Genomic DNA, 115,343 nt, shown 5'->3' on the forward strand with positions numbered 1-115,343 from the left:
GGGCAGATCTGTTGGCCATCACCGGGCAGCTTTACTGGCCCACAGCGGGCACATCAACTGGCCGCCCGTGGGCAGAACCTAATGGCCATTGACAACGGCAGGCTCCCGCGCTCGGTTTCCCGCCATGTCATGCCGTAAACCGCGCCACGGAGCATGAATAGACGTCATGGGAAACAGGCGGCGAGCGTATGGGACTCAAGAGATGGCCGGCCGGGAAGCGGCAACCAAGCAACGCGACGGACACCGATTTTCCCGCAGGTCATGTCACACAGAACGCCACGACATATGAACTGATAGCAGCCGAAAAGGTCCAGGAGGGTGAGCAAAATGCAGGTCGACCATGCACCCGTGGACAGAGTGTTGACAATGTCAACACCTCTTTGGCCGGACAATCGCGCGCTGAGCGCCCCATACCTGGCCCGCAAGAGACAGCTATCCGACGAAGATCCTGGAAGCCAGGTTCGCCTTGCTCATGTCGTCAACACAACATCTAGCTATGAATGAGTGATGGCCAACCACGGCCACGACAACCAACCAGAAAAGAGGACGGATCACCCCACAACCCAGCAGGCGGAGGGCCCACCAGCCAAGACCCTGAACGCGCCACCCCCACAAGTTCACAGGCCACCGCGGCGCCAGGCACAGACCGCGGCCAGAGTCAGAGGGACCCGCGGAAGGTCAATGTCAACACATTAAAAGCAAAACCCCCTCTGACGAGGGGGAATGCGTGCCCGAGGTGGGACTCGAACCCACACACCTTTCGATACCGCATTTTGAGTGCGGCGCGTCTGCCAATTCCGCCACTCGGGCGCGGAATACGCGATGCAAACCGGTACGCCCACAGCTGATTGTGAGCAACGCGATCGCTTCACGTACGCGGAATTACTCTACATGCAGATAGGCTAAATTCCAGAATCGCGCCGCTGACGCCGCAACAGACCATGCAGTTCAAAGTACGGCCGCGGGCGCACCTAAAATGGTGATGTTCCCGCCGTACCTTTCCAAGGAGATCCCGTGACTGAACAGACGGAGTCAAAACCCACGTCCCAGCCGGCGCGCCGCGTCATTGTGGCCGAGGATGAAACCCTCATCCGCCTAGACATCATCGAAATCCTGCGCGGTGAAGGGTACGACGTTGTAGGCGAAGCAGACAACGGCGAGAAGGCCGTGCAGCTCGCCGAAGAACTCAAGCCCGACCTCGTCCTCATGGACGTCAAGATGCCCGTCATGGATGGCATCACCGCGGCCGAGAAGATCGTCAAGGCCCGCATTGCCCCCGTGGTCCTGCTGACGGCGTTCAGCCAGAAGGAACTGGTGGAGCGTGCCCGCGACGCCGGCGCCATGGCTTACGTGGTGAAGCCCTTCACCCCCGCCGACCTTATTCCGGCCCTGGAGATTGCACTCTCCCGCCACGAGGAGATCAAGGCCCTCGAAAGCGAAGTGTCGGACCTGCAGGAGCAGTTCGCCACCCGCAAGCTCGTAGAGCGCGCCAAGAGCCTGCTCACCACCAAGATGGGCCTGACGGAGCCGGAAGCATTCCGCTGGATCCAGAAGACCTCCATGGACCGCCGGCTGAGCATGCGCGAAGTCGCCGAGACCATCATCAACCAGGTCAACTAAGACTCAAAGCAAAGGAAAAGGACCCCTGCCAACTGGCAGGGGTCCTTTTCCTTGTCCAACCGCGGTGGTTGAGCCTGCTTGGTTTCGACAGGCTCAACCACCGAGCAAATTCGCTAGGACGTCGGCCAGGGGCCGAGCTTCTCCCGGGGAGCACTTTCGCTGCTGTCGCCCAGGCTGCCGGCGTCTGCAAAGTCGCCCACCCTGTGTGCCTTCAGCGAGTTGGTGGAACCTGCCTTTCCGGGAGGGGAACCGGCGGCGATGACCACGAGGTCGCCGTCTTTCACCAGCTTCATCTCAAGCAGGCTGCGGTCAACCTGTGCGGTCATCTCGTCGGTGTGGCCCACCATGGGAACCAGCACCGGCTGGATGCCCCAGGTCAGCGCCAGCTGGTTCCACACGTGCTCCAACGGAGTGAACGCGAATACCGGCCTGATGGGGCGCAGACGCGACAGGCGGCGCGCCGAATCGCCGGACTGGGTGAAGGTACAGATGTACTTTGCGTCCAGCTGGTCGGCGATTTCGACGGCGGCGCGGGTGATGGCGCCGCCACGGGTCTTGGGTTTGGTCCCCAGCGGCGGAACGCGTTCCAGGCCATGAACCTCGGTGGATTCGATGATCCGTGCCATAACCTTCACGGTCTCGATCGGGTACTTGCCCACGCTGGTCTCGCCGGACAGCATCACTGCGTCCGCACCGTCAAGGACGGCGTTGGCGCAGTCAGAGGCCTCCGCGCGGGTGGGGCGCGGGTTGTCGATCATGGACTCAAGGACCTGCGTGGCCACAATGACCGGCTTGGCCCAGCGGCGTGCCAGTTCAATGGCTCGCTTCTGCACGATCGGCACTTCCTCGAGGGGAAGTTCCACACCGAGGTCGCCACGGGCCACCATGATGGCATCGAACGCGTCGATGATTTCGTGGAGCTGCTCCACGGCCTGCGGCTTTTCGATCTTGGCGATGACCGGCACGCGGCGGCCTTCTTCATCCATGATCTCGTGCACCCGGGTAATGTCCGTTGCGTCCCGGACGAACGACAAGGCAACCATGTCAACACCGCGGCGCATGGCCCAGCGGAGATCGTCCTCGTCCTTTTCGCTCAGTGCCGGAACGTTGACGGCAACGCCGGGCAGGTTGATGCCCTTGTTGTTGGACACCATGCCGCCAACGGTTACCACGGCGACAACCTTGACGTCGTCCACCTCGATGGCGCGCAAGGCCACCTTGCCGTCGTCGATCAGCAGGGCATCGCCCACGTTGACGTCTTCGGTGAGGCTCTTGAGCGTCGTGGAGCAAATCTCCTTGGTGCCCTCAACTTCTTCGGTGGTGATGGTGAAGATGTCGCCCTCGGAGAGGGCATGGGGGCCGTCCACAAAGCGGCCCAGGCGGATCTTCGGGCCCTGCAGGTCAGCCATGATGGCCACCGGCTTGCTCAGCTGCGCCGCAGCCTTGCGGACATTCTCGTAGGTGGTGTCGTGCACGGAATAATCGCCGTGGCTCATGTTCATCCGGGCCACATCCACGCCGGCTTCCAACACCGCCAAGGTGTTCTCAAAGCTGGCAATTGCCGGGCCAAAAGTGGCCACAATCTTAGCGCGTCTCATATACCTACCCTAATAGTGTGCTGCATTGGTTAAGTCGTAGTGGAGATGAATCCCCGGCGAACTGACCGTGCGTCAGAGAACGGCGATGGCACGGTCCGTCGGAGCGACCGGCGCCGGCAGGATGGTGCTGCCCATGAGGAACTTGTCCACCGCGGCAGCGCAGGCGCGCCCCTCGGCGATAGCCCACACAATGAGCGACTGCCCGCGGCCCGCGTCACCGGCCACGAAGATTCCCTCGGTGTTGGTCATGTAGTACCCGTCGCGGGACACATTGCCGCGGCCGTCGAATTCGGCGCTGACCTGCTCGGTGATGCCCGCAGGCTCGGCTCCGGTGAAGCCCAGGGACAGGAAGACCAGATCCGCCGGGACAACCCGCTCGGTGCCAGCCTTGGGGAGCCGCTTGCCGTCCACGAATTCCGTCTCGGCAACCTTGACGCCGGTGAGCTTACCGTTCTCGCCCACGAACTCGACAGTGGAGGCGAGGTACGTGCGTTCGCCACCCTCTTCGTGCGCACTGGCCATTTCGAACAGCGTGGGGAACGTCGGCCACGGCTGGTGTCCGGCGCGTTCTGCCGGCGGCTGCTTGCCGATGGCCAGCGTGGTCACCGATGCGGCACCATGGCGGTGCGCGGTGCCGAGGCAGTCAGCGCCCGTGTCGCCGCCGCCCAGGATCACCACGTGCTTGCCCTTGGCATGGATCTGGTTCTCCACGGCCTCCCCCGCGACAACGCGGTTGGCAGGCACGAGGTAATCCATGGCGTAGTGCACGCCGTCAAGGTCGCGGCCCGGGATGGGCAGGTCACGTGGCACGGTAGCGCCGGTGGCAACCACGACGGCGTCATACCGGCGGCGCAGCTGCTCCCACGTCACATCGGTACCCACGGCAACGCCGGTGCGGAAGCGCGTGCCTTCCGTCTTCATCTGCTCGATGCGGCGGTCAACCTGCTCCTTTTCCATTTTGAAGTCGGGGATGCCGTAGCGGAGGAGCCCGCCGATCTTGTCGTCACGCTCGTAGACGGCCACGGTGTGGCCCACGCGGGTCAGCTGCTGCGCCACGGCCAGGCCGGCAGGTCCGGAGCCAACCACGGCAACCGTCTTTCCGGTCAGGCGCGTCGGCGGCAGCGGGGTGACCCAGCCGCTGTCCCAGGCTTCGTCGATGATGGAGACTTCAACCTGCTTGATGGTTACCGCAGGCTGGTTGATGCCCAGCACGCAGGACGCCTCGCAGGGCGCGGGGCACAGCCGGCCGGTCCACTCGGGGAAGTTGTTGGTGGCATGCAGCCGCTCAATCGCTTCCTCGCCCTTGTCACGCCAGGTGAGGTCGTTCCACTCAGGAATCAGGTTGCCCAGCGGGCAGCCCTGGTGGCAGAACGGAACGCCGCAGTCCATGCAGCGGCCGGCCTGGGCCTTCAGGACACCCTTTTCCTGGGCCTCGTAAACTTCCTTCCAGTCCATGATGCGGACCGGAACGGGACGCCGTGGCTGGGTTTCACGCTGTCGTACTTTAAGAAATCCGCGTGGATCAGCCACCGGTCACCTCCAGGATTCGAGCCCATACTTCTTCGCCATCAGGGTCAAGGCCCTCTTCGATCGCGTCAAGACGGGTTTGCAGGACTGCCGCGTAATCGCGCGGCAGCACTTTGGTAATGCGGGCACAAGTGTCGTCGAAATTCTCCAGCAGCCGGGCAGCGTGCAGCGATTCGGTTTCCTCAACGTGCTTCACCAGCAGGCCGTGGACAATGTCCCGGTCTTCGGCGTCGAGTTCCATGAGCTGGAGTTCGCCGGACTGCAGGGCGTCCTTGTTGACCCGCGTGGTCCGCAGGTCCAGCACGTAGGCGGTACCACCGGACATGCCGGCACCGAAGTTGCGTCCCGTGCGGCCGATGATCAGCGTCTGGCCGCCGGTCATGTACTCGCAGCCGTGGTCGCCGATGCCTTCAACGACGGCGGTGGCGCCGGAGTTGCGGACCAGGAAGCGTTCGCCCACCTGGCCACGCAGGAACATTTCGCCGCTGGTGGCGCCGTAGCCGATCACGTTGCCGGCAATGACATTGCCTTCGGCCTTGAACACGTTGGTGCGGTCCGGCCTGACAATGATGCGTCCGCCGGAAAGCCCCTTGCCCACGTAGTCGTTCGAGTCGCCGAACAGGCGCAGCGTGATGCCGGCGGGCAGGAAGGCGCCCAGCGACTGTCCTGCCGTGCCGGTCAGGGTGATGTCAATGGTGTCCGGTGCCAGGACATCCGTGCTGAACGTCTTGGTCACGGTGTGGCCCAGCATGGTACCCACGGAGCGGTCGGTGTTGATGACGTCCACCGCGATCTTCACCGGGCTGCGGTCGGTCAGGGCCTCCGTGGCCATGCTGATCAGCCGCTGGTCGAAGTGCTTGTCCAGCTCGTGGTTCTGCGAGGTGAGGTTGCGCAGCGGAGCGTCGTCGTCGAACTCAAGACCGTGCAGGATCGGGTCCAGGTCCAGGCCGTCGGCCTTCCAGTGGTTGATCGCCTCGCGGGCGTCCAGCACCTCGGCGTGGCCGATGGCCTCCTCGATGCTCCGGAAGCCGAGCTCCGCGAGGATCTCGCGGACTTCCTCGGCCAGGAACTCGAAGAAGTTGACTACGAATTCCGGCTTGCCGGTGAAGCGCGCACGCAGTTCGGGGTTCTGCGTCGCAACGCCCACCGGGCAGGTGTCCAGGTGGCAGACGCGCATCATGATGCAGCCCTCCACGACGAGCGGAGCGGTGGCGAAACCAAACTCCTCACCACCGAGCAGGGCAGCGATGACAACGTCGCGGCCGGTCTTGAGCTGGCCGTCCACCTGCACCACCACGCGGTCGCGCAGGCCGTTGAGCATCAGTGTCTGCTGGGTCTCTGCGAGACCGAGCTCCCACGGCACACCCGCGTGCTTGAGTGAGTTTAGCGGGGACGCGCCGGTTCCGCCGTCGTGTCCGGAGACAAGTACGACGTCGGCCTTCGCTTTGGTAACACCCGATGCCACAGTGCCGATCCCCACTTCGGAGACGAGCTTGACGTGGACGCGGGCCGAGGGATTGGCACGCTTCGCATCGTAGATGAGCTGTGCGAGGTCCTCGATCGAGTAGATGTCGTGGTGCGGGGGCGGCGAAATGAGCCCGACGCCGGGCGTCGAGTGGCGCGTCCGGGCAACCCAGGGGTACACCTTCTGCGCCATCAGCTGGCCGCCTTCGCCGGGCTTGGCACCCTGCGCCATCTTGATCTGGATGTCATCGGCGTTGGTCAGGTACAGGCTGGTAACGCCGAACCGTCCGGAGGCGATCTGCTTGACGGCAGAACGGCGCTTCGGATCCAGCAGGCGGTCCACGTCCTCGCCGCCTTCACCGGTGTTGGACTTGCCGCCCAACTGGTTCATGGCGATCGCGAGGGTCTCGTGGGCTTCCTTCGAGATGGACCCGTAGCTCATGGCGCCGGTGGAGAAGCGCTTCACGATGCTGGAGACGGGCTCCACTTCCTCCAGCGGAACCGCTGGACGCTCATTCTTGAACTTGAGCAGCCCGCGCAGGGTCATCAGGTTCTCGGACTGGTCATCCACGCCCCTGGTGTAGGACTTGAAAATGTCGTAGCGGCGCTCACGCGTGGCGTGCTGCAGCCGGAAGACAGTCTCCGGGTTGAACAGGTGCGGCTCGCCGTCGCGGCGCCACTGGTATTCGCCGCCGCCCAGAAGAGGGCGGTGCGGCTGCTCGATGCCGCCTTCCGGGTAGGCCATCTGGTGCCGCGCCGAAACCTCGGCCGCGATGACATCCAGGCCCACGCCGCCCAGCTGGGAGTGCGTGCCGGCGAAGAACTCGTCCACCAGCTCCTGTCCGAGGCCCAGGGCCTCGAACGTCTGCGCGCCGGTGTACGACGCCACCGTGGAGATGCCCATCTTGGACATGATCTTCAGGACGCCCTTGCCGAGGCCCTTGATGAGGTTGTAGACACCATCCTGCGGGGTAACCCCCACAACGTCGCCGCTGGAAATCAGCTGCTCCACGGATTCCATGGCGAGGTACGGGTTGACTGCGGATGCGCCGTAGCCGATCAGGACAGCCACATGGTGCGTCTCGCGGACGTCGCCGGCCTCAACCACCAGGGCGGTCTTGGTGCGGTTGGCGCTGCGCAGCAGGTGGTGGTGCACGGCGCTGACCAGGAGCAGCGAAGGAATCGGTGCCCACTGCGCGTTCGAGTCGCGGTCGGACAGCACAACGTACTGCACGCCGCGGTTGATGGCACCGGAGACCTGCTCGCAGATTTCGGTGAGCCGGGCACGGAGTGCAGATTCGCCGCCTTCGGGGCGGTAGAGCCCGCGCACCTTCATGGCCACCTTGTCGCCGTCGGGCGTCTCGATGTTGGCGATCTTGGCGAGCTGGTCGTTGTTGATCACCGGGAACGGCAGCGAAACCTGTGGCTGCCGGACCTGCTTGGTGTCCAGCAGGTTGCCGTTGGGACCGATGGCACACATCAGGGACGTGACCAGTTCCTCGCGGATGGCGTCCAGTGGCGGGTTGGTGACCTGTGCGAAGGACTGCACGAAGTAGTCGAAAAGCAGGCGGGGGCGCTTGGACAGCACTGCCACCGGGGTGTCGGAGCCCATGGCGCCCAGCGGTTCGGCCCCGGTGCGGGCCATCGGGCCAAGCAGGATCTTGAGCTCTTCGGTGGTGTAACCGAAGGTCCGCTGGCGGATGTTCACGGACGCGGCCGTGTGCACTACGTGCTCGCGCTCGGGGAGGTCCTTGAGGTCGATCAGGTTGTCCTTGAGCCACTCGGCCCAGGGGTTCGCGGCAGCAACCTCGGCCTTGACCTCTTCATCGTCGATGATGCGGCCGGCATCGGTGTCCACAAGGAACATCTTGCCCGGGGAAACCCGGCCCTTCTTAACCACCTTGGAGGGTTCGACGTCGATCACGCCCACCTCGGAGGCAAAGACGATCAGGCCATCCTCGGTGATCCAGTAACGTCCGGGGCGCAGGCCATTGCGGTCGAGCGTGGCCCCGACCAGGTTGCCGTCGGTGAAGGACACGGCGGCGGGGCCGTCCCACGGCTCCATAAGCAGCGAGTGGTATTCGTAGAAGGCCCGCCGTGCCGGATCCATGGTGGCGTGGTTTTCCCAGGCCTCGGGGATCATCATCATGATCGAGTGCGTGATGGGCCGGCCGGAGAGCCAGAGCAGCTCGGCTACCTCATCGAAGGATGCGGAGTCGGAGGCACCGGGCGTACAGATGGGGTACAGCTCTTCGGGAGAGTCCCCCAGCAGCGGGTTGGCGAGCTGGGACTGGCGGGCGCGCATCCAGTTCCGGTTGCCCTTGACGGTGTTGATTTCACCGTTGTGGGCGATGGTGCGGAACGGCTGGGCCAGCGGCCAGGAGGGGAACGTGTTGGTGGAGAAGCGCGAGTGGACAATGGCCAGCTTGGTCTTGAAGCGCTTATCGGAGAGGTCCGGGTAGAACGGCTCCAGCTGGGCAGTGGTGAGCATGCCCTTGTAGACGATGGTGCGGGAGGACAGGGACGGGAAGTAGACACCGAACTTGTTCTGGGCGCGCTTGCGGATCCGCCAGGCCCGTGAGTCGAGCTCATTGCGGTCCAGCTTCTCGCCGGTTGCGGAGGCAAGGAATGGCTGGGAGAAATACGGCATGCAGGCGCGGGCCATGGCACCTACGAGGTCTGCCACGATGGGCACTTCGCGCCAGCCCAGGACGGTGAGTCCCTCATCGGCGGCCAGGCCTTCGATGCCGGCCTTGGCGGCATCGGCTTCGCGCTGCTCGGACGGCAGGAAGGCGGTGCCGGCCACGAACTGGCCGGGCGCGGGGAGTTCGAACTCTGTGACGGCGCGGAAGAATTCATCCGGGATCTGCATCAGGAGGCCTGCACCGTCGCCGGTGCCTTCGTCGGCGCCCACAGCACCGCGGTGCTCGAGGTTGCGCAGGGCGGTCAGTGCGGCGTCGACAATGTCGTAGCCGGGCTCACCACGGAGCGTGGCGATGATCGCAAGGCCACACGCGTCTTTCTCGTTTTCTGGGTTGTATAGACCCCGGGCCTCCGGCAGCGCAGCGAAACGCTTAAAGGGAGAGACGGGGCCGTCAGATCCTATTTTTTCGGACCAGCGTGGGCTTTGAAGATGGGTCATTGAAGACGTCCTTCCTCGAGATCGTACGTATGGAAGGGACACCGTTGGCCCCACTCTCCGCGCCTGTGTGATGGGCACAACAAAGTGTTATTTACTGGAAATTGTAGGCCAGACAGGCCTGCTGAACGAAGAGTTACGCAGGCCTCTGACCCGGGCTTGACCGGCCAGCAAGTCTCTGCTGTCCGGGCGGGCCCTGTTGCCACGACGCTGTGGTGTGTGGGCGCTCCGAGCGGTGACTCTGCTGCCCTGCCGTGCTGGCGTCCTACTTGCTTGTGCCAGCCTCCGGCGCGGATTCCGTTGCCTGGTGGCGGGAATTTCCGGTCTCCGACGCGTCAGTAACGGGCTTGTTGCCGCTCATGGACGCCGGTTCCTCTTCCGTTGGGGTGGAAGGATGTCCGGAACCATTTTGGATATCTGGCAGATTATCACGCGATTCACTATCTGAGACACGGGAATCCGTATCGCGGACACCGGGGCTTGGTGCCACTGCATCAGCCCCGGCGACTTCCCGGGCCTCTTCCTTGGCCTCGTCCTCGGCTTTATCAGCACCGGGACCGCGGCCCTCCAGGTAGGGGGTGTCCGGCTCGGGCCGGCCCTTCATCCCCACCAGGATGAACACCACCAGTGCTGCGATGAACACAAAGATGCTGGTCCAGACGTTGAGCCTGGTGGTGATGCCGAACAGGTTGATCTGCTCGGCCTCGTCGATGCGCATCGCTTCGATCCATACCCGGCCCAGCGTGTAGTACATCGCATAGAGCCAGAACAGCCGTGCCCGCCGGAAGTTGAACCGCCGGTCCAGCGCCAGCAGGATCAGCACGCCTGCGATGTTCCACAGCGACTCGTACAGGAACGTGGGGTGGAAGAGGGTGTCCGCCGGCATGCCGGCGGGAAAGTTGGGGTTGTTCGCGTCGATCTGCAGGCCCCATGGCAGCGTAGTAGGGCTGCCGAAAAGTTCCTGGTTGAAGTAGTTGCCCCACCGGCCCACCGCCTGGGCCAGCAGGAGGCCCGGTGCCGCGGCGTCCAGGAAAGCCGTCAGCTTCACGCCCGCACGCCGGCAGCCGATCCAGGCGCCCAGGACACCCAGGACAACAGCACCCCAGATGCCCAGTCCGCCACGCTGGATCTGCGGGATCAGCCAGAGGTCGCCTGTCCCGTCGAAACCCGGCCCGAAGTACTGGTCCGGTGAGGACACCACGTGGTAAAGCCGTCCGCCGATGATGCCGAACGGGATCGCCCAGATGACGATGTCCCACACGCTGCCTTCGGGCGCACCGCGCCGGGCCCACCTGACGGAGGTGAGCCACAGGCCCACCATGATGCCCGCAAGGATGCAGAGGGCATACGCGTGGATCCGCAGGGTCCCCCAAGGCAACGGGATGTCAAAGCCGGACCAGTCCGGGCTGGGGATGCTGGCCGGCACCAGGGTGGCGGCCTGAAGGAGGATCTGCATGGTGGCTTAGGCTACTTCCCTGGCGAGGCCGGCGCTGAGATCCCGGGTGAGGTCTGCGACGGCGGGAACGCCGCCGTCGCGGATTGCGGCAACCAGCGCCGTGCCCACGATGACACCGTCGGCGTAGGCTGCGATCTCGCGGACGTGCCCGGCGTTGGACACGCCGAGCCCCACGCAGACGCGTTCGGCACCGGCAGCATGGGTATCGGCAACGAGCTGTTCAGCGCTGCTGCTGACATCCTGGCGGGTGCCCGTGACGCCCATGATGGAGACGGCGTAAACGAAGCCCCGGCTTGCCTTCACGGTCATGGCCAGGCGCTCGGGCGTGGAGGAAGGTGCCACGAGGAACACCCGGTCCAGGCCGTACTTGTCCGACGCTGCGAACCATTCTGACGCCTCGTCCGGGATGAGGTCCGGAGTGATGAGCCCCGCTCCCCCGGCCTCGGCCAGCCTGCGGGAAAACTCGTCCACGCCCATCCGGAGCACAGGGTTCCAGTATGTCATCACCAGCACGGCCACGTCGGTGGCCGCCGTAATGCCGGCCACGACGTCGAAAACGCTCTCGACCCGGAAGCCGTTGGCAATGGCCTCGGTGGTGGCCGCCTGGATGACGGGACCGTCCATGACCGGGTCTGAATACGGAATGCCGATTTCGATCAGGTCGGCGCCGTTCTTCGCCATGGCGATGCCGGCGTCGATGGTGGCCTGGACGTCGGGGAAGCCTGCCGGCAGGTAGCAGACCAGGGCGGAGCGCCCGGCGCCGCGGGCACGGTCGATGGCGGCGGCGGACTTGCTGGCCGTCTGTTCAGTCATCAGTGGTCCTCGGTGTTGTCTGCGGCAGTGTTATCTGCGGGGGCGCCGGTAGCGGGAACGGCTTCAGTTTCTGCCCGGTCGGAGGGGCCCTTGGGCTTGCGGGTGGAGAGGTTGGTCCCCTTGACCTTGCCCTCCTCGTCGAGCATGTCGAACCATTCCGCAGCGGTCTCCACGTCCTTGTCTCCGCGGCCGGAGAGGTTCACGATGACCACCGTTTCGGACGGGTTGGCGCTGCCTTCGGTCAGGCGCTTGCCCACCTTGATGGCTCCTGCGAGGGCGTGTGAGGACTCGATCGCAGGGATGATGCCCTCCGTCCGGCACAGCAGCTTGAACGCGTCCATGGCTTCGCTGTCCGTGATGGGCTCGTAGGTGACCCGCCCGATATCGGCCAGGTACGCATGCTCGGGGCCGACGCCCGGGTAGTCCAAACCTGCGGAGATGGAGTGGGACTCGATGGTCTGCCCGTCGTCGTCCTGCATGAGGTAGGAACGCGCACCGTGGAGGACGCCGGGCTTGCCGAGCGTGATGGTGGCGGCGTGGCGCCCTGTCTCGACGCCGTCGCCGCCGGCCTCGAAGCCGTAGATCCTGACGCCGGGGTCATCCAGGAAGCCGTGGAAGATGCCGATCGCGTTGGAACCGCCGCCAATGCAGGCAACGACGGCGTCGGGCAGCTTGCCGGTCTGCTCCAGGATCTGGGCACGGGCTTCCTCGCCGATGACCTCGTGGAAGAAGCGGACCATGGCCGGGAACGGGTGCGCGCCGGCTGCGGTGCCCAGCAGGTAATGCGTGGTGTCAACGTTGCTGACCCAGTCCCGGAGGGCGTCGTTGATGGCGTCCTTGAGGGTCTGTGAACCGTTGGTCACGGGGACCACTGTGGCGCCAAGCAGCTGCATCCGGGCAACATTCAAAGCCTGGCGGCGGCAGTCTTCGGCGCCCATGTAGACAACGCATTCGAGGCCGAGGAGGGCCGCGGCGGTGGCGCTTGCCACGCCGTGCTGCCCTGCACCGGTCTCCGCGATGACGCGGGTCTTGCCCATGCGCTTGGCCAGCAGGGCCTGCCCCAGCACGTTGTTGATCTTGTGGGATCCGGTGTGGTTGAGGTCCTCCCGCTTGAGGAAGATCCGGGCCCCGCCGGCGTGCTCGGAGAACCGCTTGGCCTCGGTCAGCAGGGAGGGCCGGCCGGAGTAGTTCTTGTTCAGCTCTGCGATCTGGGCAAGGAAGTCAGGATCGGCTTTGGCCTTTTCAAACGTGTCCTCGAGCTCGTCCAGGGCGGCGATCAGCGATTCTGGCATCCAGCGTCCGCCGTAGCCGCCGAAGTAGGGCCCCGGGGCGTGCTTCAGCGAGCCGCCCTGCAGGAATGCCTCCGCGGCGTTGTTCTCAGCGTTCTCTGAGGATTCAGCCATCAGTCCCGTCCTGTTCCAGTTGATCGTTCAGAAGTGTTGTGCCGCCGGCGCCAGGGCCGGCGATTGCCGGGGGCTAGGCCCGCGCGGCGATGGCGGCAGCGCCGGCAGCCGTGAATTCGGCGATCCGCTCCCGGGGAGTGGAATCGCTCACCAGGGCTTCGCCCACCAGGATGGCGTTGGCGCCGTTCGTGGCGTAGTGCGTCACGTCGGCCACACCGCGCACGCCGGACTCGGCGATGACCAGCGCTTCGGCTGGAATCAGGCCGGCGAGGGACGCGAAAACGGAACGGTCGACGTCGAGCGTTTTGAGGTTGCGGACGTTCACACCGATGATGCGCGCCTCCGCTGCCACGGCACGTTCGATTTCCTCTTCGGTGTGCGTCTCCACCAGGACATTCATGCCCAGTTCGCGGCTGAGTGCGCTGAAGTCCCGGAGCTCGCCGTCGGAGAGCGACGCCACGATGAGCAGGACCAGGTCCGCGCCGTGGGCGCGGGCCTCCCAGATCTGGTACTCGTCGAGCGTGAAGTCCTTGCGCAGCAGGGGAACATCAACGCGGGCACGGACAGCGTCCAGGTCAGCGAGGGAACCATTAAACCGCCGCTGTTCGGTGAGGACGCTGATGACGGCGGCACCGCCGTCGGCGTACTGCGCAGCGAGCGAGGCCGGGTCCACAATGGTAGCCAGGTCCCCTTTGGAGGGGCTCCGCCGCTTGATTTCGGCGATGACCTTGAGCTCATTGCGCGGTGCGGCAGGGCCGCCGAGGGCGGCCCAGGCGTCTCGCGCCGGTGCTGCGGCGGCTGCCAGATCCTTCAGTTCCGCGAGCGAAACGAGGCGTTGCCTGGACTCCATATCCTCCCTGACACCGGCATTGATGTCATCGAGAACAGTCACCATCAGTGGCCGGTGCTCTTGAGCTTGCTGCCTTCGACGCCGTAGCCTGCCTTGCGCATGACGTAGCCCAGGATCAGGCCGACGACCATCACGGCTGCACCGGCGATGAAGATGGGGGTGTTGGCGATGACGAAGGCGATGGAGCAGACCAGGGCACCTACCAGCATCACGATCACGCAGGTCCATGCTGCAGGGCTGTTGCCATGGCCCAGTTCCTGGCTGTGGTCAACTCCGTGGTGCACGGCGGATTCCGTGGCGGATTTGGACGCGGATGCGGGTGCTTTGCTCATGTGAATCTCCTCAGGATCAATACTGCTTACATTCTGCCATTTTTTGGCCGCGACCTGCCCATCGGCGGACCGGACCCGGTTTTTGCGCGTTGCGCTGTGCGGCCGCTGGCGTCAGGTGGGATCGTCGCCGCGCGAGAGCCTGTCCCAGCTGTCGATCTCATCCACCGGCCCTGTAGCCACGGCGGAAGTGCCGGCGGACGCACCGTAGGCGGCGGTGTCATATTTGGTCCGCGCCTTCCAATACCGGCCCGCCGGAACGATCAGCAAGGCGCCCAGCGCCAACAGGACACCCGCGACGACGGCGAGAACCGGGAAGGCGGTCACCTCGGCTCCGGCGCTGCTCCCGGTCACGCCGGTGGCGGCGGCAATGGATCCTTGCGCGGCGGCCAGCGGGTCAGCCAGCACCGTAGCGGCTGCCGCGATGATGCCGGTGGCGGCAAGTACGACGATGACGGTGATGACCCACCGCGCGATTTTTCCGGCGATGGATGCGGCCAGTCCCCCGGCCAGTGCAACCAGGGCCAGGGCGGTCACCGCGGTGGCCGCCTTGCTGCCCTGGACCGGGAGGGTGTTCTGCCCTCCCGCTGTCTGGCCAACCTGCTCCGGATCCAGCGTGATGGTGATCCAGGTCTGGGTGGTGGTGCCAAAGACAGCCAGCGCCAGCAGGGCGATCAGCAGGACCAGCGTGGACTTGCGGGCCCAGACCGGGGTCATTCGGGAGCCTTCCCGTCGTCAGGCAGGGATTCGGCAGCAATGTTGCGCAGCGAGCCGGCGGTGTGAACCGCCCGGAGCGGAGCGGCTGCCTTGTTCACCGTCTCGATCGCTTCAGTAGGGTTCACCGAATCCGCCACGATGCCGCCGCCGGCCTGGACGTAGGCGCGTCCCTCGCGCAGCAGTGCAGAGCGGATGGCGATGGCCATATCCATGTCGCCCGCAAAGTCGAGGTAGCCCACCACGCCGCCATAGATTCCGCGCCGGTGGGGTTCCAACTGGTCCAGCAGGCGCAGTGCCCGGGGCTTCGGGGCGCCGGACAGGGTACCGGCGGGGAAGGTTGCCTTCAGGACGTCGTAGGCCTTGGCCTGCGGGGACAGCTTGCCCACAACGGTGGACACAAGGTGCATGATGTGGCTGAAGCGTTCCACCTCCATGAACTGCGTGACGTCCACGGTGCCGGCAACGCAGACCTTGGACAGGTCGTTGCGGGACAGATCCACCAGCATCAGATGCTCGGCGCGTTCCTTCTGGTCCGCCAGGAGTTCCTCGGCATAGGCTTTGTCTCCCTCCACCGTCTTGCCCCGGGGCCGCGAACCGGCAATGGGGTGGGTGATGACTTCCTCGCCGGTCACCGTCACCAGGGCCTCCGGCGAGGACCCGACGATAGAGTACTCCCGGCCGTCTGCGTCCTCGAGGCTGAAGATGTACATGTAGGGGCTGGGGTTGGTGTTGCGCAGGACCCGGTACACATCCAAGGGCGAAGCCCCGCACTCCATTTCGAAGCGGCGGGAGATCACCACCTGGAACACTTCACCGTCCACGATGGCTTCCTTGCCGCGGTCCAGGGCTTCCAGGTAGGCGGGCTCGGCCCAGCGTTCCTCGACGCTGGAAGCGAAGTCCAGGGCCGCCGGTTCCAGGACTGAGACGGGCTGCGCCACCGGGGTGCTGACCTTGGTCAGCAGGGCCTTAACCCGGGCCACGGCGTCGTGCCACGCTTCGTCAACGCGTTCTGAGCTGTTGTCGAAGTTGATGGCGTTGGCGATCAGCAGCACCGTGCCGTCGTGGTTGTCATGCACTGCCATGTCGGTGACCAGATTCAGCGCCAGCTCCGGCAGGTGGAGGTCATCCTCAGGCGGACTGGTGAGGCGCTCCCAGTGGCGGACCGCCTCCCAGCCCAGGAAGCCGACCAGGCCGGACGTGAACGGCGGAAGGCCCTCAAACCTGGTGGTCCGGAGCGCTTCGATGGTGTCGCGGATGGCATCCACCGGGTTGCCGTCCAGCGGGACTCCTGCCGGCGGCTGGCCCAGCCAGTGCGCCTGGCCGTCCTTGGTGGTCAGAGTGGCACGGGAATTTGCCCCGATGAATGAGTAGCGCGACCATGTGCCGCCTACCGCTGCAGACTCCATCAGGAACGTTCCGGGCTGGCCCTGGGCCAGCTTCCGGTACAGGCCGATGGGTGTCTCAGCATCCGCGAGCACTTTGAGCGTGACGGGGATGACCCGGCTGCCGCCGGCGAGTTCGCGGAACTCTTCGAGGCCCGGGCTGATGATTCCAAGATCCTGCATGGCTATGCTTCGCCGCCTGTTCTTGTGTGCCGCCGCGGTGGCACCGCGTCAGTCTTGTTGCTGCCAAAGTTTGGAGGCCTGCGGGCAGATTCCGCCGCAGGCGGGTGGATCAGAGGGCCGCGCCGGCCTGGACGTCCAGGGCCCTGCCGTCGAAGCAGGTCCTGGTGCCCGTGTGGCACGCCGCGCCCACTTGGTCCACGCGGATCAGGAGGGCATCGCCGTCGCAGTCCATGGCCACAGACTTGACCCACTGGACATGGCCGGAGGTGTCCCCCTTGCGCCAGTATTCCTGGCGGGACCGGGAGTAGAAAGTGACCCGGCCGCTGGTCATGGTGCGGTGCAGCGCCTCATCATCCATCCACCCCAGCATCAGCACCTCGTTGGTGTCGAATTGCTGGACCACGGCAGCGACGAGCCCGGCGCTGTCCCGCTTCAGTGCGGCGGCAAGGGCCGGTGACAGCGGGCTGGCGGCGGGGGCCGGGACAGGTACGGGGGCGGGGGCAGGCTGCTCAGACATCAGGTCAAGTCTAGTGCCTGATCTGTGGCCGTCGAATATGCGCCAATCGGCATACAAACGGTGTGTTACCAACGGCACCTGTCCCGTGGCGGTTCTGCTGCCCAACTCCCGCGCTCTCGTGCTAGTTTCACAAGTGATGCATTACGTTGACCCGTCCCGCGAAGTCCTGGCCGAAACCCTCCTGGCGGCCGGCCCTGATGCCCCCACCCTCTGCCGGGGCTGGCGCACCAGGGACCTTGCCGCGCACCTCTACCTGCGCGAACGCAAGGCTGCCGTGGGCCTGGGCCTCATCATCAAGAGCCTGTCCAAGGCCTCCGACAAGGCCACTGCGAAGCTCGCCGCGAAGTTGAAGACCGCAGACGACTACACGGGCCTGGTCAACACCTTCCGCGCCGGGCCACCCGCCCTGTCGCCGATGAACATCAAGGCACTGGACGAAAGCTCCAACCTGATCGAATACTTCGTCCACACCGAGGACATCCGCCGGGCCGTGGACCGCTGGGCACCGCGGGCATTGGACGAGGCGTACTCTGACGCCCTGTGGGACGAGCTCATCAAACGGGCCGCCATCCTCTACCGGGGCGTAGACCTCGGCATTGTGCTGGTACGCCCGTCGGGCCCCCGGCACGTTGCCAAGCGCGCACCCGTTTCGGTGGCGATCGTGGGCGAGCCGGGCGAACTGCTGATGCACGCCCACGGCCGGACCCGCCATGCCCTCGTCACCTTCGAGGGCCAGCCGGACGCCGTCGCACTCCTCCAGTCAGCCGAAGTCGGGCTCTAAACAAACCAACGCGGGGTCACCTTTGGCCCGATAATCCATGATTATCGGGCCAAAGGTGACCCCGCGTTGTTTGGGCGGGTGGGGGCTAGCGGACTTCGAAGCCTGCTTCGCGGATGGCCTGCTTGACCTGGGACATCATGTTGTCCGGGCCCCAGTGGAAGATCGAGGCGGCCAGGACGGCGTCGGCCCCTGCGGCCACGGCAGGCGGGAAGTGGGCCGGTTCGCCGGCTCCGCCCGAAGCGATGATCGGCACCTTCACAGCGGCCCGAACCAGCCGGATGAGCTCCAGGTCAAAGCCGTCCTTGGTACCGTCCGCGTCGATGGAGTTCAGCAGGATCTCACCGATGCCGCGATCGGCGGCTTCCTTGGCCCACTCGATGGCGTCGATGCCCGTGCCGGTGCGTCCGCCGTGGGTGGTTACTTCAAAGCCCGACGGCGTGGGCTCGGATCCGGGACGGGTCCGGCGCGCGTCGACGGACAGGACCAGAACCTGCGAACCGAAGTGCCTGCTGATTTCGTTGATGACGTCCGGCCGGGCCACGGCGGCGGTGTTGATGGAGGCCTTGTCCGCGCCGTAACGCAGGAGTTTGTCCACCTCGGCCACGCCGCGGACTCCGCCACCCACGGTCAGCGGGATGAAGACTTCCTCGGCGGTCCGCCGGACCACGTCGAAGGTGGTTTCGCGGTTGCCGGAGGAAGCTGTGACATCCAGGAACGTCAGTTCATCGGCTCCGGCGTTGTCGTACCGGTGGGCGAGCTCCACCGGGTCTCCGGCGTCGCGGAGGCCCTCGAAGTTAATGCCCTTCACAACGCGTCCGGCGTCGACGTCGAGGCACGGGATGACTCGTACAGCTACAGCCATGGGTACTCCTGGAATTCTCGGGTGGATTCTGCCGCCGGGTCGTGCGGCGAGCCGCGGACTGTGCTAAAAGCTCAGATTCGGCAGGCGTGGATGCTGCTGACCAGGATGGCGCGGGCGCCGAGGTCATAGAGCTCATCCATGATGCGGTTGGTTTCCTTCTTCGGAACCATGGACCGGACGGCCACCCATTCGGAGTCACGCAGCGGGGAGACGGTGGGCGATTCCAAGCCCGGGGTGAGTGCTGCGGCCTGTTCCACGAGTTCCTTGCGGATGTCGTAGTCCATCAGGACGTACTGCCTCGCAACCAGGACACCCTGGAGGCGGCGGATGAGAACTTCAATTTCCTTGGCAGTGCCGTTGGCTGCGCCGCCTTCGCCGGTGCGCCGGATCAGGACGGCCTCGGATTTGAGGATCGGATCGCCGAAGATCTCCATGCCGGCGGCCTTGAGGGTGTTGCCGGTTTCGACGACGTCGGCAATGGCGTCCGCCACGCCCAGTCGAACGGATGATTCGACGGCGCCGTCGAGCCGAACCACTGTGGCCTTGACGCCGCGCTCGGCGAGGTAGCCCCGCAGCAGTCCGTCGTAGCTGGTGGCGAGGCGCTTGCCTTCAAGTTCTTCCACCTTGCTGAAGTCCCCGACCGGTCCGGCGAAGCGGAACGTGGAGGCAGCAAAGCCCAGGGGCAGCAGTTCTTCGGCTTCCACCTCGGCGTCCAGCAGCAGGTCGCGGCCGGTGATGCCGACGTCGAGCGTTCCCCGGCCGACGTAGACGGCGATGTCGCGCGGGCGGAGGAAGAAGAACTCAATGCCGTTGTCCGGGTCCATCATGACCAGTTCGCGGGTGTCGCGGCGCTGGCGGTAGCCGGCTTCGGACAGCATGGCGGAGGCGGCTTCGGACAGGGAGCCCTTGTTGGGGACGGCTACTCGCAGCATGGGGGGTCTTTCTTGTTGGGAGGTCTATTAATCAGGCAAACAAGCCACACAGGGCACGGGCGGGCAGGGAAGGCCGCACGGCGCGCAGTGGCTACAGATGCTTGTAGACGTCTTCCAGGGTCAGTCCTTTGGCGAGCATCAGAACCTGCAGGTGGTACAGCAACTGGGAGATTTCCTCGGCCGCGGCCTCATCAGATTCGTATTCAGCGGCCATCCAGACTTCGGCTGCTTCCTCCACGACTTTCTTGCCGATGCCGTGGACTCCGGACTCCAATTCAGCGACGGTGCGGGAGCCTGCCGGACGGGTGGCTGCCTTCTCACTCAGTTCAGCGAACAGCGTCTCGAAATTCTTCACGCCCTACAGCCTACTTGCTGCGGGCCTGACGGCGCCTGTCGGGCCGCTGCATGACGGGCGCGATGTGAGTGATGACACACGCGCCCGCCACTTTGCAGCAGGCTAGCGGCTGTACTGCTTAAGGAGGACGGCCGTGGCGAGGGCCGCCGTCACTGCTTCGTGGCCCTTGTCCTCGTTGGAGCCGGGCAGGCCGGCGCGGTCCAGGCCCTGCTGCTCCGTATCGCAGGTCAGCACTCCGAAGCCCACGGGCACCCCGGTGTTGACGCTCACGTCGGTAAGTCCCGACGTCGCCGCCTGGCAGACGTATTCAAAGTGCGGCGTGCCGCCGCGGATAACGACGCCGAGGGCCACCACTGCGTCAAAGTGCGGCGCCAGCCGCGCGGCAGCGACCGGAAGCTCGAAGGCTCCCGGAACCCGCAGCACAGTGGGTTCGCTGATGCCGGCGTCCTTGGCGGCGCGCAGTGCACCGTCCACGAGTCCGTCCATGATCTGGGTATGCCAGCTGGCAGCCACAATGGCCAGCCGCAGCTGCGACGTTTCCGCCGGGTTCAGGGTAGTGAGGTCGATATCTGGTGCGCCGTGTCCGCTCATGCGTGTATCTAATCCGTTCAGTCTTGTTCGTGGGCGAAAGTGTCAGCAGCGGCGCCGGGCACCGCTACAACGTGGGTGTCCAGCGTCAGCCTGTGCTCCATGCGGTCCTTTTTGGTCTGCAGGTAGCGGATGTTCTGGTCGCGGGAGGGCACCTCGGTGGGGACCATCTCCACCACCTTCACGCCGGCTTTGGCAAGCCGGTTCTGCTTGTCCGGGTTGTTGCTTAGGAGCCGGACCTCGTGAAGGCCCATCTCTGCGAGGATCTGGGCGGCAGCCTTGTAGCAGCGGGCGTCCACGGGCAGCCCCAGCTGCTCATTGGCCTCCACCGTGTCAAAGCCGGCCTCCTGGAGGGCATAGGCCTTGATCTTGTTGGCCAGGCCGATGCCCCGGCCTTCCTGTCCGCGCAGGTACAGCAGCGTGCCGCCGAACTCGTTGATGAGCTCCAGGGCATAGGCCAGCTGCTCGCCGCAGTCACAGCGGTAGGAACCAAAGACATCGCCGGTCAGGCACTCGGAATGGAGCCTGACCAAGGGAGCGAGTCCGTCCCTCGGCGGATTGGGCGAGCTCACGGCGAGGTGCTCGGCACCCGTGACCAGGTCGGTCCAGGCCTGCGTAATGAAGTCGCCAAAGGCGGTGGGCAGCTGCACGATCGGGCCGGCGCTTACCGGGTGGTGCGCGTGGCCGTTGCTGGCAGCCTTATGGTGGTGGCCATTCTCGTGGCTGTTGTCCGAAATTCCGGAAACCGTCATCGCGTTACTCCTCTACTTCGCCCGGGCGTCCGGCCCGGTGTCACTGTCAGCGGGAACCGCGGCCCCTGCTTCAAGGTAAGCCACCAAGTCCTCAATCGAGATCAGGGGGCACCCGTGTTCGGCAGCGAACGCCCGCAGCCCGTCGAGCCGCATCATTTCGCCGTCGTCGTACACAACCTCGGCGATGACGCCCACGGGCTCCAGTCCGGCAAGCCGGCAGAGGTCCACGGCCGCTTCGGTGTGGCCGGGGCGTTCACGCACTCCCCCGTTAACGGCGCGGAGCGGGAAAATATGCCCCGGCCGGGTCACGGCGGCGGGTCCGGCGCCGGGGTCTGCCAGCACGCGGGCGGTCAGCGCACGGTCCGTGGCGGAAATTCCGGTGCTGACCCCCACCGCTGCGTCGCAGGAAACGGTGTAAGCCGTGCCTTTCGAGTCCTGGTTTACTGCCACCATGGGCGGCAGCGCCAGGGCATCGGCGCGGTCCCCGCTCAGCGGGACGCAGATGACCCCGGAACTGTACCGGATGGTCCAGCCCATCAGCGCCGGCGTTGCGTGCTGGGCCGCGAAGATAATGTCGCCTTCGTTTTCGCGGTCCTCGTTGTCCACCACCAGCACAGGCAGTCCGGCGGCCATGGCGCGGATGGCAACTTCCACCGGGTCGAGTCCCGGTGTGGCATCACGGCGGGTGGTTGCGTCCGTGGCTGGCTCCAGCCGGATCGTGGCGTTCATCGGGTCCCTCCGTTTGCTGCGCCGGTGCTGAATGACAGCAGGCGTTCGGTGTATTTGGCCAGCACGTCGACTTCGAGGTTGACCTTGCTGCCGGTGGTCCTTGCTCCCAGGCCGGTCTCAGCCAGCGTGGTGGGAATCAGGCCCACTTCGAACCAGGGCTCAGACTCCGCCGCCGGGCTGACTGCTGTCACGGTGAGTGAGACGCCGTCGATCGCGATGGAGCCCTTTTCCGCGATGTAACGGGCGAGGTTGGCTGGAACACCGAATCGGAGGCGTTCCCAGTTGCCGAGCGCCTCGCGCTCCAGCAGCTGCCCGACGCCGTCGACGTGGCCCTGGACTACATGGCCGTCCAGCCGGCCGCCGGCCGGGACACAACGCTCAAGGTTGACCGAATCTCCGGCCGCGAGCTCGCCGATGGTGCTGCGGACCAGGGTCTCGCCCATCACGTCAACGCTGAATTCCTTGCCGTCGATCTCGGTGGCAGTCAGGCAAACGCCGTTGACGGCAATTGACCCTCCGAGGGCAAGCCCCTCGGTGGTGCCTGGCGCGCTCAGGCGGAGAGTCGCACTGGCATCGCCGTCACGCTCGACGGACAGCACGTGTCCTTGTTCGGCAATAATTCCGGTAAACATCAGTAGCCTCCCATGGCTGGTTCCGCGGCAGTGCGGGATGGTTGTGGTTCCAAAGCTTCGATTGGTTCTGGACGGAGGTGCAGCCTCAGGTCGCGTCCCAGCGTCAGGACCGCGCCGCCGTCGGACGTGTCCCATTCCCAGTGCCGGGCGTCTGCGAGCGTGGTGATTCCGAGTCCGTTCAATGCGGGGGTTCCGGAGCCCAGCAGGGTGGGCGCCAGGTAAACGATCAGTTCGTCCACAAGCCCTGAGGCCAGGAATGAGCTGAGGATGCGCGAGCCGCCTTCCACCATGACATGGCGGATTCCCTCGGCGTACAGCAGTGACAACGCCTCCTGCGGATCCCGTGTGGGCAGGTGGAGGACGTGTCCGTCGTCGCCGCGAATTGCGGCATCCGCCGGAATCTCCCGCAGACCCATCACCGCGCGCAGCGGCTGCTTGCCGGATGTGGCCCCCAATGCGTCACGCGCGGTGAGCCGGGGATTGTCCACCAGGACTGTCTGGGTGCCCACCAGGATGGCGTCGATCCGCCGCCGTAAGCCGTGGTTGTCAGCGAGCGACTCAGGGGACGAAATCCATTGGCTGGTCCCGTCCTCCGCGGCGATCCGGCTGTCCAGGGTCTGGGCGATGTGCAGCGTCACGAACGGCCGGTGGGCAGCCACGGCCAGGAACCACTGGCGGTTCAGCTCCAGGGCCTCGACGGCGGCGAGTCCGCTGCGGACCCGGATGCCGGCTTCCCGCAGGGTTGCTGCGCCGCCTGCCGCGGGGTCATGCGGATCGTCGACGGCGTACACCACGTCCTCGATTCCGGCGCCGATGATGGCCTGGGTGCACGGTCCCGTACGGCCGCGGTGGTCGCAGGGTTCCAGGGTGATCACCATGGTGCAGCCGCTCAGGTCCAGCCCTGCTGCAGCGGCCTGCGAGATCGCGTCCGCTTCTGCATGGGGTGTCCCGGCGCCGCGGTGGTACCCGGTCACCAGCTGGTGGCCTTCGGCATCAATGACCACGGCACCCACGAGTGGATTCGCCCCGCGCGGTCCCTTCAGGGCCGCGTTGAGGGCGGCGTCCATGGCGGCGGTTTCGGCGTTGCTGAATGCCGTCACAGTATCCACCGGGGTCATGGGGCAGCCACCAGACTGGTGGCTTCGGCGTCCAGTCCATAGGACAGCCTGGCTTCAAAGAGCCATCGCAAGGGGTTCATGTGTGTGTGTCGTTCCTTCCCTCTAGAACCGCGATGGCTCCGGGGGTATACGACAGCAGAAGGCCGCGGCATCGCAAGGACGCCGCAGATACAGCTGTACGTGCTTCTCTCATCCAGACTTTAACTGTCGGTATCGGAATTTCACCGATTCAACCGTCTGCCGGCTGCCTCCCATAAGGGGAAGTGCCGGCTCGCGGGTCGCGGACTATCACCGCCGGTTCGGACTTACACCGACCCCGGAGCACGTATTGTGTGTTGCTATTGTGCCATAACCCCCAGGCTGTCCAGACTATTCCCCGGACTTGGACCGTAACGTCAGGCTTCCTGCCTCGCGGAGGCGTGAGATCGCCGCTCCCGGGTCCTGGGCACCGTAGACAGCCGAGCCCGCCACGAAGACGTTCGCCCCGGCTTCTGCTGCCCGGAGGATCGTCTCCTCGGTGATGCCGCCGTCCACCTGCAGGGCAACCTCCAACCCGGAGCCGTCAATAGCGGCCCGGGCGCGGCGGATCTTGGGCAGGGTCAGGTCAAGGAACGCCTGGCCGCCGAATCCCGGCTCTACCGTCATGATCAGGAGCATGTCCAGCTCTTCGAGCATGTCCAGGTACGGTTCCACGGCGGTGGCGGGCCGCAGCGCCATGCCGGCCTTGGAACCCCTGGCCCGCAGTTCCCGGGCGAGCTTGACGGGTGCAATGGATGCTTCGGCGTGGAAGGTCACCGACGCCAAACCGGCGTCGGCAAATCCCGGCGCCCAGCGGTCGGCGTCGGAAATCATCAGATGGGCATCCAGCGGCACGGGGCTGACGGCCTGGATCCGCTGAACCACGGGCAGCCCAAGCGTGAGGTTGGGCACAAAATGGTTGTCCATGACGTCCACGTGGACGGCGTCGGCGTTGCTGATCCGCTGCAGTTCGGCTTCGAGGTTGACGAAATCGGCGGACAGGATGCTCGGGTTGATGCAGCATTGCGGCATGGGTGAACCTTTCACGGATCAGGCCTTCTTGCGGATGAGGGCCAGGAACATGGCATCGGTGCTGTGGATGTGCGGCCAGAGCTGGGCAGTGGAATCGTGGCCGGCTCCCAGGTTCCCGGTAAGGCTCACGGCGTCCAGCACACCGCCGGCGTCCAGCAGCTCCAGGTCGTCGCGTTTCCGGAGCGCGTCGGTGACCACGGCCGTGGTTTCGGCGGGGTGCGGCGAGCAGGTGACGTAGGCAACCACTCCCCCTGGGCGGACAGCATCCAGCGCGGATTTCAGGAGCGCACGCTGCAGCGGGCCCAGATCGGCCAGGTCCTTGGGCGTGCGGCGCCAGCGGGACTCAGGCCGGCGTCGAAGAGCGCCGAGGCCGCTGCAGGGGACATCCACGAGGACCCGGTCGAAGCTCTCGGCCATCTCCGTGCCGACCTCGCGGCCGTCGCCCGTTCGCACGTGCCAGGTCTCGTGCGGAACTGCGGCCAAAGCCTGGCGGACCAGCTTGGCACGGTGCGGTGCGGGCTCGTTGGCCAGCAGGGTGGCGCCCTGCTGGCGGGCGAGGGCGCCGAGCAGCGCGGCTTTGCCGCCGGGTCCTGCGCAGAGATCCAGCCAGCGTTCGCCTCCGCCGTCGGTGCCGGTGCTGGTGCCGGCACCCAGGTCCACTGCCGCCATGGCACGGGCTACAAGCTGTGAGCCAACGTCCTGGACCCTGGTGCTGCCTTCGCGCACGGTGGCGAGCCGGCCGAGGTCTCCGCCGCTGGAGAGCGCTGATCCTTCGACGAGTTCACCCCGGGTGGCCCCGCCTTCGAGGGCCTCGTCGAGGCTCCCCAGGCCCGGCAATGCGACGAGGTTGACCACGGGGGCGGCGTTGTCGGCTTCCAGCAGGTCATTGATCTCCGTCGCGGAACGCCCGTGCGCCACCAGGGACTGGCGCATGGCCCGGACAATCCACTCGGGGTGGGCGTAACGGATGGACGCGATCCTGGTTTCGTCGGTTTCGCCGGCCACGAGGAGCTCAAGCCACTCCTCGAGGGTGTGCGCCGTGACTTTGCGCAGCACGGCGTTGATCAGGGCCGAGGGGCCGGCGCCGATCACAGCCCGGGCCAGGCCAACGGTCTGGTCCAGGGCAGCGTGCGCCGGGACACGCATGGCCAGCAGCTGGTGCGCGCCGATGCGCAGGGCGTCGAGGATGGCGGGGTCAAGCTGGTCCAGCGGCCGGTCCACACAACGGGCCAGGACGGCATCGTAGGTCCCCTGGCCGCGCAAAGCACCGTAACTCAGTTCGGTGGCGAAGCCGGCGTCCCGCTTGTCCAGGCCGTGATGGCGGATGCGGGACGGGAGCACCAGGTTGGCGTAGGCGTCCTCGGCGGCCACCGCGCGCAGGACTTCGAACGCAACCAGGCGCGCCGGATCCGCGCGGCGCGTGCGCTGTGCGGGAGCGTTCTCGGTGAAGCTCTTCTGGGTGCTTCGGTTACGCTCGCGGCCCTGGGCGTTGCGCGTGCTGGAATCGCGCGGCCCGCCCTTGCCCCGGCCGCTTCCGCTGCCGCCCCTGCCACGGCCCCCTGCATTACCGCCGGACTCGCTCATTCGAACACCACGCTTTCAAGTGAAGCCATGCCGCGGGCCCAATCGGCCGCGGCCATCATTTTCTTTCCTGCGGGCTGGATCCTTGTCAGCTCCACCGCATGGGACCCGGTTCCCACCAAGACGCTTTTTCCCTCGAGGCTGACTGCGCCGGGCTCCAGGTGGGAACTGTCAGGCCGGAGCCGGACCGGTTCAATTTTGACCCGTTGACCGTCCAGCGTGGTCCAGGCGCCAGGCTCGGGGGTTACGCCCCGCGCCCGCCGCCCCACAGCCAGTGCCGGCTGCTTCCAGTCAAGCCTGCCGTCCTCGATGGTCAGCTTGGGTGCCAGTGAAACGTCGCCTGCCTGTGGCTGCGGAGCTGCTTTCCCTGCTTCCACGGCGGACAGTGTCTGTGAGAGCAGGACGGCCCCGCTGTGGGACAGCCGCTCCAGCAGGGCACCCGCGGTGTCGTTTGGCCCAACGCCCTCGGTCAGTGTCCCAAAGACGGGGCCGGTGTCCAGGCCTTCCTCCAGCAGGAAGGTGACGGCGCCGGTGACGTCGTCGCCGGCAATAACGGCCCGCTGTACCGGGGCAGCCCCGCGCCAGGCGGGAAGGAGGGAGAAATGCAGGTTGATCCAGCCATGCGGCGGAACATCAAGGGCGGCGCGGGGAATCAGTCCCCCATAGGCCACGATGGCGGCCACGTCCGGTTTGGCTGCGGCGATTTGCGCCGTTACGGCGTCATCAACGCGGGTGGCGTGGATGACATGGATGCCCAGCTCGGCGGCGCGGGCGGCAACGGGCGACGGCGTGAGCACACGTTTGCGTCCCACCGGCGCGTCGGGGCGGGTCAGGACCGCAACGATGTCAAAGCCGGCCTTGACCAAGGCGTCCAGTGACGGGACAGCGACGGCAGGAGTGCCGGCAAAAATTACCCTCATGCGGTGGAGCCGCCGCCGAAACTGGATCCACCAGAGCTGGCGCCCCCAAAACTGGACCCGCCGAAACTGGATCCGACAGTTTTTGCGCGCTTCGCCGTCGTGCGTTCCGTAATGGCCTCATAGTTCGCATTGCGGATGGAGCGCAGCGCAGTCTTGCGATCTTCGCCCTCCAGGCGGTCCGTGTAGAGAATGCCGTCCAGGTGGTCCGTCTCGTGCTGGAAGCAGCGGGCCAGCATGCCCTCTCCTTCGACGGTGACGGGATTCCCGTGAAGATCGACCCCGGTGACCTTGGTGGCCCGGAACCGGCGGACAGGAAATCCAAGCCCGGGGATGGACAGGCAGCCTTCCACGTGGTCGGGCTGGAAATCGTCACTGTTTTCCAGGACCGGGTTGATGATGTGGCCGTCCACGCCACCCACGCGGTAGGTAAAGACCCGCTGGCTGACACCGATCTGGGGAGCGGCGAGGCCGGCGCCATCCACGTCCTCCATGGTTTCGGTCATGTCCGCGACGAGCTTGGCAAGCTCGGGCCCGAATTCCGTCACAGGATCGGCCACTGTGCGGAGCACAGGATCTCCAATGATGCGGATATTCAGAATGGCCATGTGTTGTCTTTCCTCACGGTGGGCGTTATAGGCGAACCTATCCAGTTTAGGCGCAGGGGCATCGCTGCCGGGACTGGAGTGGGCTTCAGCCGGTACCGCTAGGCGGTGCGGACCCGAACGGACGGAGGCGGAGCCACCGGAAGGAGGGCACTGCCGGCCGACAGGGTGTCCGCGGACAGCTCCCACACACGCCGCAGGGCGCAGAACTTCCACCAATGGTGCTTGAGGACGTCCGGGTTGGCGCGAACGGGCCGGACCTCGGTCTCACCAATGGCCACGGCAAGCAACAGCGGGTTATCGCCGTACTTCCACGGCTCCCATTCTCCGGCAACCGGGTCCACCAGGCTTTCCTCCGCCTTCATACCGGCCACGAGCTGCATAACCACCTTGTCATCCAGCGGCTTGACGGTGCCGTCACGCGTGGTTCCTTTGGTCTTGTAGTCGATGAGGCAGACGCGGCCGTTGATGCGCGCCACGAGGTCCAGTGTCCCGGCGTAGCCCACAGACTTGTTCCAGACGGTGATTTCCGGCGCGATGGGCTCAACGTCGTAAAGTTCCCACCACTCGTCGAACCGCAAGGCAAAGGCTTCCTCGCCGTTGGCTGCCAGGGCCTCGCGGGTTTCCTTCATGGCGTGCGGGCGGCCCAGGGCCCGGAGTGCAACCTGCTCGCAGTAGTTATGGACACGGTCACCGCGTTTAGCGGCGTCGTCCCGGTAATTCTCGGCCGCCTTTGAGGCCCGGTTGACGGCCTGGCGGATTTTTGCCGGACTGCCCAGGCAGTCGGCGAGCAGCGGATCCTTCGCCAGGCTGCTTGCGCCCATGTATCCGAACCAGCCGTCCAGCCCGTGCGGCTGCTGGCCGATCACGGTGGTAATGGACGGAACGGAGAACTGTTCGGAAGTGGAGCGCGCGTACATGCGGCCGTATTCCGTGGCGTGGGCAAGGAGTGGATCAGTCATACAAAGACTCTTTCACAAGGGGCTGACAAAAAGACGGACACAAAAAAGGTCCGTTCCCGCTCGGCTTGAGCGGAAACGGACCTGATTCCTCGGTGGGCGATACTGGGTTCGAACCAGTGACCTCTTCGGTGTGAACGAAGCGCGCTACCACTGCGCCAATCGCCCCGATGCCTTTGAATGCTAGCGGACCCGACGGGGTTTATGGAAATCGAGATTGCTCCAACTTCGAATTACAGGCCTGTAATTCGCAAAAACCCCTAGATTGCAGGGATCCAGGGCCATCACCGCCGGCTTGGGAGGCCCGATTTGGAGAATCCCTGAACCTCCTATAGAGTTCTTACTCGTTGGAACGCGAGGAAATGCCCGAAACGGTACGGAATCAACGGTCAACATGCGGACGTAGCTCAGCTGGTAGAGCACCACCTTGCCAAGGTGGATGTCGCGAGTTCGAATCTCGTCGTCCGCTCGCAGGACACTGTCACGGCAATGGCTCTTCGGAACCGGCGCTTACACGGTGGGTTGGCCGAGAGGCGAGGCAGCGGCCTGCAAAGCCGTATACACGGGTTCGAATCCCGTACCCACCTCGGTGAAAACCATGGTTTCCGGTTCACCCCGGATGGCAATGGGCGATTGGCGCAGCGGTAGCGCGCTTCCCTGACACGGAAGAGGTCACTGGTTCGATCCCAGTATCGCCCACCAAGCAAGGCAACTTGCTTCATGCAGTACTTTTGGCTTCTGCCAGAACGTACTTCATACGCGGACGTAGCTCAGCTGGTAGAGCACCACCTTGCCAAGGTGGATGTCGCGAGTTCGAATCTCGTCGTCCGCTCTCTACCCCCGTATTAAATCCGAAATGACCGGCCTTCCGGTTCCGGGCGATTGGCGCAGCGGTAGCGCGCTTCCCTGACACGGAAGAGGTCACTGGTTCGATCCCAGTATCGCCCACAGCAGCAGCTCCCCGTGAGCTGCTTTTTTGTTGCCCTTTTGGCTTTAGCGTTGACTCGATACTTTAGCGTCGGCCCGATCCGCTGCCAGCGAACGTCCCGGACGCCCAATTTCCTTGGCACACCCATGAGACAGGGCTAGGATCGATTGCGGAGGAGCGACCTGGCTCCGCGATTGAAGGGAGGTGCTCGTGGGACTGATTGACGATCTTAAGGGCAAGGCTCAGGGTCTGATCCACGGCAACGAGCAGGCCATCAAGGACGGCATCACCAAGGCCGGCGATTTCGTCGACTCCAAGACCGGCGGCAAGTACGCCGGGCATGTCGACAAGATCCAGGATGGCGCTTCCAAACTCGTTGATAAGAATGACGGAACACCAGGCGAGACCCCTGCCAGCGAGCAGGTACCGCCGGTCAACCCGGTTCCTCCGGTTGATAGGGCTCCGTAACAAGGATTCGGCCAGGGCATTGCCCTAGCACGTCAAGGGGGTGCGGGTCCCGCCGGGAGGCGGCACCTGCACCTTTGGCGTTTAAGCGACGGATCACTGTACTGCCGTGTCGTCTAGGGAGTGTCTGCAAAGGAGCAGTGGTGAAAGACCCGGATTCAGCCCGGCTCCCCCGTGAACAGATCTCCACGGGCACCCCGCCACCAGGCCTGACGACAGCCCTCAGGTCCATGATGTTGAAGGCCAGCGTCCCCGGCGTGTCTGTAGCGGTCGTGGACCGGGACCGCGTGGTCTTCGCCGGAGGATACGGACTGGCGGATCTGGCAGCACGAAGCCCGGCAACCGCGTCGACCACGTATCTGTGGTTCTCCATGACCAAGATGGTGACGGCGACAGCAGCGCTGCGCCTTGCCGACGACGGCCGCCTCGACCTTGCCACGCCCGTAGGCGAGTATGTCGACTACCTGCGCGGCCCCGGGAAAGTGCAGCCAAGCGTCGGTCAACTGCTGACCCACACTTCCGGGCTGGGCAATCCATTGCCCATCAGGTGGGCGCACGCGGCCGAAGCGGCTCCGCCGGACCCCGAGGCGCTGCTCCGCAAACTGATGGCACGCCGTCGGGCATACCGTTACCCGGTGGGACAGATGGCCCGATACTCCAACGTCGGTTACCTCGCCGCCGGGCAAATCATCTCCGCCGCCGCTGGCATGCCGTACGAGGACTACGCCCGCAAATCCGTCCTGCAACCTCTCGGCATGCACAACACCGGGTTTCGCCAGCCAACCGGAGCAGCCACGGCAAAGGGGTATCTGAAAGCACCAAGGATCGCCGACCCGCTACTGCGTCGGCTTCTGCCGCCGGGAATCGCCGGCGACCGCTACCGTGCCTATCTTTCGCTGAACCCCTTCCACGTCGACGGACCTGCCTACGGCGGACTCGCGGGCGACGTGCTGGATGCGGCGAAGTTCCTGCGCATGCACCTTCGCAATGGCGACCTGGATGGCAAGCGTGTCCTCACCCCGGAATCCGCCCGCCGGATGCGGGTCATCGAACACGCAGGAGAACCATTCGCCCACGGCATCGGCTGGTTCCGCAGGTCCCCGGACTCCACCACGCCGTGGGTAGAGCACTTCGGCACCGGGGTGGGCTTCTGGAACGTCATGCGCCTCTACCCCGACCACGGAATGGGCGTCGTGATCATGAGTAACAGCACCGCCGCGTACGACTTTGAGCCACTGATGGAACTGTTGGTGGGCGCGTCATGGCAAAAACCATGACACGCAGCCGGGAGCCTAGGACGGCTCGTGGTTCTGGCCTTCGCGTGCCAGTGCCGTCAGTCGGGATACGGCGCGGTAGTACTTCTTGGTGTAGCCACCGTGCATCATCTCGTCGGTAAAAAGCTTGTCGAAGGGGACACCGCTGGCCAGGATGGGCACATCCTTGTCATAGAGGCGGTCCGCCAACACCACAAAGCGCAGGGCGACGGCCTGCTCAGTGATGGTCTCTACGTTGCGCCACACCACACCGTCGATGCCGTCGATGAGCTGGCGGTACCGGCTCGGGTGCACACCGGCGAGGTGTCCGATCAGCGAGCTGAATTCATCCTGGGCCACAATCTTGCCGTCGAACTCCGCCTTCATCTGGGCCGAAAGCTGGCTGTTCTTCAGCGGGGCCGGGGCGGCTGGCAGGCCGCGGTGGCGGAAGTCCTCGCCGTCGATGCGGATGACGTCGAACTGGTCAGCGAGGACCTGGATCTCACGGGCGAAGTCGACGGCGGCAAAGCGGCCGTCGCCCAGCGAGCCCGGCAGGGTGTTGGACGTCGCGGCGAGCTTCACGCCGGCGTCGGCCAGTTCGCGCATCAGCCTGGACATCAGCACCGTGTCGCCCGGATCATCGAGCTCGAATTCGTCGATGCACACCAGCTTGTAGTGGCTCAGCGCCTCAACCGTCTTACGGAAGGACAGGGCGCCCACCAGGTTGGTGTATTCCACGAACGTGCCGAAGGCCTTGGGCCCCGGTGCGGCGTGCCACAGTGAAGCGAGCAGGTGGGTCTTGCCGACGCCGAATCCGCCGTCCAGATAGATTCCGGCCCTTGTTTCGACCTTCTTGGTGAAGAGCTTTTTGAACAACCCGGCGCCGTCACCTGCACCGACACCGCCGGCGAATCCCTCCAGCGCCTTGACCGCCGCCGCCTGGGAAGGCTGGTTGGGGTCCGGCCGATAGCTGGCGAAGGAGACCTGGCCAAACCTCGGTGAGGGATAGAAACCCTTGAGGAGCTCATCCACCGACACCGCCGGAGTGCGGGCGGCAAGCTGTTCGATCTGTACCAAGGTGGTCCGTTCTGCTGGTGGGTTGTCCCCAGAAAGAATACCGGCAATGGTCCAGGGCTCCCCCGCCAGGCACCCGTCTATGACTCCGGCGTGACGAAGGCCATATTTCCCACTGTTAACGGCAGGGCGGACACGGTGGCCAGCCATAGCTAGGGTGGAAGAAGGATTTCCACCTCCCGCTGCAGGTCCGCAGTACTTTCTGAAGTGAAAGGCCATCATCATGTCCTACCCCGTTGAACAGAACGAGAAGTTCGCCGCCTACGCCAATCCCGAGCGCCTGGTGTCCACTGAATGGCTCGCCACGGCACTGGAGTCAGGTGCGGCTGCGGACGGCAAGCTCGTCGTAGTCGAATCCGATGAGGATGTCCTCCTCTACGAGACAGGCCACATCCCGGGGGCCGTCAAGATTGACTGGCACACCGACCTCAACGATGAAGTGACCCGCGACTACGTCAACGGCGAAGCCTTCGCTGCACTGGCCGCTTCGAAGGGCATCTCCCGGGACACCACCGTGGTGATCTACGGTGACAAGTCCAACTGGTGGGCGGCCTACGCCCTCTGGGTTTTCACGCTTTTCGGCCACGAGGACGTCAGGCTGCTTGACGGCGGCCGGGACAAATGGATCGCTGAAGGCCACAAGCTGACCACAGATGTGCCCCAGCCAGCGGCCGGCGATTACCCCATCGTCGAGCGGAACGATGCCCCCATCAGGGCGTTCAAGGAAGACGTGCTGGCGCACTTCGGCAAGCCGCTGATCGATGTCCGGTCCCCCGAGGAATACACCGGCCAGCGCACCCACATGCCCGCCTACCCTGAGGAAGGCGCGCTGCGTGGCGGCCACATTCCGACGGCCGCGTCGATCCCCTGGGCACGTGCCGCAGCGGGCGATGGCACGTACCGCAACCGCGGCGAACTGGAGGCGCTGTACCTGGGCGAGGCCGGCCTCAAGGAAGGAGACGACGTCGTGGCCTACTGCCGCATCGGTGAGCGTTCCAGCCACACCTGGTTTGCCCTGAAGTACCTCCTGGGCTTCGAAACCGTGCGCAACTACGACGGCTCCTGGACTGAGTGGGGCAACGCCGTCCGCGTGCCGATCGCCAAGGGAGCCGAGCGCGGCACGGTCCCGGCGTAAACTGGACCTGATGAATACCCAAGCCCTTCCCGCCGCACTTGCGGAAATAGTCGACGACTTCCAGGCCCTGACCGAACCCGAGCGGCTGCAACTGTTGCTGGAATTCTCCCAGGGACTCCCTGAGCTTCCGGACCGGTTGAAGGACCATCCCGAGCTCCTGGAGCAGGTGGTGGAATGCCAGTCACCGCTGTTCCTGACCATCGAGACGGAAAAGCACGACGCCGGCGCGGCCGGTGCGGTTCGGCTCTACTTTCAGGCGCCGCCTGAGGCCCCCACCACGCGGGGTTTCGCCGGGGTGCTGCACGAGGGACTCGATGGGCTCAGCGCGGCGGAAATCCTGGCTGTGCCGGACGACATGCCCGAGCTGCTGGGCCTGACCCGGGCCATCACACCGCTGCGGATGCGTGGCATGACCGCCATGCTGGGCCGGATCAAGCGCAAGGTCGCCGCCAACGTCCGGCTCGAGGCCTGAGTGCCTGAACGCAACTGAGAACTAATGGGACGCAAAAGCTCGTCGCAGGGAACGCCGGCAACAGCAGCATTGGCTGCGGCCGGCGTTCCCTTTGTGCTGCATCCGTACGTCCACGATCCGTCCGCGGCCAGCTACGGCACGGAAGCGGCCGAGGCGCTGGGGATCGCCCCGGAGAAGGTCTTCAAAACCCTGATGGTCGAAGTGGAAGGCCGACTGGCCGTGGGAGTGGTGCCGGTCAGCGGAAACCTTGACCTCAAGGCGTTCGCCGCCGCCCTGGGTGCCAAGAAGGCTTCCATGGCGGACCCCGCTGCCGCCGAGCGCCGGACCGGCTATGTACTGGGTGGGATTTCGCCGCTGGGCCAGCGTCAGACCTCACCCACCGTGGTTGACGGCAGCGCCCTCAACCTCGGGAGCATGCTGGTTTCCGGGGGCAAGCGCGGCCTGGACATCGAATTGGCGCCGGCCGACCTCATCCGGCTGACGTCCGCAGTCACGGCAAACATAGGCACGGGCACGCCCTAACCTTCCTCCGGTCGGCGCTGGCCGGGGTTGGCGCGCGGGGCCAGTTGTGGCCGAAGCCACGCCGCGATCAGGTTTTCCCACCGCTCGGGATCAACGTTCCATTCCTTGGTGTGCCTGGCACGGTTGAACGTCTCGAAGGTGACCATGTCCGGATTCCGTTCGGCCAGGAGCGCCGAGGGCCCATAGGGAACGTACTCGTCGTCCACGCTGTGGATGATCAGTGTCGGAGTACGGACCTCCACGGCGCGCGCCACCCAGTCCATGGCCTTGAGGTCCACGGGCGCCGACAGGCCCGTCAGCCTGCGGCCCAACGGGTGGCCCAGCATCAGCTGCCCATAGCGGCCCACCAGGGACGGAATCCTGTTCAGCTGCGCGTGGTGCGCCAGCACGTTGACCCAGTTGATCACCGGTGCGTCCAAGACCATGGCCCGAATCAGGTGGCGGTGCCGCGACAGATCGGCCGTCTGCAGGCAGATGGCGCCGCCCATGGACCAGCCAAAAAGCACGATTTCCTCGGCCCCGTTGGCCAGCGCATACTCAATGGCGGCTTCCACATCGTGCCACTCGGTGGATCCCAGGCCGTACCGGCCGTCGTCGGCCGACGGCGCCAATCCGTCGTTCCGGTACGAGATCAGCAGGCTGGTCAACCCCAGTTCCCGGGCGGGGGCCACGGCGCGCAACGCTTCCTGGCGGGTCGCCCCGCGTCCGTGCACCATGATGGCCCAAGTCCGCGCAGCACCTTCTGCCCGCACCAGCCACGCCGGGGCCTGGCCGCCATCTACCTCTATCAGGACGTCCTCCGCCGCGATCCCGGCGGCTGCCGGATCCGGGTAGAGAGCCCCGCTCCACCACCCTCGCCGGGCGGTATCGAAATCACCGGCATAGACAGCCTCGACCTCACGCAGGACTGTGCCGTCTGCCGGCGCGTAGGACACGATCCGGCCGATCCTGGCGTGCCCCTTGCCGCCGTCAAAGAAGAAGCCATAGACGCCCTCCACTGTGGTCTCGGGCGTGGCGGCCAGGATGACCCGCATTCCCTCGCCGTCCCGAATCACCGCCAGCACTTCCTGGTCGGCCGTCCGCTGCCGGACCGGGGTAATCACACGCCGCGCAAAGTACAGTGCCAGCGCGGATGAGCCCGTCGCAAGCAGTCCCGCGAGCGCCCCACCGCCGATAGCGCCGCCAAGGGCCCACTTGGCGCGGAGCGACATACCGCCGTCAGCCTGGACCGGAGGGATCGCCGTCAACGTTGCAGTGCGCGTGGAAGGTGCCATGGAACCATTCTTACCGCCGCGGGCGGGTTGGCCTATTTCCACAGGCCGTGGCGCCCCATCCTGTGGGTGCCACGGGGATGCGGGGCAGGACACTCCAGCGGCTGCCCGCCCCAAACGTGTGCAGGCGCCGGTGCGCACGACTAGGCTGATGCCATGAGCGATCCAATCGTCATTCTGACTGAAGAACCCCTGGGTGCGGATGACCGCATCAACATTCAACGGCTGGTGGACGGGGCAGACACCCCCCTGGTCCTGCTGGTCCCTGGGAACACCGAGCGGCATTTGCTGGTGGATTTCCTCGAGAATCTCTCCTTGCTGGATATTGCCAAAGCATTCCGCGAACTGACCGCGCATGCCCCGGATCCGAATGTCGAACGGGCCGAGGCCGCCGAGACCCTCGCCGTCTCGCTGGCAGCCTTGGATGGGCTGGGCAGCGGAGTCACGGGCGAAGTGGTGGATGGCGGCGCCGTCAATGGACTTGTGGCAAAGGTGAAGGAGCTCGGGGCGGCCCAGGCCGTGGTGATCACGCGGCCCCACGCGGTGGCGGACACCTTCCACACAGACTGGGCCAACAAGGCCCAGGACCAGCTGGGCCTTCCGGTGCTGCACCTGTATGCCGGCTCGGGATTTATCGGCGACTCCTGAGCGTTGAGCACACTATGAGCATCTTTGGAAAGAGCGTTTTCGGGAACAAAGCCACCGATTCCATCCCAGCGTCGTCCCTGGACGCCGCCACGGATGTGCCGGAACCTTCCGTCCGGAAATCGGATGACGAGTGGCGCCGGGAACTGACGCCGGAGGAATACCACGTACTGCGGCAAGCTGGTACCGAGCGTCCCTTCACCGGCGAGTATGTGGACACGCACACGGAGGGCGTTTACCAATGCCGCGCCTGCGGTTCGGAACTGTTCAGGAGCAACGAAAAGTTCGACTCCCACTGTGGCTGGCCGTCTTTTTGGGCGCCACTGGCGGACGGGACCGTGCGCTACATCCATGACCGCACCCTCGGCATGGAGCGGGTGGAGGTACGGTGCGCGAACTGTGACTCCCACCTGGGCCACGTATTCAAGGGTGAGGGCTACGGGACCCCCACAGACCAGCGCTACTGCATCAACTCGGTATCCCTGAAGCTGGTCCCCCGCGGTGCTGACGGGGACGTTTCCGCGGAATCCTGATCCCGCCAGCCGGGCCCTTGCCTATCTCTGGCGCCGCTGACAAGAACCTTGAGCATTCGAATCTCTTACGCTCAGGCATTATTTGAGTTAGGGACTCTGGTTGCTTGCTACGCTCGCCGTAGATGCCCAAGCAACGAGAAAGGCAGTCGCACATGACCGTCACCATGACCGGCGCCCCCATAACCATCACCGCCGAGGTTCCCGCCTGGCTCCGGCTCAAGTCTGCCGCGGAATCGCTGCAGGCGCTGCAGATCCAGGACGGTTCCGTGCCTGAGGCGGGCAACCACACTGCCGCTGCGCTCGAGGTCGCCGCCATCACCAAGGCCATTAGCGAACTGGCGCCGCTCTTCCCGCACGACGCCGCCTACCTTGACGCCGTCGTCGCCGACTTTGAGGCCTGGGCAAATGCCGGCTTCGGTGTGCCGGACTTCCTCGCCTCGCTGCTGGCCTTCCAGCCGCAGCTGCAGCGGCAGGACGGGCTGGCCCACGTTGTCATCTTCCCCATGTACACGCAGAACGGAAGCAGCAGCAGGCTGGTGGAAGCCGTCCTGGTCGAGGTCATCTGGCCGGACTTCGTGGCCGAACTGGAGGCCGGAGACTACTCCAACAAGCTCTTTGTCCCCATCCGGTTCCTGGACTTCACCCGCGGCTACAACACGAACTCGGCAGTGCTGTTCCCGGAGACCGTGGCTGTAAGGGAAACGCCCTCCTTTACCTGGGGAGCAATTTTCGCAGACCGCGAAGCTGCCCGGTTCCGCCGGGTCCTGCGGGCGGCCGCGGACATCACCTCGCTGGACCTTCCCGACGCCGCCGCGGAACTCCTGGCGGACCAGGAACTGGCCGAGGCCACATTTGTTATGTGGGACCTGATCCATGACCGGACGCACATGCGCGGGGACCTGCCCTTTGACCCGTTCATGATCAAGCAGCGGATGCCCTACTTCCTGTATTCACTGGAGGAACTCCGCTGCGACCTCACCGCCTTCCGGGAATCCGTCCGGATTGAAAAGGACGACGACGCCCGGCCGGAGGCCCGCCGGCACGCGAAACTGGTGCAGTACGCCATCATCTTCGACCGGATCTTCCGCTTTGCAATCACGGGCAACCGTGTTCGCAACTACGACGGCCTCGGCGGCCAACTGCTCTTCGCCTGGCTGCACCAGCACCACGTCCTGCACTGGACAGACACCCGTCTCCGCATCGACTGGGACCAGGTGGCGGACGCAGTCATCGCCCTCGGGTCCGCGATCGACGAACTTTACTGGCGCTCCATCGACCGGCCGAAGACAGCGCACTGGCTTGCCGCCTATGATCTGATTTCGGCCACGGTCACACCGAGTCCTGCCTCGGTCTGGGCCAAGGGCCCGGACGCCCTCCCCGTGTCCGGCCCGCCGCGCGGCCTGACGGACCAGGTGCTGGATGACGAATTCCCGCTGTCCATGTTCTACGAGGCTTTGGAGAAGAAAATGCGCCCGGTCATCGAATCCACCGCCGGCATTACCGGAACCTCCGCCGTATGAGCGGCAGCAACCCCCTGAACGTCCTGGTCACCGGCGGCAGCGGACCCTCCGGGGTCGCGGTGGCACGGGCCCTGCACGAGGCGGGGTTCCGAGTGTTCAGCGTGGGCTCGGACCGGGCACGGATCAATGCCGCAGCAAATAAAGCGGGCGACGGCGTCACACCCCTCGTGTGCGACCTTGCGGATTTGCCCGGCGTCCGCGCCCTGCGGGACACCCTGGCGTCCACCGCCGGACCAGTGGACGCAGTCATCCACCTCGTGGGCGGCTGGCGCGGTGCCAGCGGCATCGCGGACCAGAGCGACGCCGACTGGGACTTCCTCGAACGCGGCGCCGTCACCACGGTGCGGAACGTGTCCAGGGTCTTCTTTGACGACGTGGCTGCCTCCAGCGCTGGCAGGTTTGCCATCGTTTCCTCCACCACTGTGGAGACTCCGACGGCGGCCACGGCCAGTTATGTGGCGGCCAAGGCCGCAGCGGAAACCTGGACCATGGCGATGGCGGAAGGCCTGGCCCGCTCAGCTGCCAGCGAGGGCAGGGAACTGCGGGGCGCCGCCGTCGTACTGGTGGTCAAGGCGCTGGTGGATGCAGAACTGCGGCAGGCGCACCCGGAACGGACCTTCCCTGGCGCCACCGACGTCGAGGACCTGGCGGCGGCCGTCGTCGGCCTCTTCCGACGCCCCGCGGCCGAGCTGAATGGCCGGCGCCTGCGGCTGACGCCCGAATCCGGCTTCCTTGCCCCCACTGCCATGGGTTTGACCTCCCTAGACTGAGAACGTGAGCAAAGCAATGACAACCACGGCACACGCCGCCCCTCGCCCTGACAGCCTCACCACCCGGCTGCACGACTCGACCGTCCGCGGTTTCGCTTCGGACAACTACTCGGGCGTCCACCCGGAGGTCCTGGCCGCCCTCGCGGCAGCCAACGAAGGCCACCAGGTCTCCTATGGCGAGGACGACTACACAGCCCGCCTGCAGGAACTGCTGGAAGAGCACTTCGGCGCCGGCATCGAGTGCTTCCCGGTCTTCAACGGCACGGGCGCCAACGTCCTGTCCCTGCAATCGCTGCTCCCCCGCTGGGGCGCTGTGGTGTGCGCGTCGACGGCCCACATCAACATGGACGAAAACGGGGCCCCGGAGCGCATCGGCGGGATCAAGCTCCTGCACGTCCCCACCCCGGACGGCAAGCTGACCCCGGAGCTGATCGACCGCGAAGCCTGGGGCTTCGGCGATGAGCACCGCGCCCAGCCGCTGGCTGTCTCCATCACCCAGACCACCGAACTGGGCACGTGCTACACCCCGGACGAAGTCCGCGCCATCGCCGAGCACGCCCACTCCAAGGGCATGAAGCTCCACATGGACGGGGCGCGGCTGGCCAACGCGGCTGCCCACCTGGGCGTGCCGCTGCGGGCCTTCACGCGCGACGCCGGCGTGGACATCCTTTCCTTCGGCGGCACCAAAAACGGGCTGCTTTACGGTGAAGTGGTGGTGGCACTGAACCCTGATGCCGCCCAGGGCCTGGTGTTCCTGCGCAAGATGAACATGCAGCTCGCCTCAAAAATGCGCTTCCTCTCGGCCCAGTTCATTGCACTCCTCGAAGGCGATCTGTGGCTGCGTTCGGCGGCGCACGCCAACGCCATGGCCGCCCGCCTCCGGACTGCGGTGGAGACCATCGACGGCGTGGAGCCCACCCAGAAGACGGAATCCAACGGCGTGTTCGCCATCCTGCCGGCCGGCGTGGCAGACCGCTTGCGGGAGTCCTTCCGGTTTTATGACTGGGACGAAGCCGCCCGCGAGGTCCGCTGGATGTGCTCCTTTGACACCAGCGAAGAGGACATCGACGCTTTTGTGGCCGCGATCCGCCGGGAACTGGCGGCCCATAATGAAGGCAAGGCGGCCAGGTAGCGATGACTTGCCGACGGCGAGCCTGCACAGCCTGCCCGCTGCTGTTGCGTAATCTGCGAAGGTGAACGCACTCGCCCAGGTTCCCCCGGAATTTCTCCACGCCTTGGGAACACTCAGGAAGGCCCAATGCCGCAGTGAACTGCGCCTGGCGGAAATTCCGGCGCCCGCACGGCTGGCACCGTTCGCCGTGGCACTCGGAGCCGAGGTCATGGCGCCCGGTCCCGGCAGCGGCACCGCCCCCGTCCACGGCCCCGCAGCGATGGCACTGGCCGCCGCCTCCGGCACCGAAGAGGACGACGACACCGAGTTGGCCACTGGCCGCTTCATCCTGCTGCACGACCCCGAAGGCTCCGCGGTGTGGGACGGTGAGTTCCGCATTGTCACGTACATCCGGGCCCAGCTTGAGCCCGAGATGGGCAATGACGAGATGCTGGGCACCGTGGCCTGGACCTGGCTGGTTGAAGCCCTCGAGAACCATCAGGCCGCTTACCGGGCGGCCGGCGGGACTGCCACGCGCGTCCTGTCGGAGAGCTTTGGGACTCTTTCTGATCGGCCCGGGTCGATCGACATCGAGCTGCGCGCCTCGTGGACGCCGGCCTCATCGGACGTCACGGCCCACCTGGAGGCCTGGTCCGATATGGTGTGCACGTTCGCCGGCCTCCCCCCTCTGCCCGACGGCGTCTCCGCCCTTCCGCGCCGCCGCCGGAACTAGGACTGCACCATGTCGGTAAACTGAAGGCATCATGACCCCTCACATCCCGGATAACACCACGGCCGGCGCTCCGGCTGCTGAAACAACTTCCCACATCTCGGTGGAAGGATTCGACAGCCAGGTCCCCGTAATCATTGACCTCGATGCACCGCGCGACGGCGTGCCGCTGGTCATCGAAACGCAGGCCGGGCTGGAGCGGTGCGCGGCAGCCATCGCCGCCGGAACCGGACCGGCGGGGGTTGATGCCGAGCGTGCCTCAGGTTTCCGGTACGGCCAGCGTGCGTTCCTGGTCCAGATCCGCCGCGAAGGCTCCGGCACCTGGCTGATCGACCCTGAACCGTTCGATGACCTGGCCATCATCAACGATGCGCTCAAGGGTGTGGAGTGGATCCTGCATGCGGCCAGCCAGGACCTTCCGTGCCTGCTGGAGCTCGGGATGTGGCCGGACAGACTTTTCGACACGGAGCTTGCCGCACGCCTGGCCGGCTTGCCGCGCGTGGGCCTGGCCGCCGTCATCGAACAGCTGCTGGGCTTCGGCCTGGCCAAGGAACATTCGGCCGCCGACTGGTCCACCCGGCCGCTCCCTGAGCCGTGGCTGCGCTATGCAGCCCTGGACGTGGAAGTCCTCACCGAGCTGCGCGAAGAACTCATCGAACTGCTCCAGGCGGACGGCAAGCTGGAGTACGCGGAGCAGGAATTTGCCGCGATCCTTGCCGCTGGCGTTGCACCGCCAAGGGTGGATCCATGGCGCAAGACGTCCGGCCTGCACCAGATCCGTGACCGGCGCCAGCTGGCCGCGGTCCGGGAGATGTGGCTGGAGCGCGATTCGCTGGCGCAGAAGCGTGATGTTGCACCTGGCCGGCTGATTCCTGATTCCGCCCTGGTCTCGGCCGCCAAGGCCATGCCCTCCACCGTGCCCCAGCTCCTGGGCACCAAGGGTTTCCACGGCCGGGCGGCCCAGCGCGAGGCGCCCCGCTGGCTCCGCTGCATCGCGGCCGCAAGGGAGCTCGAAGAACTTCCGCCCCTGCACCTGCCCACCAACGCCCCTCCCCCGCCGCGGGTCTGGGCTGACCGCGACCCCGAGGCCGCCGAGCGTCTTTCCACGGCCCGGCCGCTTCTGCAGGAAAAGGCCGAAGAGCTGAACCTGCCGATGGAGAATCTGCTGACCCCGGACTACCTGCGGCGCGTGGCGTGGCGTCCGCCCGCTGAAATCAGCGAAGAGGCCGTGGCCACGGAACTGCGTGCCCTCGGCGCCCGGGAGTGGCAGATCGGCCTGGTGGCGCCCCTCATCACGCACGCGTTCCTCCATCCGCAGCCGCTCCCGCCCAAGGAAACCAAGGCTGCCGCGCCCACCGACTAACCCCCTCATCGGACCCTTGCACACTATGTTACTGACGAGTAACATAGTGTGCACTGCCGTCCGGACGAGTGCTGCCACTTTGCCCTCCGGCCGGCGCCAAACGTCTCGATGAGGAGTACACGTGAGCTACCACGGAAGCAGCGCAACACCGCGCACTGTCCGCGACGTCGTTTTTGTTGACGGCGTCCGCACACCCTTTGGCCGTGCCGGCGAGAAAGGCATCTACGCCGGAACCCGCGCCGATGACCTGATGGTGAAATGCATCCGCGAGCTGCTGCGCCGGAACCCCACCCTGCCGGCGGCCCGGATCGACGAAGTGGCGGTAGCCGCCACCACCCAGACCGGGGACCAGGGCCTCACCCTCGGTCGCACGGCAGCTCTCCTGGCCGGGCTCCCCCGCACCGTTCCCGGCTTTGCCATCGACCGGATGTGTGCCGGGGCCATGACTGCAGTTACCACCACGGCGAGCGGCATCGGCTTCGGTGCGTACGACGTCGTGATTGCCGGCGGCGTGGAGCACATGGGCAACCACCCGATGGGCTCCGGCGCCGATCCGAACCCGCGCTTTATGTCCGAGCGCCTGGTTGACCCGGCCGCCCTGAACATGGGCAACACGGCCGAAAACCTGCATGACCGCTTCCCCGCCATCACCAAGGAACGCACCGACGCCTACGCTGTTGCCTCCCAGGACAGGCTGGCGGCGGCCTATGCCCGCGGGCAGATCCAGCCTGACCTCGTCCCCGTGGCCACCCTGAAGCCGGGCCAGGGGTGGACGCTGAACAGCGTTGACGAACCGCCCCGCCCGGGCACCACGCTGGAGGATCTCGCCGCCCTGCGCACTCCCTTCCGCGCACACGGCCGCGTAACGGCGGGCAACGCCGCCGGCCTGAACGACGGCGCCACCGCCGCCGTCCTGGCATCCTCCGAGGCCGCCGCGGAGCTGGGCCTGCCCGTGAAGATGCGGCTGGTCAGCTACGCCTATGCGGGCGTCGAGCCCGAAGTCATGGGAATCGGCCCCGTTCCCGCCACCGAAAAAGCCCTGAAGAACGCCGGACTCACCATTGAGGACATCGGGCTTTTTGAAATCAACGAAGCCTTTGCGGTCCAGGTCCTGAGCTTCCTGGACCACTTTGGGATTTCCGACGACGATCCCCGGGTGAACCGCTACGGCGGCGCCATCGCCGTGGGCCACCCCCTCGCGTCCTCCGGCGTCCGGCTGATGAACCAGCTCGCGCGGCAGTTCGAGGAAGACCCGTCCGTCCGGTACGGCATCACCACCATGTGCATCGGCCTGGGCATGGGGGCCACCGTCATCTGGGAAAACCCGCGTCACTCGAAATACACAGGGTACAGCGCCGCCGCTGACGACGCCCACGAAGCAATCACCGCAGCAACCACCGAAGGAGCCGCCGCATGAGCGCCGCAGATTTCACCAAGCTCGCCGAACTCTTTCCCGACGAAACTGTGACGCACTCCTACGTCCAGGACATTGAGCTGCCCGCCGCTCCCGGACAGCCCAGCCCCGGGGTCTTTGCGCTGATCACGCTGGACAACGGCCTGGACCACTCCAAGCCCACCACACTCGGGCCCAACACCCTGGTTGAGCTGGGCACGGTCCTGGAGGGGCTGAAGGAGCGCGCCGCCCGCGGCGAGATCGCCGGCGTCGGTGTGACCGGCAAGCCATACTTCCTCGTGGCCGGCGCGGACCTGTCCGCGGTCAAGTCGCTGGAGAAACGCGAACACGGCCTGTGGATGGCCCAGCTCGGCCACGACGTTTACGCAACCCTGGCCAACCTCGGCGTCCCCAGTTTCGCCTTCATCAACGGCGTTGCCCTGGGGGGCGGCCTGGAGATCGCCCTGCAGTCCACCTACCGCACCGTATCCACCGGAGCCGGCGCGCTGGCGCTGCCTGAAGCCTTCCTCGGCCTGGTCCCGGGCTGGGGCGGCGTCTACATCCTGCCCCGTCTGATCGGTCCGGAGCACGCGGTCAAGGTCATGATCGAGAACCCGCTCAGCAACAACCGCACCCTTACCGGGACGCAAGCCTTCGACCTTGGCATCGCCGATGCGTTGTTCGAGCCGGCCGACTTCCTGGAGCAGTCCCTCCTCTGGGCGGCAAAAGTCATCACCGGCGAGGTCGCCCCCCAGCGGGCCAACGCCGTGGACCCCTCCGACCCCGCCGTTGCCGCCCGCTGGTCAGAAGCCGTCAAAGCAGGACGTGCGGTGGTGGAGGCCAAGACGTCCAACGCGTCGCCGGCGCCAGCCAAGGTGCTGGACGTCCTCGACGCAAACCGCACCATGAGCCCGGCTGATTCCGCCGCGCTCGAGTGCGAGACCCTGGCCGGGCTGATGCAGAGCGATGAATTCCGGTCCACGGTCTACGCCTTCCTGGAGCTGGTCCAGAAACGCTCCAAGCGGCCGGCCGGCGCGCCCGACCGGAAGCTCGCCCGTCCGGTCACCAAAGTAGGCGTGGTGGGGGCGGGGCTGATGGCAAGCCAGCTCGCCCTGCTGTTCGCCCGCCAGCTCAAGGTCCCCGTAGTCATGACGGACATCGACCAGGCCCGCGTGGACAAGGGCGTGGGCTACGTCCATGCCGAGGTGGACAAACTCCTGGGCAAGAAGCGGATCAGCCCGGATGCAGCCAACCGCACCAAGGCCCTGGTCACCGGCTCGGTCTCCAAGGAAGCCTTCGCGGACGCCGACTTCGTCATTGAGGCCGTCTTCGAAGAATTGAACGTCAAGAAGCAGGTCTTCGCCGAGGTGGAAGCCATCGTCTCACCGGACTGCATCCTCGCCACCAACACATCCTCGCTGTCCGTCACGGCCATGGCCGAGGACCTTCAGCACCCGGAACGGCTGGTGGGCTTCCACTTCTTCAACCCGGTGGCGGTGATGCCACTGCTCGAAATCGTGCGTGCGCCCAAGACTGAGGATGCCGTGCTGGCCACGGCGTTTGAGCTGGCCAAGGGCCTGAAGAAGACGGCCGTCCTGGTCAAGGATGCGCCCGCGTTTGTGGTCAACAGGATCCTGCTGCGGCTCATGGGCGAAGTGACGGCAGCGTTTGACGAAGGCACTCCCGCCGACATTGCCGATAACGCACTGCGCCCCATGGGCCTGCCGATGACTCCGTTCACTCTCGGCGCCATGGTGGGCCTCCCGGTGGCGCAGCATGTCCAGGAGTCGCTGCATGCGGCCTTCGGTGACCGTTTCGCCGTGTCCGCCAACCTGCGGAAGCTGATCGACAACGGGGTGAAGTCGCTCTGGGCTCCCGCGGCTGGCGGCAGCCAGGAGATCCCCGCGTCAACGCTCGCATTGATGTCCTTCGGCACGTCCCCTTCCACCGGCGACGACGTGCTGCACCGCGTGCAGGATGCCCTGGCCGAGGAAATCGGCCTGATGCTGGATGAGGGCGTGGTGGCCGGCCCCGAGGACATCGACCTGTGCATGATCCTCGGAGCGGGCTGGCCCATGTTCCTGGGTGGCATCACGCCGTACCTGGACCGGGTTGGCGCCTCGGACCGGGTGAACGGCAAGCGGTTCCACGCTCCGGGCCTCGCGTCCGGCACCGCCCCATCAGCTGCCCCTATCCACGCCTAACGCCGTCGCCTGCCGAGTTTTTGGTCAGATAACAGCGCCTTAATGCCGGCGGCCTGAAAGCCGCGTCATCTGACCAAAAACTCTATGGTGAGGGTACTGACTGCTCAAACCCCTTGCAGGCGGCCGGCATCCAAGCGCACTATCCTATGCGCGGTGGACCGGGCGTAGTCCAGGTCGTGGGTGACCAGCACGACGGCGGCGCCCTCCGCTGCAGCGTGCCGCACCGCGGTGTCCAGCCTGGCCAGGCCATGGCGGTCGAGGGCTACCGTCGGCTCGTCCAGGGCCATAACGCTCGGCTGCCTGGCCAGGACCGTGGCCAGTGCCAGGAGCCGCTGCAGGGAGGCCGGCAATTCAGCGGGGTGCTTCCCTGCTGCTTCCGCGAGACCTACGGCGCTCAAAGCACGCCGAACCGAGGCTGCGGCCGCCGGTCCGCCCGCCAGCCCAAACCCGACTTCCCGTTCCGCTGTCCGCTCGAACAACTGGTCACGCGGGTCCTGGAAGAGAAGGCTGACGTCCGCGGCCACCGTGCCCGGGAGCAGTCCGGCAATGTCCTGCCCGTTGATCCGGACGCTGCCAGCCAGCGGCCGGAGCAGGCCGTTCAGGTGCCGCAGGAGTGTGGTTTTACCCGCTCCGTTGGGCCCAATGACGGCAACGATCTCACCAGGATGAACTGACAGGCAGACGCCGTCCAGGACGGCCGGCCTCACCGCACCTGTGGAGACCCGGCGGAACCGGCGCCGGGCACGTGGCCTGTCATAGGCGAAGCTGACATCGCGGAGCTCCAGCGCGGGAACCCCCGCCGGCCCGGACCCGGCGTCAGCGGGATGGGCCCGGGCCGGCCGTTGCGGCGGCGAGTGGTCCCCTTTGGTTCCGGTCCCGATGACGCCGGCGGCAGCGAGTTCCGGGGAAGTGGCCAGCTGCGCCGGGGTTCCCTCAACAACAGGCGCGCCGTCGTTCAGCAGGATCCAGCGGTCAGCCCCGGACAGCAGTGCGTCCACCGCCTGGCTCAAAACCACAACGGCGGTGCCACCAGCCACGAGGCTCCGCACCAGGGCCGTCAGGGCCGCTGCGCCGTCGGTGTCCAGGGAGGCGAACGGTTCGTCGAGAACCAGCACGGCAGGTCCGGTGATGATGGCACAGCCGATGGCCAGGCGGCGGAGCTCGCCCCCTGAGATCCTGGCTGGATCACGGTCCAGGAGACTGTCCAGCCCGGTGAGTGACGCCACGCGCCGGACTGCCTCGTGCATTTCCGGCCGGCCCGCACCCCGGTTTTCGAGTCCAAAAGCCAGCTCCTCGGCCACGGTTGCGCGGACGGTAGACAACGCCGCTGCGGCGTCCTGCGGGACAAAGCCCACTTGGCGGCACCACGCGGCCGGGTCGATCTGCGGGTCCTCAGACGTTCCCCGGAATTCCAGCCGTTCGCCGGCCAAGTCCAGAAATCCCTCGAGGGACCCGCCGCTGCCGGGGCGCAGCCAGCCAGCCAGAAGCCGTCCCAAGGTTGATTTGCCGCTGCCCGAGCCACCCAGGACTGCTGTCAGGGTTCCGGGTGCCAGGGAGAGGTTGATGCCGCCAAGCGCAGGGGCTGCATCACCGGGGTACGTGAAGTGTCCTATGCGGGCGGCGAGCGCCGGAGTCAACGTGCCGCGCATTGCTACGCGCCCGCCGTCGGGAAACCCAGCCTGGCGGCGACTGCCGCAACGGCGGCCAGCAACAGCACAATCCGCACGCCACGCTGGGCTGGCGGATCCGGAACCTCGCGGTAGCTGGTGCGGGGGCCACGGTTGCTGAACCCGCGGGCCTCCAGCGCCTGGGCGCGTGTTCCGGCCTCCTCCACCAGGGACAGCACCAGTGGGACGGCCTGAAGGCGGAAGGCGATCACCCGGTGGGCCCAGCCCCGGCGGATCAGCAGGCCGCGGGATTCCTGCGCCCGGCGGATCCGCTGCACCCGTGCGCCGATGGCGGGCAACAGGGTGAGGGTCGAGGCGAGGACGTAGGCGAACCGCCCCTTCACTCCCCGCGACGACAAAACTGCCACCAGGTCCGGCACGCTGACAGTGAACGAGAACAGCAGCAGGGCAAGCACGGCGGCGGATAGCTGTGCCGCACGTTCTGCGGCGAACTGCAGCCCTTCGGAGGTCACCCGCGCCGGTCCCCACTCGGCCAGGACGGTGCTTCCCTCAGGAAAGAACAGGCCATGCAGCACCAGCAGGGACAGTGCCAATGGAACCAGGACGGCGGCAGCCGCCGGTAACATCCGGTTGGCCTTTCCTGCCACAAACGACAGCCCAACGGCAGCGGCACCAACGGCGACGGACAGCGGCCAGCTGGCGGCCGCCGTCGTGATCACCGCGGTGCTGCCGGCAGCTGCCAGCGACGTCAGGGGGTGGAGGCGCATCGGGGGCGGGTCAGGAGTCCTGGCCGGTGGCCTTGCCCGACTGCACGTCTGGCGCCGGACGGTCGTCCCGGCCGGCCAGCACGCGGTGCCGCCGGACGAACGGGAACTGCAGCCTGGTGCGGCGCGGCAGCGCATAAACCAGCAGGGCTACGAGGGTGAAGACAATGGCTTTGTCCATCGGGTCCGAGATCAGGGCCTGCTTGGTGATGGCGGCCAGCAGGCTGTCCCCCATGGAGCGGAAGGCACTGACGATGGCACCGGTGGCCAGGCCGGACGTGCCGCCGAAGACGAAGGCCGCCACGGGAGCGGAGACCACACCGCCGATGATGCCGGTCAGGAAACCAGCCACGGGTACCAGGTAGAAGCGACGGAAGAGCCCGTAGCGCGCGGCGAGGCCGGCCAGGCAGCCGATCAGGGCCGCGCCGGCGGCAAACGGCAGGACGGTGGGGTTGAAGAAGGACCAGACGATGCTGCTGAGGGCGCCTGTGGCCGCCCCGGCAGCCGGACCGGCCAGGACAGCGATCAGCACGGTGCCGATGGCGTCGAGGTAGAAGGGCACCAGGGTACTGCCCACAAACTGGCCCAGGACGATGTTCAGCACCAGGGCAACGGGAATCAGCACCAGCGTGGAAACGGGCAAAGTGGGGAGCACGGCCACGATCAGCAGGACAGCGCCCACCAGGAAACCGGAGAGGGCGATCAAAGCCGCGGCGCTGCCCGGCCCGCCGGTGATGTCAGCAGGCTGGTTGAGGACCAGGTAGATGTAGGTCCCCGCGATGGCCAGGGCTCCGAAAATTTCCAGCAGGCGGCGGTTCCGGGCGTTGGCCGGCGTTTGCGGCGGCAGCGTGAGGGAGGGCGATGACATGGCGTTCCTTTGGGGGATGCAGGCTCTGCCGCCCGGAGGGCCCGGGCGGGGCGGAACGCCGCCTATGTCACCTCGGCGGCAGCCGGGGGCGTCTGCGCCGGCCCGGTCCGCGGACCAGTCTACCGGGAAGCCGCCGCGGATCGGATGGAGAGTAGACTCCCTCAGACCTGCCGCCGCACACTCTTGACAGTCCGAAAGGCCGAACCATGCCCCACTACGATCTCGCCATCATCGGTTCCGGATCGGGAAACTCGCTGATCACCCCCTTTTGGGACGGAAAGCGGGTGGCCCTCATCGACGGCGGCGTCTTCGGCGGCACGTGCGTGAACGTCGGATGCATCCCCACAAAAATGTTCGCCTACCCGGCGGGCTTGGCCGCAGTCCCCGCCGAAGCGTCGCGCCTCGGCGTGGAACTGACCCTCGACAACGTGCGCTGGAACGCCATCCGCGACCGGATCTTCGGCCGTATCGATGCCATCTCCGAAGACGGCCGGCGCTACCGGGCCGAGGAGTTGGACAACGTGGACCTCTACCAGGAATTTGTCCGCTTCACGGGGCCCCGGACGATGACAACGGAATCCGGAACCGAGATCACCGCCGACCAGGTGGTGGTGGCCGCCGGATCCCGTGCGGTTTTACCGGACGTCCCCGGCATGGATCTCCCCCAGGTGCACACCTCGGACACTGTGATGCGCATCGACGGCCCGCCCAGGCAGGTTGTGGTGGTTGGTGGCGGCTACATCGCCGCGGAGTTCGCCGCAATCTTCCACGGCTTCGGGTGCGAAGTGGTCCAGGTCAACCGTTCCGAACGCCTCCTCCGCGGCAATGACGAGGAAATTTCGCGGCACTTCGCCGGGGCAGCCGCCCGCCGCTGGAAGCTCGAGCTCGGCTTCACGCTGCAGGCTGTGGAGGACATCGGGGACGGCCGGGTTACCGCAGTGTTCGACGGCGGCGACGGCAAGCAGTTGCGCCTTGAGACGGACATCGTGCTGATGGCCACCGGACGCGTGCCCAACACGGACCGGCTCGATGTCGCCGCGGCAGGCTTCGACCTGACGGCTGACAAGACCTTATCCGTGGACGCGCAGCTGCGGATTCTTTCAAACGGTGAACCGCTGGAAGGCGTTTATGCCCTGGGCGACATCGCCAACCGCTATCAGCTCAAACACGTCGCCAACCGGGAGGCGCGGGTGGTTGCGCACAACCTCGAACACCGGGACCGACTCCGGAGCATCGACTACACGGGCGTTCCGTTTGCGGTGTTCAGCAATCCGCAGGTGGCCGCCGTGGGCCTGACCGAGGAGGAGGCCCGGCAGGAGGCCGCCGACGCCACGGACATCGTCGTGGCTGTCCAGGAGTACGGCAGCACGGCCTATGGCTGGGCGATGGAGGACTCCGAGGGAATCGTGAAACTGATCGCGGAAAAATCCAGCGGCCGGCTGCTGGGGGCCCACATCCTCGGCCACGAGGCGTCAATCCTCATCCAGCCCCTGGTCCAGGCGATCGCGCTGTCCACGCCTGTGGCCACGCTCGCGCGGGGACCGTATTGGATTCACCCGGCCCTGACCGAGGTGGTGGAAAACGCCCTGCTTGCCCTGGACGTGGACTTACCCGAAAACGCGCCGCTGTAGCGGCCCGCTGGGAAGTCGATGAGTCAGCGCAGCCGCACCGCCAGGCCGCCGATGGCCCGGATCAATTCCCGAAACGCCTGCTCAGGGTTGTTGTCCGAGACGATCCGGGCATTGGGCGAGTGACTCCACAGGTTCCGGTAGTCGGCCACGGTGGTCCCCATCAGCAGTGCCGATTCAACCTCGACATCCACGGTGGCCAGACGGGTTGCGTAGTCGAGGGTCCCTGCCGCCACACCGGCGGCGAAGTAGTCATGGACATGCGCCAGGTAGCCCTGGCCGTATAACCGGTGAAACTCGAAGTAGAAGCGCAGGGCATCGGACAGGTGCCGCACCAGCGGACTGTCCGCGGTGCTCCTGAGCCCTTCCGGCTGCTTCGGCAGGACCAGCTCCCGCTCAGAGCAGCCGGCCGCCTCTGCGAGCCTTAGTACATGCTCGGGCCGCAGCTCGATCCGCTCCGTGGTGTCCAGTGAACAAACGATGGGCAGCCGGTCCACCGGCAGGCCGCGGTAGGCCGCATACACTTCCTTGGCTGCCTGCGGATCAACGTGCGTATTCCATTCGGCGGTGGGAGTGGTGTTCCCCTGGTGGTAGAAGCTGCCACCCATGATCACCACCTTGCCCAGCAGTTCGGGCAGCCGCGGTTCACGCCGGATGGCCAGTGCGAAGTTCGTCAGCGGCGCGGTTATCAGGGCAGTCAGCTCCCCCGGCCGGGCCCGGGCTGCCTCCACCCACAGGTCGGCGGCGTGCCGCGGCGAGACCATCCCGGACGGCGACGGCAGGACGGCGTGGCCAATGCCCTGGGGTCCGTGGGTTTCCGGCGTGGTCACCAGCGGGATGGCGAGCGGAGCTTCCGCACCGACGGCGACCTCCACCCCTGTGCGGCCGCACAGTTCCAGCATGGCAAGGGTGTTACGCGCCACCTGGTGTGCGTCCACGTTCCCCGGCGACGCCGTGACGGCCACGAATTCCACGTCGGGCAGCGAGGCCAGGTAGGCCAGCGCCAGGGCGTCGTCGATCCCGGTGTCAACGTCAAGCAGGAGCTTGGTCATCGGCGGTGTCCTTAAAAGAGCGCGACTTTGGGGACCTTGGGGAAGATCCCGTCGAGTTCGTCCAGCTCGGCCGCGGACGGCACCCAGGCGACGGCTTCGGCATTCTGGCGGATCTGTTCGGGCCGCGTGGCCCCGGCGATCACGCTGCTGACGGCAGGCTGGGCCGCGAGCCAGGAGAAGGCCACCTGGATCTCGGACAGCTGGCGTTCGGCGGCGAACGCGCTGAAACGCTGGAGCTGGTCCCAGTCGGCGTCGTGCACCATGTGGGTCCGGGTGTGGCTGAGCCGGGAGCCTTCGGGGGCCGTGTCCGGCGCGTACTTGCCGGTGAGGAGCCCGTTGGCCAGCGGGAAATATGGCAGGACGCCCAGGCCGTAGGCTTCCGCGGCCGGGGTGACCTCCAGTTCGGCCCGCCGGTCCAGGAGGTTGTAGTGGTTCTGGGTGGAGATGAAACGTGTGCCGCCAGCGGCGCGGGCCACAAACTCGGCTTCGGCAATCTGCCAGCCGGCGCGGTTTGAGTGTCCGATGTAGCGGACCTTGCCGCTGGTGACGAGGTTATCGAGGGCGGAGAGGGTTTCCTCGATGGGAGTCAGCGGGTCCGGAGTGTGGAACTGGTACAGGTCAATCCAGTCCGTGCCGAGCCGCCGCAGGGAGGCCTCCGCGGCGCGGACGATGTAGCGGCGGGAGCCCCTGGCATCAAAGTCGGGCCCGTTGGTGCCGCGCATGTTCATCCCGAACTTCGTGGCCACCACGGCGTCGTCGCGCCGGCCGGCCAGGGCCTTGCCCAGCATCGTTTCGCTGAGGCCGGGCTCCCGTCCGTAGCTGTCCGCGACGTCGAAGAGTGTCACGCCGGCGTCGAGGGCGGCATGGACGACGGCGTCCGTTCCCTCCTGTGACTCGGTCACCGTTTTGGCGCGGCCCAGGTTGTTGCAGCCGAGCCCCACCACGGAGACGGTCAGCCCGGACTTTCCCAGGCGGCGGTATTCAGTCACAGGGTTCCCCTAAACGCTGAAGCTGTTGGCGGGTTTCGCGGAGTGCTTGAGCTTGAAGTTGTCCGGATCGTTGAAGGGTGCGGCGCCGATGCTGAGCTTGGTGAAGTCCAGGTCCTCGCCGCGGCTGCAGATCTTGATGGCACTGACCGCTTTGTTGACCTCGGGGCAGAGGCAGAAGATATTCAGCTTGTAGTCGCTGTACTCGGTGCGTTCGACGGTACCCAGTCCACGCCAGGCCAGGTGGCTGATGAGAGCGTCCTTGGCCTTTTCCTCGAGGTAGCGGTCCCGGTCGGTGCCATCTTTGGTCTTGAGGGCAAACTGGGCCACTACCCAGAACTGCTCCTCCTCGGGGATTTCGGCGTAGCCGTCCTCTGCACACTGCACGGCGAAGGCGTCCATGAGCCCCTCCACGGCTGCGGCGTCGGGAACATCGGTTTCTTCGGTTTTGCTCTGGTGGCCCACCACGCCGAAGTTCATCACAAACTGGCTGTAGTCCTCGTCGAACCAGCCCTCGCGGAAATGCAAAACTCCCTCGTCGTCCCGTTTGTATACCCTGATAATTCCGCTCATGACCGTCCCTTCGTGAACCATTCGACGTCTGTGCCGTCGAACGGTGCGTGCTGTGCCTTGACGGCCTGATAAAGCTCATCCGCGGCGGCCTGGATGTCATCCACCAGCCGGTCCGGGTAGTTCATGGCGATCCTGTGCTCCGCGAACTCGTCCTGGTCGTCGATGAACACGCCGCGTTCAGCCATGCGGATGACGTCCAGGTCCATGTCGATCACATGGAACTCGGTGACCGCGGGCCGGATGTCCGTCCACTCGTGGCCGACCGCGAGGTCAACGTACACCCGCACGCCGCTGGGATGGGCGGAGTCATAGAAAGTGGCAACCCAGTCGCCTGAGCGCGGCACCAGCAGCACGGCGTCGGACGCCGTGTAGAACGCCGCGCCGGGCCGTGAGCAGAATTCATTGGTCCCCTGAAAAATCCACCAGCCGTGCCGGTCTTCACCGATGTAGCGCCCCGGGACCACCCAATGGGCTTTTCCGTTCCATTTCCGGTTCCGGGCCACCACCAGCTGGCCGGGCTGCAGTCCCGCGGGAACGCGGGTGGTGCTGGTGTGCCGGACTGGACCTGTCTCTCCGACGGCGCCCGGAAACTTCAGTGCGTCTTCTTCCCTCACAGAATCGGAAGGCTGCCGGTGGTGGGGTGCTCCTGGCCTGGCAGGGGGCGCGCAAACGGGACCTTGGTCCCCAAAACCTGGGCGACGACGTCGTGGGTGATCTGCTGTGCTGTCAGGCCCACACGTTCCATGACCTGGCTCCGGGTGCCGTGGTCCAGGAACTCTGCTGGAAGCCCCACTTCGTTCAGGGCGGTATCCACGCCGGCTGCACGCATCTCCTGCCGGATGCGTGATCCGACGCCGCCGGCCCTGACGCCGTCCTCGATGCAGATGACCAGCCGGTGGTGGGAGGCCATCGCGATGATGGAGCGGCGCACGGGCAGAACCCAGCGCGGATCAACCACAGTGGTGCTGATGCCCTGGGCACCGAGCCGGTTGGAGACATCCAGGGCCAGTTCAGACATTGCTCCGACGCTGACGATCAGGACATCGTTTTCGGTGGAGCCTGCGGGTCTCCTGGCCAGCACGTCCACGCCGTCACTGAGCCGTTCGATGGCCTCCACTTCGGCGCCCACAGTGCCCTTGGAGAAACGCACTACGGTGGGGGCGTCGCCGATGGCCACGGCCTCGCGGAGCTCTTCGCGCAGCCTGGATGCGTCGCGGGGGGCGGCGAGGTGCAGGCCCGGCACAATCTGGACCATGGCCATGTCCCACATGCCGTGGTGGCTGGCTCCGTCCGGCCCGGTGACGCCGGCACGGTCCAGGACGATGGTCACGCCGGCCTTATGCAGGGCCACGTCCATGAGGAGCTGGTCGAAGGCACGGTTGAGGAAAGTGGCATACACGGCCACCACAGGGTGGAGGCCGCCGAAGGCCATGCCGGCGGCGGAGGTCAGCGCGTGCTGCTCGGCAATGCCGACGTCGATCACGCGGTCCGGGTGCTTGGCGGCGAACTTGTGCAGCCCCACGGGGATCAGCATGGCCCCCGTGATGCCCACGATGTCGGCGCGTTCATCGGAGATGGCCGCGATCTCGTCGGCGAACACGGAAGTCCAGGACTGGGCACCGGAGGCTCCGGTGGGCTCACCGGTTTCGGGGTCGATAATGCCCACAGCGTGGAACTGGTCGGCTTCATGCGCCCGTGCCGGAGCATAGCCGTGGCCCTTTTCGGTCATGGCGTGGACAATGACCGGTCCGGCGTAGTTCCGGGCCGTGGACAGGGCATGCTCCATGGCCTGGAGGTTGTGGCCGTCCACCGGGCCGATGTACTTCATGCCGAGGTCCTCGAACATCCCCTGCGGAGCCCACCAGTCCTTGATGCCCTTTTTTATGGCGTGCAGGCTCTTGTAGGTGAACTGGCCCACCGGGCCGCCGTTCTGGAGTTTCCTCTTCCACCAGTCCAGCGTGCCCTCATAGGCCGGGGCGGCGCGGAAGGAGTCGATGGTGGGGCGGAGCGAAGCCAGGTAGTCCGCGAAGCCGCCTACCGTGGGCGCGTACGAGCGGCCGTTGTCGTTGACGACGATCACCACGCGGCGTCGTTTGTCCGCCGCAATGTTGTTGATGGCTTCCCAGGCCATGCCGCCGGTGAGGGCGCCATCACCAACGACGGCGACGACGTAGCGGTCGCCCTCTCCGGTGAGCTGCCGGGCGCGGGAAATTCCGTCCGCCCAGGACAGGGAAGATGACGCGTGCGAGCTTTCCACGATGTCATGGTCCGACTCGGCGCGGGACGGGTAGCCGGACATTCCGCCCTGCTGCCGCAGGGTGCTGAAATCCTGCCGGCCGGTCAAAAGCTTGTGCACATAGGACTGGTGTCCCGTGTCGAACACGATGCTGTCCCGCGGCGAATCGAAGATGCGGTGCACTGCCAGCGTGAGTTCCACAACGCCGAGGTTGGGGCCAAGGTGTCCACCCGTCTGGGAGACATTCGTGATGAGGAAACTCCTGACCTCATCAGCCAGTTCTTCGAGCTGCCCCTGGGACAGCCCGTTCAGGTCCTGCGGATTCCGGATGGTGTCCAAGATTCCCAATGACCCCTCCTTCGGGTGGTAGACGTGCCTATTAACTCTAACGCCTCGGTTGAAATGCAAAGCCGAAGCCCCGGCTGGTCGGTGACCGGCCGGGGCTTCGGGAGGATGCTGCGTGTGTTCAGATACCCGCTAGTTTGCGGAGATCTGGCGCAGGACGTACTGCAGGATGCCGCCGTTGCGGTAGTAGTCGGCTTCGCCCGGGGTATCGATGCGGAGTACTGCATCGAAGGTCTTGGCGGAGCCGTCTTCTGCGGTGGCGGTGACCTTGAGGGTCTTGGGCGTGGTGCCTTCGTTCAGGGCGGTGACGCCCTCAACCGAGAAGGTTTCCGTGCCGGTCAGGCCCAGGGTGGCTGCGGATTCGCCGGCCGGGAACTGCAGGGGCAGGACGCCCATGCCGATCAGGTTGGAACGGTGGATGCGCTCGTAGCTTTCGGCGACGACGGCCTTGACGCCCAGGAGCGCCGTGCCCTTCGCAGCCCAGTCACGGGAGGACCCGGAGCCGTATTCCTTGCCTGCCAGGACCACCAGCGGAGTGCCGGCTGCCTGGTAGTTCTGCGCGGCGTCGTAGACGTAAGCCTGCGGACCGTCGGCCTGGGTGAAGTCGCGGGTGAAGCCACCTTCGACGCCGTCCAGGATCTGGTTCTTGATGCGGATGTTCGCGAACGTGCCGCGGATCATGACTTCGTGGTTGCCACGGCGTGAGCCGTAGGAGTTGAAGTCCTTGCGGTCCACACCGTTGGCCAGCAGGTACTGGCCCGCCGGGGTGTCGGACTTGAAGGAACCGGCCGGGGAGATGTGGTCGGTGGTGACCGAATCGCCCAGCTTCAGCAGCACGCGTGCGCCCGTGATGTCCTGGACGGGCTCCGGCTGAGCCTTCATGCCGTCGAAGTACGGGGGCTTCCGGACGTACGTGGAGTTCGGATCCCAGGCGAAGGTGTCACCGGCGGGCGTGTCGAGCGCCTTCCAGCGAGCGTCGCCGTCGAAAACGCCCTCATAGCCACGGGCGAACATGTCCTTGTCGATCGAGGAATCGATGACCTGCTGGACCTCAACCGGGTTGGGCCAGATGTCCTTCAGGAAGACATCGTTTCCGGCTTCGTCCTTGCCCAGGGAATCGGTGTCGAAGTCGAAGTCCATGGAACCGGCCAGGGCGTAAGCGATGACCAGCGGCGGGGAGGCCAGGTAGTTCATCTTCACGTCCGGGTTGATCCGGCCTTCGAAGTTACGGTTACCGGAGAGCACGGCGGTGACGGAAAGGTCGTTGGCCTGGATGGCCTCGGAGATTTCCGCGTCCAGCGGACCGGAGTTGCCGATGCAGGTGGCGCAGCCGTAGCCCACGATGTAGAAGCCGAGCTTCTCCAGGTACGGGGTCAGGCCCGACTTGTTGTAGTAGTCGGTGACAACCTTGGAACCGGGGGCCACGGAGGTCTTGACCCAAGGCTTCGACGTGAGGCCCTTGTCGACGGCGTTGCGGGCCAGCAGCGCGGCTGCCAGCATCACCGACGGGTTGGACGTGTTGGTGCAGGACGTGATCGAGGCGATGGACACCGCTCCGTGGTCCAGTTCGAACTCGCGGCCGTCTTCGGTCTTGATGTGCACCGGGCTGCTCGGGCGCCCGTTGGCGCCGTTCGCGGCGGACACAACGCGGCTGGTCTCGGTGGTGTGAGAGTCGGCGTGCGTAAAGGACGGGGCGTCCGAGGCCGGGAACGATTCGTCCAGGGACTCGTCCACGCTGCCGTCTTCGATGGCGACGTAGTTGTGGATGTCCTTGCGGAACTGCTCCTTGGCATCCGTCAGCTCAATGCGGTCCTGGGGACGCTTGGGGCCGGAGATGGACGGAACAACCGTGGACAGGTCCAGTTCGAGGTATTCGGAGAACTTGATCTCACGCGACGGATCGTGCCAGAGGCCCTGTTCCTTGGCGTAGGACTCTACGAGTGCCACGTTTTCGTCCGACCGGCCCGTGAGGCGCAGGTAGTCCAATGTGACGTCGTCGATCGGGAACATTGCGGCCGTGGAACCAAATTCCGGGCTCATGTTGCCGATCGTGGCGCGGTTGGCCAGCGGCACCGCGGCAACACCTTCGCCGTAGAATTCCACGAACTTGCCCACTACACCGTGCTTACGGAGCTGCTCAGTGATGGTCAGCACCACGTCGGTGGCGGTGGCGCCGGCCGGAATGGACCCGGTCAGCTTGAAGCCAACAACGCGCGGGATGAGCATCGAGACGGGCTGTCCCAGCATGGCCGCTTCGGCTTCGATGCCGCCAACGCCCCAGCCGAGGACACCCAGGCCGTTGACCATGGTGGTGTGCGAGTCGGTGCCAACGCAGGTGTCAGGGTACGCCCGGACCACTCCGTCAATTTCGCGGGTCATGACCGTGCGGGCCAGGTATTCGATGTTGACCTGGTGCACGATGCCGGTTCCCGGGGGAACAACCTTGAAGTCATCGAATGCCGTCTGGCCCCAGCGCAGGAACTGGTAACGCTCACCGTTCCGCTGGTATTCGATCTCCATGTTGCGCTCCAGTGCGCCGGAGTTACCGAAAGCGTCGATCTGCACGGAGTGGTCGATGACCATTTCCGCAGGAGCCAACGGGTTCACCCGCTTGGGGTCACCGCCGAGTTCCTTGACCGCTTCACGCATCGTCGCCAGGTCCACCACGCAGGGGACGCCGGTGAAGTCCTGCATGATCACGCGGGCAGGCGTGAACTGGATTTCTGTATCAGGCTGGGCATTGGGATCCCAGCCAGCCAAGGCACGCACGTGATCGGCAGTGATGTTCGCGCCGTCCTCGGTCCTCAACAGGTTTTCAAGCAATACCTTGAGGCTGAACGGAAGGTTTTCTGCACCTTCAACGGAGTTCAACCGGAAAATTTCGTATTCGGTTCCGGCTACATTAAGTTTGCCTTTTGAACCGAAGCTGTCCACTGTGCTCATCGCAGGACTCCTCTCGCAACAGTTTCATCTTTGTCGCGCGGTAGACCGCTTGCTAGTTAGGCAGGCCTAATTAGTGCTGGCCCCAAATACTGCAGGTGGTCAGCCGTGAATACTCAACCGTGAATACGGGCGCGACGTGGGATTACTACCGCCATCCTAGTAGCATCACGGGGCCGGCGTCAGCAGTGCGACGGTCTCCAGATGGTGGGTGTGCGGATACAGGTCAAAGGCGCGCAGACCCGCCAAGGTCCAGCCCCCCTGTTGGAAGTACCCCACATCCCTGGCAAAAGAAGCCGGATCACAGGAAACATAGGCCACGGCCCGGGGACCGGCGGCAATCAACTGGCCCACCACAGCCTTTCCAGCTCCCGCCCGGGGCGGATCCAGGACAACGGCGTCGAAATTCCGCGGTTTCTGGCGGAGAATGCGCTCCACCCGCCCTTGCGCAATCTCCACCTGCGGAGCCTCGTGCAGGTTCTTGCGGGCGTCCCGGCTGGTTCCCGGAGCGCCTTCCACGGAGAGGACGGACCCGGTCTGGCCCACGGCGTCCGCCAGCGGTGCGGTGAACAGCCCGGCTCCGGCATAGAGATCGGCCACCACAGAACCCGCCGCCAGGAACCCGCCATCGTGGAGGAATTTTGTGACGGCCCCCACAAGTGTCCCGGGCGCGTCGCGGTGGATCTGCCAGAAGCCTGCGCCCGTCACCCGGTAGTCGTGGCCGGCTGCCGACTCCTGAACCCAGGTCCGGCCCCGCAACGGCGCAACGTCGCCGCTGAGCGGGTCGAATGTGGCCACGGAAACGTCGTCCGGAAGCTGGGCCGCGATGGCACTGAGCCGCTTGGGCTTCGTGCCGGGCGCGGGTGCCAGCAGCACCAGGGGGCGTGAACCGTTGGACGGCGCCGCGACCTCCACGCGCTCGATGCCTTGCAGGTCGATGTCCCACAATCGCAGCCCGTTGATGCCCTCCGAGGCGAGCGGCATTTCCCGGACAGGGATGATCTGGTCCGAACGGTGGGCGTGCATGCCAAGTTTTCCGCCGGGGGTGACCGAGAAACTCGCGCGGGTCCGCCACCCGAGGCCAGCGACGGCGTCGTGCGTTGCGTCCGTACCGGACGCGGCTTCCGCGCCCTGAGCGTTCGCCCTCACGGCCTCCACCAGGTTTCCTGTGTCCTGGCCACCGGGCAATCGGTCGACGCCGGCGAGCCGCCTAAGCTGTTCGGCCAGTACCGCCGATTTGAGTATGCGCTGGCGGTGCAGGGCGATGTGCCCGAATTCGGCCCCACCCACCGGCGGGTGCCCGTGCTGCCATGAACGCAGGGAATCGGCCGGGCGCCAGAAGTGCTCCACCCGGTCCGGGGAGGCGTCCAGGACCTCCACAACGTCGGCCCGCCAGAATTTGGCTGACTCCCCCGCGTCGGTCAGGCGGACACGGACCTTTTCGCCTGGAATGCCGTGGCGGACAAAGATTACCCTGCCCTCGTGGCGGGCCACGCAGTGACCACCATGGGCCACCGGTCCGACGTCGAGCACCAGCTCGACGGCGGCCTCCTTGGCGGCGGCGGTCTGGGAGGGGGATTGGGACTGGGGGTTCATTGGATATCCTGCAGGTTCTTTGCTTCTTCGGATGATTTCAACTGCCACGGGACACTGGCCACCATCACGCCAGGTTCGAAGTGCAGCCGGGTCTTGATGCGCAGCGCTGTCTGGTTGTGGACCAACTGCTCCCACCATTTGCCCACTACATACTCGGGGATGTAGACCACGATCAGGTCGCGGGGCGAATCGCGCCGCATGTTCTTCACGTATTCCATGATGGGCGTGATGGTTTCCCGGTACGGGCTGGCCAGGACCGTGAGCGGCACGGGGATCTCCAGCTTGTCCCAGTCGGCAACAGTGTGCGCCGTTTCCTCAGCGTTGATGTCCACCGTGATGGCGTCCAGCCGGGACGGCCGGGACGCCCGCGCATACGCCAGGGCACGCAGCACAGGTTTGCGCACGTGGGAAACCAACAGTACCGCGTGGACCCGGGAGGGCAGGGCCCGCGGCGAGGAGTCCTCATCCACGGCCAGCTCCTTGGCCACGTTGTCGTAGTGCGCCCTGATGCTCCACATGATCAGGAACAGGACCACCATGGCCAGCAACGCAAGCCAGGCACCCTGGGTGAACTTGGTGATCAGGACGATGACCAGCACCAGGGCCGTCATGCCGAAGCCGATGCTGTTGATGGTGCGGGACTTGACCATCCGGCGTCGGGCGGTTTTGTCCTTGGCAAGCTTGAGGTGCCTCCCCCAGTGCCGGACCATGCCCAATTGGCTGAGCGTGAACGAGATAAAGACGCCCACGATGTAGAGCTGGATCAGCTTCGTGACATCGGCGTCAAAGGCGAGGATCAGCACCAGGGCCCCGCCGGCGAGGGCCAGGACACCGTTGCTGAACGCCAGGCGGTCACCCCTGGTCCGCAACTGACGGGGAAGGTAACCGTCCTGGGCCAAGATAGAACCCAGTACCGGGAAGCCATTGAACGCAGTATTCGCTGCGAACACCAGGATCACCCCGGTGGCCGCCACCACGATGTAGAACAGGATGGAGCCGGGTCCGAAAATGGTTTGCGCGATCTGGCTGATTGCGGGGGTCTGGATATAGCTTTCTGGCAGCGGCATGCCGTTCAGGAGGAACTCGGTGGCCGGGTCCAGCACAATGTGGACCTTGGTGGCGTTGGCCAGGAACATGATGCCTGCCAGCATGGCGGCGCCGATGGTGCCAAGGAGCAGCAGGGTGGTGGCCGCGTTCTTGCTCTTCGGCACTTTGAAGTTGGGCACTCCGTTGCTGATGGCTTCCACACCGGTCAGCGCGGCGGCGCCTGAGGAGAAGGCCCGCAGCAGCAGGAAGGCGCCTGCCAGGCCCACCAGCCCTTCGTCGAAACCGGGAGCCGGCACAATCTCGAAAGCCGCCGACGGCGCCTCACCCAGCTGGCCGGTGACGGCCTGGAAGATGCCAACCGCTGTCATGCCGAGGATCGAGGCCATGAAGATATAGGTCGGGACGGCGAACACGCTGCCGGCCTCCTTGACTCCGCGGAGGTTGACCAGGGCGAGGATGACAACGCCGATGGTGGCAAGAAGCGCCTGCTGCCCATGGAGGGAGGGGATGGCTGTGGTGAGGTAGGTGGCCGCAGAGGACATCGAGACGGCCACCGTCAGGACATAGTCCACCAGCAGTGCCGAGGCCACCGTCAGCCCGGAAAACTTGCCGAGGTTTTCATTGGCAATCTCGTAGTCGCCGCCGCCGGAGGGGTACGCGTGCACGTTCTGCCGGTAGGACGCCACCACCGTCAGGAGCACCACCATGACAGCGAGGCCCACCCAGGGCGAAAAGGCGACGGCGCTGACGCCGGCGAGGGCCAGCGTCAGCAGGATTTCATCCGGTGCGTAGGCCACCGAGGACAGGGCATCTGAAGCAAAAACCGGAAGTGCTATCCGTTTGGGCAACAACGTGTGGGCGAGCCTGTCATTCCTGAAGGGCCTGCCCACCAGCACCCGTTTAACGGCATTCAGTATTGTCAGCACTCCACAAAGCTAGTCTGATTCGCCGCCCATGTCATGACGGCGTCCGGGCAGCTGCGGCATGCGGCCTGCCGGTAGAGTTCTAGCAGCAGCAACAGGCGAGGGAAGGTAAGGAAGACACGGTGGCGCATTTCGTGATCATGGGATGTGGCCGGGTGGGGGCAACTCTGGCGCACACGCTGGAGGACGCGGGCCATTCCGTCGCGATCATCGACCAGGATGACCGGGCGTTCCGCCGGCTCCGGCAGGGCTTCACCGGACGAAAGGTCACCGGTGTGGGCTTCGACCGAGACACCCTCCAGCAGGCGGGCGTGGCCGAGGCCTACGCCTTCGCCGCCGTCTCCAGCGGGGACAACTCCAACATCCTGGCCACCCGTGTGGCGCGCGAGACCTTCCACGTTCCCCACGTTGTAGCCAGGATCTATGATCCGGGCCGGGCAGAGATCTACCAGCGGCTCGGCATCCCCACCGTCGCGGCCGTGCGCTGGAGTGCGGACCAGGTCCTGCGCCGAATCCTTCCCGAACAGCACCTGGCCGGTGATTTCCGTGAGCCGTCCGGCAGGCTGGTGCTCACCGAAGTGGACCTTGCCGCCGACTGGATTGGCCACCGGGTCAGCGAGATCGAAAAAGCCGCCGAAATCCGGGTTGCATACCTGACCCGGTTCGGCGAGGGGATGCTGCCCGAATCCGGCACCTCTTACCAGGACGGCGATACCGTGCACGCCATGATCCCGGTAGACCGCAGTTCCCAAGTGGCCCAGATCCTGGCCAAAGCACCTGCCAAGGAGTCGTAGTGAAAGTTGTTATCGTCGGCGCGGGCAGCGTCGGGTCGTCCATCGCCCGGGAACTGCTGGCGCACAAACACGACATCCTGCTGATCGACCTCAAACCCGAGGTCATCGGACGCAGCGGGTTGCGCGGCGCACACTGGCTGGTGGGCGACGCCTGCGAGCTCAGCACCCTGCAGGGGGCAAAAGTGGAGGAAGCCGACGTCGTGGTTTCCGCCACGGGTGATGACAAGGTGAACCTGGTGGTGTCGCTCCTTGCCAAGACCGAATTCGGTGTAGGCCGTACGGTGGGCCGGGTCAACAACCCCAAAAACGACTGGATGTTCAACGATTCCTGGGGTGTAGACGTGGCGGTCAACACCCCCCAGCTGATGACTGCCCTGGTGGAAGAGGCGGTGGAAATCGGTGACTTGGTCAGGCTGCTGACGCTTCAGACCGGCGTCTCCTCGCTGGTGGAGTTCACGGTGCCGCACGATTCCTATGTCATTGGCCTGACCGTGGGGGATATCCGGTGGCCCGAAGACTCAACGCTGGTGGCAATCCTCCGGGACCACGCGCCCATCACCCCCAGCCGGGACGACGTGATCGACGGCGGTGACGAGCTGTTCTTTGTCACCACCATCGCCGCCGAGGATGAGCTGCGGGCGCTGCTGTCACCGGAATCAGCCGGTGCTGAAGACGACACCCGCGAACCTGTTGGTGTTCAGCCAGCCGAGGTTCAGGCCCCGGAGGACGACGGCTTCGACGGCTGAGCGTCGGCGTCCGCCGGCACCGGACGGGTGATCAGCCAGGCAATCCATACGCCCAGGATGTACAGCGGGGCCGCCATGATCAGGCGCATGGTGGCGAGGGCGGCCAGGCCCTCCTCCCCCATCAGGTACAGGGGAACCTGGACCACCAGCCGCAGGACCAGGACCGCCACGATGATCCAGGTGCCCAGGCGGTAGGCCTTGAGCCGGACAGGGTCCTTGCGCCAGTCAAGGCCTTCATTGCGGATGAAGCCGAACAGCAGGCCCGCCACTGGCCATTTGATCGCGATGGAGATGACCATGGCGAGGATGTAGGCGGCGTTGGTGAAAAAGCCCGGCAGATAGAAGTCCTCAGCCTTTCCGGTGGTGTTGGCGAGCCAGGCCGAAATGCCCACCCCCACAACTCCGGCCAGGGCCTGGGTCAGCGGGCGCCGCTGGATGAGGCGGGCCACCGTAAAGGCTGCGGCCGAGGCCAGCGCGGCGATCAACGCCAGCGTGAGGTCCCGGGTAATGGTGAACGCCACCAGGAACAGCAGGCCCGGCACGATGCTCTCCGCGATTCCCTGGATCCCGCCGGCGGTCCTGAGAACGTCAATCCGGCCATCATGGGTGCGGTGCAGGCCGGCTTTGGCCGCGTAGTCTGCGGCGAGCCCCGCCATCGGGGACGGCTCCGTGGAGGCCGGTTCGGGGCGGGATGGCTGGGTGCCGGCCGGTTCCGGCGGACGTTGACCTGATCCGGAGGGCGGCTCGGGCAGCTGGGACGGGGTCATTCGTGCTCCTGGCGGGAAAGTATTTCGTAGCGCGGATTAAAGATGGTGGGCAGTCCATGGCTTTGGGTCAGCATGCCCTCGACCCTGACTTCCGTCCCGGCGTCGATACCCGGCACTTTGCGCCGCCCCAGCCAGACCACGCGCAGGCGCCCGCCCTTGCCATCTACCGGCTTGGCGCCCGGGTGCGGAACCTCGGCGTCCGAGAGGATGGCCGTGAATGCCGGGCTCTGGTCCGCCGGCACGTACGTTACCGATTCAATATACCCATGGCATAGCACCCGGCCCCTTTCCGGGAGCCGGCTGACCGGCACCCCGGCACCCGGCGATGACGGGTTCGGGGAGCCTTGGCGGGAATCAGCCAATCTGGGTGATTTCCGGGCCGCGCTCGGGCCCCTTGAATTCGGGCTCCTTGAATTCAGTGGCACCAGGAGGCGGGCTCACGCTGGCGTCCTTAGGCAGACGCAGTTGCAGCAGGTCGCGCGGCGGCATGGGGCTGTCGCCGCGGATCACCACAATCCGGCGGAACAGGGACTCCAGCGGAGCGGCTGCTTCCCGCTCCATCGCGGCTTCGCCGCCCAGGACGCCGCGCAGGAACCACCGCGGTCCGTCAACGCCGATGAAGCGGGCTACCCGGTAGCCCTGGCTTCCGTCCGGGGCGCCGGCGGGCAGCTTCGCCACCAGTTCGGTTCCGAAGGCACCCTGGACCTCTTCGACCTGGCCGCCCTGGCTTCCCACGGACTGTCCGATCTGCTCGCGGATCTCGTCCCAGAGCCCCTCGGTCTTGGGGGCAGCGAAGGCCTGCAGCTGAAGGCTGGACCCATTCAGGTCCATGGTCACTGCAACCACACGCTGCGTGGCTTCCTCCACCTCAAGCCGGAGCTGGAGCCCCTCGCTCGGAGCGATCAGCAGCGCGCCGAGATCAACATAGCCATCGCGGCTGGAGATCTCAGAAACATCAAAGGGGCCGGTGACCCGCCGATCAGCGTCCTCCGAACCGTTCCCGGCAGAATCCGCTGATTCCGCTGAGGCGGAGGATTCATCCGGTTCGGCGGCCTGTTCCTTTTTGGATTTCCTGCCGAGCCCAAAAACCATGGGGTTGTCTCCTTAGTTGTGAAAGTGCCCGGCAGGCCTGTGGGGTCCCGCCGAAAATCTTCGATGCCGCTACCAGCCAGCTCCGGGCTGCGGCGGTGTGCCAGGTGTCAGGCGTTTTGCGGGGTGAAACCGCCGGTGGATCCGAACCCGCCGGCTCCCCGCACCGACTCACTCAATTCGTTGACAGCGACAAACTGCGCGTACTCCACGCGCTGGATCACCATCTGTGCAATTCTATCGCCGCGCCGCAGCTCGATGGCGTCCCGGGAATCAGTATTCAACAGGGTGACGGAAATTTCACCGCGGTAACCGGCATCCACGGTGCCCGGGGCGTTGACGATGGTCAGCCCGTGCTTGGTGGCGAGCCCTGAGCGCGGGTGAATCAGGGCAACGAAACCATCCGGAAGGGCGATGGCGACGCCCGTGGGCACCAGCTTCCGCTCCCCCGGCTGCAGCACCACGTCCTCCCTGGCCCGGAGGTCGGCTCCGGCGTCCCCGGGGTGGGCGTAGGACGGCGCCTCCAGCCCGGCGTCGAGCATTTTCAGCTGGACCTGCAGGGTCGGGGCAGCGTAGGCCACGGCAGCTTCCGGCGCAGGGCCGGACAGCGCATTATCAGGAACGGTCTTTAGGGTGGCGGATTCGTCAGTCACAGTCACTCACTCTAACGCCCAGCCGGAGTTCCGTCCTAGACGCACGGACGGCACCTGGCCCGGGTCAAGATGAATTAGCAGGCCAAAGATGGAAAGCTGATGGCATGCCCGAATCCAGTTCCGCTGCCCACGTTCCAAACACCCCCTCTGCCGGCACCCCGGCGATCTTTCAGGAGAGGCTGTGGCCGAACGTCTGGATCTGGATCATCGCGGCGGGAATCTCCGCCGCCGGCATCCTGGTCTTTGCCCCCATCAGCATGGGGGCGGGCTACACGGCCGCCGGCGTGCTGTTCGCCATTATGGCCGTCCTGCTGGTGCTCTCCACTCCCAGCATCGTGGTCACGGACGAGGCTCTGACAGTGGGGCGCGCCACCATCGAGCGCCGTTTCATCGGCCACGTTGAGACCTACCGTGGCAAGGACGCCACCGCCCAGCGCGGCACCAAGCTCAACGGCCTCGCCTACCTGTGCATCCGGGGTTGGATCGACCCCGTGGTGCGGATCGAAATCACCGACGCCGCAGACCGGACGCCCTATTGGCTCACCTCTTCCCGTCGGCCCGAGGAACTCACCGCTGCCCTGTCCGGGAAATAACTGCACAGTCTGCGCGGCAGAATTGTCCGCATACAGCGGGGTTCAGCTTTCGCATTCCACGCAGTAGAAGTGGCCGTCCTTTTCCCTGGCGATCTGTGAACGGTGCCGGACCAGGAAGCACGAGGAGCACGTGAACTCGTCCGGCTGCGGCGGGATCACCAGGACCAGCAGTTCCTCCCCGGAGAGGTCCGCCCCGGGAAGCTCGTAGCCAGCGGCGAGGTCGGTTTCGTCTTCTTCCACTACCGCCGTGGGCTTGTCCGTCCGCCGGGACTTCAGTTCCTCCAGCGATTCCTCATTGAGGTCTTCTTCCGACTTCCGCGGCGCATCGTAGTCGGTGGCCATCTCCGCTCAACCCCGTTCCTTTCGCGTCAGCGGGTACACCCGTGATAACGCCGCGCTCCTCCGGTTTGTGCCCCGGCGCACGAAAGTCCCGGAATATCGCGGCGCGCCCTTGCTCCTCACCCAAAACAGTGCTCGTCAGTGGCAGAGTTTCGATTGATAGTAATGCCAGGGTGGAGGATTTGTATGCAGGATCTACGGCTTGTAGGCGTACACGACGACGGAGTGCACCTCCTGTTGAGCGGTGCCGGCGGCGAGATGTTCCAGCTGCCGATCGATGAAGCACTGCGGGCGGCCAGCCGGTCGTCGGCGAAAGCCGCCAATGCGGCTGCGCCCATTGCCATGTCCCCGCGGGACATCCAGGCGCGGATCCGCAGCGGCGCCACCGCAGCGGACGTGGCAGAGCTCTCCGGGCTGCCCCTTGCCAAGGTGGAGCGGTACGAGGGCCCGGTCCTCGCTGAGCGTGAATACGTGGCCCAACAGGCACGGAAGATCGAGGTAGCTTCGCCCTCGCCCGGTCATGACACCTACCGTTCCGTTTTTGGTGAGAACCCTGCCACCCTCAATGACATGGTCAACCATCGGCTCTCAGCCCACGGAATTGAACCTTCCACTGTGGAATGGGATTCGTGGCGCCGCCAGGACGGGAGTTGGATGGTGGCGGCCCGGTTCGAGACGAAAAAAACGGGCACGGCCGGCATCGGCGAGGAGCCTCCGGCCCTGTGGACCTTCAGCCCGGCCCGCAAAGCGTTGCAGAACACCAACCGCTGGGCGCAGCAGCTCAGCGAGCTCGAACCGCTGGACGGCCCTGTTCCGGCCCGCCGGCTGACGGCTGTCTCGGACCGGCCTTTCGACTTTGAAACCGATGCCGAAGCGGCTGCGCGCAATGCCACTGGCCCGCACCCCATTCTCCCGGCCAAGGAATCCGATGGGCTCCTGGACATGCTTCGTTCCCGCCGCGGCCAGCGGCTGGGTGTGGATGAGGACGCTGATGATGCCTTGGCGCTACTGCTGACCCACGGCGTCCCGGCAGCACATCCCCGCCCGTCTGAAGTTGTGCCCGAGCACGGGCACGAAGCCGGCGACGACGCTGTACATGACAGCCCGGACACAGCTGCAGCTGAAGGAACCCCTCCGGACAACGAGTCGCCGGGTGCCCATCAGGATCCCCTGACACGCAGGCGTGACGGCATGCCGTCCATGCTGTCCCGCCTCAGCCTCATTCCGCCGCACCGCGACATTGATGATGAACACGACATCCTGAAACTGCACGACGGCGTCAGTACTGACACGCGGGAAATCACCATTGTGGCGTCCCCCGTTCGTCCGGACGGGCAAAGTGTCCCGGCGGAAGCGCCCGCGGCATCCGACAACGCGGCGCCGAGCGTGGGCCTGGACGAACTGCTGGGCGGAAGTCCGCGCAGGGCAGCCTACGCGGCCGGGCCGGACGAAGGATCCGGCCAGCACCACGATTCCGACCTGCCTGAGCGCCAGCCCGCCAAACCGAAGCGGTCAACGGTTCCGAGCTGGGATGAGATCGTCTTCGGGACCAAGCGGGAGTAAGTCCTTAGCGTCCCCGGGCCTTGCCTTCGGCCGCAAAGCACAGGAATGGAACTTCGCGTTCAGCCTTGGTCAGCGAGCCGTGCTGGCCCACCACCTCCATGGCGGCTGGCCGGACGCGGCGCGTGTCGTACAGGGCAAGGGCGTCCCGCGCGGCAATCATCACGTCGCCGATCCTGGGCCCGACGGCGGGGCGCAGCGGCCCGAAGAGTCCGGCGGCAATGGCTTCGTCCCGGGTGAAGGCCCAGATCCTGTCGCCGAAACGGGCGCGCCAAGCCTGCACCAGGCGTTCGCGGCCGGAGGCATCCGCCGGATCTTCCAGGTAGAGGTGCACCATCCGCGGCTCCCCCGCAGTATGCCGCACGCCATCGATGAGCAACGGGTCCGCCGCGTAGTCGATCCGTTGCTGTTCCGGCACGTCCAGCATGCCGTGGTCCGCGGTGAGAAGGACGGTGGTCCCGGCAGGCAGCGACGTATTGAGCCTTTTCACCGTGGCGTCCAGCTCTTCAAGCTGGTGTTCCCACTGTTCAGACTGGCAACCGTGGCGGTGCCCGGCTTTGTCCAACTCGTTGACGTAGAAGTACATCAGCGCCTTGCCGGGAGCGGCCATGGCCTCGGCGGCGGCAGCGGTACGGGCATGGGAGGTGATGGCCGAGACGAAATTCCCGCCCCGGAGGGCCGCCTGGGTCATGGGCGAGTCGCCGAACTGCGGCAGGCTGACGGTGGTCACGTTCACGGACTCAGCCGCCCGCTCGAACACGGTGGGGAAGGGCTGCCACGCCAGGGGGACGACTTTGGCATCCCAGTTACCCAGCATGTTGACCACTTTGTCCTGCTCCGGGTCCAGCACGTCGTAGCCCACCATGCCGTGCTGACCGGGCGGGAGCCCGGTGCCGAAGCTGGCCAGGGCAGCGGCAGTGGTGGAGGGGAACGTGGAGTCGAGCCAGACCGGGACCTCGCCCTGCCCGGCCTGCATGACCGACCGCAGGAAGGGTGTGTGGGCGGACTTCTGCTTCAGCAGGTTCCGGCCGAGACCGTCCGCCAGGACCACGCAGACGCGCGACGCCGGCGGCAGGCCCAGGGTGTTGGAGAACCCTTCCACGCCCAGGCTTGCCGCGGCGCTGGTGAGGACCTCAGCTACGGACCGCTGGCCAAACGCGGGAGCGGGGGGCACGGTGTGCGGCCGGGTTATCCCCTCGGAATGGGTTGCAGCGACGGTTGTTTTTCCTTGATCCGGCATCTCAGCGCTGGTGCCCGCGGCTGAGCCTGTTGCCGAACACGCCCGTCCGGGGCCGGGGCTGCAGCGCCTGGCCCTGGTGGGACACCGGCGCCGAGGACCCGGTGTTGACGGCCCGCAAGGCACGGGCGAAGAGTTTGGCGTCCTGTACTGCCTGGGGTCCGTCCGCTTCCGCGCTGATGCGCAGGACGATGTCTTCCTGGGCGATGGTGCCGCTGTAGCCGTGGTCGGCTTCGCACTGCGGATCGCCGCAGCTCGCGGGTCCCATGTCCAGCCGCTGGCCGCCGGACCAGGCGATGGCGAGGGTGACCTCCCGGACCGGATCCGAGGGCTTGTAGTTCTGGGGCTGGGAATACATGTAGCTGAGGACCACGGAGCGGATCTGCGCCACCGGTACGGATTCGGTGGAGATCTGGGCGACAATCTGCTCGCCGGCGTCATCGAGCTGCTGGTCGTCCACGTGGGTGATCACCAGCATGTCAGAGGTGAGGACCAGCACGGTAATGTGGCGCCGGACCTCGGCCCGGTCAAAGTGGGTTTCCAGGTGCACCAGGTGGGCTACGCATTCGCGGCCGTCCAGGGCGTCGTCCACCACGTCGGACACCAGGCGCGGGTAGAAGCCGGCCTTCTGGAGGGCGCCGTCCAGGCTCTGGGCCTGCGGGGTGTGGCTGTGTGAGCTGTGGGGTCGGGTTGCCTGGTTGTCATTGCCGGGCGTGGATGGCGTCGACGGGGAAGGCTGTGAGCTCATTCCCCCATTTTCACAGATCGGCCGGGGACATGCTAACCGCGTCAGCCCAGCATGGCCCGGCGGGCGCTGTCTGTGCGGCGGGCGGCGTTGCCGATCCGGATGTCTGCCGCCAGGATGGCCGCACCCTGGGCGCCGCAGAGGACGGGATTGAATTCAACCAACGCAATTTCCGGATGGTTGTCTTTCAGCCAGGCCAGCCTGCCGGCGAGATCCTCCAGGGCGTCGACGTCGACGGCCGGCAGGCCCTGGTAGCCCAGGAGTTTACGGGCCGCCCGCGGAGCACGGATGAAGTCCTTGACATCGGCGGCGGACAGCGGCGGGACGCGGTGCGCCCAGTCATCCAACAGGTTGACGGCGTCTCCGGCCAGCCCAAAGGAGATCACCGGTCCCAGCAAGGGGTCCTCAATGGCACGGAACGTACAGGCCTGACCTACGGGTGCCATGGACTGCACCTCCAGGGACGACGAACCGTAGGGGGCCAGCGAGCGCCGCATCTGCACGATGTTCCGGCGCAGTGAGTCTGCATCCTCGATGTCCAGGCGCACTCCGCCCAGGTCAAGGCGGTGGCGAAGGGCCGGATCCGTGGTTTTAAGGGCAACGGGCCAGCCCAGCCTGCCGGCGGCCTCAACCGCGTCATCAGCTGACTCAAACCCGGCGGATGGCAGCACGGGAATCCCGTAGTGCGCCAGGAGAGACGCCGTGGATGCGGGATCCAAGGCCTTCAGCTCAGCTCCATGGACGTCGCGAAGCAGGCCGTCCAGGAGAACCTGGGCGCTGTCCGGATCGCAGCCGGCTGGCTCCACAAAATGGCCTGGATCCCGGGCCAGCCATTCCGAGTAGCGCACGACGGCGGACAGTGCCGCCACTGCCGCTCCCGCATTGGAGAAGCACGGGACGGCCGGTCCCTCGGCCCCCACCATGCCCTCGACATAGACGGAGGGGTCGAGGATTCCGGTGAAAGCGGCCACCACCGGTTTGCCGGCAGCGGCCGAGCATTCGGCCAGGATCTCGGCGATGCGGTCCACGGTCAGGCCCCGGACAGGCAGCAGCGCGGCCACCACGGCGTGGACGGCGTCGGAGGCGAGAGTGTCCTCGAGGCTGCGGCGCAGGGCCGGAAGCGCGAGGGACATACCAGCCTCGAGATCCACGTCGGTAACGATGCCGTCCACCGTCAGGCCATGCGCTTCGGCGCTGTCGGCCACCACTTTGCCCAGCGCCAGGGAGTTGCTGAAAATGGCCAGGCGGGGCCCGGCGGGCAACGGCTGGCCGGCCACGATCTGGGTAACGTCCATCAGCTCTTCGATGGTCTGGACCCGGATTACGCCGGACTGCCGCATCATCGCATCCAGTGCACCGGCGGGCGCCTGCGTGGTCCGGACGGCGTGGCCGGGCGGCAGCCGAAGGCCCATGGTCTCGGACTTGGCCACCACTACCGGCTTAGTACGGGCGAGCCGCCGGGCGATCCGGGAAAATTTGCGGGGGTTTCCGATGGATTCCAGGTAGAGGCCCACCGCGGTGGTACCGGCGTCGTCCTCCCAAAACTGCATCATGTCGTTGCCGGAGACGTCAGCCCTGTTGCCCGCAGACAGGAACGTGGAGAGTCCCAGCCGCCGCCTGCTGGACGCCGCGTAGAGGGAGACTCCGATGGCCGCCGACTGGCTGAACAGCCCCAGTCCGCCGCGCCGCGGCATGGCGGGGGCCATTGACGCGTTGAGCATCACATCAGGGTGGGTGTTCACGATCCCCAGCGACGCCGGGCCGATCACCCGCATGCCGTTGGCGCGCGCCTTCCTGACCAGGTCCCGCTGACGGGCCAGGCCGCGTTCGCCGTCGTCCGCGAAACCGGACGAAGCGATCACCAGCCCTTTGACTCCTGCCGCGGCGCAGTCGTCCACCACACGGGGTACTTCCTCGTATGGAACAGCGATGACGGCAAGCTGCACCGGGTCAGGAACTTCGGAGAGGCGGCCGAACGACATCATGCCGGCGAGCTCCAGCGCCTCGGGGTTGATGGCGTACACCGGTCCGGCAAAGCCGCCTTCAATGACATGTTCGAGCAGCTGGTGCCCCACGGTCCCCCATTTGCGGCTGGCGCCGATCACCGCAATGGACGACGGCGTCAGCAGGTCCCGGACACTCCTCGCCTCGGCGCGGTGCTCGCGTGATTCCATCACGGCCCGCGATTTTTCGGTGGGGCCGATGTTGAACTCCAGGCTGACCACGCCGTCGTCGAAATGGCGTTTGACGTCGTAGCCGGCGTCGGCGAAAACCATCAGCATTTTGCGGTTTTCCGGCAGCACCTCCGCGGTGAATCGGCGGATGCCGTTTTCGTGGGCGGCAGCAGCAAGGTGTTCAAGGAGGATGGAACCGATTCCCCTGCCCTGGTGGGCGTCTGCAATGTTGAAGGCGACCTCGGCCTCGGTGCGGTCATCGAGCCTGTCGTAGCGGCCGATCCCCAGGATTTCGCCGCCGAAGGTGATGACCAGCGCCACGCGGTCCCTATAGTCCACTTCCGTGAAGCGTTTGAGCTCCTTGCTGGACAACCGGGCCTTAAAGGTGAAGAACCGCATGTAGATTGAGTTCTGCGACTGTCCGGTATGGAAAGCTTGGACGGCGTCTGCATCGCTGGGGTGGATGGGCCTCAGGTGCGCGGTACCGCCGTCCCTGAGCACGACATCGGCTTCCCAATGTTCCGGATATTCGCCGTCCCCGGGCTGATCCACCATAGGCTTAGCCTAACCACAAACCGACGCCGCAGGCCCTGCGGCAGAAACTGCCGCAGGAAACTGCCGAAAAACCCTGCGCCAAACAAGAGCACCATCAGTCACCCAGAAGGATTTACCAGCCCCATGGCCCGCCGCCAAAGCCCAGCCCCTGCAGGGGAAGCCGCCCAGGATTTCGTCGAGAACATCGTGGACATAGATGTCACCTCCGAAATGGAAGGTTCGTTCCTGGAGTACGCCTACTCGGTGATCTACTCCCGGGCCCTGCCCGACGCCAGGGACGGACTCAAGCCGGTGCAGCGCCGGATTCTGTACATGATGAGCGAGATGGGCCTCCGGCCGGACCGCGGCCACGTCAAGAGTGCCCGCGTGGTGGGCGAGGTCATGGGCAAGCTCCACCCCCACGGCGACACAGCGATCTACGACGCCATGGTGCGCATGGCGCAAGACTTCTCGCTGCGCCTGCCGCTGATTGATGGCCACGGCAACTTCGGCTCGCTCGACGACGGCCCTGCGGCGCCCCGGTATACCGAAGCCCGGCTTGCGGCGGCGGCCCTGACGCTGACGGACCACCTCGACGAAGACGTAGTGGATTTTGTTCCCAACTACGACAACCAGCTGACCCAGCCGGACGTGCTGCCGGCTGCGTTTCCCAACCTGCTGGTCAACGGGGCCACGGGCATCGCCGTGGGCATGGCCACCAACATGGCCCCGCACAACCTGGTGGAGGTCATCTCCGCTGCACGGCACCTGATTGCGCACCCGGACGCCACGCTGGATGACCTCATGCGGTTTGTCCCCGGGCCGGACCTTCCCACCGGCGGCCGGATCGTGGGCCTGGACGGCATCCGTGACGCCTACGCCACGGGCCGCGGTTCCTTCAAGACCCGGGCCAAGGTGGAGATCGAACAGCTTTCCGCCCGGCGCACCGGCCTGGTGGTCACCGAACTGCCGTACATGGTGGGTCCGGAAAAGGTGATCGAGAAGATCAAGGATGCGGTCAACAGCAAGAAGCTGACAGGCATCAGCGACATTGTTGACCTCACAGACCGCAAGCACGGCCTGCGCCTGGTCATCGAGCTGAAGAACGGCTTCAACCCGAATGCCGTGCTCCAGCAGCTCTACCGCTACTCCCCCATGGAAGACTCCTTCGGCATCAACAACGTGACGCTGGTGGACGGCCAGCCGCAGACCCTTGGGCTCGTGGATCTGCTGTCCGTCTACGTTGGCCACCGCATCGATGTGGTGCGCCGGCGCACGGCGTTCCGGCTGGGCAAGAAGAAGGACCGCCTGCACCTGGTGGAGGGGCTCCTCATCGCCATCGTGGACATCGACGAGGTCATCCAGATCATCCGCTCCTCGGATGAGGTCTCGGCCGCACGCGAACGGCTGATGTCCATCTACGACCTCACCGAAATCCAGGCCAACTACATCCTGGAACTGCGGCTGCGCCAACTGACCAAATACTCGCGGATCGAGCTGGAGAAGGAACAGGACGAGCTGCGCCGCGAAATTGCGGAACTCGAAGCCATCCTCGGCTCGGAGCAGCGCCTGCGCGAACTCGTGTCTACCGAACTCGGCGAGATCGCCGAAAAGTACGGCACGCCGCGCCGGACCGTCCTGCTCGAATCGGAGGCCGTCTCCCCAACAGTGGCCGCTGCCCTGGCTGCGGCTCCCGGCGCGAAGGGCAAAGCCGCGCCGCTGGCCCTGGAGATCGCCGATGATCCCTGCTGGGCAATCCTCACGGCCTCGGGCCAAATCGCGCGCACGTCCAACCAGGAACCCCTCGCGGAGTCGGGTCCCCGTGTCCGGCACGATGTGTTCCGCTCGGTGGTCAAGACCTCCGCCCGCGGTGAAATAGCCGCAGTCACCTCCCAAGGGCGGATGCTGCGGCTCCAGGTCATGGACATGCCGGTGCTGCCGCCGATGTCAGGCCTGCCCAACCTTGCCGGGGGTGTCCCGGCCAAGGACTTCATCACCCTGCTGAAGGGTGAATCGCTGGTGGCCTTTGCCCCGCTGGATGAAGTCCTGGCCATCGGCACTGCCCAGGGTGTGGTCAAGCGGGTCCAGCCGGATTACCCCCTGAACCGTGAGGACTGGGAAGTGATTGCGCTCAAGGACAAGGACGTGGTGGTGGGCGTGGCTCCGGCCGGGTCCGAGGATACCGACCTCGTGTTTTTAACGCGGGAAGCGCAGCTGCTCCGGTTCAGCGCCGCCAACGTCCGCCCGCAGGGCAGGACAGCCGGCGGCATGGCCGGCATCAAGCTCGGCGCCGGCGACCAGGTGCTGTTCTTCGGTGCTGTGGCGCCCGACGATGAGGCCGCCGTCGTGGTGACCATCGCGGGTACCGACGGCGCCCTGCCGGGGACCGCACCCGGCGCCGCCAAGGTGACAGCCTTCGCCGAATACCCTGCCAAGGGCCGCGCCACAGCCGGTGTCCGCGCCCACAGGTTCCTCAAGGGTGAAGACACGCTGCTCCTTGGCTGGGCAGGGCACGGACCGGCCAAGGCCTCCTCACTGGCCGGTGTTGCCAGGTCGCTGCCGCAGGAACACGGCAGGCGCGACGGTTCGGGGATTCCCCTGTCCCAGCCCGTGGATGTGGTGGGTCCTGGCATGGCGTGGACGGATCCGTCCTAGACTGCTGCCATGCCTATCATTCCTGATCAGAAGGACTGGACCTGGGTGCTCTCCCAGCCGTGCCCGGACTGCTCCTTCGACGCCTCCACTGTCACCCCCGCTACCGTGCCGGGCACAGTGGAGAGCATGCTGCCACGCTGGCGGGCCGTCCTCCGCCGGCCCGAGGTAACAGAACGCCCGGACGAAGACACGTGGTCGGCCCTGGAGTACGCCTGCCATGTCCGCGACGTTTTTGCCCTCTTCGACCAGCGGCTGAACCTGATGCTCGAATCCGAGGACGCGCGGTTTGCGGACTGGGACCAGGACCGCACGGCCGTCGAGCAGGACTACGCCGGGGCCGATCCAGCTGTGGTCAGCGCCGAACTGACGGCCGAGGGCAAGCAGATCGCCGAGTCTTTCGCAGGCGTCCGCGAGTCAGAGTGGGGCAGGAAGGGCCTGCGCAGCAACGGCTCGGAGTTCACCGTCCTGACGCTGGCACAGTACTTCCTGCACGATGTGGTTCATCATCTCCACGATGTGGACGGCTGAGACGTGGACGGCTGACTACAGGGCTTTGTCCCACGCCATGCTGCGGTTGACCGCGCAGTAACCCATTTTGGTGTACAGGGCCAGCGCACCGGTGGGGTTCTCCGAGTCGACATCGAGTGAGGCCACGTCCATTCCAGCCCCGGTAAAACGGCGCATGGCATCGGCGAGCAGTGCCTGGGCGATCCCCCGTCCCCGGTATTCCCGCCGCACCCCGAGCAGTTCGGTGTAACCCTCGCGGTATCCGCGCTGCACGGCGATGTCCGGATCGTGGCTGGCCAGCTGGTAGCCCGCCACTTCCCCCGTAGCGCCGTCGAGGACCACCGCGCTGAGGTCCGGACGCGCCTGCGGGTTGTTGACGGTGAAGGACCAGGATTCCTCATCGCGCGGCTCGCTGCCCCAATGGTCGAGGAAGGACGCATTGTGCGCCCGGCGGACCTGTTCGTGCAGCTCCGGAACCATGGCGGCAAGCTGCAGCCCGCGGTCCAGGACGGTGGTGGGCAGCGGCTGGTCCAGTGGCCGGTGCATTTCATTGAAATACCGGACCACCGTGTAGCCGGCCGATTCCAGCAGCCTGGCCTGGTGCCCGTGCTGCTGTTCGGTCCCAATCCTCAGCCGGGGCGGCAGCTCGGCGCTGCTGCCGGCAGCGTCCTCGGCGAACCGTTCCCGGGTCCGTTGCTCCAGCCAGCCAAGCAATGCCGTTCCCACCCCGCGCCGCTGCCACTCAGGGTCAACGCACCCAAAGCCGTGCGCCTTGTCCCCGCCTGGGTTTTTCGAGATCCTCGCGTACCCCCGGAGGATGCCTTCGGCGTCCATGCCAAGCACCGCATGGCGGGCCACGGGGTTCTTCCCGGAGGCAACGTGCTGTTGCAGATCTGCCTCCCGCTCGTACCAGACGGGGGTCTCGACAGCGGCGGTCCGGGCGATCAGCGCCGCCCACACCGGGACATCGGACACTGCTGCCGGCCGCCACTTCAGCTGCGGAAAGTCAACCCTTGGCTCCTGGTTCATGGCATCAGACTATGACATCGGGCTGTGACCTGAGCCCATGACATCAGGCTATTGGCGGCTCCCCTCCGGGTGCAGAAGCCGGTCCCCGGCCGGGCCGCCGGTCAGTGACGCGGCGGACAGATCCAGGAGCGTGTCGCTGGGGTCGATATCAGCGGGATTGTGGGTGACCATCACTACCGTGCGGTCCTTGAGGCCGGCGCGCAGGTCGGCCAGCATTTCCCGTCCGGCTTCCGCGTCCAGGTGTGCCGTGGGCTCATCCAGCAGGATCACCTCGGCGCCCGTCAGGATGGTCCGGGCCACGGCAAGCCGCTGCCGCTCACCGCCGCTGAGGAACGAGCCGCCCGGACCGATCCGGGTATCCAACCCTTCCGGCAGCCGCGACACCAGTGCATCGAGGCCGACGGCGGTCAACGCCGCCGCAAGCCCGGCGTCACCCAGGGCTGCGTCACTGGAGGCCGCACCACCAGAGCCAGGGGTGCTGTTCCTGTCGGCAGGAAGGCCCAACAGCAGGTTGCCGCGCAGCGTCGAATCAAACAGGTGTGCCTCCTGCGGACACCATGCTGCCGTCCCGGTCACGGCGGCCCGGCCGGCATAGGCCGGGAGGAAGCCGAGCAGGACGGCCAGCAGGGTGGACTTGCCTGAGCCGGAAGGTCCCGTTACCGCCAGCCAGCTGCCAGGTTCGGCAGTGGCCGACACCCCGGCAAACACGGTGCCACCCCCGGGCCATGCGGCGCCGAGGTTCGTCAGCTCTACCCCGGGGGCGGCGCAGGGGCGGGGCGGGACGGCGTGGACTCCGTCGCCTTCCGCGGTTTCCGCGGTGGTGTCGCCAAGCACGCCGGACCCGGCCACCCGCCGCAGGACTGCACGCAGCGCAGGGTATTGGCGGACCGCCGTCGTCATGGCTGCATACGGTTCCACCAGTGCCAGCTGCAGGAGCACTACGACCGCGGCCGTGGCGGGCTCCAGGGCGCCCGCGATGACCTGGGGTGCGGTCAGCACCGCAGCGGCCAGGGCCGCCGTTCCGCAGGCCGCCACCGTGATGGCCTGGCCGAGGCCTTCTGCCCATGCAGAACGCTGTGATGCCTTGGTTGCCGTGCGGTCCTCGGAGCGCAATGCGTCAAGGACTGTTGCGGCGATGCTGTTCGCGTGCAGTTCCGCCCGTGCGTCCAGGGCCGCAGAGGTGCGCCGCAGCACTCCTGCCCGCAGTCGCTGTTCCGCGGTGGCCGACCTGCGGTCGCCCCACAGGGCAGCCAGCGGTGCCACAACCAGGCCCAGTGCCGCCGCGGTGGCAACGGCCGGCAGCGCAGCCGGCGCCACCAGGGTTGTGGCCAGCAGTGCGGAGCCGCCCACGGCGAGCGCCGTGAGGGGCGGCAGCACCACGCGTGGGAGCAGGTCCCGGACAGTGTCGACGTCGTCAATCACCGTGCCGAGGACGTTGCCGCCCTGCAGGATCCGCCGCAGCGACAAGGCCTTGCGGCTCAGCGACTCCCACAGCTGGCCGCGGAGCCGGGTGAGGGCGCCAAAGACGGCGTCGTGCAGCAGCAGGCGTTCCCAGTAGCGGAGGACGGCGCGTCCGATGCCGAAGAACCGCACCCCCACGATGGCGGTGAGCAGGTACAGGATGGGAGGCTGCTCGCTGGCCCTGATGATGAGCCAGCCGGAAAGCCCGGACAGGGCCACGGCGAAGATCGCGGCAAAGGTCCCCACCACCGCGGCGGTGGAGAACCGGCCCGCAACGGGAGCCAGGAGGCTGGCCAGGAGCCGGTTGGTGGGAACAGGTTGTTCATCCCCGGCCATGGGCTGGAGCGTTGCACGGCCAGCAGCGGTTGGGCCCGGCTGTTGCCCGGCGCTGGCCTGCGCTGCACTGCCGGGACCCGGGAGGTTCACGGCCGCGTCCGGCAACCCGGCGATCCCGGAGGGTGCCGTAATGCCGCGTGCCGTGATGCCCCGGGCGGAGACGGGCACCAGGTGGTCAGCCACTTCGCGGGTCTGCTGGTCATGGGCCACCAGGATGACCGTGGCCTGGCCCCGGAGCGCACGGATTGAATCCTGCACCAGCGTTGCCGAGACCGCGTCCAGGTGGGCGGTTGGTTCGTCAAGCAGCAGGACGGTGGCGCCCGCACGCAGCCGCGCCAGACCGCGGGCCAACGCCACACGCCGCAGCTCCCCCGGGCTCAGTTCCGCCGGATGGTTACCGGCAAGGTGGCCGGCCGCAGCAGCGGCCAGGCACTCCCGGGCGGTTTCTTCCATGCCAGGTACATCCGGGCCGGGTCCAGAACTGTTTGTTTCCCCACTGCCTGATCCGCCACTGACGTAAAGCATGACCTCCTCGAGCACGGAGTCCGCCACCATGACCGGGTGCTGCGGAACCCACGCGATGGCGCCGCGGTCCACGCCGGAAAGGTGGCCGGTCACGGCAGTTCCGCCGCCATCGCCAACGGTCCCGGCCAAGACCCCGAGGACTGTGCTTTTGCCGGCGCCGCTGGGACCATCCAGGGCGGTGATCCGGCCGTGCGGGGCGGTAAAGGTCAGGGGCCCGACGGCGGCCGCGGACCTTCCGGCGTAGGTGACCGTGAGGTCGGTGACCGTCACTCCCGGGGAGACGGGCGCGGCGAGGCGCCTGCCGTCGTCGTCCTCGGGAGCGGCGGCTGCGGGAAGGGCTGCCGCGGTGTCGGCGGCGGATTCAGGGCCATCGGCAGGCAGCGGCCGCGGCTCGGGTGCCTCGGTAACCGCCCGAGTGGCTGCGAGCGCCGCCCGGCCGTCATCGCTTGCGTGGTGCGCGGTGCCGAGTTCGCGGAGGGGAAGGTAGCAGTCAGGCGCAAGGATGAGGGCCAGAAGGCCTGCTTCGAGGGCCATGTCGCCGTGCACCAGGCGGACGCCGATGAAGACGGCCACCACGGCCACAGAGATCGTCGCGATGAGTTCCAGTGCCAGGGCGGAGAGGAACGCGGTGCGCAGCGTCCCCATGGTCCGGGAGCGGTATTCCTCTGAGATCTCCTCGAGGGCTTTGCGCTGTGCGGTTGCACGGCCCAGGCCCACCAGGACGGGCAGCCCCTTGGCCAGTTCCAGCATGTGCGCGGACAGCCGGGTCAGGGTTTCCTGGGCTTCGCGGACGTGGTCCTCGGTGTACCGGCCGATCAGCACCATAAACAGCGGAACAAGCGGAACCGTCAGCACAACCACGACGGCACTGACCCAATCCGCGAAGAGGATACGCGCACCGAGCAGCAGCGGGATGGTGGCGCAGTTCACGAGGGCGGGCAGGAACTGGGTGTAGTAGCTGTCCAGCGCGTCCAGGCCCCGGGTCGCCAGGATGGCCAGGCCACCGTCGGCCGGCCCGGTACTGCGCGCACCGTTCCGCAGCGCGCGTGCCAGCAGCTCGGACCGGAGTTCCTCCTTGATGCCCAAGGCGGCACGCCGAGCGGCGATGCCCTGCGCCCACACCGTGGCGGACCTCAGGACAACGCCGGCCAGGCCCCAGGGCAACTGGTCCTGCCAGGATTCGTTCCCGGTGGCCAGGCCTGCGAGCATGGCGGCCACCGCCTGCCCCATCAGGACCAGGGAGAGCGCCTTCAGTGCTGCCAGCAGGCCAAGCCAGTAAATGGCGGAACGGGTGGCCGGTCCGGCCGGAAAGTCTGGGCGCACGCCGGTCAGCCCTTGGTGGTGAAGGCCCTGACGGCAATGGCCGGCAGGAAACTGTGGGCAGCCGGGATGTGGGCGGCGCTGACACGGCGGCGGAACACCCAGTAGGTCCACGCCTGGTAGACGATCACCAGGGGCAGGCCTACGGCGGCCACCACGCTCATGAGTCCGAGGGTGTAGTCGGACGATGAAGCGTTGGCGATCGTCAGGTCAAACGCCGGGTCCAGCGTCGAGGGCAGCACCACCGGGAACACCGCGCCGAAGATCGACGCGCTGCCCAGGAGGAGGAAAGCCCCCATCGCGATGAACGCCCTGCCTTCGGCTCCGCGCCGTGCCAGGAACCAGGCGGCCACGGCGGCCACGACGGCGACAATCACCGCTGCCCAGGTCCACGGCTTGCCTTCCAGGAACTGGATGGTGAGTGCCCAGGCAGCGATGGGAAGCAGCAGGACCGGCAGCAGCCGGACGAACCAGGCGCGCGCCCGGTGGCGCACGTCGCCGTCGGTCTTCAGCGCCAGGAATGCCAGGGCGTGCAGCAGGGAGAATCCCACCACGGCAAGCCCGCCCAGGACGGCGTATCCACTGAACCAGGCCATGGCACCGCCTTCACGGTCACCGTTGGCGTTCAGCGGCAGGCCGGTGGTGGTCAGCGCCAGGGCGGCCCCGACGCCGAACGCGGCGAAAAAGGAGCCCAGGGCGATGGCCCAGTCCCAGCGAGCGCGCCAGGAGTCGCCGTCCACCTTGCCGCGGTATTCGAAGGCCACCGCACGGAAAATGAGGGCCACCAGTACCACCAGGAGCGGGAGGTAGAGGGCGGAGAACAGTGATGCGTACCAGAGCGGGAACGCCGCGAACGTTGCTGCGCCCGCCGTGATCAGCCAGACCTCGTTGCCGTCCCAGACCGGGCCCACCGTGTTCAGCAGTACCCGGCGCTCGGTATTGTTCCGGGCGAACAGCTTCATCAGCATTCCCACGCCGAGGTCAAAGCCTTCAAGGAAGAGGTAGCCGGTCCATAGCACCGCGATGATGATGAACCAGATAGTGGGCAGGAGTTCCATCTCGAATATCCTCTGGTCTTCTTAGTAGGCGAATGCCAGGACGTCGTCGGCGGGCTTCTTTGTGCCGTCCTGGCCCGGTGTGGCGTCCTCGTTCTCGTCGGCCGGGGCGTGTGCCAGTTCCGGCATCGCGGACACCACGCCGCCGCGGATGTATTTGACCAGGAGCTTGACCTCCACCACTAAGAGTGCGGCGTAGACGGCGGTGAGGACGATGAGCGAGGTCAGCAGTTCACCGGCCGAGACGCCAGGCGAGACAGCGGCCGCGGTGAACATAAACACCTGGTCGATGCCGTTCAGGTCCGGGTTGGGGGCCACCACAAACGGCTGCCGGCCCATCTCGGTGAAGATCCAGCCCGCCGCGTTGGCGCCGAACGGGGCAAGGATGCCGAACACCGCCAGGCGCATCAGCCACGGTGACGCGGGGACGGTGCCCTTCCTGGTCAGCCACAGGGCCGCCAGGGCTGCCATGGCGGCCAGGCCACCGAAGCCGATCATCATCCGGAAACCCCAGTAGGTGACCTCCATGACCGGGACGTACTCGATTTCCTGGCCGGCCCGGTCGCCGTAGATGGGGCTGTCCGGCAGGTGGGTTCCGTAGTCGGCCTTGTACTGGTCCAGGAGGCTGTTGACGCCCTTGACTTCGGTGGTGAAATCGCCCTTGGCGAGGAAGGAAAGGATACCCGGGACCTCGATCAGGGCCACAATCTCGTCGCAGTTCTTGGATCCAAGGTTCCCGACGCTGAGAACGGAGAAGCCGGTTCCGTCGTGGCAGGCGGCTTCAGCCGCGGCCATCTTCATGGGCTGCTGCTCAAACATGAGCTTGCCCTGCAGGTCACCGGTCAGGGCGGTGCCGGCGAAGGAAATCATGGCGACGATGGCGCCGATCCGCAGGGAGCGGATCCACACTTTGTAATCGGTCAGGTCCCGGCCCGGGATGGCAGCTTCGCCGGGAACCACTTTTCCGTCGGGGCCGATGGTGTCAATGCCGTCCTTGCGCCTGCGCCAGAGGTGGTACCAGGCGATACCCAGGAGGAAGCCGCCCGCCACGGCCAGGGCACCCATGAGGGTGTGCGGGAACGCCACCATCGCTGTGTTGTTTGTGAAGACGGCCCAGGCGTCCGTCATGACCGGCCGGCCGTCGATGATTTCCGCACCCACCGGGTGCTGCATCCAGCTGTTGGCCACGATGATGAAGTAGGCGGAAAAGGCCGATCCCACCACGGCTATCCAGAGGCAGGCGAGGTGGATGGCTGGCTTCAGCTGTTTCCAGCCGAAGATCCACAGGCCCAGGAACGTGGACTCAACGAAGAAGGCCAGCAACGATTCGAGCGCGAGCGGAGCACCGAAGACGTCCCCCACGAACCGGCTGTATTCGCTCCAGGCCATGCCGAACTGGAACTCCTGCACAATGCCGGTGGCCACGCCCATGATGAAGTTAATCAGGAAGAGCTTGCCCCAGAACTTCGTCATCCGGAGGTATTCCACCTTGCCGGTACGGTGCCAAAGGGTCTGCATCACCGCCACCACCAGGCCAAGCCCGATGGTGAGTGGCACCATCATGAAGTGGTAGACGGTGGTGATGCCGAATTGCCAGCGTGCGATTTCCAGAGCTTCCACAGCAGTCCCTCGGGTTGGCGGTTCAACTCTTCTACGGTCCGTAGAACAATGACTTCTACACAGTGTAGAACACTGCGGCGGGCAGTGTTAACCCAAGAGTTCCACCTCGCTCCGGCCCTCACAAGGCCGCGGCGCGCCCAGTGTTCTACCGTACGTAGAAACTCAGGCAAAAAACAGGTAAATTTGATTATGTATCTGTAGCGAAAAATTTGCAGCCACCGCGGCGGTATGCCGGCCGGTGCAGGGAATCAAAGGATGTAGCAATGGCAAGTCTTGGGGAACTGGAACGGGCAGTGATGGATCTGCTCTGGGCGGGCCACGAAGCTGCCACCGCAAATACTCTTCGCGACAAACTGGCAACAACCACCGAGGCCAACGGGGACGCGGCAGGTCATGAGGGCAAAGAGCTTGCCGTCACCACCGTGCTGACTGTCCTCTCACGGCTGGAGAAGAAGGGTCTCGTTGAGCGGGAACGCGGGACCAGGCCGCACCGCTACCAGGCCGTTTCCAGCCGGGAGGAGCACACCGCCGAGCTGATGCACGAAGTCCTGGGCTCCGCCCCGGACCGCGAAGCGGTACTGGCACGGTTCATCGGATCCGTCACGGAAAGTGAAGCCGAAACACTGCGCAAACTGCTCGGCCACATTTAGCGGGCCATGTTCTGGACCTCATACCTGCTGGCGGTCCTTGCGATAGTCCTGGCATGGCCAGTGCCTATCATTCTTTCCCGCGCCCAGTGGCCGGCCCGGTCGCCGTTTACCGCGATGCTCCTCTGGCAGGCCATCGCCCTTGCCGGCGGGCTCTCGATGATCGGCGCGATGCTCGTATACGGCCTCGAACCGGTGGGCGACAACCTGATCGCGGGACTGCGGGCACTCGCAGGCATGGTGCTCCTTAATGCGCCCACTACAGCCCTCGGTTTCTGGCATCTTTTTGCCCTCTCCGCCGCAGCCCTGCTGACCGCACACCTGGTCTTCACGCTCTTGCTGACGTACTACAAGATCGAGCGGCAGCGGCGGCGGCACCGTGAACTGCTGGCCCTGCTTGCCTCCCCTTCCACCGAAGGAACGGGCACCCTGGTTATCAGCCACGACTCACCCGTGGCCTACTGCCTGCCGGGCGGGGCGCGCTCGGTAACGGTCCTTTCGGACGGGCTGATGGCTGCCCTCGAACCGGCGGAGCTGCGGGCAGTACTCAGCCATGAGAATGCCCATCTCAACCAGCGCCACCACCTCCTCCTGTGGGCCTTTGCGGCGTGGCGCCAGGCACTCCCCTGGCTTCCCACCACCAGGCTGGCCCAGGAGTCCGTGAACTCGCTTATCGAGATGCTGGCCGACGACGTGGCGCTGAAGACTGAGAGCAAAGTAACCCTCATCAAGGCCATCGCGATTGTAGCCAGCGGTTCAGCGGGTGGCGGCTTCCCGCCGGGCGGCCAGGCGGGCCTTGCGCTTGAAGGGCTGGAAACCGCGGCCGGCGTGACCGGCTCGGACTCTGCCCGCACCACGGCTTCCAGGGTCAGCCGGCTGCTCTCACCGCAGCCTCAACTGTCTGCAACCGCCCGCGGGGCAGTGCTTACAGGCTGCGCGCTGCTCCTTGCCCTGCCCACGGCCCTGCTGATCGTGCCGGGGCTGCTGGGCTGAGCCGGCTGCGGCCGTCCTGCGCGGGTCAGGCGTCGATCCGCTCCCGGTCAAGGCTGGCGGCACCGGCGATGATGAAATCCTTGCGCGGGGCGACGTCCGAGCCCATCAGCAGGTCAAAGGTGTCCTCGGCCTGCTTGGCGTTCTCGATTCCCACCTTGCGAAGGGTCCGGTGCCGCGGATCCATAGTGGTCTCTGCGAGCTGTTCAGCGTCCATTTCGCCCAGGCCCTTGTAGCGCTGGATTGGTTCCTTGTAGCGCTTGCCCTCCTTGGCAAGCCGGGCCAGGAGGACGTGCAGCTCCGCCTCAGAGTAGGTGTAGATCATCTCGTTGGCCTTCTGGCCTGCGTTGATCACTTCAACACGGTGCAGCGGCGGGACCGCGGCAAACACACGGCCCTCATCGATCATCGGGCGCATGTACCGGAAGAACAGGGTCAGCAGCAGCGTCCGGATGTGGGCGCCGTCGACGTCGGCATCGGTCATGAGAATGACCTTGCCGTACCGGGCCGCGCTGATGTCGAAGCTGCGGCCCGAACCGGCACCCACCACCTGGATCAGGGCGGCACATTCTGCGTTGGAGAGCATGTCCCCCACAGATGCTTTCTGGACGTTCAGAATCTTGCCCCGGATGGGCAGCAAGGCCTGGAAGTCAGAGGACCGCGCCAGCTTGGCCGTACCCAGCGCGGAGTCACCTTCGACGATGAACAGCTCGGAGCGTTCGACGTCGTCCGTCCGGCAGTCAGCGAGTTTGGTGGGCATGGAGGAAGTTTCCAGGGCGTTCTTGCGCCGTTGTGTTTCCTTGTGGACCCGCGCGGAAATACGGGACTTCATCTCGCTGACGATTTTTTCGAGCAGCAGCGCTGAGTGCGCTTTGTCGTTACGGTTTGCGGAGTTGAGCTTCGCGGTGATCTCCTGCTCCACCACCTTCGAGACGATGGCCCGGACAGCGGACGTGCCGAGGATCTCCTTGGTCTGGCCTTCGAACTGAGGCTCGGCCAGCCGGACCGTCAGGACGGCCGTCAGGCCGGCGAAGATGTCGTCCTTCTCGATTTTGTCGTTGCCGGCCTTGAGCTTGCGGGCGTTGGCCTCCACGGCTTTCCGGAATGTCTTGACCAGGGCCTGCTCGAACCCTGACTGGTGGGTTCCGCCCTTGGGGGTGGAGATGATGTTCACGAAGCTGCGGACGGTGCTGTCGTAGCCGATGCCCCAGCGCAGCGCCACGTCCACTTCGCAGTCGCGCTCCACCTCGGCGAGCTGGCTGTGGCCGCGCTCATCAAGTACCGGGACGGTTTCCTTGAACTTGCCCGAGCCGTGGAGCCGCCAGATGTCCGTGACGGCGGGATCTGCGGCGAGGAAGTCGACAAACTCGGCAAGGCCGCCGTCGTGATGGAACACTTCCTCGTGGGTTCCCGCTTCACCGGGTGTACCCGCCAGCTTGCGCTCATCCCGGACGGTGAGCTTGAGCCCCGGCACCAGGAAGGATGTCTGCCGGGCCCTGGCAGCCAGTTCGTCGTACGAGAACTTGGCGTCCGGCGTGAAGATCTGGCGGTCGGCCCAGTAACGGATCCGCGTTCCCGTCACGCCCCGCTTGGCCTTGCCCACCACGTCAAGCACTGAGCCGTCCACGAACGGTGCGAAGGTCGCAGCGGGGTCAATCTTGCTGCCCTGGTCCTGGAAGCGTCCGGGTTCGCCGCGCCTGAACGACATCTTGTAGGTCTTACTGCCGCGGTCGACCTCCACGTCCAGGCGGGCGGACAGCGCGTTCACCACGGAGGCGCCCACGCCGTGCAGGCCGCCGGAGGCGGTGTAGGAGCCGCCGCCGAACTTGCCGCCCGCGTGCAGCTTGGTGAAGACCACCTCGACGCCGGTCAGTCCTGTCTTGGGTTCCACGTCCACGGGGATGCCGCGGCCGTCGTCGTGGATTTCCACGGAGTTGTCCGCGTGCAGGATGATCTTGATGTCATGCCCGAAGCCCGCCAGTGCTTCATCCACCGAGTTGTCGATGATCTCCCACAGGCAGTGCATCAAACCGCGGGAGTCGGTGGAACCGATGTACATGCCGGGGCGCTTGCGGACGGCTTCGAGGCCCTCCAGCACAGAAAGGTGCCGGGCGGTGTAATCAGAACTTGGTGCCACGGGTTGTGAACTCCTTCAGTGACGGAACATCTGGCGCTGCGGACGCAGGTTCAAGCCTAGTCGGCGCGGCAGCGGACGGCCTGCTGCCACACCTCGCCAGGGCTGTGGGCGGGGCCACTCGTTATGGTTCCGTGACGCAAACTTGCGTCTTGAGACTTTCTTGTGGCTACGCGGACAGCGAACTTGACCCGTCCTTGCAATGGGTTTGATACGAATGCTGGTTATATAGACATACAGATCTACTAAGGAGGCCGACATGACTACAGCAGTGGCAGACCGCACACTCAACGCACTCGACCGGTGCGATCGTTGCGGGGCTCAGGCATACGTCCGCGTTGTACTCGAGACCTCCGGCGGTGAGCTGCTCTTCTGCGGCCACCATGCCCGTGCAATCGAGGCGACGCTCAGGCCGTTGAGCTCCGATTGGCACGATGAGACGGGCAGGCTTCACGAGAAGGCTCCCGTAGCCGTCGACTGACCGATATACACACACCTTCAGGACCCCCTCCCTCGGGAGGGGGTCCTGTTTCGTTTTACGTCCCCCGCCGCCAGGAAACACGGGGTGCTGCGCAAGAAACGCGGGGCCAGTTCCCGCCCATGCATCCTGGGATGCCGGGCGGGAACTGGCCCCGCGTTGCGTGGGTCCTGATCTAGTCCAGGTAGTCCCTGAGCACCTGCGACCGCGAAGGGTGGCGGAGCTTGGACATGGTCTTGGACTCGATCTGGCGGATACGCTCACGCGTGACGCCGTAGACCTTGCCGATTTCGTCTAAAGTCTTCGGCTGACCGTCGGTGAGGCCGAACCGCATGGCCACCACACCGGCTTCGCGTTCGGACAGGGTATCCAGCACCGAGTGCAGCTGTTCCTGCAGCAACGTGAAGCTCACGGCGTCGGCAGGGACCACGGCCTCGGAATCCTCAATAAGGTCACCGAACTCGGAGTCGCCGTCCTCGCCAAGCGGGGTGTGGAGGGAGATGGGCTCGCGGCCGTACTTCTGGACTTCGACGACCTTTTCCGGGGTCATGTCCAGTTCGAGGGCAAGCTCTTCCGGCGTTGGTTCGCGGCCGAGGTCCTGAAGCATCTGGCGCTGGACGCGGGCCAGCTTGTTGATGACTTCCACCATGTGCACCGGGATGCGGATGGTGCGGGCCTGGTCCGCCATGGCGCGCGTAATGGCCTGACGGATCCACCACGTGGCGTACGTGGAGAACTTGAAGCCCTTGGTGTAGTCGAACTTCTCCACTGCACGGATCAGGCCAAGGTTGCCTTCCTGGATGAGGTCCAGGAACAGCATGCCGCGGCCCGTGTAGCGCTTTGCCAGCGAGACCACCAGGCGGAGGTTGGCTTCGAGCAGGTGGTTCTTGGCACGCTTGCCGTCATGGATGACGAACTCAAGTTCACGCTTGAACTTGGGGTCCATCGAACCGTCGTCGGCATTGATCTTCTCTTCAGCAAAAAGTCCGGCTTCGATCCGGAGCGCGAGGTCGACTTCCTGCTCGGCGTTGAGCAGCGCAACCTTACCGATCTGCTTGAGGTAGTCCTTGACGGGGTCGGCGGTAGCACCGGCGGACATTACCTGCTGGACGGGAGCATCATCGTCGTCGGCATCAGAGTAGACGAAACCCTTGCCCGTGGCCGCTGATGCGGCCTTGGCGGCGTCGATTTCGCTGTCATCGCCGGCCTCGACGCCCTCGATAGCGATGTCGTCGGGATCTTCGACATCATCCTCATCCGAATCTGCGCCGCGCGCCGCTTTTCCGGCGGCTTCGGCAGCAGCTTTGGCGCCGGGCTTTGGCCCGCGCTTCTTGGGCTCAGGCTTGCCGTCCACGGCGCTGTCACCGGCGGCGTCCTTGACGGCTTTGTTGGCTGCCCGCGTTGCTGCTCGCTTGGCGTTCGTTGCAGCCTGCTTGTCCTCAGGGGACAAGTCCTGGGCGGCGGGTTCCTTCTTCGCGGAAGACGGGGTCACAGAAAACCTTTCTAGCGGCGGTCTGTGGAATCACCATACGGGCAACACCACTATGACCCTGTCAAGTCCGTGATCAACATCAGGTGCAACCACGGCCGGCAGAGTCTACAAGTAGAACTGCCGGGGCGGCTGTAATGTTCCCGTCAGGGCACCATTACATGCACTTGATACACGGACCCAACCGGGTCTCGGCAACCATTGTCTCACGGTTTTGCGTCACCGGGCTCAAGATGCGGCAGGACCTAGGCTGCGTCCGGTTCGAAACGCGGCCAGGCTGCCTCCTTCCGGGCAGCCCAGCCGCAGAGGGTGCCCCGCCGCACCAGTTCCAGCATGAGCTCAGCCAAACGGTAGCCCGGTTCTTCCTCAAGGGCCTGTCCGAGATAGGCGGCAGCGTAGGATCCGCGGCCCCGGCACCATGCGATCCAGCCCCGCCCGGTCAGCGCCGCAGCGCCTGGCAGCCCACCGCAGGCTGAGAGCTGTTGCAGCACCCCGTCCAGGCTGTTCAGTCTGTGCCAAGCGGGAATTTCAGGCTCGAGCCCCAGCAGCACTTCGCCGTAGCCTGGAACGTCCTGCCCGTCTACGGCTTCCATTCCAGCTGCGTCCTGGTTAACCGGTTCGGCGCCGGTGCCGGCGGTTTCACCAGCGGCCCTCTGGCCAAAGGGGACAGGTCCCACCGGCGCCATGCTGCAGCCATCATCGAAGATGCCGAACGCTTCGGCGCCTGCGAGGGCCGCCGGCGTACCGGCCGCGGCCATAACCAGGACGGCATCACGCCAGGCCGGAACTCCGAGCGAAGCCCGGAGGAACGCAAGGTCGTTTGCTGGCAGCAATTGCCCGGCTTCGCGGGCCAGGACGGAGCACCATAAGGCCAGAAGGCTGGTGAATTGTTCCCTGCTCCCCCGCCGCCGGTCCAGTTGCGCCGTCCATGCTGCCTCCGACCTCAGGATGGCCGCACGCTCGTCACCGGAAATTGTGGCCGCCGGAAGAGCAGCGTTCTCCGGCGCGGGCCCCACACTGCTGCCGCGGAAGACCATTTCAGCATTGAGCATGCTGTCCCGGATTGTCTGGACTGATCTGCCCGGCACCGGGCAGCACGACGCGTCGGTACAGTTTGCGTCCCGCCAGTACGTGTCGCCCACGTACCATGCGTCGCGTACTGGCATCCCCGCAGCATCAAGGCGGCATTCCAGGGCGTCCAGGAGCCCCCGGTAAGTTCCGGGCGGCTCCGTCCAGCCGTCGTTGGTGAAGATGGCCAGCAGGGCGCCGTCGGCATTCTGGTCTGCGGCGAGGTAGTCGCGCACCGTCCGGGCGTAGTCCCGCGGATCCGCGAGCGTAGCCGGACCGGGGAGGTCAAGCCGCAGAGTGGCTCCCAGCCGGTTTCCGTGCAGGGTCATGGCCACGAGGCTGCCTGCCGGCCAGTAGCCCAGGGAATGTGGAATGAAACCGAGGACGTCTTCAGGGCCTCGGACGGTCAGGTGTTCTGGAGGTTTCATGACTCCAGCTTTCGCGCATCGCAGTCGGGGCTGAAGGGCCAGGGTCCGCTATGTCAACAACTGCGCCCGGACCGGGCCGGTGTGGAGGACAAGTGTCAGTCTCTGTCTGCGCGGTCCCGTTGCCGCCGCCGGGCCAGGTTCGCCCGCCGCTGCCGCGCCATGGCCTGAAGCAGCGGGGGAACCACCACACCGTTCGCGGCCATCTGGCGGCGCACCTTGCGCCGGCATAGCAGCATCATGATGGCGCCGAATCCCAGCAGCAGGAAGTGGACGCTCAGGGCGATCCGGAACGGCTCCAGCCCGTACAGGACACCTTGGGAATAGCCGCTGGCCAGAAGGAGGTCCAGCACAAGGCCGATCATAAAAATAGCCATCAGGGCCGCAATGAACCCCCCAACGTTCACGATCCCCGTGGCGGTGCCGATCCGGTGTGCGGGATTAAACGTCCGGGCGAAGTCAAAGCCGATCATGGACCCTGGTCCGCCGACCGCCAGCACCACGACCAGGACCGCCAGCAGCCACAGCGGGGACCGTCCCGGCGTCAGCAGGACCGCCGCCCAGGCTGCCGCCGTGGCTGCGGAGATCAGCAGCACCATGGTGGACCGGCGGAGCGGGTGCCGGGCGACAAAGCTGCCGATGAAAGGGCCGGCGGCGAGTCCGGCCGCAACATATAGCGTCATAAGTCCGGCCACGGTTCCGGCCTCCAGCCCCTGCCCGGAGATGAGGAACGGATAACCCCAGGTCATGGCGAACACCGTCCCGCTGAACTGGATGGTGAAGTGGCTCCACATACCCAGCCGGGTCCCTGGCTGGCGCCAGGCGCTGGCGAGGGAAACGCCGGTGGCCCGCAGGCCACGCTGGACATCCGGGGTCTCGGATCCGGGCGGCTGGTCCTGCAGGAGCACCACCACAAGGACCACTGCCAGCCCGGACATGCCGGCAAGCATCAGGAACCCGGGGGTCCAGCCGAAGGAATGCAGGACAAAGGCGAAGGGCAAAACACTGAACAGCTGACCGAGCTGGCCGGACATGCCGGTCAGCTGCGTGACCAGGGGAACCCGCGCCGGCGCGAACCACAAGGGAATAAGGCGGATCACGGAGATGAACGTCATGGCGTCGCCGGCTCCTACGAGCACCCGTCCCGCCACGCCGCCCGGAATGCTGTCAGCGAATGCCAGCTGGAGCTGCCCGAGACCCATCAGGATGGCTCCGCCGGCGATCATGGCCCGCGAGCCGAACCGGTCCACCAGGACGCCTACCGGGATCTGCAGGCCCGCGTAGACCAGCAGTTGCAGCACGGTAAAGAAGGAGATGGCGGAGGCGCCGGCATTGAACCGTTCCGTGGCTTCAAGGCCCACCACGCCGAACGACGTGCGCTGGGAGACGGCCACCAGATACGCGAAGATACCAATGGTCCAGATCAGCCAGGCTCGGGGTGAAGTCACTCCCTCATTATGCCCGGGGTGCTGCGCACACCGGGGCACCCGTCTGACAGACGGACAAGCAGACGTACGCGCCGGGCCGGGCCGACGCGGGACAGGTTGGCGACCGGGCGGTTAGATGCCCGGGTTCTCGCGGGCCAGGTAAGCCTCCACTGCGGCGCCCAGTTCATCCCCGTTAGGCAGTTCGTCGTTTTCGTCGGCCAGGAGTGAGCGCCGGACGGTGCCGTCGGCCTTTTCGTCGTACCGTTCCTCCAGGCGTGAGACCACTTGCCGGACGTCATCCGAAGCCTCCACCTGTTCGGCGATCTGGCGGCCCACTTCCCGGCCGGCTTCACGCAGCCTGTCGGTGGGGAGCATCAGCGACGTGGCCGCGCCCAGGAATTCGAGCCCGGCGACGGCAGCAGGGGGGTATTCCGCTTCGGCAAGATAGTGCGGAACGTGGATCACGTAGCCGGCAACGTTCCGTCCGGCATCCATCAGGCGCAGTTCCAGGATGTGCCCTACGGCTGCCGGGACATCAACGGTGGGCTTCCAGACGGAGATGCCTTCGATGAGTTCGGGCCGGTTGCCGTGGACGGTAACGCCCACCGGGCGCGTGTGCGGCACCGGCATGGGAATCGAGTGGATCCACGTCACCAGGTTCACATCCAGTTTTTCCACGATGCCGACGACGGCGCGTGCGAACCGCTCCCACTGCAGGTCGGGTTCGAAGCCCGCCAGCAGGAGGAAGGCGTTGCCGAGCCCGTCCTTCAGTTTGTAGAGGGCCAGTTTCGGCGCCTGGTAGTCCTGGAGGTGATCCTCCACAAAGGAGATGTGGGGCCGTCGCGACCGGTAGTCGATGAGCTGGTCGGCATCGAACACTGCCACAGTTTCGGTGTCGAGTGTGTCCAGCAGCTCCGCATTGATCTGCTTCACCACATGGCCGGCATCGGCGAAGCCGGTGAAACCCATCACCAGGTTCAGCCCGCGGAGCGCCGGGCTGTGGAACAGCTCGATGTTGCTCGCATAGAGCGCATCGGGGTCCAGCAGTGAGCCGGAAATCCGTTCAAGCACGGCGTCTTCCTTTCGAGAGTTCGGATGGATAAGTTGTACAACGCTGCCGGGCTCTCCGGCATTCCGCCGGCTGGTGTGGCGCAGGTCTCAGGAGATTCCGTTCCTGCGGCCCCCAGCGGCTACGATCGACAAATGGCCTGCCGGACGGACTCCGCCGGCGCCCCGGCTACGTCCCGATCGGACGGCCGCCGGATTTCCATGGCCAGCGGCAGACATCCATTCCTGCGCGAACAGCCTTTCGAGAATTGAGGACTTACCCCGTGGTCAAGAATACTGAAATCAACCTTAGTACCCTCGCCAAGGACCTGAAGAAGGCCCCTGGTGACGCCGTTGTCATCGGCGTGGGACAGGGACCGGACGGCCCTGTGCTGCTCGAGAACCCGCTGACCGCGAAGTCGGCTGAAGCACTGGCCGATTCCCTTAAGGTCCTGGGGATCACCGGCGCCGCAGACCAGGTGGTCCGGCTTCCCGGCCTGCCGGAAACGGGCGCCGGGGTGCTTGTCCTCGCCGGCGTTGGCAAAATCGCCACCGGCAAGCCGCTCTCCGAAGAGTCACTCAGGCGCGCCGCAGGATCCGCCGTGCGCCAACTGTCCGGCCTGCCCACCGTGGTGCTGGCGTTCCCGACGACGGGTCCCGCCGACGTCGCAGCAGTCGCCGAAGGTGCCGCGCTGGGCGCATACGCCTTCACCGAGCACCGCTCCTCCAGCGACGGACTGAAAGATCCGGTGCGCAACGCGGTGATCTACACGGAGGTGGCCGCCAACGACGAACTCCGCTCGGCCCTGACCCGGGCAGGCCTGGTGGGCCAGGCCGTCAATGCCACCCGGTCCCTGGTCAACCAGCCGCCCAGCCACCTCTACCCCGAATCGTTCGCCGAGGCGGCGAGGGAACTGTCCAAGGGCCTGCCCGTTAAGGTGACGGTCTGGGACGAAAAGCGGCTGGAGAAAGAAGGCTTCGGCGGCATCATGGGTGTGGGCAAGGGCTCCACCCGCCAGCCGCGCCTGGTGAAGGTGGAGTACTCCCCTGCCAAGGCGACGAAGAAGATTGCCCTCGTCGGCAAGGGCATCACTTTCGACACCGGCGGAATTTCGCTCAAGCCGGCCCTCGGCATGGGCGACATGAAGAGCGACATGGCGGGCGCCGCCGTCGTCCTTAACACTGTGCTGGCGATCGCACGTCTTGGCCTGCCCGTGAAAGCCACAGCGTGGCTGTGCATCGCCGAAAACATGCCCGGCGGTGCGGCGTCCCGCCCCGCCGATGTCCTCACGATGTTCGGCGGCAAGACCGTTGAGGTGCTGAACACCGACGCCGAAGGCCGCCTGGTCATGGCCGATGGAATTGTCGCCGCAAGCCGCGAGTATCCCGACGCCATCATCGATGTCGCCACGCTCACCGGTGCGCAGCTTATTGCCCTCGGCAACCGCACGGCGGGGGTCATGGGCTCGGACAGTGTCACCGGCCCGCTCAAGGCCGCCGCCGACCGCGCCGGCGAACTCGTCTGGCCCATGCCGCTGCCCGAGGAGCTGCGACCCAGCATTGACTCCCAGGTGGCGGATCTGGCCAACATCGGCGAACGGCACGGCGGCATGATGACCGCTGCGGTCTTCCTGCGCGAGTTTGTGGGCAAGGGCAAGGACGGCGAACAGATCCCCTGGGCCCACATCGACATTGCCGGCCCGTCCTTCAACAACGGCAGCCCGTACGGCTACACGCACAAGCAGGCCACAGGCTGCACCGTCCGTACCCTGCTGGCCTACGTTGAGGACGCCCTCGCGGCGGCCTGACCAAATCAATGCACACTCACGCGGCTTTGTGACACCGGGCTGATCCCTTAGCCACAAAGCCGCGTGACACTCACCACAAGCGCCCCACAAACGCGGCGGCGAGGTGGAGCATGGATAAGTGGTTCGCTAATGTGAACCACGGTAGTCACAAATGAAAGAGAACCTGCCTGCTGGCATAATCACGGCAGTACAAGTTCCAAGACAAGATGATGCGCAAAGCTCGCGTCATCGTTCACGCGAGGGAGCGTCTAAGTGGCCGATCAGGCAACTGCGCAAGAATTCGACATCCTGGTACTCGGTGGCGGCAGCGGCGGCTACGCCACCGCCCTCCGGGCCGTTCAGCTTGGCTTCACCGTTGGTCTGGTTGAGAAAGGCAAACTGGGTGGTACCTGCCTGCACAATGGCTGTATCCCCACCAAGGCCCTGCTGCACTCCGCAGAGCTGGCCGACCACGCCCGTGACTCCGCCAAGTACGGCGTGAATGTCACCCTGGACAGCATCGACATCACCGCTGTCAACGCTTACAAAGACGGCATCGTCGCCGGCAAGTTCAAGGGCCTGCAGGGGCTGATCAAGTCCAAGGGCATCACTGTCATCGAAGGCGAAGGCAAGCTGACCGGCGCGGACACCGTCACCGTCAACGGCACGGCCTACAAGGGCAAGAACATCGTTCTCGCCACCGGTTCGTACTCCCGCTCGCTGCCGGGCTTGGAAATCGGCGGCAAGGTCATCACCTCCGACGAAGCCCTCACCATGGACTACATCCCCAAGAGCGCCATCATCCTGGGCGGCGGCGTGATCGGCGTCGAGTTCGCTTCGGTCTGGAAGTCCTTCGGCGTGGACGTCACCATCGTGGAAGGCCTGCCCTCCCTCGTGCCGAACGAGGACGCGACCATCGTCAAGAACTTCGAGCGCGCCTTCAAGAAGCGCGGCATCAAGTACTCCACCGGAGTCTTCTTCCAGGGTGTGGAACAGAACGACGACGGCGTCAAGGTCACCCTCGTGGACGGCAAGACGTTCGAAGCCGACCTGCTCCTCGTTGCTGTGGGCCGCGGCCCCGTCACCGCCAACCTTGGCTACGAGGAAGCGGGCGTCACCATTGACCGCGGCTTCGTCATCACCAACGAGCGCCTGCACACCGGCGTGGGCAACGTCTACGCGGTCGGCGACATCGTCCCGGGCGTGCAGCTGGCACACCGCGGCTACCAGCAGGGAATCTTCGTGGCCGAGGAAATCGCCGGCCTGAAGCCCGTCGTCGTTGAGGACGTCAACATCCCCAAGGTCACGTACTCCGAACCGGAGATTGCCACTGTTGGTTACACCGAGAAGGGCGCCAAGGAGAAGTTCGGCGAGGACCAGGTGGAAACCCAGGAATACAACCTCGCCGGAAACGGCAAGAGCTCCATCCTGGGCACCAGCGGCATCGTGAAGCTGGTCCGCCAGAAGGACGGCCCGGTGGTGGGCGTGCACATGATCGGCGCCCGCATGGGCGAGCAGATCGGTGAAGCGCAGCTCATCGTGAACTGGGAAGCCTACCCGGAGGACGTTGCACAGCTCGTGCACGCCCACCCCACCCAGAACGAGTCCCTCGGTGAAGCCCACCTTGCACTCGCAGGCAAGGCTCTGCACGGCTAATAGCCTCCCCGTTTTACCCGCAAGACATCAGAGTTTTGGTGCACCCGGCCCAATCTGCCGGGTGCACTAGGCTCGAACAAGGCAGCAATCATCCGCACTAAAGATCAATAAGGAGAACGGGGACGACATGTCTGAATCCGTTAACTTGCCCGCCCTCGGTGAGAGCGTCACCGAAGGAACCGTCACCCGCTGGCTCAAGCAGGTAGGTGACCGGGTAGAGGTGGACGAACCGCTGCTCGAGGTTTCCACCGACAAAGTAGACACCGAAATCCCCTCTCCGGTAGCCGGCATCATCGAGGAAATCCTCGTGGCCGAAGACGAAACCGCCGAAGTCGGCGCTCCGCTGGTCCGCATCGGCGACGGCACCGGCGGCGGTGCCGCCCCCGAAGCGGCCCCTGCCGCCGAGGAAGCACCTGAAGCTCCTGCCGAGGAAGCTCCCGCAGCACCGGCTGAAGAAGCGCCTGCTGAAGAGGCTCCGGCCGCATCAGCCCCCGCTGCAGGCGGCGGCGAAAGCCACGACGTCACCCTCCCCGCCCTGGGCGAAAGCGTCACCGAAGGCACCGTGACCCGCTGGCTGAAGGCCGTGGGCGACACCGTTGCCGTCGACGAGCCGCTGCTCGAGGTTTCCACCGACAAGGTTGACACCGAGATCCCCTCCCCTGTTGCCGGCACGCTCCAGGAAATCCGGGTGAACGAGGACGAGACCGCCGAGGTAGGCGCTGTCCTCGCCGTCATCGGCTCCGGCGCGGCCGCTCCAGCAGCTGCTGCCCCGGCAGCACCCGCGGCACCCGCTGCCGAGCCTGCTGCACCGGCTCCGGCTGCCCCCGCAGCACCGAAGGCAGAAGCGGCTCCGGCTGCTCCCGCACAGACTCCGGCCCCTGCCGCTGCTCCAGCTCCCGCTGCTGCACCGGCTCCGGCTGCCGAGCCCGCCGCCAACGGCGAGTCCGGCTATGTCACCCCGTTGGTCCGCAAGCTGGCCAACCAGCACGGCGTGGACGTCTCCTCACTGTCCGGCACCGGCGTTGGTGGCCGCATCCGCAAGCAGGACGTGCTCGCAGCGGCAGAAGCCAAGGCCGCTCCCGCAGCAGCCCCGGCCAAGCCGTCCGCCGCAGCAGCCCCCGCAGCCTCTGGTCCTGCTGCCTCCTCCCTGCGTGGCACCACGCAGAAGGCTCCCCGTATCCGCCAGGTCATCGCCCGCCGCATGCGCGAGTCCCTCGAGGTCTCCACCCAGCTCACGCAGGTGCACGAAGTGGACATGACCAAGGTGGCCAAGCTCCGCCTGAAGGCCAAGAACTCGTTCCAGGCCCAGAACGGCGTCAAGCTGACCTTCCTGCCGTTCATCGCCAAGGCTGTTGCCGAGGCCCTCAAGCAGCACCCGAAGCTCAACGCTGCGTACGACGAGGACAAGCAGGAAATCACTTACCACAACGCCGAGCACCTCGCGATTGCCGTTGACACGGACAAGGGCCTGCTGGTTCCCGTCATCAACGATGCGGGCAACCTGAACCTGGCCGGCCTCGCCGGAAAGATCGCAGATGTTGCCAGCCGCACCCGCGACGGCAAGATCGGCCCGGACGAACTGTCCGGCGGTACGTTCAGCATCACCAACATCGGCTCCGTCGGTGCCCTGTTCGACACCCCGATCATCAACCAGCCTCAGGTGGGCATCCTCGGCACCGGCGCCATCGTCAAGCGCGCCGTGGTTGTTGCTGACGAGAACGGTGACGACTCGATCGCCATCCGCTCCATGATGTACCTGTCGCTCACGTACGACCACCGCCTGGTGGACGGCGCGGACGCAGGCCGCTTCCTCCAGACTCTGAAGGCCCGCCTTGAGGAAGGCGCCTTCGAGGCCGATCTGGGCCTCTAACCCCTAAGGCTTCACAGCACGACGGCGGGGCAGGCACCGGTGGGAAACCACCGGCACCTGCCCCGCTTTTTAGTCCTACGACCGCACTTCCCGGGGCCCTGTGCGTGGCTTTGCTACGTTGCGTAGAAGCTACTGGCTAAGCTGGAGCAATGACCTTCCTCTTTAACATCCTGGTGTTCTTGCACATCGTCGGCGCAGCCATGATTGTGGGCTACTGGATCGCCACCATCAAGGAGCCCACCGTCCACCCGCGCCAGCGTGACGGCGCCTTCCTGCAGCTGCTGACCGGCATCGCCATGATGGGCCTCGTGACGGTTCCGGAGCTAAACATGCATGCCGACTATTTCAAGCTCGGCATCAAATTTGCCATTGGCGTTGCGGTTGCCGTGCTTGCCGTCATCGGCGCACGCAAGGTAAAGAAGGGCGAACCCGTTAGCACCGGCCTCGCCCACGGCGTGGGCGGCCTGGCGCTGGTGAACATCGCCATCGCCACCCTCTGGAACTGATCGCCAACAGCACCACCCACGACGGCGCCACTCCCCATCTCCGGTGTGCGGCGCCGTCGGGCGTTAATCACCGCGGTCACAATCCTCTGAGAGCGGACAGCCCGTGCATGCGTGCACGCGAATCCCTAGGATGGGAACCGGCGGGGCCAGGCAAGGGCCGGTCCCGGTTCAACCGACTTTGAGGAGTGGACATGGCAGCAACACGCACCGCGCACACAGTATGGAACGGCGACCTGATCTCGGGGTCCGGGCAGACCACGCTGGACAGCTCCGGACTGGGCACCTTCGACGTCACGTGGAAGGCACGCACCGAAGCGGCCGAGGGCAAGACCAGCCCTGAGGAACTGATTGCCGCGGCCCACGCGAGCTGCTTCTCGATGGCTTTCAGCAACATGCTTGCCCAGGCTGGCCACGCACCCGAGGAAGTCAACACCAAAGCGGACGTCACCTTCGTGCCGGGAACCGGCATCACCGGCAGCCACCTGACGGTGTCCGCCAAGGTTCCCGGTCTTTCCGAAGAGGAATTCCAGCGGATCGCCGGCGAAGCCAAGGTTGGCTGCCCGGTTTCCGGCGCCCTGGCCAGCATCGAGATCACCCTGGATGCGACACTGGCGTCCTGATCCACGCAGCGGCGTAAGCGCCGCTGAGACGCAGAAGGCCCTGCCCCCGCCCGGATTACCGGAAGGGAGCAGGGCCTTTTGCTGTGGCGGAGAAGAGCTGTCAGCCTTCGTTCCGGCGGGCAGGCAGCGGAGCCGGCCGCAGCAGGCGGTAACCTTCCCGGGCCGGGGGCTGATCCGTGGGCAGCTCCTGGATCATTTCCTTGAGGACGCCGATGCCGTGTTCCAGCTGCGGGTCCGTGCCCGCCGCATAGGCGTGCGGCGGGAATGCCACTTCGATGTCCGGGTCCACGCCATAATTCTCCACGGACCACCCCACTCCGCCGCCAAACCAGTTGGCGTAGCGCGGCTGGGTCACGCCCGTGCCGTCTGCCAGCGAGAACCTGTTGTCGATGCCCACCACGCCGCCCCAGGTCCGGGTACCGATGACGGGCCCTATCCCCCGCAGCTTGGACACCTGGGTGATGATGTCGCCGTCGGAGCCCGCAAACTCATCGGCAAGGATGATCACCGGGCCCCGCGGGGCGTGGTGCGGGTAGGTCCGGGGGCGTTCGCCGCGCGGCATGCTCCAGCCGGTGACTTTCCGGCCGATCAGCTCGGCAACCAGCTGTGAAGTGTGTCCGCCCCGGTTCCGCCGGACGTCAACAATCAGACCGTCCAGGGCGGTCTCGGTGTCCAGGTCGCGGTGCAGCTGGGCCCAGCCGTTGGCCATCATGTCCGGGATGTGCAGGTAACCGTAGCGTCCGCCGGAGGCTTCCCGGACGGTCCGGCGGTTTGCTGCCACCCACTCCTGGTAGCGCAAGCGCTCCTCGTCCCTGACCGGGACCACCGCGATGCGGCGCTGTTTGCCTGCCTCTGTTCCGTGTCCGGCGCCGTTTCGGAGAGTCAGTTCCACAGCGCGCCCGGCAGCGCCCACCAGTTGCATGGCCGGCGACACGGTATCGGACAGCAACACGCCGTCAATGGCCAGGAGCACGTCTCCGGCCATGGCGGCAGCGCCAGGCCGGGTGAGCGGGGAGGTGGCCAGCGGATCGGACGATTCCCCCGCCAGGATGCGGGTAATTTCCCAGCCCGCGGTTGTGAACGCGAGGTCGGCGCCCAGACGGCCCTGGCCGTTGCTGCCGTTTTCGGTCACCATGGCCGGCTTGACGTAGGCATGCGACGTGCCCAGTTCCCCGTGGAGTTCCCAGAGCAGGTCCACCAGATCGTCGTGCGAACCCAGCCGGCCCACCAATGGACGGTACCGTTTGTGGATGGATTCCCAGTCCTGCCCAGCCATGTCCTCTGCCCAGAAGAAATCGCGCTGCAGGCGCCATGCCTCGTCGAAGGCCTGGCCCCAGACGCTGACCGGGTCCATCATCACGCGGATCCTGCCCAGGTCAACCTTGACCAGCTGCCCTGATTCCTCGTCAGCCTTGGCATCAGAAGGAACAACACTGACCTGCTTGTCACTGATCAGCACGATCTTCTTGCCGTCCCCGGAGAGCCGGTAGCTGTCCAGGGCGTCCACCAGCGTGGCGGGCTTCCGTCGCGCAAGGTCAAAGCGGACCAGGCTGGGCCGGGCGTCCTTGTCTTCGCGGCTGGCCTTGCCGTCGCCGGTGACACCCGCCAGTGCCCAGTCGAGCCACAGCAGGGCACCCTCGATGGCCGTCAGCGCAGTGTAGTTGCCCTGCGGCACCGGGACGCCGATGACGCGGTGGGCCAACCCGTCCGGGTCCACCCGGACCGGCGACACTTCTGCGTCCGGACCTTTCTCCTCCGGGCCGGCGGCTGCTTCCAGGTCAACGGCCGGGCCAAAGGGCGACGGCGTGGCTGCCGCCAGTGCCACGAGGTAGGGCTTGATGGGGCTGGGGAACGATAGGTCAAACGAGTGGCCGTCGTAGACAGGGTCAAAGCTGCGGTTGGACAGGAACGCCAGGAACTTTCCGTCGGGGGTGAAGCCCGGCGACCGGTCGCAGAAGCGGCCGTCGGTGACCTCAACGAGGCCGTCACCCAGTTTCGTCACGCTGGCCAGCCGTAGCCGGCTCCTGGAACCAAACGACGTGACGGGCTCAGACCACGCCAGCCATTCCGAGTCGGGCGACCATGCCAGTTCCTCGATAGTGCCCTCGCCGATGCTGGAGACTACAGCCAGCTCCCCTGTTGCCGTGTTTGCCAGGTAAACGTCACCGAAGGAGGTTCCTACGGCAAGCCACTTGCCGTCCGGGCTGGCTTCCATGGCACTGGCGCGGGAAGGCTTCGGAAATGCGATGCGGGATGGTTCCGGCCGCAGCCCGACAGCGGCGGCCACGCTGGAGCTGCCCACAGCATCGGGACCGGATTCAACTCCGGGCTCCGCGGGCATGGCCTCATCAGGCACCTGAATAACGACGTCGGCAGTCGCCAGGGCGCCCGGGCCCGCCGCAGGAACCGGCCTGGGCAGCGGCGCTGCCGGTTCTCCGGACGCACCGTGGGATTGGGCTGTACCGGGAGCTGCCGCGGCGGCCGGGGCCGCACTGCCGGCAGGAACCGCCGGAGCGGGAACGGCCGGGACGGCAATTTGGGCGGCGGCAACCTCGGCCGCGATTTCCTTAATGTAGATTGCCTCTACTCCGTCGTGGTCGCCGACGTATGCCAGGCGGCCGCCGTCGAGCGGCCGGGGCAGCCGCGCCCGGACTCCGGGGGTGGCCTCGACGATGCGGGAAGGGCCGTCCTTGTGGCGGATCCAGTGGAGGGTGCCGTGGGCCTCAACGGCGCTTGCCGAGCCGCCGGCATCCGGCACCACCTCACCCAGGTGCTTGGCTGCCTTCAGCAGGCCAGGGCGCCGGGATTGCGAGGCCGAACCCAGCGTGATGTCCAGCCGCACGGCGTCCGAGGACAGATCTTGAAGGATCCAGAGCTCACCGGCGGACTCGAAGACCACCCGTTGGCCGTCGCTGGCGGCGTGCCTGACGTAAAAGTCCTCGTGGTCCGTGTGGCGGCGCAGGTCGCCGCCGCCTGGCAGCACTGAGTACAGGTTTCCGTACCCTTCGTGGTCCGACAGGAACGCAATCCGGCCGCCGACCCAGAGGGGATCGGTGAGGTTTCCATCCAGTTCGGGAACCAGGCGTTCGAACTCGCCGTTACCGTCGGCGTCAATCCAGAGTTTGCCGCCGGTGCCGCCGCGGTACCGCTTCCACCAGGCGGGTTCGCGCGAGAGAACGCTGGCCAGGACAACCGGGCGTTCGTCCCCGACTTCCGGGCCGAACGCCACGGATTCGACGGGCCCGAAGGGGAGCTCCTGGGCCGAGCCGCCCTCCATAGGGACGCTGTACGCATAGGTGTGGCGGCTTTCCGCCTGACGGAAGGCGCTGGTCACCACCACATCGCCGCTGGCGGTGAAACCCTTCACCTTGGTGGTGCTGTGGCCAAAATAGGTCAGTTGACGGTAGCCGCCGCCGTCGACCTCTGCCGACACCACTTCCGGCGCGGTCCCCTGGATGACAGTCCAGACGAGCCGCTTGCCGTCAGGCGTAAAGCGAGGGTTGCGGGCGGGCAGCTGCAGCGATGAAACACGCCATGCCCGGCCACCGCTGAGCGGCGCGATCCAGACGTCGTCCTCTGCCACAAAAGTGACCAGATCGCCGTGGACATGCGGAAATCGGAGGTAGCTCGAAGAAGTCATCGTTCGATCATAGTCAACCTGCCCTGACGTCCATGGGAGGCACCGCGGTTCCGTCACGGTGTGGGGCATGGTGAGATGGAGCATGCACATTGTCATTGCCGGCGCCTCCGGGCTGATCGGGACACAGTTGGCGACGACGCTGCGCGGGGCCGGCCATGACGTGGTTACCCTGGTCCGCCGCAAGCCGTCCTCTCCCACTGAGGTCCGCTGGGATCCCGCCGCGCACCTACTTGATCCGTTGGCTCTGGCCGGCGCCGACACCGTGATTAACCTGTCGGGGGCCGGGATAGGCGACCGTCCGTGGACCAGTACCCGGATCAAGGAGCTGCTCAGTTCACGGCTCAGGGCAACGCACACCCTGGTTGAGGCTATGGGCAGGCTCGATGAGCCGCCGCGGACATTGATCAGCCAGTCCGGGGCTGATTTTTACGGCGATTCGGGGTCTGCGCAGCTTCGCGAAGACGCCTCGCCGGGCTCTGGCATCCTCGCCCAAATCTGCGTGGAGTGGGAGGCCGCCGCCCACCGGGCGCCAGCCGGAGTCCGCGTGGTCACCACCCGTTCCGGGATCGTCCTCAGCCGCTCGGGGGGCTCGATGGGACGGCTGTTGCCACTGCTTCGGCTCGGCGTCGGCGGTCCTCTGGGCAATGGCAGGCAGTACTGGCCCTGGATTACGTTGCCAGATATCTGCGCCGCTTTTGAGTTTCTGGCGCTCTCGGATATTCACGGCCCGGTGAACGTGTGCGCCCCGCAGGAGGCTGACATGAACTCATTGATCGCAGCGCTGGCCTCAGCGCTGCACCGTCCGGCCTATTTCCGGGTGCCCGCACCGGCACTCCGGCTGGTCATGGGCAAGATGGCCGACGAACTCCTGCTGTCCGGCAAGCGGATGGAGCCGGCAGTCCTGGAGGCCGCCGGATTCCAGTGGCAGCATCCTTCCCTCACCCAAGCCGCGGCCTGGGTAGCCGGCCGCTGAGCCGATCCCCGCATTCCGGCGGCGGCGTGCCCGGATACTAAAGGTCAGGAACCTGGAAGAACGTCCGCGATCCGCCATTGCCCATCCAGGGAGACCAGTACAAGACGAAGGACCTGTTCCGACGCCGGGGCACCCGCGGCCGCCACCTCGCCCGAGCTGTCCTGCTGCACGTAGGAAGAGGTTGCGGACGTGACCCCGACTACCGTCTGGCTTGCTGAGCTTCCCGCCTGGACCTGGACGTCTGAAACCGTGCTCGTGAAGCCGGTCAGGACATGCCCGGATGCCTGCAGCTCGTCCTTGAGCCGTGCATCGGCGGCGGCTGCCGTGGAGCCCGGGGCGTTAACAAGGTCCAGCAGCTCCAGCCTGCCCGTGCTAAAGGCAAGTGACCGCACGGCTGCCAGCGCGTGGACTGCTTCCGCCGGATCCGTTGAGACCAGCTGCGCGGCGACTGCTGCCGGAATCTCCGGGTGAGCGGTCCCAGTCGCCGCCCGGCCGGCAGTGTTGTCAGCGGAGCCGTTCCCCGTTTTGTCTGTAACGTCAGTGCCGGCTGTCCGCGATCCTGTCCCGAAGCTGTCCAGCGGCCCGCCTGGGCCAAACGCGGCGGCAGCCCAGATGGCGGCCGCCGCCACGGCAGCAGCTCCTGCGGACAGCAGAAGCGTCGCGCGTCTGTTCGCTGCCTTCGGCCCGGGCCTGCCTTTGCGTACGGGACAGGATTGACGGGGATCCGGGTCCGGCATCGATCGCCTTGGGCCCGGTTCCACTGCGTGCCTTGCGCGAGGCGTTGGTTTGTCGCTTGCGGCCGGTCCGGTGCCCCCGGACCTCTCATCCTGGACGGGTTTAGCGGGTTTAGCGGGTTTAGCGGGTTTAGCGGGCTTGGCGGGCTTGGCCTGTTTGGCCGGGCTGGGCCGAGCCTCAGGCTCCCCCTCCCCTGCCGGGAAGGGAAGAACCTGGCGCGCGCCGAACAGGCCTGACCAGCGCGACGTCGCGAGCCGGCGTCTCCACGCCCGCAGCCCGCTCCGGACTGCGCCGTCAGGATGCTCCGGGACACGACGCCGTGTCAGCAGCTGCGGGATGACGGTGGCGTGCACGGACGAAGCAAGGTCTACGGGCGACGGCGGAGCGCTGCGGTAGATCGCCGTCGCCAGTTCAACGGCGCTGGGCCGCAGCCGCCGGTCCTCGTTGAGGCCGGCCTCCAAGGCGGCGGCCAGCTCGGAAGGCACCTCCGGGAGCAGGAGCGCCAAGGGCGGCCGGTCCGCGGTTCTGCGTGGCGGTTCACCCGTCAGGCAGTACCACCCCAGCGCCGCCACCGCAAAGACATCACGTTCCGGCTGAAGTCCGGCCCGGACGGCATCCACGGGGGCCGGGTCCATAAAGCCCGCCGTACCGCAATCCGGCACTGCCGATGCGTCCCCCACCATCCTGGCAATTCCGACGTCTGACAGCATCGGCTTGCCATGACCGGTGAACAGGACGTTCCCCGGCGAGACATCGCCGTGCGTAAACCCTTTTGCGTGCAGGTAACCCAGGACCTGGGCAATGGGGGTCAGCACCGTCACCGTCTCCCCCACCGGAAGTTTGCGCCGGCTGGCTACGAGCTCGGCCAGGGATCCGCCAGGCGCATAGTCCAGCAGCAGGCCGATTCCACCGCTGCTTTCATCCCCGGATCCGGCCGCTCCCGGCTTCAGCCCGAACCGGACCGCGTCGTGCGCCTTAATCAGGTGTTGATGGTCAAGCACCGACAGGATGCGGATTTCGCGGCGGACATCCTCGGCGGCAGCACCCGATGGCCAGGCGTCGCTGGTGTCGGCCCGCCTGCCGTGTTGGACGCCGAGACATTTCAGCGCGAATTCCCGGCCGGATCTTTCCTCGGTGACCAGCCATACTGTTGAACTTCCACCGCGGCCCAACACACGTCCCACCGAGTAGCCGGGAACGTCCGGGGCAATGAAATCATCCATGAGTCATGTCTAGCGGAATACGCAGATACCTGCAGAAGTTATCCACAGGCCGCTCTCAGGCCGCAGATTCCGCCAGCCAGGGATGTGTGGTCCGCCACTTATATCGGACCCTTTAGGGACCGGGGTCTAAGCTGGATGCCATGACTCTTGAGTTTTCACAGGTGGGTCTCGCCCCGGACTTCGTCGAATACACACGGGGTTGGGATCTGCAACGCGAAATCCACGCCAAAGTTGTCGCGGCCGAGGCGCCCAGCACAGTCCTCATCCTTGAACACGCCGCCGTCTATACGGCAGGCAAGCTCACAGAAGAGCACGAGCGCCCGCTGGACGGCACGCCGGTAGTGTCCGTGGACCGCGGAGGAAAACTGACCTGGCACGGCCCTGGCCAGCTGATTGCTTATCCCATCCTCAAACTGAAGAACCGCTCGGGCATCCGGGACTACGTTGAGCGGCTCGAATCCGTCATGATCGCCGTCCTGGCGGACTACGGCATCAACGCCGGGCGCATCAAAGGACGCGCCGGAGTATGGATCACCGCGGACAGCAAAGGGCCGGACCGGAAGATTGCCGCCATCGGCATCCGGGTCCTGGACGGCGTCACCATGCACGGCGTCGCCATCAACTGCAACAATGACCTGGCCCCCTATGGCCAGATCATCGCTTGTGGCATCACCGACGCCGGCGTCACCACGATGTCCATCGAAGCTGGCAGAAACATCAACCCGAGCGATATTGCCGACCGGTTTATGGACGAGTTCCGCAAACACGAAGAAGCACTCGTTTCAAACCCCGAAGGAGCGCTCCTGTGACATTGGCACCAGAAGGCCGGAAGCTGCTGCGCGTTGAGCAGCGTAACTCGGCTGTCCCCGTGGAGCGGAAGCCGGAGTGGATCAAGGCCAAGGTCCAGATGGGTCCTGAGTATGTCCAGCTCAAGAACCTCGTCAAGAAAGAGGGCCTGCACACAGTCTGTGAAGAGGCCGGCTGCCCCAACATCTTTGAATGCTGGGAAGACAAGGAAGCCACGTTCCTGATCGGCGGCTCCGAATGCACCCGGCGCTGTGATTTCTGCCAGATCGATACCGGCAAGCCCTCCCCGGTGGACATGTTCGAACCCACCAAGGTGGCCCGCTCGGTCCAGGCCATGCAGCTGCGCTACGCCACCGTCACCGGCGTCGCCCGCGACGACCTCGCCGATGAGGGCGTCTGGCTGTACGCCGAGACGGTGCGGAAGATCCACGAGCTGAACCCCGGCACCGGCGTGGAACTTTTGATCCCGGACTTCTCCGGCAAGCCCGAGCACATCGCGGCGATCTGCGATTCCAAGCCCGAGGTCTTCGCGCACAACGTCGAGACCGTGCCCAGGATCTTCAAGCGGATCCGGCCCGCGTTCCGGTACGAGCGGTCCTTGGATGTCATCACCCAGGGCCGGGCCCTGGGCATGGTGACCAAGTCCAACCTGATCCTGGGCATGGGCGAGACCCGCGAGGAAATCTCCGAGGCCCTGCGTGACCTGCACGAGGCCGGCTGTGACCTGATCACCATCACCCAGTACCTGCGCCCGTCCGAACGGCACCTGCCGGTGGACCGCTGGGTCAAGCCCCAGGAGTTCGTGGACCTGCAGGATGAGGCCGACGAGCTCGGCTTCCTCGGCGTCATGTCCGGCCCGCTGGTCCGGTCCTCCTACCGTGCCGGCCGGCTCTGGGCCACCGCCATGCGCAAGAAGGGCTGGGAAATCCCCGCCGAACTCGCCCACATCGAGTCCTCCGGCAGCACCCGCCAGGAAGCCAGCTCACTGCTCGCAGCCCGTTCCTGACGCGCAATTCTGTTTGCCCTGAGGGCCGGCACCGGACAATATCCGGCGTCCGGCCCTCAGCCATAAATCACGTAGAATTGAGGCACTATGGCGAAAACCCCTGATTCCAGTAACACTGCACCGGCGGCCGAAGGCGCCCCGAAGCGTGGCCTCTTCTCGCGCAAGCCCAAAGAAGCAAAGGTCAAGAAGCCCAGCCGGCTCAAGCAGATCGGCGAAGTCTTCAACATGACCCGCCGACACGACCCCATGGTCCCGTGGCTGATGCTGCTGGTGTTCCTGGGCGTTGTGGCTGTTGGCCTCGTGGTTGGTTTGCTGCTGGAAAACTGGATCACCGGCCTGCTCATCGGCATCCCGCTGGGCCTGCTCGGAGCCACCTTGATCCTGTCCCGGCGGGCCGAACGCGCGGCGTTCGCGCAGATCGAGAACCAGCCCGGCGCGTCGGGCGCTGCCCTGGGCACGCTCAAGCGCGGCTGGATCACCGAAGACCAGCCCGTCTCGGTCAACCCCCGCACGCAGGATGCCGTGTTCCGCGCCATCGGCCGTCCCGGCGTCGTCCTTGTCAGTGAAGGCCCGACCGTCCGCGTCAAGCCGCTGCTGGACGCCGAGCGCAAGCGCCTGGCCAGGATCCTCCCGAACGTTACGGTACACGTGATCGAAAGCGGCCGCGGAGAGGGTCAGGTTCCCATCAGCCAGGTAGCCAAGAAGATGGGAAAGCTGAAGAAGGAACTGACCAAGCTCGAGGTGAACGCGGTATCCAAGCGCATCTCGTCGTTGGGCACCCGTCTCCCCATCCCCAAGGGAATCGATCCCTACAAAGCCCGCCCCAACCGCGGACGCTAAGACTTTTGAACCGCCCCGGTTCCGGCTCAGGCTGGGCCCGGGGCGGTCTTTTTTGTGGCGCCAACCATCGCGTCAACGCATCCTGAGATCGGAGAACCCATGACAACGCCGCTGAAGACAGTTGCAATCCGCGCCTTCCGAATCCTGGCGGTCGCCGAGGCATTCAGCTGGGCAGCCCTGCTGATAGGCATGTACTTCAAGTGGATCGCTAAGACCACCGAGCTGGGCGTGGAAATCGCCGGCCCGATCCATGGCGCACTCTTTGTGGGCTACGGAGTGGCAGCCCTTACCCTGTGGCGGCTTCAGCGCTGGCCGTTTGTGGTGGCCCTGTTCGCCGGGATCTCCGCTGTCTTCCCGTTCGCCACCATCGCGTTCGAGCGCTGGGCCGGGAAACGCGGCTACCTCACAGATGGCGCAGCACGCACCGCCGAGGTCAGGGAACCCGCCGGAGTCTAGCGGCGGACCAGCACCGTGTTCATCGCTTTGTCATGAAGGCCGCGGTGGTCCGGATCGAAAATCACTGCCGGGATGACAAGGCACAGGAGCAGGGCACGCACCACGGCGGGCAGCGGTCCCGCCGGCCCACCGCCCAACCGGACCACCTGGATACCCATGATCCGGTGGCCAATGCTGTACCCGAGTGTGCCTACGAGCAGCATCTGTTCGGCTGCAAAAACGGCCAAAGTGGCCCAGGAGTCTCCGCCGAACGCGAAATTGCTGATCAGCAGGGCAAGGCCCCAATCCAACAGGATGGCCACAATGCGCCGTCCGGCCCGGGCAATGGAGCCGGATCCGGTTTCCGGCAGCCCCAGGCGCTCTCCCGGGTATTTTGAGATGCCGGAGGTGTCCGGTCCGGTGAGCCAGGAGCCGATGTCGTTGCGATCTACCACGGTCCAAGCTTACCGACTTCCCACCGCTCACAGAGTGGAAGCCGCTGGACCACAGTGGGGACACCGGATAGCGTTGCCTGATCAGGGCATTTCTGTAACCTGCCCGAAACAATGTGGACACCGTCGGGAAATGACGTGTCCATAAGGTTGGTATCAGTTTCAAGCAATTACTCCAAGCAGGGAAACCGAGTTTCCCTGCCCTTCGGATTGCGCTGGGCCAGATGGCTTAAAAGCCAGATATTTACATATGCGTTAGGAGCATAGATGTTCAAGAATGCGGACGAAGTCCTCAAGTTCATCAAGGACGAGGATATTAAATTCGTCGATATCCGCTTCACCGACCTTCCCGGCGTCCAGCAGCACTTCAACGTGCCGGCAAAGAGCGTTGACGCTGACTTCTTCGTCAACGGCCAGCTCTTCGACGGATCCTCCATTCGCGGCTTCCAGGGCATCGCCGAATCCGACATGCAGCTCATCCCGGATGTCACCACCGCATTCCTGGACACCTTCCGCATGGAGAAGACCCTTGCGCTGAACTTCTCCATCGTGAACCCCCGCACCGGCGATCCCTACCACCGCGACCCCCGCGGCGTGGCCGAGAAGGCTGAAGCCTACCTCGCCTCCACCGGCATCGCCGACACTGCGTTCTTCGCTCCCGAGGCCGAATTCTTCGTCTTCGACAACGTCCAGTACCAGTCCTCCCCCGAGGGCAGCTTCTACAAGATCGACTCCGAAGAAGCGCACTGGAACACCGGCCGCGAAGAAGAGGGCGGAAACCTCGGCTACAAGACCCCCATCAAGGGCGGCTACTTCCCGGTTTCCCCCACTGACAAGCAGGCCGACCTCCGCGATGCCATGTGTGTTGCCCTGGACGAGGCCGGCCTTGAGGTCGAGCGCAGCCACCACGAGGTCGGCTCCGCCGGCCAGGCTGAGATCAACTACAAGTTCACCACCCTGACCCACGCCGCTGACGACCTGCAGAAGTTCAAGTACGTCATCAAGAACACGGCAGACGCCTGGGGCAAGTCCGTGACCTTCATGCCGAAGCCGGTCTTCGGTGACAACGGCTCGGGCATGCACTGCCACCAGTCGCTGTGGACCAACGGCGAGCCGCTGTTCTACGACGAAAAGGGCTACGCCGGCTTGTCCGACACCGCCCGCTGGTACATCGGTGGCCTGCTGAAGCACTCTTCCGCAGTGCTGGCCTTCACCAACCCAACGGTCAACTCCTACCGCCGCCTGGTCAAGGGCTTCGAAGCTCCGGTCAACATGGTTTACTCGCAGGGCAACCGCTCCGCCGGTATCCGCATCCCCATCACGGGCTCCAACCCGAAGGCCAAGCGCATCGAGTTCCGTGCGCCGGACCCCTCCTCCAACCCGTACCTGGCCTTCGCTGCCCAGCTGATGGCCGGCATCGACGGCATCCGCAACCGCATTGAACCGCCGGCTCCCATCGACAAGGACCTCTACGAGCTCCCCGCCGAGGAAGCCAAGGACATCCCCAAGGCTCCGGGAACGCTGGAAGAAGCCCTTGAGGCGCTCCGCGAGGACAACGAGTTCCTGCAGGCCGGTGGCGTGTTCACCCAGGACCTGATCGACACCTGGATCGAGTACAAGTACGAGTACGAGATCCGCCCGCTGTCCCTGCGCCCGAACCCGTACGAGTTCGAGCTCTACTACGGCGTCTAGAACACCGCGGGGCTGAACCTGTTCAACCCCAGAAAGTCCGCCCGGGCCGCCAGCATTTATGCTGCGCAGTCCGGGCGGACTTTTGGCTTTAAGGCGGGAGCTGGCTCCAGACGTGCTGAGACCAGGAGCCAGCCCCCTGACATGTGCTCCCCGAGACGAAGACTTTTCAAGCCTTCCCCCCAACAAGGTTTGAAGAACACCGCCATTCCACATAATGGGTCAAAGTGCGGCCTGTGGCAATTGTGGCGGCTGTTTCCGGCGAAATTATCCTGTAAAGCTGCGGAACATGGTCCGCTGCGGGCCGGAACTTCCGCCCAGGTACTGTCCGTGGTCCAGGAATCCGGCCTTCCGGTAGGCCGCCAGGCCCGCGGGGTTGCCTTCATTGACTGAAAGTACGACGCCGGACTCGCCGCTTCCGTGCTTGGCCGTCAGTTTCGCGGCTGTTGACACCGCTGCGGCCGCCGCAAGGCGTCCCAATCCCCTGCCCTGCCACCGCCGGTCGAGTAGGAATCCCCGGAGCAGCCACGCAGAATGGTCATCGGGCCAGCCGGCCAGCCGGGCAGCCCCCGCCTGGAGGGTGAGCACTCCGACTGCTTCCCCGCCGGCTTCGATGACATACGGGCGCCGGGACTCTTCCGCGAGGCCGGCCAAGGCCATGCGCAAGGGATCACCGACAAAGACGAGCTGCCCCGGTGCCAGTTCCAGGAGGGCGATTGCTCCCAACTGGATGGCGCACGCATCCGGGCCCAGGTCGTCCAGGGGAATGAGCCAGACGGACTGGACTGCAGCAGTCAGTTGCCCGGTGTTTCGGTGCTCGCGGCCGACGCATCCTCGGCCGGCGGTCCCGCAGGGTCCATCCACATGACTTCCCAGAGGTGCCCGTCCGGGTCCTGAAAACTGTGGTTGTACATAAAACCGTAGTCCTGCACTTCCTGCGACGGTGTGCCGCCAGCGGCGAGGGCCTTGCGGATGGTTTCGTCCACGGCTTCCTTGCTGTCCACGGAATAGGCCAGGATGGCCTCCGTCGAGCCGCTGGCATCGGCCACGTCCTTGTGCGTAAAGGTCTTGAAGAAGCCTTCCACCAGCAGCATCACAAACGCGTTGTCGTTGACGATCATGCAGGTGGCGTTTTCGTCGGTGTAGTCCGGGTTGAAGGAGAAGCCAAGGGCGGTGAAGAAATCGACTGACCTCTTCAGATCCTTCACGGGCAGGTTCAGGTAGATTTGCGTAGCCATGCGCCCCAAGGTAGCACCGGAGCGGAGCGGCTGTCTGCAGAGAACCGGGACGGCAGGGGTGGTCTAGTGGCCGTAGAACACCCTCTCGAACACCGCCCGGGCCCGCCGGCTTAGGCGCAGGTAGTCCTCTTCCAGCGTGGCGGCGTGGCCTGGCTCGTAGCCACACCACCGCGCGACGGCTTCGAGGTCCCGCCGTGAAGACGGCAGGAGGTCCGAGGCCCTGCCGCTCCAGATCACGTTGGCGGAACGGATCCGGCTGGCTAGGCGCCATGCGTCCGCGAGGAGATTGGCGTCAGCCGCGGAGAGCAGCCCCAGTGACGCCGCAGCGTCCAGGGCTTCCACCGTTGACGTTGTCCGCAGTTCATGGTGCTTGCCTGCGTGCTGGAGCTGAAGGAGCTGAACCAGCCACTCGACGTCGCTCAATCCCCCGCGTCCCAGCTTGAGGTGGCGTGCGGGATCAGCTCCGCGCGGAAGCCGCTCGGCCTCCACCCGCGCCTTGACCCGCCGCACCTCCCGGACATCTTGCTCGGAGATCTTCTCCGGGTACCTGATCGGATCGATGAGGGCCACGAAGTCGTCGGCCAGTGAATCATCTCCGGCCATCGGCAGGGCCCGCAGCAGCGCCTGCGCCTCCCAAATCAGGGACCACCGGCGGTAATACTCGGCGAAGGAGTCCAAGGAGCGGACCATTGCGCCGTTCTTGCCCTCGGGGCGGAGGTCCGCGTCCATCTGCAGGACGCGTTCGGCCATGATGGCAGGCTTGAGCGGCTGGGTCAGGAGGCTGGAAACCTTGGCGACAATCCGGGCCGCCTGCTCCTGGGCTTCCTCGTCCGTATAGCCAGGCAACGCCCGGTGCACGTACATCACATCGGCGTCGGAGCCGTAGCCGATCTCGCGCCCGCCCTGCCGGCCCATGGCCACGATCAGCATGGCAGTCTTAAGCGGTCCCTTTGCGGACACAATGCCCTCCGCCACACGGAGGGCGCCAAGCACCGCGGCCCGGTCCGTGTCTGCCAGGGCTGCGCCCACCTCGTCCTGGTTGAGCATCCCGGCGGAATCGGCGATCGCTACCCGGAGAATCTCACGGCGCCGGATCAGCCGGATCAGCCGCATGGCATTTTCCGGATCAGCATGGCGTGACATTTTGGAGGTGATCTCCTGCCACTGGGCTTCAAATCCCAGTGGCAGGAGGTCCTTGTTGTTGCCCAGCCAGGCCACCGACTCCGGCGACACCTCCAGCAGGTCGGCAATCAGGCGTGAGTTGGAGAGCACATGGCACAGCCGCTCGGCGGCGGCCGTGGAATCGCGGAGCATGCCCAAGTACCAGTGCGTGGTGCCGAGTGCCTCACTGACCCGCCGGAAGGCGAGGAGTCCGGCGTCGGGATCCACACCCTCGGCAAGCCAGTCCAGCAGGATGGGCAGCAACTGGCGCTGCAGGGCGGCCCGCCGGCTGACCCCTGCAGTGAGCGCCTCGATATGCCGCATGGCACCCTTGGGGTCGCCGTAACCCAGCGCAGCGAGGCGTCCCTGGGCCGCCTCCGGAGTCAGCCTGGCGTCCTCGCTGCTGAGTTTGGCCGCAGTGTTGAGC

The 115,343-nt window shown here is 65.8% G+C and carries 98 protein-coding genes, 7 tRNA genes and 1 riboswitch (1 of these 106 running past the window's edge); of the genes, 43 read left to right on the forward strand and 62 right to left on the reverse strand.

Annotated elements, in window-relative coordinates; translation table 11 throughout:
- Positions 1-728: 728 nt before the first annotated feature.
- Positions 729-810, reverse strand: a tRNA-Leu gene (locus J2808_RS18950).
- A gap of 204 nt (positions 811-1,014) precedes the next feature.
- On the opposite strand from J2808_RS18950, the gene J2808_RS18955 reads away from it, so the two are divergent.
- Positions 1,015-1,620 carry an ANTAR domain-containing response regulator gene (locus J2808_RS18955; RefSeq protein ID WP_309819760.1) on the forward strand — a complete coding sequence of 202 codons (606 nt, stop codon included), beginning with the start codon at positions 1,015-1,017 and terminating at the stop codon, positions 1,618-1,620.
- 113 nt (positions 1,621-1,733) lie between these two features.
- Here J2808_RS18955 and pyk read toward each other — a convergent pair whose 3' ends face one another.
- The 11 genes from pyk to hisI form a co-directional block, all read right to left on the reverse strand.
- Positions 1,734-3,218: a pyruvate kinase gene (pyk, locus tag J2808_RS18960; protein ID WP_309819761.1), complete on the reverse strand. Its 1,485-nt coding sequence runs from the start codon at positions 3,216-3,218 to the stop codon at positions 1,734-1,736.
- A 72-nt stretch (positions 3,219-3,290) separates the two neighbouring features.
- Entirely contained in the window at positions 3,291-4,748 is a 1,458-nt protein-coding gene (locus tag J2808_RS18965) for a glutamate synthase subunit beta (protein WP_309819763.1), read from the reverse strand.
- The gene (gltB, locus tag J2808_RS18970) at positions 4,741-9,351 is read right to left on the reverse strand and encodes a glutamate synthase large subunit (protein WP_309819765.1); all 4,611 of its coding nucleotides are present in this window, start codon (positions 9,349-9,351) and stop codon (positions 4,741-4,743) included. Before gltB ends, J2808_RS18965 begins: the two co-directional genes overlap by 8 nt.
- 262 nt (positions 9,352-9,613) lie before the next feature.
- A complete protein-coding gene (gene lgt, locus J2808_RS18975) occupies positions 9,614-10,804 on the reverse strand; it encodes a prolipoprotein diacylglyceryl transferase (protein WP_309819767.1) in 1,191 nt (396 codons plus the stop codon).
- A 6-nt stretch (positions 10,805-10,810) separates the two neighbouring features.
- Positions 10,811-11,617, reverse strand: a complete 807-nt coding sequence (trpA, locus tag J2808_RS18980; RefSeq protein ID WP_309819769.1) for a tryptophan synthase subunit alpha — start codon at positions 11,615-11,617, stop codon at positions 10,811-10,813.
- Positions 11,617-13,020, reverse strand: a complete 1,404-nt coding sequence (gene trpB, locus J2808_RS18985; RefSeq protein WP_309819770.1) for a tryptophan synthase subunit beta — start codon at positions 13,018-13,020, stop codon at positions 11,617-11,619. Before trpB ends, trpA begins: the two co-directional genes overlap by 1 nt.
- Positions 13,021-13,093: 73 nt before the next feature.
- Positions 13,094-13,912: an indole-3-glycerol phosphate synthase TrpC gene (trpC, locus tag J2808_RS18990; RefSeq protein WP_309820102.1), complete on the reverse strand. Its 819-nt coding sequence runs from the start codon at positions 13,910-13,912 to the stop codon at positions 13,094-13,096.
- A 2-nt stretch (positions 13,913-13,914) separates the two neighbouring features.
- On the reverse strand, positions 13,915-14,202 hold the full coding sequence (locus J2808_RS18995) for an HGxxPAAW family protein (RefSeq protein WP_309819771.1): 288 nt from the start codon (positions 14,200-14,202) through the stop codon (positions 13,915-13,917).
- A 111-nt stretch (positions 14,203-14,313) separates the two neighbouring features.
- Positions 14,314-14,916 (reverse strand): Trp biosynthesis-associated membrane protein, encoded by a 603-nt coding sequence (locus tag J2808_RS19000; protein ID WP_309819773.1) that lies wholly within the window; start codon positions 14,914-14,916, stop codon positions 14,314-14,316.
- Positions 14,913-16,481 (reverse strand): anthranilate synthase component I, encoded by a 1,569-nt coding sequence (locus J2808_RS19005; protein WP_309819776.1) that lies wholly within the window; start codon positions 16,479-16,481, stop codon positions 14,913-14,915. The genes J2808_RS19000 and J2808_RS19005 overlap by 4 nt, the downstream gene beginning before the upstream one ends.
- A gap of 109 nt (positions 16,482-16,590) precedes the next feature.
- Complete coding sequence (gene hisI / locus J2808_RS19010) at positions 16,591-16,998, reverse strand: phosphoribosyl-AMP cyclohydrolase (protein ID WP_309819778.1); 408 nt, start codon at positions 16,996-16,998, stop codon at positions 16,591-16,593.
- 136 nt (positions 16,999-17,134) lie between these two features.
- Between hisI and J2808_RS19015 the strand changes: the two genes are divergently transcribed.
- Positions 17,135-17,779 carry a TIGR03085 family metal-binding protein gene (locus J2808_RS19015; protein ID WP_309819780.1) on the forward strand — a complete coding sequence of 215 codons (645 nt, stop codon included), beginning with the start codon at positions 17,135-17,137 and terminating at the stop codon, positions 17,777-17,779.
- An 85-nt stretch (positions 17,780-17,864) separates the two neighbouring features.
- Here the strand turns inward: J2808_RS19015 and hisF are convergent, their stop codons facing one another.
- The 14 genes from hisF to J2808_RS19085 all read right to left on the reverse strand — a co-directional run bounded on the left by hisF (position 17,865) and on the right by J2808_RS19085 (position 29,027).
- Positions 17,865-18,641, reverse strand: a complete 777-nt coding sequence (gene hisF, locus J2808_RS19020; RefSeq protein ID WP_164200665.1) for an imidazole glycerol phosphate synthase subunit HisF — start codon at positions 18,639-18,641, stop codon at positions 17,865-17,867.
- A gap of 71 nt (positions 18,642-18,712) precedes the next feature.
- The gene (gene hisG, locus J2808_RS19025) at positions 18,713-19,573 is read right to left on the reverse strand and encodes an ATP phosphoribosyltransferase (RefSeq protein WP_164200667.1); all 861 of its coding nucleotides are present in this window, start codon (positions 19,571-19,573) and stop codon (positions 18,713-18,715) included.
- 91 nt (positions 19,574-19,664) lie between these two features.
- Positions 19,665-19,928 (reverse strand): phosphoribosyl-ATP diphosphatase, encoded by a 264-nt coding sequence (locus tag J2808_RS19030; RefSeq protein ID WP_028270786.1) that lies wholly within the window; start codon positions 19,926-19,928, stop codon positions 19,665-19,667.
- 102 nt (positions 19,929-20,030) lie between these two features.
- Entirely contained in the window at positions 20,031-20,519 is a 489-nt protein-coding gene (ribH, locus tag J2808_RS19035) for a 6,7-dimethyl-8-ribityllumazine synthase (protein ID WP_309819789.1), read from the reverse strand.
- 17 nt (positions 20,520-20,536) lie between these two features.
- Positions 20,537-21,268 carry a GTP cyclohydrolase II gene (ribA, locus tag J2808_RS19040; RefSeq protein ID WP_309819791.1) on the reverse strand — a complete coding sequence of 244 codons (732 nt, stop codon included), beginning with the start codon at positions 21,266-21,268 and terminating at the stop codon, positions 20,537-20,539.
- Between the two features lie 12 nt (positions 21,269-21,280).
- Positions 21,281-21,997, reverse strand: a complete 717-nt coding sequence (gene ribB, locus J2808_RS19045) for a 3,4-dihydroxy-2-butanone-4-phosphate synthase (RefSeq protein ID WP_309819793.1) — start codon at positions 21,995-21,997, stop codon at positions 21,281-21,283.
- Complete coding sequence (locus tag J2808_RS19050) at positions 21,994-22,629, reverse strand: riboflavin synthase (protein WP_309819795.1); 636 nt, start codon at positions 22,627-22,629, stop codon at positions 21,994-21,996. Before J2808_RS19050 ends, ribB begins: the two co-directional genes overlap by 4 nt.
- Complete coding sequence (gene ribD / locus J2808_RS19055; RefSeq protein ID WP_309819796.1) at positions 22,629-23,747, reverse strand: bifunctional diaminohydroxyphosphoribosylaminopyrimidine deaminase/5-amino-6-(5-phosphoribosylamino)uracil reductase RibD; 1,119 nt, start codon at positions 23,745-23,747, stop codon at positions 22,629-22,631. The genes J2808_RS19050 and ribD overlap by 1 nt, the downstream gene beginning before the upstream one ends.
- Positions 23,748-23,923: 176 nt before the next feature.
- Positions 23,924-24,076: riboswitch (FMN riboswitch) on the reverse strand.
- Between the two features lie 40 nt (positions 24,077-24,116).
- Complete coding sequence (rpe, locus tag J2808_RS19060; protein WP_309820104.1) at positions 24,117-24,797, reverse strand: ribulose-phosphate 3-epimerase; 681 nt, start codon at positions 24,795-24,797, stop codon at positions 24,117-24,119.
- An 18-nt stretch (positions 24,798-24,815) separates the two neighbouring features.
- Entirely contained in the window at positions 24,816-26,381 is a 1,566-nt protein-coding gene (locus J2808_RS19065; RefSeq protein ID WP_309819799.1) for an RsmB/NOP family class I SAM-dependent RNA methyltransferase, read from the reverse strand.
- Complete coding sequence (gene fmt / locus J2808_RS19070) at positions 26,378-27,298, reverse strand: methionyl-tRNA formyltransferase (protein ID WP_309819801.1); 921 nt, start codon at positions 27,296-27,298, stop codon at positions 26,378-26,380. The genes J2808_RS19065 and fmt overlap by 4 nt, the downstream gene beginning before the upstream one ends.
- The gene (gene def / locus J2808_RS19075) at positions 27,295-27,903 is read right to left on the reverse strand and encodes a peptide deformylase (RefSeq protein ID WP_309819803.1); all 609 of its coding nucleotides are present in this window, start codon (positions 27,901-27,903) and stop codon (positions 27,295-27,297) included. Before def ends, fmt begins: the two co-directional genes overlap by 4 nt.
- 98 nt (positions 27,904-28,001) lie before the next feature.
- Entirely contained in the window at positions 28,002-28,862 is an 861-nt protein-coding gene (locus J2808_RS19080; protein WP_309819805.1) for a cytochrome, read from the reverse strand.
- A 93-nt stretch (positions 28,863-28,955) separates the two neighbouring features.
- Positions 28,956-29,027 (reverse strand) — tRNA-Val (locus J2808_RS19085).
- 228 nt (positions 29,028-29,255) lie between these two features.
- Here J2808_RS19085 and J2808_RS19090 point away from each other — a divergent pair.
- From J2808_RS19090 to J2808_RS19120, 7 genes are all read left to right on the forward strand, one after another.
- Positions 29,256-29,328: transfer RNA gene (locus J2808_RS19090), tRNA-Gly, on the forward strand.
- A gap of 47 nt (positions 29,329-29,375) precedes the next feature.
- A tRNA-Cys gene (locus tag J2808_RS19095) sits at positions 29,376-29,446 on the forward strand.
- A gap of 40 nt (positions 29,447-29,486) precedes the next feature.
- Positions 29,487-29,561, forward strand: a tRNA-Val gene (locus J2808_RS19100).
- 57 nt (positions 29,562-29,618) lie between these two features.
- Positions 29,619-29,691, forward strand: a tRNA-Gly gene (locus J2808_RS19105).
- Between the two features lie 44 nt (positions 29,692-29,735).
- Positions 29,736-29,807, forward strand: a tRNA-Val gene (locus J2808_RS19110).
- A 190-nt stretch (positions 29,808-29,997) separates the two neighbouring features.
- The gene (locus J2808_RS19115) at positions 29,998-30,255 is read left to right on the forward strand and encodes an antitoxin (protein ID WP_309819807.1); all 258 of its coding nucleotides are present in this window, start codon (positions 29,998-30,000) and stop codon (positions 30,253-30,255) included.
- Positions 30,256-30,395: 140 nt separating this feature from the next.
- Positions 30,396-31,529: a serine hydrolase domain-containing protein gene (locus tag J2808_RS19120; protein ID WP_309819809.1), complete on the forward strand. Its 1,134-nt coding sequence runs from the start codon at positions 30,396-30,398 to the stop codon at positions 31,527-31,529.
- Between the two features lie 15 nt (positions 31,530-31,544).
- On the opposite strand, the gene zapE is transcribed toward J2808_RS19120, so the two are convergent.
- Positions 31,545-32,582, reverse strand: a complete 1,038-nt coding sequence (zapE, locus tag J2808_RS19125) for a cell division protein ZapE (protein WP_309819811.1) — start codon at positions 32,580-32,582, stop codon at positions 31,545-31,547.
- A 220-nt stretch (positions 32,583-32,802) separates the two neighbouring features.
- Here zapE and J2808_RS19130 point away from each other — a divergent pair, with 220 nt between their 5' ends.
- Genes J2808_RS19130 through ybaK form a run of 3 tightly spaced genes read left to right on the forward strand, consistent with a single transcriptional unit; the run spans position 32,803 to position 34,708 of the window.
- Positions 32,803-33,714: a sulfurtransferase gene (locus J2808_RS19130; protein ID WP_309819813.1), complete on the forward strand. Its 912-nt coding sequence runs from the start codon at positions 32,803-32,805 to the stop codon at positions 33,712-33,714.
- Positions 33,715-33,724: 10 nt separating this feature from the next.
- A complete protein-coding gene (locus J2808_RS19135; protein ID WP_309819816.1) occupies positions 33,725-34,186 on the forward strand; it encodes a SufE family protein in 462 nt (153 codons plus the stop codon).
- 24 nt (positions 34,187-34,210) lie between these two features.
- The gene (ybaK, locus tag J2808_RS19140; RefSeq protein WP_309819818.1) at positions 34,211-34,708 is read left to right on the forward strand and encodes a Cys-tRNA(Pro) deacylase; all 498 of its coding nucleotides are present in this window, start codon (positions 34,211-34,213) and stop codon (positions 34,706-34,708) included.
- Here the strand turns inward: ybaK and J2808_RS19145 are convergent.
- Positions 34,705-35,982, reverse strand: coding sequence for an alpha/beta hydrolase family protein (locus J2808_RS19145; protein WP_397428092.1), 1,278 nt, complete (start codon positions 35,980-35,982; stop codon positions 34,705-34,707). The two genes, ybaK and J2808_RS19145, sit on opposite strands and share 4 nt — an antisense overlap.
- A gap of 153 nt (positions 35,983-36,135) precedes the next feature.
- On the opposite strand from J2808_RS19145, the gene J2808_RS19150 reads away from it, so the two are divergent.
- The 9 genes from J2808_RS19150 to J2808_RS19190 all read left to right on the forward strand — a co-directional run bounded on the left by J2808_RS19150 (position 36,136) and on the right by J2808_RS19190 (position 46,248).
- Entirely contained in the window at positions 36,136-36,627 is a 492-nt protein-coding gene (locus J2808_RS19150) for a hypothetical protein (protein WP_309819820.1), read from the forward strand.
- Positions 36,628-36,641: 14 nt separating this feature from the next.
- The gene (gene msrB / locus J2808_RS19155) at positions 36,642-37,157 is read left to right on the forward strand and encodes a peptide-methionine (R)-S-oxide reductase MsrB (RefSeq protein WP_309819821.1); all 516 of its coding nucleotides are present in this window, start codon (positions 36,642-36,644) and stop codon (positions 37,155-37,157) included.
- A gap of 152 nt (positions 37,158-37,309) precedes the next feature.
- A complete protein-coding gene (locus J2808_RS19160) occupies positions 37,310-38,677 on the forward strand; it encodes a DUF6421 family protein (protein ID WP_309819824.1) in 1,368 nt (455 codons plus the stop codon).
- Positions 38,674-39,447, forward strand: a complete 774-nt coding sequence (locus tag J2808_RS19165; protein WP_309819826.1) for an SDR family oxidoreductase — start codon at positions 38,674-38,676, stop codon at positions 39,445-39,447. Before J2808_RS19160 ends, J2808_RS19165 begins: the two co-directional genes overlap by 4 nt.
- Before the next feature lie 16 nt (positions 39,448-39,463).
- Entirely contained in the window at positions 39,464-40,579 is a 1,116-nt protein-coding gene (locus tag J2808_RS19170) for a threonine aldolase family protein (RefSeq protein WP_309820106.1), read from the forward strand.
- A 61-nt stretch (positions 40,580-40,640) separates the two neighbouring features.
- On the forward strand, positions 40,641-41,291 hold the full coding sequence (locus J2808_RS19175) for a DUF3000 domain-containing protein (RefSeq protein ID WP_309819828.1): 651 nt from the start codon (positions 40,641-40,643) through the stop codon (positions 41,289-41,291).
- A 31-nt stretch (positions 41,292-41,322) separates the two neighbouring features.
- Positions 41,323-42,651 (forward strand): HRDC domain-containing protein, encoded by a 1,329-nt coding sequence (locus J2808_RS19180; protein ID WP_309819830.1) that lies wholly within the window; start codon positions 41,323-41,325, stop codon positions 42,649-42,651.
- 121 nt (positions 42,652-42,772) lie between these two features.
- Positions 42,773-44,068 (forward strand): thiolase family protein, encoded by a 1,296-nt coding sequence (locus J2808_RS19185; protein ID WP_309819832.1) that lies wholly within the window; start codon positions 42,773-42,775, stop codon positions 44,066-44,068.
- A complete protein-coding gene (locus J2808_RS19190) occupies positions 44,065-46,248 on the forward strand; it encodes a 3-hydroxyacyl-CoA dehydrogenase NAD-binding domain-containing protein (RefSeq protein WP_309819834.1) in 2,184 nt (727 codons plus the stop codon). The genes J2808_RS19185 and J2808_RS19190 overlap by 4 nt, the downstream gene beginning before the upstream one ends.
- Positions 46,249-46,352: 104 nt before the next feature.
- On the opposite strand, the gene J2808_RS19195 is transcribed toward J2808_RS19190, so the two are convergent.
- Genes J2808_RS19195 through J2808_RS19205 form a run of 3 tightly spaced genes read right to left on the reverse strand, consistent with a single transcriptional unit; the run spans position 46,353 to position 49,508 of the window.
- On the reverse strand, positions 46,353-47,897 hold the full coding sequence (locus tag J2808_RS19195) for an ABC transporter ATP-binding protein (RefSeq protein WP_309819836.1): 1,545 nt from the start codon (positions 47,895-47,897) through the stop codon (positions 46,353-46,355).
- Between the two features lie 2 nt (positions 47,898-47,899).
- On the reverse strand, positions 47,900-48,643 hold the full coding sequence (locus tag J2808_RS19200) for an energy-coupling factor transporter transmembrane component T (protein ID WP_309819838.1): 744 nt from the start codon (positions 48,641-48,643) through the stop codon (positions 47,900-47,902).
- Between the two features lie 10 nt (positions 48,644-48,653).
- Positions 48,654-49,508 carry an ECF transporter S component gene (locus J2808_RS19205; protein WP_309819840.1) on the reverse strand — a complete coding sequence of 285 codons (855 nt, stop codon included), beginning with the start codon at positions 49,506-49,508 and terminating at the stop codon, positions 48,654-48,656.
- 206 nt (positions 49,509-49,714) lie between these two features.
- Here J2808_RS19205 and J2808_RS19210 point away from each other — a divergent pair, with 206 nt between their 5' ends.
- Entirely contained in the window at positions 49,715-51,139 is a 1,425-nt protein-coding gene (locus J2808_RS19210; protein ID WP_309819842.1) for a mycothione reductase, read from the forward strand.
- Positions 51,140-51,162: 23 nt separating this feature from the next.
- Here J2808_RS19210 and J2808_RS19215 read toward each other — a convergent pair whose 3' ends face one another.
- The 8 genes from J2808_RS19215 to J2808_RS19250 all read right to left on the reverse strand — a co-directional run bounded on the left by J2808_RS19215 (position 51,163) and on the right by J2808_RS19250 (position 62,837).
- Positions 51,163-52,188, reverse strand: a complete 1,026-nt coding sequence (locus J2808_RS19215) for a nucleoside hydrolase (RefSeq protein ID WP_309819844.1) — start codon at positions 52,186-52,188, stop codon at positions 51,163-51,165.
- 11 nt (positions 52,189-52,199) lie between these two features.
- Positions 52,200-53,177, reverse strand: coding sequence for an aldo/keto reductase (locus J2808_RS19220; protein WP_309819846.1), 978 nt, complete (start codon positions 53,175-53,177; stop codon positions 52,200-52,202).
- Positions 53,178-53,186: 9 nt separating this feature from the next.
- Positions 53,187-53,747: a hypothetical protein gene (locus J2808_RS19225; protein ID WP_309819847.1), complete on the reverse strand. Its 561-nt coding sequence runs from the start codon at positions 53,745-53,747 to the stop codon at positions 53,187-53,189.
- Positions 53,744-54,361 carry a DUF402 domain-containing protein gene (locus J2808_RS19230; protein ID WP_309819850.1) on the reverse strand — a complete coding sequence of 206 codons (618 nt, stop codon included), beginning with the start codon at positions 54,359-54,361 and terminating at the stop codon, positions 53,744-53,746. Before J2808_RS19230 ends, J2808_RS19225 begins: the two co-directional genes overlap by 4 nt.
- Positions 54,358-56,331 carry a 1-deoxy-D-xylulose-5-phosphate synthase gene (dxs, locus tag J2808_RS19235; RefSeq protein WP_309819852.1) on the reverse strand — a complete coding sequence of 658 codons (1,974 nt, stop codon included), beginning with the start codon at positions 56,329-56,331 and terminating at the stop codon, positions 54,358-54,360. Before dxs ends, J2808_RS19230 begins: the two co-directional genes overlap by 4 nt.
- A gap of 129 nt (positions 56,332-56,460) precedes the next feature.
- Positions 56,461-59,271 (reverse strand): aconitate hydratase AcnA, encoded by a 2,811-nt coding sequence (gene acnA / locus J2808_RS19240; protein ID WP_309819854.1) that lies wholly within the window; start codon positions 59,269-59,271, stop codon positions 56,461-56,463.
- A 165-nt stretch (positions 59,272-59,436) separates the two neighbouring features.
- Complete coding sequence (locus J2808_RS19245) at positions 59,437-60,864, reverse strand: class I SAM-dependent RNA methyltransferase (RefSeq protein WP_309819856.1); 1,428 nt, start codon at positions 60,862-60,864, stop codon at positions 59,437-59,439.
- Entirely contained in the window at positions 60,861-62,837 is a 1,977-nt protein-coding gene (locus J2808_RS19250) for an APC family permease (protein ID WP_309819858.1), read from the reverse strand. The genes J2808_RS19245 and J2808_RS19250 overlap by 4 nt, the downstream gene beginning before the upstream one ends.
- A gap of 119 nt (positions 62,838-62,956) precedes the next feature.
- Between J2808_RS19250 and J2808_RS19255 the strand changes: the two genes are divergently transcribed.
- Both J2808_RS19255 and J2808_RS19260 read left to right on the forward strand, forming a co-directional pair.
- The gene (locus J2808_RS19255; protein WP_309819860.1) at positions 62,957-63,628 is read left to right on the forward strand and encodes a potassium channel family protein; all 672 of its coding nucleotides are present in this window, start codon (positions 62,957-62,959) and stop codon (positions 63,626-63,628) included.
- A complete protein-coding gene (locus tag J2808_RS19260) occupies positions 63,628-64,374 on the forward strand; it encodes a potassium channel family protein (RefSeq protein ID WP_309819862.1) in 747 nt (248 codons plus the stop codon). Before J2808_RS19255 ends, J2808_RS19260 begins: the two co-directional genes overlap by 1 nt.
- On the opposite strand, the gene J2808_RS19265 is transcribed toward J2808_RS19260, so the two are convergent.
- The 4 genes from J2808_RS19265 to dut form a co-directional block, all read right to left on the reverse strand.
- Positions 64,341-65,141 (reverse strand): DUF3159 domain-containing protein, encoded by an 801-nt coding sequence (locus tag J2808_RS19265; RefSeq protein ID WP_309819863.1) that lies wholly within the window; start codon positions 65,139-65,141, stop codon positions 64,341-64,343. The two genes, J2808_RS19260 and J2808_RS19265, sit on opposite strands and share 34 nt — an antisense overlap.
- Complete coding sequence (locus tag J2808_RS19270; protein ID WP_309819865.1) at positions 65,138-65,503, reverse strand: single stranded DNA-binding domain-containing protein; 366 nt, start codon at positions 65,501-65,503, stop codon at positions 65,138-65,140. The genes J2808_RS19265 and J2808_RS19270 overlap by 4 nt, the downstream gene beginning before the upstream one ends.
- Entirely contained in the window at positions 65,496-66,233 is a 738-nt protein-coding gene (locus tag J2808_RS19275) for a DUF3710 domain-containing protein (protein ID WP_309819867.1), read from the reverse strand. Before J2808_RS19275 ends, J2808_RS19270 begins: the two co-directional genes overlap by 8 nt.
- A gap of 107 nt (positions 66,234-66,340) precedes the next feature.
- Positions 66,341-66,883, reverse strand: a complete 543-nt coding sequence (gene dut / locus J2808_RS19280) for a dUTP diphosphatase (RefSeq protein ID WP_309819869.1) — start codon at positions 66,881-66,883, stop codon at positions 66,341-66,343.
- A gap of 104 nt (positions 66,884-66,987) precedes the next feature.
- Between dut and J2808_RS19285 the strand changes: the two genes are divergently transcribed.
- Positions 66,988-67,476, forward strand: coding sequence for a DUF3093 domain-containing protein (locus tag J2808_RS19285; RefSeq protein ID WP_309819872.1), 489 nt, complete (start codon positions 66,988-66,990; stop codon positions 67,474-67,476).
- A gap of 42 nt (positions 67,477-67,518) precedes the next feature.
- Here the strand turns inward: J2808_RS19285 and J2808_RS19290 are convergent, their stop codons facing one another.
- Positions 67,519-67,818, reverse strand: a complete 300-nt coding sequence (locus tag J2808_RS19290) for a DUF4193 domain-containing protein (protein WP_309819874.1) — start codon at positions 67,816-67,818, stop codon at positions 67,519-67,521.
- Positions 67,819-68,001: 183 nt separating this feature from the next.
- Here J2808_RS19290 and sepH point away from each other — a divergent pair, with 183 nt between their 5' ends.
- A complete protein-coding gene (gene sepH / locus J2808_RS19295) occupies positions 68,002-69,378 on the forward strand; it encodes a septation protein SepH (RefSeq protein ID WP_309819876.1) in 1,377 nt (458 codons plus the stop codon).
- Positions 69,379-69,382: 4 nt separating this feature from the next.
- Here the strand turns inward: sepH and J2808_RS19300 are convergent, their stop codons facing one another.
- Genes J2808_RS19300 through J2808_RS19310 form a run of 3 tightly spaced genes read right to left on the reverse strand, consistent with a single transcriptional unit; the run spans position 69,383 to position 74,086 of the window.
- Complete coding sequence (locus J2808_RS19300; RefSeq protein WP_397428093.1) at positions 69,383-70,615, reverse strand: alkaline phosphatase family protein; 1,233 nt, start codon at positions 70,613-70,615, stop codon at positions 69,383-69,385.
- 1 nt (position 70,616) lies between these two features.
- Positions 70,617-71,360, reverse strand: a complete 744-nt coding sequence (locus tag J2808_RS19305) for a DUF5998 family protein (protein ID WP_309819879.1) — start codon at positions 71,358-71,360, stop codon at positions 70,617-70,619.
- Positions 71,361-71,401: 41 nt separating this feature from the next.
- The gene (locus J2808_RS19310) at positions 71,402-74,086 is read right to left on the reverse strand and encodes a bifunctional acetate--CoA ligase family protein/GNAT family N-acetyltransferase (protein ID WP_309819881.1); all 2,685 of its coding nucleotides are present in this window, start codon (positions 74,084-74,086) and stop codon (positions 71,402-71,404) included.
- A gap of 123 nt (positions 74,087-74,209) precedes the next feature.
- On the opposite strand from J2808_RS19310, the gene J2808_RS19315 reads away from it, so the two are divergent.
- Together J2808_RS19315 and J2808_RS19320 are read left to right on the forward strand one after the other, a co-directional pair.
- Positions 74,210-76,720, forward strand: coding sequence for a DNA gyrase/topoisomerase IV subunit A (locus J2808_RS19315; protein WP_309819882.1), 2,511 nt, complete (start codon positions 74,210-74,212; stop codon positions 76,718-76,720).
- Between the two features lie 9 nt (positions 76,721-76,729).
- Positions 76,730-77,248, forward strand: a complete 519-nt coding sequence (locus tag J2808_RS19320) for a DinB family protein (protein ID WP_309819885.1) — start codon at positions 76,730-76,732, stop codon at positions 77,246-77,248.
- A gap of 15 nt (positions 77,249-77,263) precedes the next feature.
- On the opposite strand, the gene J2808_RS19325 is transcribed toward J2808_RS19320, so the two are convergent.
- From J2808_RS19325 to J2808_RS19340, 4 genes are read right to left on the reverse strand one after another with little or no spacing between them, the layout of a single operon-like run.
- Positions 77,264-78,256, reverse strand: coding sequence for a GNAT family N-acetyltransferase (locus J2808_RS19325; protein WP_309819887.1), 993 nt, complete (start codon positions 78,254-78,256; stop codon positions 77,264-77,266).
- A 48-nt stretch (positions 78,257-78,304) separates the two neighbouring features.
- Positions 78,305-81,901, reverse strand: a complete 3,597-nt coding sequence (gene cydD / locus J2808_RS19330; protein WP_309819889.1) for a thiol reductant ABC exporter subunit CydD — start codon at positions 81,899-81,901, stop codon at positions 78,305-78,307.
- Positions 81,902-81,906: 5 nt separating this feature from the next.
- Positions 81,907-82,956, reverse strand: a complete 1,050-nt coding sequence (cydB, locus tag J2808_RS19335) for a cytochrome d ubiquinol oxidase subunit II (RefSeq protein WP_309819891.1) — start codon at positions 82,954-82,956, stop codon at positions 81,907-81,909.
- Between the two features lie 21 nt (positions 82,957-82,977).
- The gene (locus J2808_RS19340) at positions 82,978-84,573 is read right to left on the reverse strand and encodes a cytochrome ubiquinol oxidase subunit I (RefSeq protein WP_309819893.1); all 1,596 of its coding nucleotides are present in this window, start codon (positions 84,571-84,573) and stop codon (positions 82,978-82,980) included.
- A gap of 263 nt (positions 84,574-84,836) precedes the next feature.
- On the opposite strand from J2808_RS19340, the gene J2808_RS19345 reads away from it, so the two are divergent.
- Together J2808_RS19345 and J2808_RS19350 are read left to right on the forward strand one after the other, a co-directional pair.
- A complete protein-coding gene (locus tag J2808_RS19345) occupies positions 84,837-85,223 on the forward strand; it encodes a BlaI/MecI/CopY family transcriptional regulator (protein ID WP_309819894.1) in 387 nt (128 codons plus the stop codon).
- A 6-nt stretch (positions 85,224-85,229) separates the two neighbouring features.
- A complete protein-coding gene (locus J2808_RS19350; protein WP_309819896.1) occupies positions 85,230-86,213 on the forward strand; it encodes a M56 family metallopeptidase in 984 nt (327 codons plus the stop codon).
- A gap of 25 nt (positions 86,214-86,238) precedes the next feature.
- Here the strand turns inward: J2808_RS19350 and J2808_RS19355 are convergent, their stop codons facing one another.
- On the reverse strand, positions 86,239-88,347 hold the full coding sequence (locus J2808_RS19355) for a DNA gyrase/topoisomerase IV subunit B (RefSeq protein ID WP_309819897.1): 2,109 nt from the start codon (positions 88,345-88,347) through the stop codon (positions 86,239-86,241).
- Between the two features lie 256 nt (positions 88,348-88,603).
- On the opposite strand from J2808_RS19355, the gene J2808_RS19360 reads away from it, so the two are divergent.
- Positions 88,604-88,825, forward strand: a complete 222-nt coding sequence (locus tag J2808_RS19360; protein WP_164200777.1) for a DUF7455 domain-containing protein — start codon at positions 88,604-88,606, stop codon at positions 88,823-88,825.
- Between the two features lie 172 nt (positions 88,826-88,997).
- On the opposite strand, the gene J2808_RS19365 is transcribed toward J2808_RS19360, so the two are convergent.
- From J2808_RS19365 to J2808_RS19380, 4 genes are all read right to left on the reverse strand, one after another.
- A complete protein-coding gene (locus J2808_RS19365) occupies positions 88,998-90,314 on the reverse strand; it encodes an RNA polymerase sigma factor (RefSeq protein WP_309819899.1) in 1,317 nt (438 codons plus the stop codon).
- Positions 90,315-90,556: 242 nt separating this feature from the next.
- A complete protein-coding gene (locus J2808_RS19370) occupies positions 90,557-91,807 on the reverse strand; it encodes a DUF4192 domain-containing protein (RefSeq protein WP_309819902.1) in 1,251 nt (416 codons plus the stop codon).
- A 95-nt stretch (positions 91,808-91,902) separates the two neighbouring features.
- Positions 91,903-93,252 (reverse strand): MFS transporter, encoded by a 1,350-nt coding sequence (locus J2808_RS19375; protein ID WP_309819906.1) that lies wholly within the window; start codon positions 93,250-93,252, stop codon positions 91,903-91,905.
- A gap of 111 nt (positions 93,253-93,363) precedes the next feature.
- Positions 93,364-94,302, reverse strand: coding sequence for a proteasome assembly chaperone family protein (locus J2808_RS19380; RefSeq protein ID WP_309819907.1), 939 nt, complete (start codon positions 94,300-94,302; stop codon positions 93,364-93,366).
- Between the two features lie 24 nt (positions 94,303-94,326).
- On the opposite strand from J2808_RS19380, the gene J2808_RS19385 reads away from it, so the two are divergent.
- The 6 genes from J2808_RS19385 to J2808_RS19410 all read left to right on the forward strand — a co-directional run bounded on the left by J2808_RS19385 (position 94,327) and on the right by J2808_RS19410 (position 100,717).
- Complete coding sequence (locus J2808_RS19385) at positions 94,327-94,551, forward strand: hypothetical protein (RefSeq protein ID WP_309819909.1); 225 nt, start codon at positions 94,327-94,329, stop codon at positions 94,549-94,551.
- A gap of 11 nt (positions 94,552-94,562) precedes the next feature.
- On the forward strand, positions 94,563-96,086 hold the full coding sequence (locus tag J2808_RS19390) for a leucyl aminopeptidase (protein ID WP_309819911.1): 1,524 nt from the start codon (positions 94,563-94,565) through the stop codon (positions 96,084-96,086).
- 252 nt (positions 96,087-96,338) lie between these two features.
- Positions 96,339-97,721 carry a dihydrolipoyl dehydrogenase gene (lpdA, locus tag J2808_RS19395; protein ID WP_309819912.1) on the forward strand — a complete coding sequence of 461 codons (1,383 nt, stop codon included), beginning with the start codon at positions 96,339-96,341 and terminating at the stop codon, positions 97,719-97,721.
- Between the two features lie 127 nt (positions 97,722-97,848).
- Complete coding sequence (gene sucB, locus J2808_RS19400; RefSeq protein ID WP_309819914.1) at positions 97,849-99,591, forward strand: 2-oxoglutarate dehydrogenase, E2 component, dihydrolipoamide succinyltransferase; 1,743 nt, start codon at positions 97,849-97,851, stop codon at positions 99,589-99,591.
- A gap of 149 nt (positions 99,592-99,740) precedes the next feature.
- Entirely contained in the window at positions 99,741-100,097 is a 357-nt protein-coding gene (locus tag J2808_RS19405; protein WP_309819916.1) for a hypothetical protein, read from the forward strand.
- A gap of 191 nt (positions 100,098-100,288) precedes the next feature.
- Positions 100,289-100,717 carry an OsmC family protein gene (locus J2808_RS19410; protein WP_309819918.1) on the forward strand — a complete coding sequence of 143 codons (429 nt, stop codon included), beginning with the start codon at positions 100,289-100,291 and terminating at the stop codon, positions 100,715-100,717.
- A gap of 100 nt (positions 100,718-100,817) precedes the next feature.
- On the opposite strand, the gene J2808_RS19415 is transcribed toward J2808_RS19410, so the two are convergent.
- Positions 100,818-104,357, reverse strand: a complete 3,540-nt coding sequence (locus tag J2808_RS19415; protein ID WP_309819919.1) for a S41 family peptidase — start codon at positions 104,355-104,357, stop codon at positions 100,818-100,820.
- An 82-nt stretch (positions 104,358-104,439) separates the two neighbouring features.
- On the opposite strand from J2808_RS19415, the gene J2808_RS19420 reads away from it, so the two are divergent.
- The gene (locus J2808_RS19420; protein WP_309819921.1) at positions 104,440-105,330 is read left to right on the forward strand and encodes a TIGR01777 family oxidoreductase; all 891 of its coding nucleotides are present in this window, start codon (positions 104,440-104,442) and stop codon (positions 105,328-105,330) included.
- Between the two features lie 44 nt (positions 105,331-105,374).
- On the opposite strand, the gene J2808_RS19425 is transcribed toward J2808_RS19420, so the two are convergent.
- A complete protein-coding gene (locus tag J2808_RS19425) occupies positions 105,375-107,288 on the reverse strand; it encodes a serine/threonine-protein kinase (RefSeq protein WP_309819923.1) in 1,914 nt (637 codons plus the stop codon).
- A gap of 140 nt (positions 107,289-107,428) precedes the next feature.
- Here J2808_RS19425 and lipB point away from each other — a divergent pair, with 140 nt between their 5' ends.
- The 4 genes from lipB to J2808_RS19445 all read left to right on the forward strand — a co-directional run bounded on the left by lipB (position 107,429) and on the right by J2808_RS19445 (position 110,397).
- The gene (gene lipB, locus J2808_RS19430) at positions 107,429-108,097 is read left to right on the forward strand and encodes a lipoyl(octanoyl) transferase LipB (RefSeq protein WP_309819925.1); all 669 of its coding nucleotides are present in this window, start codon (positions 107,429-107,431) and stop codon (positions 108,095-108,097) included.
- Positions 108,094-109,101 (forward strand): lipoyl synthase, encoded by a 1,008-nt coding sequence (gene lipA, locus J2808_RS19435; RefSeq protein WP_309819927.1) that lies wholly within the window; start codon positions 108,094-108,096, stop codon positions 109,099-109,101. The genes lipB and lipA overlap by 4 nt, the downstream gene beginning before the upstream one ends.
- A gap of 87 nt (positions 109,102-109,188) precedes the next feature.
- Positions 109,189-109,941 carry a DUF4191 domain-containing protein gene (locus tag J2808_RS19440; protein ID WP_309819930.1) on the forward strand — a complete coding sequence of 251 codons (753 nt, stop codon included), beginning with the start codon at positions 109,189-109,191 and terminating at the stop codon, positions 109,939-109,941.
- A 99-nt stretch (positions 109,942-110,040) separates the two neighbouring features.
- Positions 110,041-110,397, forward strand: coding sequence for a DUF3817 domain-containing protein (locus J2808_RS19445; protein WP_309819932.1), 357 nt, complete (start codon positions 110,041-110,043; stop codon positions 110,395-110,397).
- On the opposite strand, the gene J2808_RS19450 is transcribed toward J2808_RS19445, so the two are convergent.
- Positions 110,394-110,831, reverse strand: a complete 438-nt coding sequence (locus J2808_RS19450) for an RDD family protein (protein WP_309819936.1) — start codon at positions 110,829-110,831, stop codon at positions 110,394-110,396. The two genes, J2808_RS19445 and J2808_RS19450, sit on opposite strands and share 4 nt — an antisense overlap.
- Positions 110,832-111,095: 264 nt before the next feature.
- Here J2808_RS19450 and glnA point away from each other — a divergent pair, with 264 nt between their 5' ends.
- Complete coding sequence (gene glnA, locus J2808_RS19455) at positions 111,096-112,520, forward strand: type I glutamate--ammonia ligase (RefSeq protein WP_309819938.1); 1,425 nt, start codon at positions 111,096-111,098, stop codon at positions 112,518-112,520.
- A 264-nt stretch (positions 112,521-112,784) separates the two neighbouring features.
- On the opposite strand, the gene J2808_RS19460 is transcribed toward glnA, so the two are convergent.
- The 3 genes from J2808_RS19460 to J2808_RS19470 form a co-directional block, all read right to left on the reverse strand.
- Positions 112,785-113,315, reverse strand: a complete 531-nt coding sequence (locus tag J2808_RS19460; RefSeq protein WP_309820107.1) for a GNAT family N-acetyltransferase — start codon at positions 113,313-113,315, stop codon at positions 112,785-112,787.
- A complete protein-coding gene (locus tag J2808_RS19465; RefSeq protein ID WP_309819940.1) occupies positions 113,312-113,755 on the reverse strand; it encodes a VOC family protein in 444 nt (147 codons plus the stop codon). The genes J2808_RS19460 and J2808_RS19465 overlap by 4 nt, the downstream gene beginning before the upstream one ends.
- A gap of 63 nt (positions 113,756-113,818) precedes the next feature.
- Positions 113,819-115,343: the 3' portion of a bifunctional [glutamine synthetase] adenylyltransferase/[glutamine synthetase]-adenylyl-L-tyrosine phosphorylase gene (locus J2808_RS19470; RefSeq protein ID WP_309820108.1), read on the reverse strand. 1,487 nt of this gene lie beyond the right edge of the window; the window shows 1,525 of its 3,012 coding nt (coding positions 1,488-3,012); the start codon falls outside the window, past its right edge; the stop codon is at positions 113,819-113,821.

It is taken from the genome of Pseudarthrobacter sulfonivorans, from assembly GCF_031454915.1.
GTDB lineage: Bacteria > Actinomycetota > Actinomycetes > Actinomycetales > Micrococcaceae > Arthrobacter > Arthrobacter sulfonivorans_C.

What these genes read in the sequence shown, in the direction of transcription:
- J2808_RS19005 (WP_309819776.1), bottom strand. Translation starts at nt 16,481, where the DNA reads ATGCAGGATCTTGGAATCATCAGCCCGGGCCTCGAAGAGTTCCGCGAA.
- J2808_RS19385 (WP_309819909.1), top strand. Translation starts at nt 94,327, where the DNA reads ATGGATAAGTTGTACAACGCTGCCGGGCTCTCCGGCATTCCGCCGGCT.
- cydB (WP_309819891.1), bottom strand. Translation starts at nt 82,956, where the DNA reads ATGGAACTCCTGCCCACTATCTGGTTCATCATCATCGCGGTGCTATGG.
- J2808_RS19465 (WP_309819940.1), bottom strand. Translation starts at nt 113,755, where the DNA reads ATGGCTACGCAAATCTACCTGAACCTGCCCGTGAAGGATCTGAAGAGG.
- J2808_RS19300 (WP_397428093.1), bottom strand. Translation starts at nt 70,615, where the DNA reads ATGCCGGATCAAGGAAAAACAACCGTCGCTGCAACCCATTCCGAGGGG.
- J2808_RS19350 (WP_309819896.1), top strand. Translation starts at nt 85,230, where the DNA reads ATGTTCTGGACCTCATACCTGCTGGCGGTCCTTGCGATAGTCCTGGCA.
- trpA (WP_309819769.1), bottom strand. Translation starts at nt 11,617, where the DNA reads ATGACTGAACAGACGGCCAGCAAGTCCGCCGCCGCCATCGACCGTGCC.
- J2808_RS19190 (WP_309819834.1), top strand. Translation starts at nt 44,065, where the DNA reads ATGAGCGCCGCAGATTTCACCAAGCTCGCCGAACTCTTTCCCGACGAA.
- J2808_RS19050 (WP_309819795.1), bottom strand. Translation starts at nt 22,629, where the DNA reads ATGTTTACCGGAATTATTGCCGAACAAGGACACGTGCTGTCCGTCGAG.
- J2808_RS19420 (WP_309819921.1), top strand. Translation starts at nt 104,440, where the DNA reads ATGCACATTGTCATTGCCGGCGCCTCCGGGCTGATCGGGACACAGTTG.
- J2808_RS19130 (WP_309819813.1), top strand. Translation starts at nt 32,803, where the DNA reads ATGTCCTACCCCGTTGAACAGAACGAGAAGTTCGCCGCCTACGCCAAT.
- J2808_RS19135 (WP_309819816.1), top strand. Translation starts at nt 33,725, where the DNA reads ATGAATACCCAAGCCCTTCCCGCCGCACTTGCGGAAATAGTCGACGAC.
- ribD (WP_309819796.1), bottom strand. Translation starts at nt 23,747, where the DNA reads ATGACCCCGGTGGATACTGTGACGGCATTCAGCAACGCCGAAACCGCC.
- J2808_RS19325 (WP_309819887.1), bottom strand. Translation starts at nt 78,256, where the DNA reads ATGAACCAGGAGCCAAGGGTTGACTTTCCGCAGCTGAAGTGGCGGCCG.
- J2808_RS19205 (WP_309819840.1), bottom strand. Translation starts at nt 49,508, where the DNA reads ATGTCATCGCCCTCCCTCACGCTGCCGCCGCAAACGCCGGCCAACGCC.
- J2808_RS19210 (WP_309819842.1), top strand. Translation starts at nt 49,715, where the DNA reads ATGCCCCACTACGATCTCGCCATCATCGGTTCCGGATCGGGAAACTCG.
- sucB (WP_309819914.1), top strand. Translation starts at nt 97,849, where the DNA reads ATGTCTGAATCCGTTAACTTGCCCGCCCTCGGTGAGAGCGTCACCGAA.
- gltB (WP_309819765.1), bottom strand. Translation starts at nt 9,351, where the DNA reads ATGACCCATCTTCAAAGCCCACGCTGGTCCGAAAAAATAGGATCTGAC.
- J2808_RS19150 (WP_309819820.1), top strand. Translation starts at nt 36,136, where the DNA reads ATGAGCGATCCAATCGTCATTCTGACTGAAGAACCCCTGGGTGCGGAT.
- ybaK (WP_309819818.1), top strand. Translation starts at nt 34,211, where the DNA reads ATGGGACGCAAAAGCTCGTCGCAGGGAACGCCGGCAACAGCAGCATTG.
- J2808_RS19320 (WP_309819885.1), top strand. Translation starts at nt 76,730, where the DNA reads ATGCCTATCATTCCTGATCAGAAGGACTGGACCTGGGTGCTCTCCCAG.
- J2808_RS19275 (WP_309819867.1), bottom strand. Translation starts at nt 66,233, where the DNA reads ATGGTTTTTGGGCTCGGCAGGAAATCCAAAAAGGAACAGGCCGCCGAA.
- acnA (WP_309819854.1), bottom strand. Translation starts at nt 59,271, where the DNA reads ATGAGCACAGTGGACAGCTTCGGTTCAAAAGGCAAACTTAATGTAGCC.
- J2808_RS19145 (WP_397428092.1), bottom strand. Translation starts at nt 35,982, where the DNA reads ATGGCACCTTCCACGCGCACTGCAACGTTGACGGCGATCCCTCCGGTC.
- def (WP_309819803.1), bottom strand. Translation starts at nt 27,903, where the DNA reads ATGGCCATTCTGAATATCCGCATCATTGGAGATCCTGTGCTCCGCACA.
- J2808_RS19245 (WP_309819856.1), bottom strand. Translation starts at nt 60,864, where the DNA reads ATGAACCCCCAGTCCCAATCCCCCTCCCAGACCGCCGCCGCCAAGGAG.
- ribA (WP_309819791.1), bottom strand. Translation starts at nt 21,268, where the DNA reads ATGACGGTTTCCGGAATTTCGGACAACAGCCACGAGAATGGCCACCAC.
- J2808_RS19415 (WP_309819919.1), bottom strand. Translation starts at nt 104,357, where the DNA reads ATGACTTCTTCGAGCTACCTCCGATTTCCGCATGTCCACGGCGATCTG.
- sepH (WP_309819876.1), top strand. Translation starts at nt 68,002, where the DNA reads ATGCAGGATCTACGGCTTGTAGGCGTACACGACGACGGAGTGCACCTC.
- hisI (WP_309819778.1), bottom strand. Translation starts at nt 16,998, where the DNA reads ATGTCTGAGCAGCCTGCCCCCGCCCCCGTACCTGTCCCGGCCCCCGCC.
- J2808_RS19170 (WP_309820106.1), top strand. Translation starts at nt 39,464, where the DNA reads ATGACAACCACGGCACACGCCGCCCCTCGCCCTGACAGCCTCACCACC.
- hisF (WP_164200665.1), bottom strand. Translation starts at nt 18,641, where the DNA reads ATGGCTGTAGCTGTACGAGTCATCCCGTGCCTCGACGTCGACGCCGGA.
- hisG (WP_164200667.1), bottom strand. Translation starts at nt 19,573, where the DNA reads ATGCTGCGAGTAGCCGTCCCCAACAAGGGCTCCCTGTCCGAAGCCGCC.
- J2808_RS19180 (WP_309819830.1), top strand. Translation starts at nt 41,323, where the DNA reads ATGACCCCTCACATCCCGGATAACACCACGGCCGGCGCTCCGGCTGCT.
- J2808_RS19445 (WP_309819932.1), top strand. Translation starts at nt 110,041, where the DNA reads ATGACAACGCCGCTGAAGACAGTTGCAATCCGCGCCTTCCGAATCCTG.
- pyk (WP_309819761.1), bottom strand. Translation starts at nt 3,218, where the DNA reads ATGAGACGCGCTAAGATTGTGGCCACTTTTGGCCCGGCAATTGCCAGC.
- msrB (WP_309819821.1), top strand. Translation starts at nt 36,642, where the DNA reads ATGAGCATCTTTGGAAAGAGCGTTTTCGGGAACAAAGCCACCGATTCC.
- J2808_RS19225 (WP_309819847.1), bottom strand. Translation starts at nt 53,747, where the DNA reads ATGAGCGGAATTATCAGGGTATACAAACGGGACGACGAGGGAGTTTTG.
- J2808_RS19305 (WP_309819879.1), bottom strand. Translation starts at nt 71,360, where the DNA reads ATGAGCTCACAGCCTTCCCCGTCGACGCCATCCACGCCCGGCAATGAC.
- J2808_RS19370 (WP_309819902.1), bottom strand. Translation starts at nt 91,807, where the DNA reads ATGAAACCTCCAGAACACCTGACCGTCCGAGGCCCTGAAGACGTCCTC.
- J2808_RS19015 (WP_309819780.1), top strand. Translation starts at nt 17,135, where the DNA reads ATGCATTACGTTGACCCGTCCCGCGAAGTCCTGGCCGAAACCCTCCTG.
- J2808_RS19315 (WP_309819882.1), top strand. Translation starts at nt 74,210, where the DNA reads ATGGCCCGCCGCCAAAGCCCAGCCCCTGCAGGGGAAGCCGCCCAGGAT.
- glnA (WP_309819938.1), top strand. Translation starts at nt 111,096, where the DNA reads ATGTTCAAGAATGCGGACGAAGTCCTCAAGTTCATCAAGGACGAGGAT.
- lgt (WP_309819767.1), bottom strand. Translation starts at nt 10,804, where the DNA reads ATGCAGATCCTCCTTCAGGCCGCCACCCTGGTGCCGGCCAGCATCCCC.
- J2808_RS19215 (WP_309819844.1), bottom strand. Translation starts at nt 52,188, where the DNA reads ATGACCAAGCTCCTGCTTGACGTTGACACCGGGATCGACGACGCCCTG.
- J2808_RS19160 (WP_309819824.1), top strand. Translation starts at nt 37,310, where the DNA reads ATGACCGTCACCATGACCGGCGCCCCCATAACCATCACCGCCGAGGTT.
- trpB (WP_309819770.1), bottom strand. Translation starts at nt 13,020, where the DNA reads ATGGCTGAATCCTCAGAGAACGCTGAGAACAACGCCGCGGAGGCATTC.
- J2808_RS19080 (WP_309819805.1), bottom strand. Translation starts at nt 28,862, where the DNA reads ATGACTGATCCACTCCTTGCCCACGCCACGGAATACGGCCGCATGTAC.
- J2808_RS19360 (WP_164200777.1), top strand. Translation starts at nt 88,604, where the DNA reads ATGACTACAGCAGTGGCAGACCGCACACTCAACGCACTCGACCGGTGC.
- ribH (WP_309819789.1), bottom strand. Translation starts at nt 20,519, where the DNA reads ATGAGCGGACACGGCGCACCAGATATCGACCTCACTACCCTGAACCCG.
- J2808_RS19195 (WP_309819836.1), bottom strand. Translation starts at nt 47,897, where the DNA reads ATGCGCGGCACGTTGACTCCGGCGCTCGCCGCCCGCATAGGACACTTC.
- J2808_RS19425 (WP_309819923.1), bottom strand. Translation starts at nt 107,288, where the DNA reads ATGGATGATTTCATTGCCCCGGACGTTCCCGGCTACTCGGTGGGACGT.
- J2808_RS19345 (WP_309819894.1), top strand. Translation starts at nt 84,837, where the DNA reads ATGGCAAGTCTTGGGGAACTGGAACGGGCAGTGATGGATCTGCTCTGG.
- J2808_RS19310 (WP_309819881.1), bottom strand. Translation starts at nt 74,086, where the DNA reads ATGGTGGATCAGCCCGGGGACGGCGAATATCCGGAACATTGGGAAGCC.
- fmt (WP_309819801.1), bottom strand. Translation starts at nt 27,298, where the DNA reads ATGAGGGTAATTTTTGCCGGCACTCCTGCCGTCGCTGTCCCGTCACTG.
- ribB (WP_309819793.1), bottom strand. Translation starts at nt 21,997, where the DNA reads ATGAACGCCACGATCCGGCTGGAGCCAGCCACGGACGCAACCACCCGC.
- lipB (WP_309819925.1), top strand. Translation starts at nt 107,429, where the DNA reads ATGACTCTTGAGTTTTCACAGGTGGGTCTCGCCCCGGACTTCGTCGAA.
- J2808_RS19265 (WP_309819863.1), bottom strand. Translation starts at nt 65,141, where the DNA reads ATGACCCCGTCCCAGCTGCCCGAGCCGCCCTCCGGATCAGGTCAACGT.
- J2808_RS19405 (WP_309819916.1), top strand. Translation starts at nt 99,741, where the DNA reads ATGACCTTCCTCTTTAACATCCTGGTGTTCTTGCACATCGTCGGCGCA.
- J2808_RS19285 (WP_309819872.1), top strand. Translation starts at nt 66,988, where the DNA reads ATGCCCGAATCCAGTTCCGCTGCCCACGTTCCAAACACCCCCTCTGCC.
- J2808_RS19000 (WP_309819773.1), bottom strand. Translation starts at nt 14,916, where the DNA reads ATGACCCCGGTCTGGGCCCGCAAGTCCACGCTGGTCCTGCTGATCGCC.
- J2808_RS19200 (WP_309819838.1), bottom strand. Translation starts at nt 48,643, where the DNA reads ATGCGCCTCCACCCCCTGACGTCGCTGGCAGCTGCCGGCAGCACCGCG.
- J2808_RS18995 (WP_309819771.1), bottom strand. Translation starts at nt 14,202, where the DNA reads ATGAGCAAAGCACCCGCATCCGCGTCCAAATCCGCCACGGAATCCGCC.
- J2808_RS19165 (WP_309819826.1), top strand. Translation starts at nt 38,674, where the DNA reads ATGAGCGGCAGCAACCCCCTGAACGTCCTGGTCACCGGCGGCAGCGGA.
- J2808_RS19290 (WP_309819874.1), bottom strand. Translation starts at nt 67,818, where the DNA reads ATGGCCACCGACTACGATGCGCCGCGGAAGTCGGAAGAAGACCTCAAT.
- rpe (WP_309820104.1), bottom strand. Translation starts at nt 24,797, where the DNA reads ATGCCGCAATGCTGCATCAACCCGAGCATCCTGTCCGCCGATTTCGTC.
- J2808_RS19410 (WP_309819918.1), top strand. Translation starts at nt 100,289, where the DNA reads ATGGCAGCAACACGCACCGCGCACACAGTATGGAACGGCGACCTGATC.
- J2808_RS19065 (WP_309819799.1), bottom strand. Translation starts at nt 26,381, where the DNA reads ATGAGCGAGTCCGGCGGTAATGCAGGGGGCCGTGGCAGGGGCGGCAGC.
- J2808_RS19440 (WP_309819930.1), top strand. Translation starts at nt 109,189, where the DNA reads ATGGCGAAAACCCCTGATTCCAGTAACACTGCACCGGCGGCCGAAGGC.